At 69.2% G+C, this 114,045-nt stretch carries 113 protein-coding genes and 2 tRNA genes (1 of these 115 only partly in view); 39 read left to right on the forward strand and 76 right to left on the reverse strand.

Annotated features, from left to right (window positions below; all coding sequences use genetic code 11):
* The first annotated feature begins 151 nt into the window (after nt 1-151).
* The 5 genes from P3H15_RS17635 to P3H15_RS17655 all read left to right on the forward strand — a co-directional run bounded on the left by P3H15_RS17635 (nt 152) and on the right by P3H15_RS17655 (nt 5,675).
* A complete protein-coding gene (locus P3H15_RS17635; protein WP_012688158.1) occupies nt 152-1,423 on the forward strand; it encodes a CdaR family transcriptional regulator in 1,272 nt (423 codons plus the stop codon).
* A 127-nt stretch (nt 1,424-1,550) separates the two neighbouring features.
* Nucleotides 1,551-2,468 (forward strand): ACP S-malonyltransferase, encoded by a 918-nt coding sequence (locus P3H15_RS17640; protein ID WP_276138438.1) that lies wholly within the window; start codon nt 1,551-1,553, stop codon nt 2,466-2,468.
* 106 nt (nt 2,469-2,574) lie between these two features.
* Complete coding sequence (acpM, locus tag P3H15_RS17645) at nt 2,575-2,886, forward strand: meromycolate extension acyl carrier protein AcpM (RefSeq protein ID WP_005247839.1); 312 nt, start codon at nt 2,575-2,577, stop codon at nt 2,884-2,886.
* An 8-nt stretch (nt 2,887-2,894) separates the two neighbouring features.
* Nucleotides 2,895-4,145 (forward strand): KasA/KasB family beta-ketoacyl-ACP synthase, encoded by a 1,251-nt coding sequence (locus P3H15_RS17650; protein ID WP_276138439.1) that lies wholly within the window; start codon nt 2,895-2,897, stop codon nt 4,143-4,145.
* Nucleotides 4,146-4,241: 96 nt separating this feature from the next.
* The gene (locus P3H15_RS17655) at nt 4,242-5,675 is read left to right on the forward strand and encodes an acyl-CoA carboxylase subunit beta (protein WP_276138440.1); all 1,434 of its coding nucleotides are present in this window, start codon (nt 4,242-4,244) and stop codon (nt 5,673-5,675) included.
* A 66-nt stretch (nt 5,676-5,741) separates the two neighbouring features.
* Here P3H15_RS17655 and P3H15_RS17660 read toward each other — a convergent pair whose 3' ends face one another.
* From P3H15_RS17660 to P3H15_RS17700, 9 genes are all read right to left on the reverse strand, one after another.
* A complete protein-coding gene (locus P3H15_RS17660; RefSeq protein WP_012688162.1) occupies nt 5,742-6,251 on the reverse strand; it encodes a DUF3145 domain-containing protein in 510 nt (169 codons plus the stop codon).
* A 125-nt stretch (nt 6,252-6,376) separates the two neighbouring features.
* On the reverse strand, nt 6,377-7,195 hold the full coding sequence (locus P3H15_RS17665; RefSeq protein ID WP_276138441.1) for a serine hydrolase: 819 nt from the start codon (nt 7,193-7,195) through the stop codon (nt 6,377-6,379).
* A 91-nt stretch (nt 7,196-7,286) separates the two neighbouring features.
* Complete coding sequence (locus tag P3H15_RS17670; RefSeq protein WP_072946660.1) at nt 7,287-8,414, reverse strand: NDMA-dependent alcohol dehydrogenase; 1,128 nt, start codon at nt 8,412-8,414, stop codon at nt 7,287-7,289.
* Between the two features lie 110 nt (nt 8,415-8,524).
* On the reverse strand, nt 8,525-9,043 hold the full coding sequence (locus P3H15_RS17675) for a DinB family protein (RefSeq protein WP_276138442.1): 519 nt from the start codon (nt 9,041-9,043) through the stop codon (nt 8,525-8,527).
* A gap of 37 nt (nt 9,044-9,080) precedes the next feature.
* Nucleotides 9,081-9,563 (reverse strand): adenosine-specific kinase, encoded by a 483-nt coding sequence (locus P3H15_RS17680; protein WP_276138443.1) that lies wholly within the window; start codon nt 9,561-9,563, stop codon nt 9,081-9,083.
* Nucleotides 9,564-9,641: 78 nt separating this feature from the next.
* Nucleotides 9,642-10,256, reverse strand: a complete 615-nt coding sequence (locus P3H15_RS17685) for a maleylpyruvate isomerase family mycothiol-dependent enzyme (protein WP_276138444.1) — start codon at nt 10,254-10,256, stop codon at nt 9,642-9,644.
* Nucleotides 10,257-10,316: 60 nt separating this feature from the next.
* A tRNA-Ile gene (locus tag P3H15_RS17690) sits at nt 10,317-10,390 on the reverse strand.
* A 105-nt stretch (nt 10,391-10,495) separates the two neighbouring features.
* Nucleotides 10,496-11,671, reverse strand: a complete 1,176-nt coding sequence (locus tag P3H15_RS17695) for an AI-2E family transporter (protein ID WP_276138445.1) — start codon at nt 11,669-11,671, stop codon at nt 10,496-10,498.
* 124 nt (nt 11,672-11,795) lie between these two features.
* Nucleotides 11,796-11,868, reverse strand: a tRNA-Asn gene (locus tag P3H15_RS17700).
* 137 nt (nt 11,869-12,005) lie between these two features.
* On the opposite strand from P3H15_RS17700, the gene P3H15_RS17705 reads away from it, so the two are divergent.
* Nucleotides 12,006-12,254 carry a hypothetical protein gene (locus P3H15_RS17705; protein ID WP_276138446.1) on the forward strand — a complete coding sequence of 83 codons (249 nt, stop codon included), beginning with the start codon at nt 12,006-12,008 and terminating at the stop codon, nt 12,252-12,254.
* Between the two features lie 15 nt (nt 12,255-12,269).
* Here the strand turns inward: P3H15_RS17705 and dnaG are convergent, their stop codons facing one another.
* The 4 genes from dnaG to P3H15_RS17725 all read right to left on the reverse strand — a co-directional run bounded on the left by dnaG (nt 12,270) and on the right by P3H15_RS17725 (nt 17,562).
* Nucleotides 12,270-14,204 (reverse strand): DNA primase, encoded by a 1,935-nt coding sequence (dnaG, locus tag P3H15_RS17710; RefSeq protein ID WP_276138447.1) that lies wholly within the window; start codon nt 14,202-14,204, stop codon nt 12,270-12,272.
* Nucleotides 14,205-14,252: 48 nt separating this feature from the next.
* Entirely contained in the window at nt 14,253-15,458 is a 1,206-nt protein-coding gene (locus P3H15_RS17715) for a lipase family protein (RefSeq protein ID WP_276138448.1), read from the reverse strand.
* A gap of 104 nt (nt 15,459-15,562) precedes the next feature.
* A complete protein-coding gene (locus P3H15_RS17720; protein WP_276138449.1) occupies nt 15,563-16,861 on the reverse strand; it encodes a deoxyguanosinetriphosphate triphosphohydrolase in 1,299 nt (432 codons plus the stop codon).
* An 8-nt stretch (nt 16,862-16,869) separates the two neighbouring features.
* Complete coding sequence (locus P3H15_RS17725) at nt 16,870-17,562, reverse strand: YdcF family protein (RefSeq protein WP_276138450.1); 693 nt, start codon at nt 17,560-17,562, stop codon at nt 16,870-16,872.
* 69 nt (nt 17,563-17,631) lie between these two features.
* Here P3H15_RS17725 and P3H15_RS17730 point away from each other — a divergent pair, with 69 nt between their 5' ends.
* On the forward strand, nt 17,632-19,707 hold the full coding sequence (locus tag P3H15_RS17730) for a YgcG family protein (protein WP_276138451.1): 2,076 nt from the start codon (nt 17,632-17,634) through the stop codon (nt 19,705-19,707).
* 209 nt (nt 19,708-19,916) lie between these two features.
* Nucleotides 19,917-20,546, forward strand: coding sequence for a hypothetical protein (locus P3H15_RS17735; RefSeq protein WP_276138452.1), 630 nt, complete (start codon nt 19,917-19,919; stop codon nt 20,544-20,546).
* A 7-nt stretch (nt 20,547-20,553) separates the two neighbouring features.
* On the opposite strand, the gene P3H15_RS17740 is transcribed toward P3H15_RS17735, so the two are convergent.
* Nucleotides 20,554-21,945 carry a glycine--tRNA ligase gene (locus tag P3H15_RS17740; protein WP_072946649.1) on the reverse strand — a complete coding sequence of 464 codons (1,392 nt, stop codon included), beginning with the start codon at nt 21,943-21,945 and terminating at the stop codon, nt 20,554-20,556.
* A 221-nt stretch (nt 21,946-22,166) separates the two neighbouring features.
* Here P3H15_RS17740 and P3H15_RS17745 point away from each other — a divergent pair, with 221 nt between their 5' ends.
* Nucleotides 22,167-22,532, forward strand: a complete 366-nt coding sequence (locus P3H15_RS17745; protein WP_072946648.1) for a helix-turn-helix transcriptional regulator — start codon at nt 22,167-22,169, stop codon at nt 22,530-22,532.
* Between the two features lie 5 nt (nt 22,533-22,537).
* Entirely contained in the window at nt 22,538-22,963 is a 426-nt protein-coding gene (locus P3H15_RS17750; protein WP_072946670.1) for a Fur family transcriptional regulator, read from the forward strand.
* Nucleotides 22,964-22,966: 3 nt separating this feature from the next.
* Here the strand turns inward: P3H15_RS17750 and P3H15_RS17755 are convergent, their stop codons facing one another.
* The 11 genes from P3H15_RS17755 to P3H15_RS17805 form a co-directional block, all read right to left on the reverse strand.
* Nucleotides 22,967-23,368 (reverse strand): hypothetical protein, encoded by a 402-nt coding sequence (locus P3H15_RS17755; RefSeq protein ID WP_276138453.1) that lies wholly within the window; start codon nt 23,366-23,368, stop codon nt 22,967-22,969.
* Nucleotides 23,365-24,174: an isoprenyl transferase gene (locus P3H15_RS17760; protein WP_276138454.1), complete on the reverse strand. Its 810-nt coding sequence runs from the start codon at nt 24,172-24,174 to the stop codon at nt 23,365-23,367. Before P3H15_RS17760 ends, P3H15_RS17755 begins: the two co-directional genes overlap by 4 nt.
* Nucleotides 24,140-24,955: a DNA repair protein RecO gene (gene recO / locus P3H15_RS17765; protein ID WP_276138455.1), complete on the reverse strand. Its 816-nt coding sequence runs from the start codon at nt 24,953-24,955 to the stop codon at nt 24,140-24,142. Before recO ends, P3H15_RS17760 begins: the two co-directional genes overlap by 35 nt.
* A gap of 113 nt (nt 24,956-25,068) precedes the next feature.
* Nucleotides 25,069-26,046 (reverse strand): iron-siderophore ABC transporter substrate-binding protein, encoded by a 978-nt coding sequence (locus tag P3H15_RS17770; RefSeq protein ID WP_276138456.1) that lies wholly within the window; start codon nt 26,044-26,046, stop codon nt 25,069-25,071.
* Between the two features lie 62 nt (nt 26,047-26,108).
* On the reverse strand, nt 26,109-26,789 hold the full coding sequence (locus P3H15_RS17775; RefSeq protein ID WP_072946644.1) for a response regulator: 681 nt from the start codon (nt 26,787-26,789) through the stop codon (nt 26,109-26,111).
* The gene (locus P3H15_RS17780; RefSeq protein WP_276138457.1) at nt 26,786-29,308 is read right to left on the reverse strand and encodes a sensor histidine kinase KdpD; all 2,523 of its coding nucleotides are present in this window, start codon (nt 29,306-29,308) and stop codon (nt 26,786-26,788) included. Before P3H15_RS17780 ends, P3H15_RS17775 begins: the two co-directional genes overlap by 4 nt.
* Before the next feature lie 7 nt (nt 29,309-29,315).
* Nucleotides 29,316-29,966, reverse strand: a complete 651-nt coding sequence (locus P3H15_RS17785; protein WP_276138458.1) for a potassium-transporting ATPase subunit C — start codon at nt 29,964-29,966, stop codon at nt 29,316-29,318.
* A 6-nt stretch (nt 29,967-29,972) separates the two neighbouring features.
* Nucleotides 29,973-32,135: a potassium-transporting ATPase subunit KdpB gene (gene kdpB, locus P3H15_RS17790; RefSeq protein WP_276138459.1), complete on the reverse strand. Its 2,163-nt coding sequence runs from the start codon at nt 32,133-32,135 to the stop codon at nt 29,973-29,975.
* On the reverse strand, nt 32,132-33,847 hold the full coding sequence (gene kdpA, locus P3H15_RS17795; protein ID WP_276138460.1) for a potassium-transporting ATPase subunit KdpA: 1,716 nt from the start codon (nt 33,845-33,847) through the stop codon (nt 32,132-32,134). The genes kdpB and kdpA overlap by 4 nt, the downstream gene beginning before the upstream one ends.
* Nucleotides 33,847-33,945 (reverse strand): K(+)-transporting ATPase subunit F, encoded by a 99-nt coding sequence (gene kdpF / locus P3H15_RS17800; protein ID WP_072946639.1) that lies wholly within the window; start codon nt 33,943-33,945, stop codon nt 33,847-33,849. Before kdpF ends, kdpA begins: the two co-directional genes overlap by 1 nt.
* Before the next feature lie 241 nt (nt 33,946-34,186).
* Nucleotides 34,187-34,816: a pyridoxamine 5'-phosphate oxidase family protein gene (locus P3H15_RS17805; RefSeq protein ID WP_276138461.1), complete on the reverse strand. Its 630-nt coding sequence runs from the start codon at nt 34,814-34,816 to the stop codon at nt 34,187-34,189.
* Between the two features lie 77 nt (nt 34,817-34,893).
* On the opposite strand from P3H15_RS17805, the gene P3H15_RS17810 reads away from it, so the two are divergent.
* Genes P3H15_RS17810 through P3H15_RS17820 form a run of 3 tightly spaced genes read left to right on the forward strand, consistent with a single transcriptional unit; the run spans nt 34,894 to nt 38,402 of the window.
* Nucleotides 34,894-36,342: a PLP-dependent aminotransferase family protein gene (locus P3H15_RS17810; RefSeq protein WP_276138462.1), complete on the forward strand. Its 1,449-nt coding sequence runs from the start codon at nt 34,894-34,896 to the stop codon at nt 36,340-36,342.
* Nucleotides 36,343-36,381: 39 nt separating this feature from the next.
* Entirely contained in the window at nt 36,382-37,827 is a 1,446-nt protein-coding gene (locus P3H15_RS17815; protein WP_276138463.1) for an amidase, read from the forward strand.
* Nucleotides 37,828-37,829: 2 nt separating this feature from the next.
* Nucleotides 37,830-38,402, forward strand: a complete 573-nt coding sequence (locus P3H15_RS17820) for a TetR/AcrR family transcriptional regulator (RefSeq protein ID WP_276138464.1) — start codon at nt 37,830-37,832, stop codon at nt 38,400-38,402.
* A gap of 43 nt (nt 38,403-38,445) precedes the next feature.
* Here P3H15_RS17820 and era read toward each other — a convergent pair whose 3' ends face one another.
* The 5 genes from era to P3H15_RS17845 are packed head-to-tail and all read right to left on the reverse strand — an operon-like array spanning nt 38,446 to nt 42,671.
* A complete protein-coding gene (era, locus tag P3H15_RS17825; RefSeq protein ID WP_276138465.1) occupies nt 38,446-39,363 on the reverse strand; it encodes a GTPase Era in 918 nt (305 codons plus the stop codon).
* On the reverse strand, nt 39,356-39,688 hold the full coding sequence (locus P3H15_RS17830; RefSeq protein WP_276138466.1) for a cytidine deaminase: 333 nt from the start codon (nt 39,686-39,688) through the stop codon (nt 39,356-39,358). The genes era and P3H15_RS17830 overlap by 8 nt, the downstream gene beginning before the upstream one ends.
* Complete coding sequence (locus P3H15_RS17835; RefSeq protein WP_276138467.1) at nt 39,681-40,997, reverse strand: hemolysin family protein; 1,317 nt, start codon at nt 40,995-40,997, stop codon at nt 39,681-39,683. The genes P3H15_RS17830 and P3H15_RS17835 overlap by 8 nt, the downstream gene beginning before the upstream one ends.
* A gap of 21 nt (nt 40,998-41,018) precedes the next feature.
* Complete coding sequence (gene ybeY, locus P3H15_RS17840; RefSeq protein ID WP_072946632.1) at nt 41,019-41,561, reverse strand: rRNA maturation RNase YbeY; 543 nt, start codon at nt 41,559-41,561, stop codon at nt 41,019-41,021.
* A gap of 36 nt (nt 41,562-41,597) precedes the next feature.
* Nucleotides 41,598-42,671 (reverse strand): PhoH family protein, encoded by a 1,074-nt coding sequence (locus tag P3H15_RS17845; protein WP_276138468.1) that lies wholly within the window; start codon nt 42,669-42,671, stop codon nt 41,598-41,600.
* 53 nt (nt 42,672-42,724) lie between these two features.
* On the opposite strand from P3H15_RS17845, the gene P3H15_RS17850 reads away from it, so the two are divergent.
* Nucleotides 42,725-42,958, forward strand: coding sequence for a hypothetical protein (locus P3H15_RS17850; protein WP_276138469.1), 234 nt, complete (start codon nt 42,725-42,727; stop codon nt 42,956-42,958).
* Here P3H15_RS17850 and P3H15_RS17855 read toward each other — a convergent pair.
* The 4 genes from P3H15_RS17855 to hrcA all read right to left on the reverse strand — a co-directional run bounded on the left by P3H15_RS17855 (nt 42,935) and on the right by hrcA (nt 46,746).
* The gene (locus P3H15_RS17855) at nt 42,935-43,693 is read right to left on the reverse strand and encodes a S9 family peptidase (RefSeq protein WP_276138470.1); all 759 of its coding nucleotides are present in this window, start codon (nt 43,691-43,693) and stop codon (nt 42,935-42,937) included. The two genes, P3H15_RS17850 and P3H15_RS17855, sit on opposite strands and share 24 nt — an antisense overlap.
* A 6-nt stretch (nt 43,694-43,699) precedes the next feature.
* Nucleotides 43,700-44,461 carry a 16S rRNA (uracil(1498)-N(3))-methyltransferase gene (locus tag P3H15_RS17860; RefSeq protein ID WP_276138471.1) on the reverse strand — a complete coding sequence of 254 codons (762 nt, stop codon included), beginning with the start codon at nt 44,459-44,461 and terminating at the stop codon, nt 43,700-43,702.
* A 2-nt stretch (nt 44,462-44,463) separates the two neighbouring features.
* Nucleotides 44,464-45,615, reverse strand: coding sequence for a molecular chaperone DnaJ (dnaJ, locus tag P3H15_RS17865; RefSeq protein ID WP_072946628.1), 1,152 nt, complete (start codon nt 45,613-45,615; stop codon nt 44,464-44,466).
* A gap of 87 nt (nt 45,616-45,702) precedes the next feature.
* On the reverse strand, nt 45,703-46,746 hold the full coding sequence (gene hrcA, locus P3H15_RS17870; protein ID WP_072946667.1) for a heat-inducible transcriptional repressor HrcA: 1,044 nt from the start codon (nt 46,744-46,746) through the stop codon (nt 45,703-45,705).
* A 209-nt stretch (nt 46,747-46,955) separates the two neighbouring features.
* Here hrcA and P3H15_RS17875 point away from each other — a divergent pair, with 209 nt between their 5' ends.
* A complete protein-coding gene (locus P3H15_RS17875; protein WP_005261240.1) occupies nt 46,956-47,273 on the forward strand; it encodes a type II toxin-antitoxin system VapB family antitoxin in 318 nt (105 codons plus the stop codon).
* Nucleotides 47,274-47,288: 15 nt separating this feature from the next.
* Here the strand turns inward: P3H15_RS17875 and hemW are convergent, their stop codons facing one another.
* Nucleotides 47,289-48,497 (reverse strand): radical SAM family heme chaperone HemW, encoded by a 1,209-nt coding sequence (hemW, locus tag P3H15_RS17880; RefSeq protein ID WP_276138472.1) that lies wholly within the window; start codon nt 48,495-48,497, stop codon nt 47,289-47,291.
* A 138-nt stretch (nt 48,498-48,635) separates the two neighbouring features.
* On the opposite strand from hemW, the gene P3H15_RS55760 reads away from it, so the two are divergent.
* The 6 genes from P3H15_RS55760 to P3H15_RS17905 all read left to right on the forward strand — a co-directional run bounded on the left by P3H15_RS55760 (nt 48,636) and on the right by P3H15_RS17905 (nt 54,302).
* On the forward strand, nt 48,636-48,728 hold the full coding sequence (locus P3H15_RS55760) for an Ms4527A family Cys-rich leader peptide (RefSeq protein ID WP_369426193.1): 93 nt from the start codon (nt 48,636-48,638) through the stop codon (nt 48,726-48,728).
* Nucleotides 48,729-48,847: 119 nt separating this feature from the next.
* A complete protein-coding gene (locus tag P3H15_RS17885; protein WP_276138473.1) occupies nt 48,848-50,569 on the forward strand; it encodes a nitrite/sulfite reductase in 1,722 nt (573 codons plus the stop codon).
* Nucleotides 50,533-51,273 carry a phosphoadenylyl-sulfate reductase gene (locus tag P3H15_RS17890; protein ID WP_276138474.1) on the forward strand — a complete coding sequence of 247 codons (741 nt, stop codon included), beginning with the start codon at nt 50,533-50,535 and terminating at the stop codon, nt 51,271-51,273. The genes P3H15_RS17885 and P3H15_RS17890 overlap by 37 nt, the downstream gene beginning before the upstream one ends.
* Nucleotides 51,270-52,223, forward strand: coding sequence for a sulfate adenylyltransferase subunit CysD (cysD, locus tag P3H15_RS17895; RefSeq protein ID WP_276138475.1), 954 nt, complete (start codon nt 51,270-51,272; stop codon nt 52,221-52,223). The genes P3H15_RS17890 and cysD (P3H15_RS17895) overlap by 4 nt, the downstream gene beginning before the upstream one ends.
* 2 nt (nt 52,224-52,225) lie before the next feature.
* Nucleotides 52,226-53,542 (forward strand): sulfate adenylyltransferase subunit 1, encoded by a 1,317-nt coding sequence (locus P3H15_RS17900; RefSeq protein ID WP_276138476.1) that lies wholly within the window; start codon nt 52,226-52,228, stop codon nt 53,540-53,542.
* Nucleotides 53,543-53,546: 4 nt separating this feature from the next.
* The gene (locus P3H15_RS17905; protein ID WP_276138477.1) at nt 53,547-54,302 is read left to right on the forward strand and encodes a sirohydrochlorin chelatase; all 756 of its coding nucleotides are present in this window, start codon (nt 53,547-53,549) and stop codon (nt 54,300-54,302) included.
* On the opposite strand, the gene P3H15_RS17910 is transcribed toward P3H15_RS17905, so the two are convergent.
* From P3H15_RS17910 to P3H15_RS17940, 7 genes are all read right to left on the reverse strand, one after another.
* Nucleotides 54,238-55,287 (reverse strand): aminotransferase class I/II-fold pyridoxal phosphate-dependent enzyme, encoded by a 1,050-nt coding sequence (locus tag P3H15_RS17910; RefSeq protein WP_276138478.1) that lies wholly within the window; start codon nt 55,285-55,287, stop codon nt 54,238-54,240. The genes P3H15_RS17905 and P3H15_RS17910 overlap by 65 nt on opposite strands.
* A gap of 1 nt (nt 55,288) precedes the next feature.
* On the reverse strand, nt 55,289-56,311 hold the full coding sequence (locus tag P3H15_RS17915; RefSeq protein WP_276138479.1) for a 3-oxoacyl-ACP synthase III family protein: 1,023 nt from the start codon (nt 56,309-56,311) through the stop codon (nt 55,289-55,291).
* A 3-nt stretch (nt 56,312-56,314) separates the two neighbouring features.
* A complete protein-coding gene (locus P3H15_RS17920; protein ID WP_276138480.1) occupies nt 56,315-56,974 on the reverse strand; it encodes an SRPBCC family protein in 660 nt (219 codons plus the stop codon).
* Nucleotides 56,971-58,683, reverse strand: a complete 1,713-nt coding sequence (locus P3H15_RS17925) for a thiamine pyrophosphate-binding protein (RefSeq protein WP_276138481.1) — start codon at nt 58,681-58,683, stop codon at nt 56,971-56,973. Before P3H15_RS17925 ends, P3H15_RS17920 begins: the two co-directional genes overlap by 4 nt.
* A 185-nt stretch (nt 58,684-58,868) precedes the next feature.
* The gene (locus P3H15_RS17930; RefSeq protein WP_276138482.1) at nt 58,869-59,624 is read right to left on the reverse strand and encodes a zf-HC2 domain-containing protein; all 756 of its coding nucleotides are present in this window, start codon (nt 59,622-59,624) and stop codon (nt 58,869-58,871) included.
* Nucleotides 59,621-60,127, reverse strand: coding sequence for a sigma-70 family RNA polymerase sigma factor (locus tag P3H15_RS17935; protein WP_072946613.1), 507 nt, complete (start codon nt 60,125-60,127; stop codon nt 59,621-59,623). The genes P3H15_RS17930 and P3H15_RS17935 overlap by 4 nt, the downstream gene beginning before the upstream one ends.
* A 121-nt stretch (nt 60,128-60,248) precedes the next feature.
* A complete protein-coding gene (locus tag P3H15_RS17940) occupies nt 60,249-60,647 on the reverse strand; it encodes a DUF1801 domain-containing protein (RefSeq protein ID WP_276138483.1) in 399 nt (132 codons plus the stop codon).
* A gap of 156 nt (nt 60,648-60,803) precedes the next feature.
* Here P3H15_RS17940 and P3H15_RS17945 point away from each other — a divergent pair, with 156 nt between their 5' ends.
* From P3H15_RS17945 to cysC, 4 genes are all read left to right on the forward strand, one after another.
* Nucleotides 60,804-61,670, forward strand: a complete 867-nt coding sequence (locus tag P3H15_RS17945; protein WP_072946611.1) for a universal stress protein — start codon at nt 60,804-60,806, stop codon at nt 61,668-61,670.
* Between the two features lie 247 nt (nt 61,671-61,917).
* Entirely contained in the window at nt 61,918-62,721 is an 804-nt protein-coding gene (locus P3H15_RS17950) for a Stf0 family sulfotransferase (RefSeq protein WP_276138484.1), read from the forward strand.
* Nucleotides 62,718-63,647 carry a sulfate adenylyltransferase subunit CysD gene (gene cysD, locus P3H15_RS17955; RefSeq protein ID WP_276138485.1) on the forward strand — a complete coding sequence of 310 codons (930 nt, stop codon included), beginning with the start codon at nt 62,718-62,720 and terminating at the stop codon, nt 63,645-63,647. The genes P3H15_RS17950 and cysD (P3H15_RS17955) overlap by 4 nt, the downstream gene beginning before the upstream one ends.
* Nucleotides 63,647-65,530, forward strand: a complete 1,884-nt coding sequence (cysC, locus tag P3H15_RS17960) for an adenylyl-sulfate kinase (RefSeq protein ID WP_276138486.1) — start codon at nt 63,647-63,649, stop codon at nt 65,528-65,530. Before cysD (P3H15_RS17955) ends, cysC begins: the two co-directional genes overlap by 1 nt.
* An 89-nt stretch (nt 65,531-65,619) precedes the next feature.
* Here the strand turns inward: cysC and P3H15_RS17965 are convergent, their stop codons facing one another.
* The 7 genes from P3H15_RS17965 to P3H15_RS17990 all read right to left on the reverse strand — a co-directional run bounded on the left by P3H15_RS17965 (nt 65,620) and on the right by P3H15_RS17990 (nt 71,346).
* Nucleotides 65,620-66,999 carry a sulfatase gene (locus tag P3H15_RS17965; RefSeq protein ID WP_276138487.1) on the reverse strand — a complete coding sequence of 460 codons (1,380 nt, stop codon included), beginning with the start codon at nt 66,997-66,999 and terminating at the stop codon, nt 65,620-65,622.
* 25 nt (nt 67,000-67,024) lie between these two features.
* Nucleotides 67,025-68,038, reverse strand: a complete 1,014-nt coding sequence (locus P3H15_RS17970) for a sulfate/molybdate ABC transporter ATP-binding protein (protein WP_276138488.1) — start codon at nt 68,036-68,038, stop codon at nt 67,025-67,027.
* Nucleotides 68,035-68,841 (reverse strand): sulfate ABC transporter permease subunit CysW, encoded by an 807-nt coding sequence (cysW, locus tag P3H15_RS17975; protein ID WP_206012716.1) that lies wholly within the window; start codon nt 68,839-68,841, stop codon nt 68,035-68,037. The genes P3H15_RS17970 and cysW overlap by 4 nt, the downstream gene beginning before the upstream one ends.
* The gene (gene cysT, locus P3H15_RS17980) at nt 68,838-69,677 is read right to left on the reverse strand and encodes a sulfate ABC transporter permease subunit CysT (protein ID WP_276138540.1); all 840 of its coding nucleotides are present in this window, start codon (nt 69,675-69,677) and stop codon (nt 68,838-68,840) included. Before cysT ends, cysW begins: the two co-directional genes overlap by 4 nt.
* Before the next feature lie 49 nt (nt 69,678-69,726).
* Entirely contained in the window at nt 69,727-70,758 is a 1,032-nt protein-coding gene (locus tag P3H15_RS17985; RefSeq protein WP_276138489.1) for a sulfate ABC transporter substrate-binding protein, read from the reverse strand.
* 180 nt (nt 70,759-70,938) lie between these two features.
* On the reverse strand, nt 70,939-71,067 hold the full coding sequence (locus P3H15_RS55765; RefSeq protein ID WP_369426194.1) for an Ms4533A family Cys-rich leader peptide: 129 nt from the start codon (nt 71,065-71,067) through the stop codon (nt 70,939-70,941).
* Between the two features lie 87 nt (nt 71,068-71,154).
* On the reverse strand, nt 71,155-71,346 hold the full coding sequence (locus tag P3H15_RS17990) for a hypothetical protein (RefSeq protein ID WP_005261263.1): 192 nt from the start codon (nt 71,344-71,346) through the stop codon (nt 71,155-71,157).
* A 93-nt stretch (nt 71,347-71,439) separates the two neighbouring features.
* On the opposite strand from P3H15_RS17990, the gene P3H15_RS17995 reads away from it, so the two are divergent.
* Nucleotides 71,440-73,395: a glycoside hydrolase family 15 protein gene (locus tag P3H15_RS17995; RefSeq protein ID WP_095865177.1), complete on the forward strand. Its 1,956-nt coding sequence runs from the start codon at nt 71,440-71,442 to the stop codon at nt 73,393-73,395.
* Here the strand turns inward: P3H15_RS17995 and P3H15_RS18000 are convergent, their stop codons facing one another.
* Genes P3H15_RS18000 through lepA form a run of 3 tightly spaced genes read right to left on the reverse strand, consistent with a single transcriptional unit; the run spans nt 73,396 to nt 76,561 of the window.
* Nucleotides 73,396-73,638, reverse strand: a complete 243-nt coding sequence (locus P3H15_RS18000) for an ABC transporter substrate-binding protein (protein WP_276138490.1) — start codon at nt 73,636-73,638, stop codon at nt 73,396-73,398.
* A 41-nt stretch (nt 73,639-73,679) separates the two neighbouring features.
* The gene (locus tag P3H15_RS18005) at nt 73,680-74,618 is read right to left on the reverse strand and encodes a nitronate monooxygenase family protein (RefSeq protein ID WP_276138491.1); all 939 of its coding nucleotides are present in this window, start codon (nt 74,616-74,618) and stop codon (nt 73,680-73,682) included.
* A gap of 50 nt (nt 74,619-74,668) precedes the next feature.
* A complete protein-coding gene (lepA, locus tag P3H15_RS18010) occupies nt 74,669-76,561 on the reverse strand; it encodes a translation elongation factor 4 (protein ID WP_276138492.1) in 1,893 nt (630 codons plus the stop codon).
* Nucleotides 76,562-76,626: 65 nt separating this feature from the next.
* Between lepA and P3H15_RS18015 the strand changes: the two genes are divergently transcribed.
* Complete coding sequence (locus tag P3H15_RS18015; protein WP_276138493.1) at nt 76,627-77,190, forward strand: type II toxin-antitoxin system PemK/MazF family toxin; 564 nt, start codon at nt 76,627-76,629, stop codon at nt 77,188-77,190.
* 5 nt (nt 77,191-77,195) lie between these two features.
* Here the strand turns inward: P3H15_RS18015 and P3H15_RS18020 are convergent, their stop codons facing one another.
* The 5 genes from P3H15_RS18020 to P3H15_RS18040 form a co-directional block, all read right to left on the reverse strand.
* On the reverse strand, nt 77,196-77,957 hold the full coding sequence (locus P3H15_RS18020) for an SGNH/GDSL hydrolase family protein (protein WP_276138494.1): 762 nt from the start codon (nt 77,955-77,957) through the stop codon (nt 77,196-77,198).
* Between the two features lie 131 nt (nt 77,958-78,088).
* Nucleotides 78,089-78,862, reverse strand: a complete 774-nt coding sequence (locus P3H15_RS18025; protein WP_072946597.1) for an aquaporin — start codon at nt 78,860-78,862, stop codon at nt 78,089-78,091.
* Between the two features lie 64 nt (nt 78,863-78,926).
* On the reverse strand, nt 78,927-79,757 hold the full coding sequence (locus P3H15_RS18030) for a transglutaminase family protein (RefSeq protein WP_276138495.1): 831 nt from the start codon (nt 79,755-79,757) through the stop codon (nt 78,927-78,929).
* A gap of 8 nt (nt 79,758-79,765) precedes the next feature.
* Nucleotides 79,766-80,737, reverse strand: a complete 972-nt coding sequence (locus tag P3H15_RS18035; protein WP_072946595.1) for an alpha-E domain-containing protein — start codon at nt 80,735-80,737, stop codon at nt 79,766-79,768.
* Entirely contained in the window at nt 80,737-82,281 is a 1,545-nt protein-coding gene (locus P3H15_RS18040; protein WP_276138541.1) for a circularly permuted type 2 ATP-grasp protein, read from the reverse strand. The genes P3H15_RS18035 and P3H15_RS18040 overlap by 1 nt, the downstream gene beginning before the upstream one ends.
* A gap of 395 nt (nt 82,282-82,676) precedes the next feature.
* On the opposite strand from P3H15_RS18040, the gene rpsT reads away from it, so the two are divergent.
* Nucleotides 82,677-82,937, forward strand: a complete 261-nt coding sequence (gene rpsT, locus P3H15_RS18045) for a 30S ribosomal protein S20 (protein WP_012688238.1) — start codon at nt 82,677-82,679, stop codon at nt 82,935-82,937.
* A 79-nt stretch (nt 82,938-83,016) separates the two neighbouring features.
* On the opposite strand, the gene holA is transcribed toward rpsT, so the two are convergent.
* A complete protein-coding gene (holA, locus tag P3H15_RS18050; RefSeq protein ID WP_276138496.1) occupies nt 83,017-83,994 on the reverse strand; it encodes a DNA polymerase III subunit delta in 978 nt (325 codons plus the stop codon).
* A 116-nt stretch (nt 83,995-84,110) separates the two neighbouring features.
* Between holA and P3H15_RS18055 the strand changes: the two genes are divergently transcribed.
* On the forward strand, nt 84,111-84,860 hold the full coding sequence (locus P3H15_RS18055) for a hypothetical protein (RefSeq protein WP_072946591.1): 750 nt from the start codon (nt 84,111-84,113) through the stop codon (nt 84,858-84,860).
* On the opposite strand, the gene P3H15_RS18060 is transcribed toward P3H15_RS18055, so the two are convergent.
* Nucleotides 84,853-85,962, reverse strand: a complete 1,110-nt coding sequence (locus P3H15_RS18060) for a glutamate--cysteine ligase (protein ID WP_276138497.1) — start codon at nt 85,960-85,962, stop codon at nt 84,853-84,855. The genes P3H15_RS18055 and P3H15_RS18060 overlap by 8 nt on opposite strands.
* A gap of 48 nt (nt 85,963-86,010) precedes the next feature.
* A complete protein-coding gene (locus P3H15_RS18065; RefSeq protein ID WP_276138498.1) occupies nt 86,011-87,561 on the reverse strand; it encodes a carboxylesterase/lipase family protein in 1,551 nt (516 codons plus the stop codon).
* Nucleotides 87,562-87,694: 133 nt separating this feature from the next.
* On the opposite strand from P3H15_RS18065, the gene P3H15_RS18070 reads away from it, so the two are divergent.
* Nucleotides 87,695-88,423: an ANTAR domain-containing protein gene (locus P3H15_RS18070; RefSeq protein WP_276138542.1), complete on the forward strand. Its 729-nt coding sequence runs from the start codon at nt 87,695-87,697 to the stop codon at nt 88,421-88,423.
* A 6-nt stretch (nt 88,424-88,429) separates the two neighbouring features.
* On the opposite strand, the gene P3H15_RS18075 is transcribed toward P3H15_RS18070, so the two are convergent.
* The 11 genes from P3H15_RS18075 to P3H15_RS18125 all read right to left on the reverse strand — a co-directional run bounded on the left by P3H15_RS18075 (nt 88,430) and on the right by P3H15_RS18125 (nt 98,587).
* Nucleotides 88,430-88,684 (reverse strand): hypothetical protein, encoded by a 255-nt coding sequence (locus P3H15_RS18075; RefSeq protein WP_276138499.1) that lies wholly within the window; start codon nt 88,682-88,684, stop codon nt 88,430-88,432.
* A 155-nt stretch (nt 88,685-88,839) separates the two neighbouring features.
* Nucleotides 88,840-90,399 carry a ComEC/Rec2 family competence protein gene (locus P3H15_RS18080; RefSeq protein WP_276138500.1) on the reverse strand — a complete coding sequence of 520 codons (1,560 nt, stop codon included), beginning with the start codon at nt 90,397-90,399 and terminating at the stop codon, nt 88,840-88,842.
* Nucleotides 90,399-91,265 (reverse strand): ComEA family DNA-binding protein, encoded by an 867-nt coding sequence (locus P3H15_RS18085; protein ID WP_276138501.1) that lies wholly within the window; start codon nt 91,263-91,265, stop codon nt 90,399-90,401. The genes P3H15_RS18080 and P3H15_RS18085 overlap by 1 nt, the downstream gene beginning before the upstream one ends.
* A 69-nt stretch (nt 91,266-91,334) precedes the next feature.
* Entirely contained in the window at nt 91,335-92,201 is an 867-nt protein-coding gene (locus tag P3H15_RS18090; RefSeq protein ID WP_276138502.1) for a DegV family protein, read from the reverse strand.
* Nucleotides 92,202-92,205: 4 nt separating this feature from the next.
* Nucleotides 92,206-93,003: a diglucosylglycerate octanoyltransferase gene (gene octT, locus P3H15_RS18095; RefSeq protein WP_276138503.1), complete on the reverse strand. Its 798-nt coding sequence runs from the start codon at nt 93,001-93,003 to the stop codon at nt 92,206-92,208.
* Nucleotides 92,990-93,649, reverse strand: coding sequence for a histidine phosphatase family protein (locus tag P3H15_RS18100; protein ID WP_276138504.1), 660 nt, complete (start codon nt 93,647-93,649; stop codon nt 92,990-92,992). The genes octT and P3H15_RS18100 overlap by 14 nt, the downstream gene beginning before the upstream one ends.
* Entirely contained in the window at nt 93,646-94,140 is a 495-nt protein-coding gene (rsfS, locus tag P3H15_RS18105) for a ribosome silencing factor (protein ID WP_276138505.1), read from the reverse strand. The genes P3H15_RS18100 and rsfS overlap by 4 nt, the downstream gene beginning before the upstream one ends.
* Before the next feature lie 34 nt (nt 94,141-94,174).
* Nucleotides 94,175-94,870, reverse strand: a complete 696-nt coding sequence (nadD, locus tag P3H15_RS18110; protein WP_276138506.1) for a nicotinate-nucleotide adenylyltransferase — start codon at nt 94,868-94,870, stop codon at nt 94,175-94,177.
* A 19-nt stretch (nt 94,871-94,889) separates the two neighbouring features.
* Complete coding sequence (locus P3H15_RS18115; RefSeq protein WP_276138507.1) at nt 94,890-96,350, reverse strand: VWA domain-containing protein; 1,461 nt, start codon at nt 96,348-96,350, stop codon at nt 94,890-94,892.
* Between the two features lie 10 nt (nt 96,351-96,360).
* Complete coding sequence (locus P3H15_RS18120) at nt 96,361-97,257, reverse strand: MoxR family ATPase (RefSeq protein ID WP_346348787.1); 897 nt, start codon at nt 97,255-97,257, stop codon at nt 96,361-96,363.
* A 49-nt stretch (nt 97,258-97,306) separates the two neighbouring features.
* Entirely contained in the window at nt 97,307-98,587 is a 1,281-nt protein-coding gene (locus tag P3H15_RS18125; protein WP_276138509.1) for a glutamate-5-semialdehyde dehydrogenase, read from the reverse strand.
* A 113-nt stretch (nt 98,588-98,700) separates the two neighbouring features.
* Between P3H15_RS18125 and P3H15_RS18130 the strand changes: the two genes are divergently transcribed.
* From P3H15_RS18130 to P3H15_RS18170, 9 genes are all read left to right on the forward strand, one after another.
* A complete protein-coding gene (locus tag P3H15_RS18130) occupies nt 98,701-99,801 on the forward strand; it encodes an NADH:flavin oxidoreductase/NADH oxidase (protein ID WP_276138510.1) in 1,101 nt (366 codons plus the stop codon).
* 243 nt (nt 99,802-100,044) lie between these two features.
* Nucleotides 100,045-101,511: an MFS transporter gene (locus P3H15_RS18135; protein WP_276138511.1), complete on the forward strand. Its 1,467-nt coding sequence runs from the start codon at nt 100,045-100,047 to the stop codon at nt 101,509-101,511.
* 9 nt (nt 101,512-101,520) lie between these two features.
* A complete protein-coding gene (locus tag P3H15_RS18140; protein WP_276138512.1) occupies nt 101,521-102,387 on the forward strand; it encodes a ribokinase in 867 nt (288 codons plus the stop codon).
* Nucleotides 102,388-102,444: 57 nt separating this feature from the next.
* Nucleotides 102,445-104,544, forward strand: coding sequence for an ATP-dependent DNA helicase RecQ (locus P3H15_RS18145; protein ID WP_276138513.1), 2,100 nt, complete (start codon nt 102,445-102,447; stop codon nt 104,542-104,544).
* A gap of 151 nt (nt 104,545-104,695) precedes the next feature.
* Nucleotides 104,696-105,208: a diaminobutyrate acetyltransferase gene (ectA, locus tag P3H15_RS18150; RefSeq protein WP_009474013.1), complete on the forward strand. Its 513-nt coding sequence runs from the start codon at nt 104,696-104,698 to the stop codon at nt 105,206-105,208.
* 27 nt (nt 105,209-105,235) lie between these two features.
* Entirely contained in the window at nt 105,236-106,498 is a 1,263-nt protein-coding gene (ectB, locus tag P3H15_RS18155) for a diaminobutyrate--2-oxoglutarate transaminase (RefSeq protein WP_276138514.1), read from the forward strand.
* A gap of 17 nt (nt 106,499-106,515) precedes the next feature.
* Nucleotides 106,516-106,914, forward strand: coding sequence for an ectoine synthase (locus P3H15_RS18160; protein WP_012688262.1), 399 nt, complete (start codon nt 106,516-106,518; stop codon nt 106,912-106,914).
* A gap of 9 nt (nt 106,915-106,923) precedes the next feature.
* Nucleotides 106,924-107,859 carry a D-isomer specific 2-hydroxyacid dehydrogenase family protein gene (locus P3H15_RS18165; protein ID WP_276138515.1) on the forward strand — a complete coding sequence of 312 codons (936 nt, stop codon included), beginning with the start codon at nt 106,924-106,926 and terminating at the stop codon, nt 107,857-107,859.
* A 21-nt stretch (nt 107,860-107,880) separates the two neighbouring features.
* On the forward strand, nt 107,881-108,708 hold the full coding sequence (locus tag P3H15_RS18170) for an NAD-dependent protein deacetylase (protein ID WP_276138516.1): 828 nt from the start codon (nt 107,881-107,883) through the stop codon (nt 108,706-108,708).
* Between the two features lie 3 nt (nt 108,709-108,711).
* On the opposite strand, the gene proB is transcribed toward P3H15_RS18170, so the two are convergent.
* The 5 genes from proB to P3H15_RS18195 all read right to left on the reverse strand — a co-directional run.
* Nucleotides 108,712-109,812: a glutamate 5-kinase gene (proB, locus tag P3H15_RS18175; RefSeq protein ID WP_276138517.1), complete on the reverse strand. Its 1,101-nt coding sequence runs from the start codon at nt 109,810-109,812 to the stop codon at nt 108,712-108,714.
* A complete protein-coding gene (obgE, locus tag P3H15_RS18180) occupies nt 109,809-111,269 on the reverse strand; it encodes a GTPase ObgE (RefSeq protein ID WP_276138518.1) in 1,461 nt (486 codons plus the stop codon). The genes proB and obgE overlap by 4 nt, the downstream gene beginning before the upstream one ends.
* 138 nt (nt 111,270-111,407) lie before the next feature.
* The gene (gene rpmA, locus P3H15_RS18185; RefSeq protein WP_012688267.1) at nt 111,408-111,671 is read right to left on the reverse strand and encodes a 50S ribosomal protein L27; all 264 of its coding nucleotides are present in this window, start codon (nt 111,669-111,671) and stop codon (nt 111,408-111,410) included.
* A 42-nt stretch (nt 111,672-111,713) separates the two neighbouring features.
* Entirely contained in the window at nt 111,714-112,025 is a 312-nt protein-coding gene (gene rplU / locus P3H15_RS18190; RefSeq protein ID WP_005248081.1) for a 50S ribosomal protein L21, read from the reverse strand.
* 206 nt (nt 112,026-112,231) lie between these two features.
* Nucleotides 112,232-114,045, reverse strand: the 3' portion of a protein-coding gene (locus tag P3H15_RS18195; RefSeq protein WP_276138519.1) for a translation initiation factor IF-2 N-terminal domain-containing protein. 1,501 nt of this gene lie beyond the right edge of the window; the window shows 1,814 of its 3,315 coding nt (coding positions 1,502-3,315); the start codon falls outside the window, past its right edge; it ends in the stop codon at nt 112,232-112,234.

Below are 114,045 nucleotides of genomic sequence, written 5' to 3' on the forward strand. Positions count from 1 at the left end.
CGAAGCCGCCACGAAGTACCGCATCGACGACGTCCGCGCCGCCGCCGTCTCCTACACGGATACCGGCAGCGCGTAACGCCGCCGTCCTCACTCACCGCCGCCCGTGTGTCCGTCGGACAACACGGGCGGCGGTGCGCGTAGGTTCTTGACTATGGTCGAGCAGAGTCCGTTGGTCTCCCGCAGACGACAAACCCGGGATCCGTTGCCCGACGCACTGTTGCGTCGCGTCAAACAGTTCTCCGGGCGCCTCTCGACCGAGGCCGTCACGACGATGCAGGATCAACTGCCGTTCTTCGACGACCTCGACGCCGCTCAGCGTTCCAACGTGCAGCTGCTGGTCCAGACCGCGGTGGTCAACTTCCTCGAATGGCTGAAGAACCCGGACAGTGACATCCGGTTCAGCCTGGACGCGTTCCAGGTGATTCCGCAGGATCTGGCACGCAGGCTCACCCTCAGCCAGACGGTGGACATGGTGCGGGTGGCGATGGAGTTCTTCGAGCAGTGGCTCCCGGCGCTCGCCCGTAACGACCAGCAGCTGATCGCGCTCACCGAGGCCGTGCTGCGCTACGGCCGCGAACTGGGTTTCGCGGCCGCTTCCGTGTACGCGAGTGCCGCGGAGTCCCGCGGCGCCTGGGACACGCGGCTCGAGGCCCTCGTGGTCGACGCCGTGGTCCGCGGCGACACCGGGTCCGACATGTTGTCGCGGGCGGCGACCCTCAACTGGGATGCCACCGCTCCCGCCACCGTCATCGTCGGCACACCCCCCGAGGACGAACGGGTCTCCGTCGTCGGCACGGTCCACACCATCGCGCAGAGGCACGGTCGCGCCGCGCTCGCGGTCGTGCAGGGTTCGCGGCTGGTGATGGTCGTCAGCGGCGAGCTGCAGGAGGGGTCGGGGCACTCGAGTTTCATGACCGACCTGCTCGGCAAGTTCTCGGACGAGCCGGTGATCATCGGACCGACCACGCCGACACTCGGCGCGGCTCACTTCAGTGCCGTCGAGGCGCTCGCCGCGATGCAGGCGGTCGCCGGGTGGCGGGGCGCCCCCCGGCCCGTCCACGCGGCCGAGTTGCTACCCGAGCGCGCACTGCTCGGAGACAACGCCGCAGTCACCGCTCTCAACGACCATCTGGTCGCTCCGCTGGCGGCCGCCGGAGGTGTTCTCACCGACACTCTGGACGCGTATCTCGACTGTGGAGGTGCGGTTGAGACTTGCGCCCGGCAGCTGTTTGTTCATCCAAATACTGTGCGGTATCGACTCAAGAGAATCGCCGAAGTCACCGGGCGCGATCCGACGAATCCACGGGATGCGTATGTGCTCAGAGTGGCCGCTACCGTGGGTCGATTGACACATTCCCATAACGAACCCATATCACGTTTAACACCAGTCACACCCTTCCCATTCGGAGAAGCAGGGCTGTAACGAACGTCTGTCCAGATTCGATGCGAGGACCCCACGTGCAATTTTGTGGGAACCCAACAAATCCGCCGACAAAGGTTCATCCGCAACGACATCTCGCGGTACGCCGTTGACGGTGTTCTCTTGAAGAGTGATTTCGTTGCTCGCCCCGGGTCAGGGCTCTCAGACTCCCGGCATGCTCATCCCTTGGTTGGAGCTGCCGGGTTCTCATGACCGTGTCGCACTGTGGTCGAAGGCTGCCGGCCTCGACCTCGTCCGCCTCGGTACCACCGCGACCGCGGAGGAGATCACCGACACGTCGGTGACTCAGCCTCTCGTCGTGGCCGCCGCGATCCTCGCCTTCGAGGAACTCGACGCGCGTGGCCTGGTGCCCGCAGACACCATCGCGGCCGGGCACTCGGTCGGTGAACTCGCCGCAGCGGCGGTCGCCGGGGTCCTCTCCGCCGACGACGCCGTCGCCCTCGCCGCCGTCCGCGGCGCGGAGATGGCCAAGGCCTGCGCACTCGAACCGACCGGCATGTCCGCGGTCCTCGGGGGCGACGAGGCCGAGGTGCTCGCCCGCCTCGACGAGCTGGGCCTCGAACCCGCCAACCGCAACGCCGCGGGCCAGATCGTCGCGGCAGGTCTGCTGTCGGCGCTCGAGGAACTCGCAGCCAACCCGCCGGAGAAGGCTCGGGTGCGTGCACTGCCCGTCGCGGGCGCGTTCCACACCCGGTTCATGGCTCCCGCGCAGGAGGCCGTCACCGAGGCTGCGTCCAAGATCACACCGGGTGAACCCACCCGCACTCTGCTCTCCAACGCCGACGGCGCACCGGTCGCATCCGGAGCCGACGCACTGACTAAGCTGGCCGCGCAGGTAACCCGACCTGTGCGTTGGGACCTGTGTACCGCAAGCCTGCGGACCGCTCAGGTCTCGGCGATCGCGGAACTTCCACCAGCCGGAACCCTGGTCGGTATCGCCAAGCGTGAAATGCGCGGCACGCCGACTCTGGCCGTCAAGACCCCGGGGGATATCTCCGCGCTAGCCGAACTGACAGAACTCGGCTAGTTTGCTGCGCGCACCTCGGTGCGTGCAGGGCCCGCAGGCGCGGCCGATGGGGACGTGCCTGCACAACTCCAGATACATCTACACCGAATCAGAAGGGAGCCACTCAGTGGCCGCCACCCAGGAAGACATCATCGCCGGACTCGCGGAGATCATCGAGGAGGTCACCGGTATTGAGCCGTCCGAGGTGACCATCGAAAAGTCTTTCGTCGACGACCTCGACATCGACTCCCTCTCCATGGTTGAGATCGCCGTCCAGACCGAGGACAAGTACGGCGTGAAGATCCCCGACGAGGATCTCGCCGGACTGCGCACCGTCGGTGACGCCGTGTCCTACATCCAGAAGCTCGAAGCAGAAGGTGGCGCCGACGCGGAGGCCGTGAAGGCCAAGCTCGAAGCTGCCAAGAACGACGAGGAGTGAGCTCAGCCGTGACTTCCGCCTCGACCAACGGGAGACAGTTCCCCAACATCGTCGTCACCAGCCTCGCGGCTACGACGTCGATCGCTGGTGACGTGGATGCCACGTGGAAAGGCCTGTTGGCCGGCGAGAGCGGCATCGACACCATCCAGGAAGCGTTCGTCACGGAGAACGAACTTCCGGTGACGATCGGCGGCAAGCTGAAGGTGTCGCCCGACGAGTCCTTGTCCCGGGTCGAGATCCGCCGGATGAGCTTCGTCGAGCGGCTGGCGCTCGTCCTGGGCCGTCAGGTCTGGGAGAACGCCGGCAGCCCGGAGGTCGACAAGGATCGCCTCGGCGTCGTGATCGGCACCGGACTCGGCGGCGGCGAAGCTCTGATCGACGCCGTCGAGAAGATGAAGGCCGGTGGCTACCGCAAGGTGTCGCCGTTCGCCGTCCAGATGGTGATGCCCAACGGTCCGTCGGCCACCGTCGGACTCGAGCTGGGGGCTCGCGCCGGAGTGATCACTCCCGTGTCGGCCTGCTCCTCGGGTTCCGAGGCCATCGCCCACGCGTACCGCATGCTGGTGATGGGCGACGCCGACATCATCGTCGCCGGTGGTGTGGAGGGTTACCTCGACGCCGTGCCGATCGCGAGCTTCGCGATGATGCGTGCGCTGAGCACCCGCAACGACGATCCGAAGGCGGCTTCACGGCCGTTCGACAAGGATCGTGACGGCTTCGTGTTCGGTGAGGCCGGAGCGATGATGGTCCTCGAGACCGAGGAGCACGCCAAGGCTCGCGGTGCCACCATCCACGCCCGCCTGTTGGGCGCGGGGATCACCTCCGACGGGTTCCACATCGTCGCTCCCGATCCCTCGGGTTCGGGCGCTGCGCGGGCCATGACGAGGGCGATCGAGACTGCTGGATTGACGAAGAAGGACATCCAGCACATCAACGCGCACGCCACGGCCACGCCGATCGGTGACACCGCCGAGGCGAACGCCATCAAGGCTGCCGTCGGCAACCATGCTGCGGTGTACGCACCGAAGTCCGCGTTGGGGCACTCGATCGGCGCCGTCGGTGCGCTCGAGGCGGTGCTCACGGTCCTGAGTCTGCGTGACGGAGTCATTCCGCCCACGCTGAATCTCGAGAATCAGGATCCAGAGATCGACCTGGATGTCGTCAAGGGCGAAGCCCGTTACGGCGAGATCGATTTCGCGATCAACAACTCGTTTGGTTTCGGTGGGCACAACGTCGCGCTCGCCTTCGGCCGGGCCTGACAGCCGGTCCTGCTAGATCGCGGGTGGAGACCTCTTCGCTGAAGGGGTCTCCACCCATCGACAGCCCACGAGGGGCCCGCTACAGAGGAGGACGCGATGACAATCCTGGCACCCGCGACGAAGTCCGATGCGTCGATCGATCCGCGCGATCCCCTTGCGCGCCTGGAGAAGCTGTTCGACGCCGGGACGGTCGTCCCGCTCCATCCGCGTGACAAGTCCGGTGTGCTGGCCGCGTCCGGCAACATCGACGGTGTCCACACCATCGCCTACTGCTCCGATGCCACCGTCATGGGCGGCGCCATGGGTGTCGAGGGCTGCAAGCACATCGTGACGGCGATCGATACCGCCCTCGAGGAAGATGCCCCCATCGTCGGGCTCTGGCACTCGGGTGGCGCGCGTCTCGCCGAGGGCGTCGAGGCCCTGCACGCCGTCGGACTGGTCTTCGAGGCCATGGTCCGCGCGTCCGGCCGCGTCCCACAGATTTCCGTCGTCCTCGGCTTCGCGGCCGGTGGTGCGGCATACGGTCCCGCGTTGACCGACGTCGTCATCATGGCGCCCGAGGCCCGCGTGTTCGTCACCGGACCCGACGTGGTCCGCAGCGTCACCGGCGAGCAGGTCGACATGGTGTCGCTCGGCGGCCCCGACACGCACACGAAGAAGTCGGGTGTGGCGCACATCGCCGCCCACGACGAGGGTGACGCTCTGCACCGGGCACGCCGCCTGGTGTCCATGTTCTGCGAGCAGGGCGAGTTCGATCAGGCCGCGGCCGCGCACGGCGACACCGATCTCCGCGCGCTCATGCCGGAGTCGGCGAAGCGCGCCTACGACGTCCGCCCGATCGTTCACGAACTTCTCGACAACGTCGAGGGTGAGTCGAGTTTCGAGGAACTGCAGGGCAATTACGCCCGCAGCATCGTCACCGGGCTCGGACGCCTCGGTGGCCGCACCGTCGGTGTCATCGCCAACAACCCGCTCCGCCTGGGTGGGTGCCTGAACTCGGAGAGCGCCGAGAAGTCGGCTCGCTTCGTCCGGCTGTGCAACGCGTTCGGCATCCCGCTGGTCGTGGTCGTGGACGTTCCGGGATACCTCCCCGGTGTGAGCATGGAATGGGAAGGCGTCGTGCGCCGCGGAGCCAAGCTGCTCCACGCGTTCGCCGAAGCCACCGTGCCCCGGGTGACGGTCGTGACCCGCAAGATCTACGGCGGCGCCTACATCGCCATGAACTCCCGCGCTCTCGGCGCCACCGCCGTCTACGCGTGGCCCGACGCCGAGGTGGCAGTCATGGGCGCGAAGGCGGCCGTGGGCATCCTGCACAAGCGGGCCCTGGCCGCGGCCCCGGAAGAAGAGCGGGAGGCCCTGCACGAGCGGCTGGCCGTCGAGCACGAGAGCATCGCCGGCGGCGTCGACCGCGCCGTCGCGATCGGTGTCGTGGACGAGGAGATCGACCCGGCCAAGACGCGCAGTGTCGTCACCGCGGCCCTCGCCGCCGTCCCCGCCACCCGCGGCGACCACAAGAACATCCCGCTGTGATCTGAGCATCGATCGAGAGAAGGCCCCCACCGGCGGTGGGGGCCTTTTCGCGTCCGTGTGCGGGTGTCAGCCGACGTCGCGGCGCAGCCAGGTGACCTCGGCGCCTTCGCCGCCGCTGCGGAACGGCTCCAGCGCCTCGTCCCAGGCGGTTCCGAGGGCGTAGTCCAGTTCGGCGGCGATGTCACCGCCGGCCTCCATCAGGGCCCGCAGACGCATCTCCCCCACGACGACATCGCCGTTCGCGCTGGTGGATCCGTGCCACAGACCCATGCCGGGCACGTGGCTGAACCGTTCGCCGTCCACGCCCTCGCTGGCGTCCTCGGTGACCTCGAAGCGCAGCATCGGCCAGGCGCGGAGCGCATTGACCAACCGCGAGGCGGTGCCGACGGGCCCCACCCAATTGGTGGTCGCGCGCAGGACGCCGTTGGAGGCCGGCTGCGAGGTCCATTTCAGGTTCGCTCGGCAGTCGAGGGTCGCGGTCAGCGCCCATTCGATATGGGGGCACAACGCGGCGGGCGACGAGTGGATGTAGACAACACCAGCCGTCACGTCCGCGAACTGATTCAATGCGCGCACTCGAGCCTCCTGCTTCGACGAGGGACGTCTTCCCCAACGGCCTCAGTCGGTGTGTGCAGCACGCTCGGTTGACCAGTGTGCCCTGTGATGCCTGTGTTGCGCCAGTGATTCGAGCAATCGGTGTGTCATCGCCTTTCGCGTTCCGCGAGAATACCGTCGCTCAGCTCGGTCCACACGGGCTTGGCCCAGTCGCCGAAGTCCCGGTCCGTCAACGCGACGCACGCCAGCCCCGCGGCCGGGTCGACCCAGAGGAACGTGCCGGACTGCCCGAAGTGGCCGAACGTCTGCGGCGAGTTGCCCGTGCCGGTCCAGTGCGGGCTCTTGGCCGACCGGATCTCGAAACCCAGACCCCAGTCGTTGGGGCGCTGTGAGCCGTATCCGGGCAGGATTCCGTCCAGTCCGGGGAATTGCACCGAAGTGGCGTCCGCGAACGTCTGAGGCGAAATGAGCGCCGGGCGGAACAGTTCGGCGGCGAAGCGGCCGAGATCTCCCGCCGACGCCTGCACTCCGTGGCCGGCGGGCCCGACCAGAGCGGACGCGGACATCGACAGCGGAGCGAAGACGGATTCCGCCACGTAGTCGGCGAAGTCGATCGACGTCTCGGCGGTGAGGAAGTCGGCGAGCACCTCGTAGCCGGCGCTCGAGTAGATCCGCTTGTGCCCCGGCGTCGTCTGCACCCGGTTCGCGTCGAAGGCGAGACCCGACGCGTGCGCCAGGAGATGACGCACCGTCGAGCCCTCGGGGCCTGCGGACTGGTCGAGTTCGACGGCCCCCTCCTCGGTGGCCACCAGGACTGCGTACGCGCAGAGCAGTTTGGTCACCGAGGCCAGCGGGAAGACGCGCTGCTGGTCGCCGTACTCGCCGATCACCCCTTCGTCTCGCGACAGGACCACCGCCGCAGCGTTGTCCACGGGCCATCGGGCGATCTGATCGAGACTCTGCACCCGGTCAGACTACGAGAGCCGTCCGCAGCCGACTGCGGCGAGCCGCACCAACCGACTGCGGCGAGCCGCACCAACCGACTGCGGCGAGCCGTCACCAGTCGGCTTCGGTGTACCGGATGACGCCGCGAATGTTCTTGCCGTCGAGCATGTCCTGGTACCCGTCGTTGACCCCTTCGAGGCTGTAGGTGCGGGTAATCATGTCATCGAGGTTCAACTGCCCCGACTTGTACATGGCCAGTAGGTTCGGGATCTCGACCCGGGCGTTGCCGCCGCCGAAGATGGTGCCCTTCAGGTCCTTCTGCAGCATCGAGAAGAGGAACAGGTTCAGCTTGACGTCCATGTCGGTCATCGCGCCCATCGCGGTGACGACGCACGTGCCGAACTTGCTGGTGAGCAGCAGGGCTTCCTCGACGTATTCGCCGTGCATCTCCCCGACCGTGATGATCGTCTTCTGCGCCATCAGCCCGTTGGTGAGCGCGATGATCGGTTCGATCGCGGCGGCGGCGCTCTCGAACGCGTGGGTGGCCCCGAACTTCAGCGCCTGTTCCCGCTTCCACGGCACCGGGTCGATGGCGAAGATCTGACGGGCCCCGGACGCCACCGCGCCCTGCAGCGCGCTCATGCCGACGCCGCCGACACCCATGATGACGACGGATTCGCCCGGCTTCACCTCCGCCATCCGCGTCGCCGAACCCCAGCCGGTGGGCACGCCGCAGCCGACGAGAGCGGCGACGTCGAAGGGAATGTCCTTGTCGATCTTCACGACCGACGTCTCGTGCACGACCATGTAGGGCGAGAACGTCCCGAGCAGGCACATGGGGATGACGTTCTCGCCGCGCGCGTGGATGCGGAACGTGCCGTCGCTGATCGCGAGCCCGCTCAGGAGCCCCATGCCGAGGTCGCAGAGATTCTGATGTCCCGCCGAGCACGCCGGACAGCGTCCACAGGCGGGAACGAAGGAGAGCACCACGTGGTCGCCGACTTCGAGATCCTTCACCTCCGGCCCCAGCTTGGTGATGACGCCGGACCCTTCGTGGCCGCCCATCACCGGGAAGGACGCCATGGGCATCGAACCGGTGACGATGTGGTGGTCGGAGTGGCACATTCCGGCGGCTTCCATGCGAATCTGCACCTCGCCCGCAACCGGATCGCCGATCTCGATCTCCTCGACCGACCACGGCTCGTTCAGGCCCCACAGGATCGCACCCTTGGTCTTCATGTGACTCCCAACCCTTCGTTCATGTCTGCGCATCTGCTGATGTGACGATAGACACAAACCAACCAAATTGGAACACGTTCTACCGAATCGGGTCCGGGAATCCGAAACTGTTACCCCGACACGTCGTGGAGGTGATGGATCGGGTCGTGAACGAAATACCTGGCGAGCGTCTCCACCGTGAAGGAGGCGCCGTCGCTCCGCCGCCCGGTCCGTGACCGGAGTTCCGGGCCGACGGCCTCGAAGCCGTCCGCTACCGCGACGCCTGCCGCACGCAGTTCGGCGTCCACGACGGCCGGATCCTGCTCGTTGTAGCGCTCGGCGATCGCGGTCTCGTCCTGGTCCCAGTTCGGGAACAGGGGGTCCGTCTGCTCGAGGATGAGCCGGAGCCGGACGTTGAAGATCCGGAACACGTCGCGAACGTGCGCCGCGTACTCGAGGGCCGACCACGTCTGCTCGTCCGGCCGGACCGTCACGTCGGTACGGGTGAGGACCGGCGACCAGGCGTCCGCGTTCGCCCGGACCAGAGCGGGAATGTCCTCGTACCGGGTTGCCGCCGAGTCGAACCCGCAGTCGGGGCACGCCCGGTCGAGGACCCAGGTCCAGTTCTTCGTGTCGGGAGTGATCGCCATGCCGGTCATCGTAGAGCGCCGGGCGAACGCCGCTCGCTCAGAGTTTGTACCCGATCGTCCGCAGCAACGCCTTGCGGTCGGCGACGTCGGCGCCGGTCTCCACACCGGCAGGAGGCTGCCCGTCGATCACACCGGCGATGCCCCGGCCGAGTTCCGTCTCGGCCACGATGATCTCGACGGGGTTGGCGGTGGCGCAGAAGATCCCGCACACCTCCGGCACCCGCTTCAGCGTGTTCAGAACGTTCACCGGATAGCCGTCCTCCAGAAACACGAAGAACGAGTGGCCCGCGCCGACGGCGACGGCGTTGCGCGTGGCCAACTCGACGAGACGGTCGTCGTTGCCGGAGCAGCGCACGAGGCGAGGCCCCGACGCCTCGCAGAACGCGACACCGAACCGAAGATGCGGACTCACCCCCACCAGCGCCTCGTGCACATCCTCGACGGTCTTGATGAAGTGGGACTGCCCGACGATCACGTTCATGTCGTCGGGCTTGTCGATTGCCACGATCTGCAGGTCCACGATGGCCTCCTCGGGTGACTTTCAGTCTGCTCCGCGCCGGCACCGAGAACAACGACGCGGCACGTCCTGCTCCCTCGGTCAGGCGCCGATGTGGGCGGCGAATTTCGACCGGCCGGGGCCGGTGAGGTCGCCGAGCACGTCACGGCGCCCGGCCATCGCCATCAGCAGCGCTTCCCCGCTTCCACCCACCTGCGGTCCCCGGCCGTAGGACCAGTCGAGATCTGTCGCCACCAGCTTCACCCCGCGGGCTCGCCAGGCGCCGCGGATCAGCGGAGCGAACCGCGCGAAGTCCAGCGCAACTCGCAGCCGCTGCGGGGGGATCGTCCGGGGAATCGCAAGGGGCCGCCGGATGTCCTGTTGATGGATCATCCCGTCGACGAGGGCGATCCTCCCACCGAAACCGGCTGGCAGACCGCTGGGTTCGGCGTGAATGCGCATCAACTCGAGCAGCTGCTCGGGGGTGCGGTCCGCGAGGTCGGCGACCCCGAGCTCGTTGACCCGGTCCTGCAGGAACCAGCCCTTCGCGAACCGTGCGGCCAGACTGCGGAAGTCGAGCTCGTCGTAGCTGATCACGTGCGCGACCACGTCCCGGACCCGCCACCGCTCGCACAGGCTCGGCGACTCCCACTGCTGTGGGGACAGCCCGGCGAGCAGTTCGGCGAATTCTTCCCGTTCCTCGCGCGCCAACTCCATGGTCTTCACACTGCCCGCATCCGGGCCGCTCGAGAAGACCGGACCGACCGGGGAAGTGGGTGGGGCGGGCGGGGCTCGAACCCGCGACCAATGGATTATGAGTCCACGGCTCTAACCGACTGAGCTACCGCCCCATCACCGCACTACTCGCTGTCGCGGCCTGCCGATGTTACCGTGCGCCCGCCGCGGGCGCGTAGCCGGGACGAGCCCGTCCCGACAGCGCTTTTCGTGGTCGACGCCTACCCGTCCTGGGCATCGCGGCGTTCTTCGTCGCTCGGGGGTTCGCGTTGTTCGACCGAGGTGACCACCGCCGGGTCGTCGGCGACGAGTTCGTATCGTCGCCCGTACGTTTCGACGAGGGCCTGGATCGCCGCGACCACCGGGACCGACACCAGCGCACCGACCGGGCCGAACAGCGAGGCGCCCACGATCACCGATCCGAACGCGACCGCGGGGTGGATCGAGACCGTCGCGGACGTGATGCGCGGGTGCAGCACGTAGTTCTCGATCTGCTGGTAGACGGTCCCGAAGACGATCACCCACACGCCGTCCATGGGCTGGGACGCCGCGGCGATGATCGCGGGGAGGGCGATCGCGAGGTAGGTGCCCAGGGTGGGGACGAACTGCGAGACGATGCCGGTCCACAGTGCCAGCGGCAGCCAGTAGGGCACGCCGATCACCACGAGGAAGATGCCGGTGGCGACCGAGCTGATGGCGGCGAGGATGAGCCGCGACACGACGTAGCCGCCGGCCTTCTCGACCGAGATCTCCCAGACCACCGAGATGACCCGCTGCTGCCGCGCCGGAAACCAGCTGGAGATGGTGCGGCGAAGGGCCGGTCCCTGGGCGGACATGTAGAACACGAACAGCAGCAGCGTCAGCATCTGGAAGACGACGCCGAGCAACGAGGACAACACGCCCAGCACTCCGGGCGTGAAGCGCTCGGCGAGGTCCCGGACGGTCTCGGGGGTGAGGTGGATCAGGTCCTCGCCGGTCGCGAAGTCGGTGTCGAACACACGATTGGACCAGTCGGTGACGGAGGACAGCGCGCCCGGCAGCGCTTTGAGGAGCTGGGCGAGCTGCTGGGCGAGCAGTGTCCCGAAGAGCGCCAGGAATCCGACGGCGAAGACGAACAGTGCCAGCAGCACCAGTCCGGTGGCGAGGCCGCGCCGCAGCCCCCGGCGCTCGAGCCAGTCGACGACCGGTTCGAGGGTGATGCTGAACAGCCACGCGAGGAACAGCAGTCCCAGGAATCCGCGCAGGTTGACGAACAGCCACCCCGACAACTGGTAGGCGGCGACGGCCAGCAGGACGTAGAGGATCGAGGGCAGCAACCACCGCGGGGCATCGAGGGCGCCGAAACGCCGGACCGACCCCGTCGGTGCTGTCTCGCCGCCGTCCTCGCCCTCGCTCATCGCACATCCCGCGGTCGCTTGCTGCCGATACATCGGGAATGTACTCGCCCGGGACGCGCACCGATCCGAATTGGGCGCGCGCAGCAGAAAACCCCGCCCGGATGAACCGGACGGGGTTTCGATGCTCCCCCGGCTGGACTCGAACCAGCAACCGTCCGATTAACAGTCGGAAGCTCTGCCAATTGAGCTACAGGGGATTATTCTGCTGTGCTTCGCCGTTCCCGGCGATGCGAGAGAAACTGTAGCGCATAGCCCCACCCCAGTACCAAATCGCCTGCCTGTCGATGCATCAGGCAGGATGGGGAAGGTCGTTGTGCGTCGGGAGGAAGCGGGAATGATGCGGTTGTTGATCGGTATCGCTGCTGGGTACGTGCTGGGTACGCGAGCAGGACGTGCGCGCTACGAACAGATCAGCCGGGCCACCAAGGCCGTGGCCACCAGTCCGGCCACGAAGAAGGTGTTGCAGATGTCACGCCAGAAGCTGTCCGACTCGCTGAACACCCAGCCCAAGCTCGAACCCCTGAAGCCGCTCGACGAAGACACGACCATCCTGGTCCCGCAGGACCAGCTCAAGAAGAAGTAGCCGACGACGGCCGGTTCAGCCGGCCATGCCGTCCCGGTTGGTGTCGCCGATCGCCTGATCGAGCAGGCTCCGGCGGTACTGCTCCAGGGCGACGAGGTCGCCGAGCAGCGAGTGGAACTCGTCCGACGCCGTCGCCGGTGAGATGCGCTGCAGCTTGGACTTCAGTTCCGCCACCTGCTCCCCCACCCACACCTCCTGCAGGCGTGCGATGACGCCGGAGATGTATCGCGGGACGGTGTCCTCCTCGGCGGGCAGCGGTTCGACGGCGAGTTCCGACACGAGGGACGCCGCGGTGACGTCCTCGACTCCCCGGCTGACCGCGTCGACCCACTCGCCGCCGCCGAGGCCCGCGCTGGCGCCGCCCGCCGCGATCATCGACTCGCGGATCACGACGTACGTCGGATGCGTGAACGTCTCCACCGGCAGCGAGTCGAACACGGTCCCCGCGATGGCCGGGTACTGCAACGCACCCTTCAGCGCCTCGCGCTGCGCCCACAGCGTCGGATCGTTCGGCCGGGGCCGGGACAGGCCGACCGGCAACTGCGGGGCGTCTTGGTTCTCGTCCCGGGCCGCCGCCTTCTTGGTCGGCGCGGGCACCGACCCGCGGGTGGACGCCCGCTTGCGCGCCTCGTCCCGCACCCGTTGCCGGACCGCGGCGATGTCGTCCCAGCCCACCCAGCCGGACAACTGGACGGCATAGCTGTCACGCAGCGTCGCTTCCTTGATCTGGGCGACCACCGGCACCGTGCGCCGCAGCGCCTCGACCCGGCCCTCCGCGGTCTCGAGGTCGTGCTCGGTGAGGATCGACTTGACCACGAACTCGAACATCGGGGTGCGACGCGCCACCAGGTCGCGGACGGCGGCGTCGCCGGACTTCTGCCGCAGCTCGCACGGGTCCATGCCTTCGGGCGCGACGGCGACGAACGTCTGCCCGGCCATCTTCTGGTCGCCCTCGAACGCCTTCATCGCCGCGGCCTGGCCTGCGGCGTCCCCGTCGAACGTGTAAATGATCTCGCCGCGAAAGTAGCTGTCGTCCATCAGCAGTCGCCGCAGCATCGAGAGGTGGTCCTCACCGAACGCGGTCCCGCAGGCGGCGACGGCGGTCCTGACCCCGGCCAGGTGCATCGCCATGACGTCGGTGTATCCCTCGACCACCACGGCCTGATGTCCCTTGGCGATCTCCCGCTTGGCGAGGTCGAGACCGAACAGCACCTGAGACTTCTTGTACAGCATGGTTTCCGGCGTGTTGACGTATTTGCCGGGCATGGTGTCGTCGTCGAACAGCTTGCGGGCGCCGAACCCGATGACGTCGCCGGACAGGTTGCGGATCGGCCAGAGCAGCCGCCGGTGGAAGCGGTCGATGTGACCGCGCCGCCCCGCCTTCGACAGGCCGGCGGCCTCGAGTTCCTTGACATCGAAACCCTTGCCCAGCAGATGCTTCGTGAGGATGTCCCAGCCCTCGGGGGCATACCCGCACCCGAACTGCTGCGCGGCCTGGGCGTCGAAGTTGCGTTCCGTCAGGTAGTCGCGGGCGGCCTGCGCGTCGGGCTCCCGCAGACGCGCCGAGTAGAACTCCTGCGCCGCCGCGTTCGCCGCGACCAGCCGGGCGCGGGTGCCGCGGTCGCGCTGCACCGACGTGCCGCCGCCCTCGTACGAGATGGTGTAGTTCAGCCGGTCGGCCAGTTGCTCGACGGCCTCGACGAAACTGATGTGGTCGATCTTCTGGAGGAACGAGTAGACGTCGCCGCCCTCGCCGCACCCGAAGCAGTGGAAGTGGCCGTGGTTGGGCCGGACGTGGAACGACGGCGACTTCTCGTCGTGGAACGGGCACAGCCCCTTCATGGAGTCGCCGCCTGCGCGCTTGAGGGAGACGTACTCCCCCACGATGTCCTCGATCCGTGTGCGCTCGCGAATGGCCGCAACGTCACGATCAGGGATTCTGCCAGCCACGCCCGACAGTCTAGGCGCTCTCCCGGAGCCCGGAATTCCGCCTCGGGATCAGCAGTTCGAGGGGGCGGGAATCCCGGCGAATCGGTCGCCGAGATAGCCGAACGCGGGGCCGGCTCCGAGCATGGTGGCGGTGCCGTGGTCGGCGCCCGGAATGACGTCGAACTGTACCCGCGCACCCTGTGAGCAGTACCGGGCGACGGTGTTCTGCACCGGTCCGATGGCGACGAGGGGGTCCGCGCCGCCGTGCCAGACGAACATCGGCGTCCGCGGAACTCCCGGATACAGCTCGACGCTGTTCTCGTCCATCACCGCGCGGCCGGACGGATCGGCGAGGATCCCGGGACCGTTGGTCAGGTCGGGCAGCGATCTGCCGGCCCCGGCACCGAGGATCGAATCGGTGCACATGTTGCTCATCTGCGCCCGCAGGGCGAGCCCCTTGTCGTTGAGGCCGTCCCCGAGCCGGGACCGCGTCGGGTACTCACGCTCGAGCCCGATGGCGGCCGCGAATCCCAGGCCGAACGCCTGCGAGCGGGTGCCGCCGAGGCGGTCGGCCAGTTCGCCGATGTTGACCGGGGTGCCGCCCTCGGCGGCGCCCACGATGTTCAACTCCGGGGCGTAGGTGGGGGCGAGCGCCGCAGCCCAGTTGGTCGCCATGGCGCCTCCCGAGTAGCCGGCGAGCCCGACCGGACTGCCGCCGAGCCCGGCCTCCGGGAACCGCTGCGCGGCGCGGACGCCGTCGAGCACGAGCCGGCCGCCGAGTTTCGCGGCCCCGTACGCGCTGGTGGGACCGAGGTGGTCGGGGACGGCGACCGCCCAGCCCCGCGCGAGCAGGGCGTTGAGGGCCGGGGCCTCCTGGAGTCCGCCGGTGAACAGCTGATGCGACGGGGCGCACTCGAGCCCGAGCGCGTTGACGAACGGCTGATACGACACCAGCGGCCGGTTCGCGGGAGTGCCGCGGGGCACCAGCACCGTGGTGACCGCGGCGATGGGCGCGCCCGCGGAGTTGGTCGACTTGTACTTGACCTGCCAGGCGTCGGCGGTGGGGAAACCGGTGGCGACGACCGCGCGGCTCGCTAGCACGTCACCGTCGGCGCGTGCCCCGACATCGGCGGGTGCCCCGTAGAACGGGTCCGGGTCCGCGAACGGATACACGGGCGCGGCCTGTGCCGCGGGTGGGGCCGGCAGGGCGGCGCCGACCGCCACCGCCAGCGCTACGGACGTCGAACCGATGATCTTGCGCACTGCAGACTTCATCCGGTCTCCCTGACCCTCGGGTGTGCTGTACGTAGGGGGTGCAAGCTGTCTGTACTCCTATTCGGAGCACCGCGGCGGGCGGATTGGTCCGACTTCGACGCTCGTCAGCCCCAGCTCGCCTGGGCCCCGAGACTGGACTTGTCGACGCGTTCGAGCCTGCTCTCGGTGTAGGAGGCGATCTGGTCGACGACGACCCGGACCCGCGCGGGGTCGTCGGCCGCGGCGTTCCAGGCCGGAACCAGGATCGGGTCGAGACCGTCGGGTGCGGTCGCGAGCAGCCATTCCGCGACGCGGTGCACGCGGTCCCGCTGCCGTTCCTGCCGCGCCCGGTGGCCGGCATCGGACATCACGAAATTCAATGCGAACGTCTTGAGCAGCGCCACCTCGGACGCGACCACCGGCGGGACCACCAGATCGGCGTCGTACCGGGCGACCGGCTTGTCGCCGTGGACGTCGCGGGTCCCGATGATCGCTGCGGTCGCGAACCGGCCCACCAGTTCGCTGGTGAGGTTCTTCAAGGCGACCGAACTGGTGAGCGTGCCGTCGTAGCTGCCCACCCCGACGACGACCGGCAGGAGACTCAGCCGTTTCGCGGCCTCGACGAGTTCCTCGACGTCGAGTCCCGCGAACTCCGCGGCGCCGAACTCGGCGAGCGCCCGCTGGTCCACCGGATCGGCCAGCGCACGCAGGTCGATGCGCCCGTCGATCACCCCGTCCTCGACGTCGTGCACGGAGTAGGCGACGTCGTCGGCCCAGTCCATGACCTGCGCCTCGAGACACTTGTGACGGTCCGGGGCACCCTCGCGGATCCACGCGAGCACCTCGGCGTCGTCGTCGTAGGCCCCGAACTTCGTGCCCGGGCGCGGCCGGATCCACGGGTATTTGATCGCCGCGTCCAGCGATGCCCGGGTCAGGTTGAGCCCGGCGCTACGTCCGTCGGGGTAGAGCACCTTCGGTTCGAGGTTCGTCAGGATGCGCAGATTCTGGGCGTTGCCCTCGAACCCGCCGCAGCTTTCCGCGACCTCGTCGAGGGCCTTCTCGCCGTTGTGACCATACGGCGGGTGACCGATGTCGTGCGCGAGGCCGGCGAGGTCCACCAGATCGGGATCGCAGCCGAGACCGTCGGCGATCCCGCGGCCGATCTGCGCCACCTCGATCGAGTGCGTCAACCGCGTTCGCGGAGTGTCCCCGTCCCGGGGGCCCACCACCTGGGTCTTGTCGGCGAGCCTGCGCAGCGCCGCCGAATGCTGGACGCGCGCGCGGTCGCGGGAGAAGACGGACCGGTGCTGTGCGGCCGCGATCTGGCTGCCCGGGATCCCGGCCCGTTTCGGTGCCTCGCGGACCCGCCGGGCGACGTCGTGCGCGGAGTACACCTCGCCGAGGGGTGTCGTGTGTCGAGTCATCGCAACGCCTACTGTCCCGCCGTGTACGGGAAGTCGGCCGAGAAGTGGGTGAGCTGATACCAGATCAACGCCCCTGTCTCCCGGGCGATTCCGTGCAACTGCGATTCGCGGGTGAACACCGCGGGCCCCTGCCGGGTGGGCGCCGTCCAGGCCTCGAGGCCGGCGTCGCGGGCCATCGTCCGGGTCCGCAGCGAATGCCACGGGTCGCTGACGAGGACCGCCGAATCGATGCCCTGCGCACCCATCGTCTCACTCACCGCCTCGATGCTGAGCAGGGTGTCGGACCCCTCCTCGACGGCGGTGATGCTGTCGGCGGGGACACCGCGCGAGATCAGGTAGTTCTTCCCGGACGCGGCCTCGGTGTACTCGTCGCCCTCCTGCTTGCCGCCCACCGTGATGACCTCCGGGGCCACCCCGCGCTCGTACAGCTTGTACGCCTGCTCGAGCCGGGCCTCGAACACGGACGACGGCGTTCCCGAGTACTGGGCGGCGCCGAGCACCACGATCGCGTCGGCCGTCGACGTGTCGTCGATCCGCGCGACCTGCCACACCCGGACCGCGGTGCCGAACACCAGGGCCGCCGCGAGGAGAACGACGCCGGCGATGATCCGGCGGGTCCACCGGGCCAGCGTGCCTGCAAACCCCAGGCGCGCAGGACGGCGCGGGAGGTCGTGGCGTTCACGGCTCGGTGCAGAATTCACTCCCTGATTCTGCCAGCTGTCGCCGAACTGTCCCGATGACGACTCGCCACACCCGATAGATTTGCTGCCATGCCACTCGCACCGCGCCTCGAGCAGACGCCGTCGTCCCACCCCGGACTCCCTGTCCCCGGCGCGCGGCGGTTCGCCGCCCTCGGCGCCGTCTCCGCACTCCTGACGCTCGTGGCGATCCTGTTCTCCCCCGCGATCGCGTCGGCGGACGCACCGTTCCGTCTGCCCGGCCAGATCACGGACACCGTCGGGGTGCTCGACGCGGACCAGCAGAGCGACGTCCAGGCCGCGATCGATCAGCTCTACGACGATCACAAGGTGCGGTTGTGGGTGGTCTACGTCCCCGACTTCAACGGTCTCGGCGCCGGACCGTGGGCGGATCAGACGGCGCAGGCGTCGTCCCTCGGCGATCGTGACGCACTGCTCGCGGTCGCGACGGTCGACCGTGAGTACGCCCTCATCGCACCGGACGGTCTGTCCGAGATCACCAGCGACGAAGCCGAGTCGATCCGGGTGGACGCGGTGGAACCCGCCCTGCGCGAGGAGGACTGGGCCGGCGCCGCGATCGCCGCGGCGGGGGGGCTCGGCGACGAGATGAGTCCGGGCGGCGGTATGTCGGTGCGCACGCTGCTGATCGGCGGCGGCGTGGTCGTCGTGGGCGTGGGCGGGGTCGTGCTGTATTCGCGGAAGAAGAAGCACGACCGGTCCCGGGCCGGCGTCGAGGCAGCGCGCAGCATCAGCCCCGAGGACACGGCCGCACTGACGGCGCTGCCGTTGCCGACCCTCGACGAGCGCGCCAAGGAGGTGCTCGTCGAGACGGACGACGCGCTGCGCACGAGCCAGGAGGAACTCGAACTGGCCCGCGGCGAATTCGGCGAGCAGGCCACCGCCGCGTTCACGGCGGCGTTCGACACGGCGAAGTCCACCCTCGCGGCGGCGTTCACCGTACGTCAGCGGCTCGACGACGCGATCCCCGAGACCCCGCAGCAGCGGCGGGAGATGCTCATCGACATCATCACCTCGTGCGGGCGCGCCGACCGCGAACTCAACGAGAAGGTCCAGGAGTTCGACGGTTTGCGGGACCTGCTGATCAACGCCCCCGACCGGCTCGACGCGCTCACCCGCGACATGGTGGCGCTGACCGTGCGCATCCCCGACTCCACCCGGACCCTCGCCACCCTGCAGACCGAATTCCCGGCCGCCGCACTCGCTTCCGTCGCCCACAACGTCACGATGGCGGAGGAACGGCTCGCGTACGCCGAGAAGGCCGTAACGGAGGGCCGGGACGCCGTCGCCCTGCCACCGGGGAAGCAGGGACCGGCGGTGTCGGCGATCCGCGGCGCCGAGGGCGCCCTCGAACAGGCCCGGATCCTGCTCGACGCCGTCGATCACGCCGCGGAGGACATCCGGCACGCCATCGCCACGCTGCCCGCCGCGATCACCGACGTGGAGGCGGGGATCGCGGCCGCGGCCCGGTTCACCGAGCAGGGTGGGGACCGGCTCGCGGCGGCGCGCACCGCGGCCGAGGCCGCGCTGGCGGCGGCCCGGACAGCCGCGGACACCGACCCGCTCGGCAGCTTCACCCAGATCGTGAAGGCCGACGCGGAACTCGACGCGATCCTCGCCGAGGCGCAGGAATCACGGCAGCAGGCCGAGCATGCACAGCAGCGTCTCGAGCAGGACCTCGTGGCCGCGCAGTCGCAGGTCACGGCGGCATCGGACTTCATCGGCACCCGCCGCGGCGCGGTGGGAGCGGAGGCCAGGACCCGCCTGACGGAGGCACAGCGGCACCTGGCGGGGGCCCAGCAGTTGCGCACCTCCGACGCCTCCCGCGCGCTGCAGCACGCCCAGGCCGCCGCGAGCCTGGCCGCCGACGCGCTGCGGCTGGCGCAGAACGACGTGGGCCGCTGGGAGTCCCGTCAGCGCCCCGGCCCCGGCCCCGGCGCCGGTGGCGGTGGCGGGAATGCCACCGGCGCGATCCTCGGGGGCATCCTGATCGACAGCATCCTGCGCGGCGGATTCAGCGGCGGCGGCAACTGGGGTAGCCGCGGCTCCGGCGGCGGCCGCGGCAGCGGTCCCCGTTCGTTCGGCGGGCCGAGCAGTTCGGGCCGGATCAGCGGGGGCGGCCGATTCTGACGTCCTCCCGAGCATTCGTCGCACTCGCCTGCGTCGCGGCCACCTGCTGTGGCGTCCTGTCGGGCTGCGCGGGCGGGCGAGACGCCGGGGACGAGTCGGCGATCCCACTGTCGGCGGAGGCGTACCGCAGCCGGGAGGACGACGCGGCGGGCGGCCGGATCCACGTCCGGATCGCGAATACCGGCGGCGCGCCCGTCACCGTGGCATCCGTGGCGCTGGACAGCCCGGGCTTCGAGGCGGCGCCCGAAACCGGGCGGGTCGTCGAACTCGGTCCCGGCAACCGGATCGACGTCGAGGCCGAGTACGGCGCCGTCCGCTGCGACACCCGACCGGAACCGGCGTACGCCGTGATCGGGGTCGCCGGTCAGGGCGCGTCGCCCGTGCGGGTGCCGCTCGCCACCCCGTACGACGTCCTCGACCGAATCCACGACGGAGACTGCGCCGCAGAGGAACTGGCGCGGGCCGTCCCGGTGACACTGATCCCGGCGGCGACGCCGCCGGAGCCGGCCGCGCCCCTCCCCGCTCAGCTCGTCGTGAGTAGGGGAACGGCGTCGGGTGACGTCCGGGTCGACGAGATCGGCGGCAGCGTCCTGTATGCCCTGCGCGGGGCGCTGCCCGCCACCATGCGGGCGGACGAGGACCGGCTGAGCATCGACATCACGATCGACGCGGCACGCTGCGACCCGCACGCACTCGCGGAAGCGAAGAAGCCCTTCGTCTTTCCGCTGTGGATCGCGGTCGGCTCCTCGGCACCGGAATACTCGCGTATCCCGGTGTCCGAGGAGAACCGGCGAATCCTGACGAACTATCTGACGACCACCTGCGACGCGCGCAGGTGACCGCGGATCAGGATCCGATGAGGCGCTGCGCCAGGTAGCCCTCGACCTGGTCGAGCGCGACCCGCTCCTGGGCCATGGAGTCGCGTTCACGCACGGTCACGGCGTGATCCTCGAGGGTGTCGAAGTCCACGGTGATGCAGAACGGCGTGCCGATCTCGTCCTGACGGCGGTACCGGCGGCCGATCGCGCCTGCGTCGTCGAACTCGACGTTCCAGTGCTGGCGGAGCGTCGCGGCGAGATCCTTCGCCTTCGGCGTCAGGTCCGCGTTACGCGACAGCGGCAGCACCGCGGCCTTCACCGGGGCGAGACGACGGTCCAGCCGCAGCACCGTGCGCTTGTCGACGCCGCCCTTCGCGTTCGGCGCCTCGTCCTCGGTGTACGCGTCGACGAGGAACGCCATCAGCGAACGCGTGAGACCGGCTGCCGGCTCGATGACGTACGGCGTGTACCGCTCACCGGAGGCCTGGTCGTAGTAGTTGAGGTCGGTGCCCGAGTGCGTCGAGTGCGTCGACAGGTCGAAGTCGGTGCGGTTGGCCACACCCTCGAGCTCGCCCCATTCGCTGCCCTGGAAGTGGAAGCGGTACTCGATGTCGACGGTGCGCTTGGAGTAGTGCGACAGCTTGTCCTGCGCGTGCTCGTACAGCCGCAGGTTGTCCTTGTTGATACCCAGCCCGGTGTACCAGTCCATGCGGTAGTCGATCCAGTACTGGTGCCACTCTTCGTCCTCGCCGGGCTTGACGAAGAATTCCATCTCCATCTGCTCGAACTCGCGGGTGCGGAAGATGAAGTTGCCGGGGGTGATCTCGTTGCGGAAGCTCTTGCCGATCTGGCCGATGCCGAACGGCGGCTTCTTGCGCGACGTGGTGAGCACGTTCGCGAAGTTCACGAAGATGCCCTGCGCGGTCTCCGGGCGGAGGTAGTGCATGCCCTCTTCGCTCTCGACCGGGCCGAGGTACGTCTTGAGCATCATGTTGAAATCGCGGGGTTCGGTCCACTGGCCGACGGTGCCGCAGTCGGGGCAGCCCACGACGTCCATCTGGACGTCGTCCGGGTTGTCGAGGCCCTTCTTCTCCGCGTACGCCTCCTGCAGGTGATCCTGACGGTGACGCTTGTGACAGTTGAGGCACTCGACGAGGGGGTCGTTGAACACGCCGACGTGGCCGGACGCCACCCACACCTCGCGCGGCAGGATGACCGAGGAGTCGAGGCCGACGACGTCCTCGCGGCTGGTGACCATGTTGCGCCACCACTGCTTCTTGATGTTCTCCTTGAGCTCGACACCCAAGGGGCCGTAGTCCCAGGCCGACTTCGTGCCTCCGTAGATCTCACCGCACGGGTAGACCAGGCCACGACGCTTGGCGAGATTGACGACGGTTTCGACTTTGGACTTCGGTGCCACTCGGGTGCTCTCCATCTGGGTAATAGATGCATGGTTCACGTGCGCTTTTCGGATCCCAGCCTATCTGCCCGATCACCGTCGGTTCACCCCGCCGGTTGACATGCGTATTCGTGCATATCAAAATGGAATCGATTTGCAATAAGATGGGGTGTTCCTCCCGGGGCCGACGGCCACGCGGCCACGGTCCCGTCCATTGTCCGGCACACCGAAGGAGATCACTGGTGAGCGTCGTCGATCCCGGGGATCTGCATCCGTTCGAGGCGGCCCCGCATCCGTTCGAGGCCGCTCCCCCGGCTCCCGTGCCGTCGAAGGAGACGCTGACGGCGGCCGGGGACATCCTGCGCGCCCTCGCCGCCCCCGTCCGCATCGCGATCGTCCTCCAGCTCCGCGAATCGGAACGGTGCGTGCACGAACTCGTCGGGGCGCTCGGCGTCACACAACCATTGATCAGCCAGCATCTTCGCGTGCTCAAGGCCGCGGGCGTCGTGCGCGGCGAACGCACCGGACGTGAGGTCCTCTACCGCCTGGTGGACGACCACCTCGCCCACATCGTCGTGGACGCCGTCGCGCACGCCGAGGAAGGATGAACGCCTTGACCCAGAACACCGGCCAGCGCAAGCCCGTCGTCGTGGGAGTCCGCGCCACCAAGCAGCGCAGCGCCATCTCCGCGCTCCTCGACGACATCGAGGAGTTCCGGTCGGCGCAGGAACTGCACGACGAACTCCGCAAGCGCGGCGAGGGCATCGGGCTGACCACCGTCTACCGCACCCTGCAGACGCTCGCCGACGCCGGCACCGTCGACGTCCTGCGCACCGACACCGGCGAATCGGTGTACCGGCGCTGCTCGTCCGGACACCACCACCACCTGGTCTGCCGCGCGTGCGGCTACACCGTCGAGGTCGAAGGGCCGACCGTCGAGCAGTGGTCGCAGTCGATCGCCGACGCCCACGGTTTCTCCGACGTCAGCCACACCATCGAGATCTTCGGTCTCTGCAAGGACTGCAACGCGCCGCGGTGAACGTCAGGGGATCAGTCCCTGCCGGGCGGTGTCCGCGCCGCTCAGCACGAGGAGCAGCATCGTGGTCAGCGCCTCGTCCCCGAGCCCGGCGGCGGGGAACGTGTAACGCAGGATGACGTCCGCGAGCCTGCCGTGACCGAACACGGCGATCGAACCGAACTGCAGCGCGCCGTTGCGCTCCGCGACCTTCTTGTGCAGCGCGGCGCTGACCGGACGATCCCAGGCCAGCACGCACGTCATCGACAGCACGTCGAGGCCGTCGGTGAGGGTCATCGCACTGATCGAGCACAGCGCCCCGGCGTATTCGAAGCTCAGCGAGCCGTCCTCGGCCCGGGCGACGGTGGCGAAGTGCTCCAGTGCGTCCGCTGCCCGCCCGAGCAGTGCGGGCGCCCCGTCGACGGTCATTTCACGCCACCGAACCGGCGGTCACGCGACGCGTATTCGACGCACGCCGCCCACAGGTCGCGGCGGTCGAAATCGGGAAACAGCTTCTCCTGATACACCATCTCGGCGTAGGCCGACTGCCAGATCAGGAAGTTGGACGTGCGCTGCTCGCCGGACGGCCGGAGGAACAGGTCGACGTCCGGCATGTCCGGCTCGTCGAGGTAGCGGGCGACGGTCGCCTCGGTGATCTTCTCCGGGTCGAGCTGACCCGCCGCGACCCGCCTGCCGATCTCCTTCGCCGCGTCGGCGATCTCCGCGCGACCGCCGTAGTTGACGCACATGGTCAGGTTCATGACCGTGTTGTGCTTCGTCAACTCCTCGGCGATCTCGAGTTCCTTGATGACGCTGCGCCACAGCTTGGGCCTGCGACCCGCCCACCGCACCCGCACCCCCATCTCGTGCATCTCGTCACGGCGACGACGGATCACGTCGCGGTTGAAGCCCATCAGGAAGCGCACCTCCTCGGGGCTGCGTTTCCAGTTCTCGGTGGAGAACGCGTACGCCGACAACCACTCGACGCCCATCTCGATGCACCCGCAGACGGCGTCCATCAACACGGCCTCGCCGCGCTCGTGGCCTGCGGTCCTGGGCAGTCCCCGCTCCTGCGCCCAACGGCCGTTGCCGTCCATCACCAGCGCGATGTGCCGGGGCACGAGTTCGGGTTGCAGGCCCGGCGGGCGGGCGCCCGAGGGATGCGGGTCCGGCGGCCGGATCTGGCGCCCGGCCCCGGAATCAAGCGGGGCTCGGGGTTCGCGTCGTCGAATCACGGTCCCCATCCTGCCTGACCGAATCCTCGCCCCCTACCGCCGCATGCGGTCGTGCGCGTTCGATCAGCGGGAGGGTGCGGAGTTGCCGTTCGAGGTGCCACTGCAGATGCGCCGCGACCAGACCGCTGGCCTGCCCTCGCAGCGACTCGGGCACCTGCTCGGTGCTCGCCCAGTCCCCGCGGAACAGCGCGTCCATGAGGTCGAGGACACCCGGCGACGGGGTCGCGGCGCCCGGCGGCCGGCACTGGACGCACACCGCTCCCCCGGCGGCCACGTGGAATGCCCGGTGCGGGCCGGGTGCGCTGCACCGCGCGCAGTCGTCGAGAGCAGGCGCCCACCCCGCAAAACCCATGGCCCGCAACAGGAAGGCGTCGAGGATCAGCTCGCACGGCCGGTGGTGTTCCGCGACGGCCCGCAGCGCCCCGACCGTCAGGCGGTGCAGCTGCAGCGCCGGGGCCCGTTCCTCGCCGGCGAGCCGCTCGGCGGTCTCGAGGATCGCGCACGCCGTGGTGTACCGGGAGTAGTCGTCGACGATGTCGGTCGCGAACGCGTCAACCGTCTGGACCTGGGTGACGATGTCGAGGTTGCGGCCCGGGTAGAGCTGCACGTCGATGTGCGCGAACGGCTCGAGGCGGGCGCCGAACTTGGATTTCGTGCGGCGCACTCCCTTGGCGACCGCGCGCACCAGACCGTGCTGCCGGGTGAGGAGTGTGACGATACGGTCGGCCTCGCCCAGCTTGTGCTGGCGCAGGACCACCGCATTGTCTCGATACAACCTCACCGGTCCAGTCTCCCACGCCGAGGCGACCACATTCCGCAGGCCGAGCCGCGGGCATGTGGGACCCGCCCGAGCCGCCGAAGGTTACCCTAACTCGGACGTTGCTCTACTGAGCGTCACCGCAGCCGCTCGGACACCAGGGGGACGACGGTGTCGAGCGCGTACTGCAGCGACAGCACCGAGTTGGTGGAGTACGCCTTGGAGACGGCCTGATCGTCGAACACGAGGTACCGTCCGTCGCGCACCGCGGGGATCGCCTGGAACAGCGGCCGGTTCGCGGCATCGGCGGCGGGCCTGCCGATCGGGAAGACGACCACCATGTCGGCGTCCATCACGCCGAGATTCTCCTCCGACACCGGGACCGAGAACTTCACCGCCGGCTGCGCGTCCACTGCCGGGTTGCTGACGAATCCGAGTTTCTTCATGAACTGGAGCCGCTCGGTGTCCGTGGTGTAGGCGCCCCATCCGGTGCCCGAGTAGGCACCGACGGTGATCGTCTTCCCCGCGAATTCGGGGTGGGCCGCGGCGGCGTCCGCGAACCGCCGGTCGATGTCGGCGAGCAGCGCTTCACCCTGCTCCGGCACGCCGAGGGCGGTCGCGACCATCGACACCTGACTCTCGATCGGCGTCTTGTAGTTGTCGGCGCCTTCCGGCAGCGCGATCGTCGGGGCGATCTGCGACAGGTGGCCGTAGCGTTCCTCGTCGCCGGCGCTCTTGGTGTCGAGGATGACGTCCGGTTCGAGCGCCGCGATCTGCTCGTACGACGGTTCGAGGGTTCCGATGATCGTCGGTGCCGTGGTGTACTTCCCCTCCGCCCACGGTCCGACGCCGTCGCCGCCGAACGCGACCCAGTCGCTGGCTCCGACGGGTTCGACACCGAGCGCCAGCGCGGTTTCGGCGTCACCCCAGCCGATGGCGACCACACGCTCGGGTTTCGACTCCACCGTGACGTCGCCGAACTTGGTGGCGACCACGGCCGGGAAGGCTGCGTCGCCGGCGCCCGCCGCCGGTTCCGATTCTTCCCCGCCGCCGCTCCCGCAGCCGGCCAGCGCCAGGACCAGCAGGGACACCGGCACGAGCATTCTCATTCTCATAAGGCAAGGCTAACCAACACAACGTGTGCGTTCGCTTCCGCCCCCTCCCGCCATGTGGGGCCTCACACCTGGAACCGGTACCCCATCCCGGCCTCGGTGATGAGGTGACGCGGGTGCGACGGGTCGTCCTCGAGCTTGCGCCGCAACTGCGCCAGATACACCCGCAGGTAATGGGTCTCGGTGGCGTATGCCGGACCCCAGACCTCTCGCAGCAGTTCCTTCTGCCCCACCAGCTTGCCCTTGTTGCGCACCAGCATCTCGAGCATCCCCCACTCCGTCGGAGTCAGGTGCACCTCGGCACCCGCCCGCCGCACCGTCTTCGCCGCCAGGTCGACCGTGAACGAATCCGTCTCCACCACAGGTTCGCTCGTGTCGACGGCCGTCGTCGCCCGGCGGGCCGCTGCCCGCACCCGGGCCAGGAACTCGTCCATCCCGAACGGCTTGGTGACGTAGTCGTCGGCGCCGGCGTCGAGGGCTTCCACCTTGTCCGCGGAATCGGTGCGCGCCGACAGCACGATCACCGGCGCCGGGCACCACCCGCGCAGGCCCGCGAGCACCTCCGTGCCGTCCATGTCGGGCAACCCGAGGTCGAGCACGATCACGTCGGGCGGTCGCTCGGCCGCGGCGCGCAGTGCGGCGGCCCCGGATGCGGCCGTCACCACGTCGTACCCGCGCACACTGAGATTGATTCGCAGGGCGCGGAGAATCTGCGGTTCGTCGTCGACGACGAGGATTCTCGTCATGGGTGCTCCCCTCCCGCCCCGGCCAGTTCCACCACCATCGTCAGACCACCACCGGGGGTGTCGGTGGCGCTGATGGTGCCGCCCATCGCGTCGACGAATCCGCGGACGACGGAGAGCCCGAGCCCGACTCCCGTGGTCGTGTCGCGGTCCCCCAGCCGCTGGAACGGGGCGAACATCTCCTCCGCCCGCCCCCGCGGAATTCCCGGGCCCGTGTCGGCGACGGTGACGACGGCACGGTCTCCCACCGCCGCGGCACCGACCCGGATCACGGAGTCCTCACCGTAGCGGAGCGCGTTGTTGATCAGATTCGCAAGCACCCGCTCGAGCAGGCCGGAATCCGCCATCGCCGCGACCGTTCCGACGTCGACCTCGACCCGTTCGCGGGCCCGTGTCCCGGTCCGGCCGCCGATTCCCAGCCCCACCAGCGCCCGGTGCACCACCTCGTCGAGGTACACGGGCCGCAGCGTCGGGGTCACCACTCCCGCCGCGAGCCGGGACGAGTCGAGCAGGTTGCCGACGAGAGAGGTCAGGACGTCAGCCGATTCCTCGATGGTCGCCAGCAGTTCGGCGGTGTCTTCCGGGGAGAAGTCGACGTCGTCGCTGCGCAGGCTGGACGCGGCGGCCTTGACCGCGGCCAGCGGCGTCCGGAGGTCGTGGCTGACGGCGGACAGCAGCGACCGCCGCAGCCGGTCGGCCTCGGCCAGCGCCTGCGCCTGCCCCGCCTCCTGCGCGAGTTCCGTCTGGCGGATCATGCCCACGGCCTGATTCGCGACGGCGAGCAGCACGCGGCGGTCCCGGGCGTGCAGTTCGCTGCCGCGGAGGGCGAGCGCGTACTCTCCTTCCCCCACCTCGCAGACCGTGTCGGCGTCGTCGACGCTCGCCGGTGGGTGCGGCCCGACCGACCCGACGAGACCGCGGTCCCGGTGCAGGACGCTCACCGACTCCTGACCGTACGTCTCGCGCACCTTCTCGAGCAGCGTGCCGAGATCGGCCCCCCGCAGCACCGATCCGGCGAACAGCGCGAGCAACTCGGCCTCCTGCGACGCCCGCCTGGCCTCCCGCGAACGCTTGGCGGCCGCGTCGACCAGGACCGCGACGGCGACGGCGACCACGAGCAGCACGACCGTGGTGATGAAGTTGTCCGGTTCGGCGATGGTGAAGCTCCGCACCGGCGGCGTGAAGAAGTAGTTGAGGAACAGACCCGAGATCAGAGCGGAGAACGCTGCGGGGGCGACACCGCCGAGCAGCGAGACGAGCAGCACCACGATGAAGAACAGGGCGCCCTCGCCGACCAGCCCGAGCCAGCGGTCGACGGCGCTCATCACCACGGTCGCCACCGTCGGCACGAGGACCGCGGCGATCCAGGCGATCATCGTGCGGGACCGCGATCCCACCGGCGACAACCGCCTCAGCCGGTGGGATTCGCCGTGCGTGACCATGTGCACGTCGATCGACCCCGACTGGTGCAGCACGCTCGCACCGATTCCCTCGTCGAAGATCCGCGCCCACCTCGAGCGTCGCGACGTGCCCAGCACCAGCTGGGTGGCGTTCGCGGTCCGGGCGAAGTCGAGGAGTGTGGTCGGGACGTCGTCGCCGACGACGCTGTGCAGGCTCGCCCCGATGCTCGCGGCGAGCGTCCGCACCTTGCCCATCTCCGGGGCCGACACGCCGGCGAGGCCGTCGCCGCGCACCACGTGCACGACGATCAGCTCGGCGCTGGACCTCGACGCGATCCGCCCTGCCCGCCGGACGAGTGTCTCCGATTCCGGTCCGCCCGTCACCGCGACCACCACCCGTTCCCGGGCCTCCCACGTGTCGGTGATCTTGTTCTCCGCACGATATTTCGCGAGTGCGGCATCGACCTGATCGGCAACCCACAGCAAGGCCAGTTCGCGCAGCGCGGTGAGGTTCCCTTTCCGGAAGTAGTTGCTCAGCGCGGCGTCGACCTTCTCCGCGGCGTAGATGTTGCCGTGGGACAGCCTGCGGCGCAGCGCTTCCGGGGTGATGTCCACCAGCTCCACCTGGGTGGCGGCGCGCACCACCTCGTCCGGGACCGTCTCCTGCTGCACCACTCCGGTGATCCGCTGGACCACGTCGTTGAGGCTTTCGAGGTGCTGGACGTTGAGCGTCGAGAGGACGTCGATGCCCGCGCCGAGCAGAATCTCCACGTCCTGCCAGCGTTTCTCGTGGACACTGCCCGGCGTGTTCGTGTGCGCGAGTTCGTCCACGAGCACCAGAGCCGGCCTGCGGGCCAGCACCGCCTCGACGTCCAGCTCGCGGCCGAGCGTGCCACGATAGGCGATGACCTTCGGCGGAATCAGTTCGAGGTCACCGAGTTGCGCCGCCGTGCGGTCGCGGCCGTGGGTTTCCACCACGGCCGCGACGACGTCGCACCCCCGTTCGCGGCGGCGGTGCGCCTCGCCGAGCATCGCGAACGTCTTGCCGACACCCGGTGCGGCACCGAGATAGATGCGCAGTTCGCCGCGCCGGCGTTCGCCCTCGGGTCCGGTACCACTCACCTCGCCATCATCCACCAGCTGTCGGGGCGGTGCACCGAGGAACGGTCAGGCCGAGGGCGAGATTCAGCTCGAGGACGTTCACCCGCTGCTCCCCGAGGAACCCGAGTTGCCTTCCCTCGGTGTTCTCGTCGACCAGCTGCCGGACGCGGCTCTCGCTCAGGCCGTTCACCTGCGCGACCCTCGGCACCTGCAATGCGGCGTACGCGGGACTGATGTGCGGATCGATGCCGGAACCCGATCCGGTGACCGCGTCCGCCGGCACGGACTCGGGTTGCACGCCCTCGCGGGCGGCGATCGCGTTCCGGCGCTGGGTGACGAACGCCGCCAGGATCTCGCTGCTCGGTCCCTGGTTGGTGGGCAGCGCGGTGGCGGGGTCGCCCGGTGCGAACGGATCCTGTGCGGCGACCGACCCGGTCACCCGGTTGTGGAAGAACGGGTCCGGGTCCCCTGCCGGCACCTGCGGGTCGACACCGACCCACCGGCTCCCGACGACGCATCCGGTGGTGTCGCGGACCGGCGAACCCTCCGCCGCGCCTGCGCCGATCCGGCTCACCCCCCACACCGCGGCGGGATAGAGCACGCCGAGAACGGCGGTGAGTGCGAGCAGGACGAGGAGTCCGGCCCAGGTCTGCCGGAGCAGTCCGATGAGAAAACGCATGCGAAGTCACCCAATTCCGGGAATGAGACGGACGACGAGGTCGATGAGCCAGATACCGGCGAACGGTGTGATCACGCCGCCGAGGCCGTAGATCAGCAGGTTGCGGCCCAGCAGTGTCGACGCCGACGACGGCCGGTAGCGAACACCTTTCAGCGACAACGGGATCAGCGCCACGATCACGACGGCGTTGAAGATCACCGCCGAGAGGATGGCCGATTCCGGGGTGGCCAGACGCATGATGTTCAGCGTGTCCAGCTGCGGATAGATGACGCTGAACAACGCGGGGAGGATGGCGAAGTACTTGGCCAGGTCGTTGGCGAGGGAGAACGTGGTCAGCGCACCTCGGGTGATGAGCAGCTGCTTGCCGATCTCCACCACCTCGATGAGCTTGGTGGGATCGAAATCGAGATCCACCATGTTCCCGGCTTCCTTCGCCGCGGAAGTGCCGGTGTTCATCGCGACCCCGACGTCCGCCTGGGCCAGGGCCGGGGCGTCGTTGGTGCCGTCACCGGTCATCGCGACCAGCCGTCCGCCCTCCTGTTCCTTGCGGATCAGCGCGAGTTTGTCCTCGGGTGTCGCCTCCGCCATGAAGTCGTCGACACCGGCCTCGGCCGCGATCGCCTTGGCGGTGAGCGGATTGTCGCCGGTGATCATCACCGTGCGGATTCCCATCGCCCGCAGTTCCGCGAACCGCTCGGCGATGCCCGGCTTCACCACGTCCGACAGCGCGATCACGCCCAGCACCGTCGGCGCATCCGCGTGGATCGAAGCCACCACGAGGGGTGTTCCGCCGGCCTGCGCGATCTCGTTCACCGTGCCGGTGACCGCGGGCGAGGTGTGTCCGCCGAGCGAATGCACCCAGTTCAGCACCGCGTCGCTCGCGCCCTTGCGGATGCGGGTGCCGTCGAACTCGGCCCCATGTGAGTGGCGTCGTGTGCCGGGGCACGCTTTAGCACTCACGTGGGGGATGTCGAGCCCGCTCATCCGGGTCTGCGCGGTGAACGGAACGAACTCCGCTGCCCTCTCAGCCTCGGACGGCGCGGGGTCCAACCCGAAGTCCCGGGCGCACAGGTCCACGATGCTGCGCCCCTCGGGAGTGCCGTCCGCGAGGCTGGACAGCCGTGCCGCCGTTGCCAGCTCGCGCGCGGACACTCCCGGTGCGGGATGCAGGGCGGTGGCCTGCCGGTTGCCGAACGTGATGGTGCCCGTCTTGTCCATCAGCAGGGTGTCGATATCGCCGGCGGCCTCCACCGCCCGCCCCGACATCGCCAGGACGTTCCGTTGCACCAGCCGGTCCATCCCGGCGATCCCGATGGCCGACAGCAGGGCGCCGATCGTGGTGGGGATCAGGCACACCAGCAGCGCGATCAGTTTGATCGGGTCCTGTTCCTGCCCCGCGTACAGGCCCATCGGGCCGATCGCGACGACGGTCAGCAGGAAGACGATCGTCAGCGACGCCAGCAAGATGTTCAGCGCGATCTCATTCGGCGTCTTCTGCCGCGCCGCCCCCTCCACGAGGGCGATCATCCGGTCCACGAACGACTGCCCGGGGGCCGCGGTGACGCGGACGACGATCCGGTCGGACAGCACGGTCGTGCCGCCGGTGACGGCGCACCGGTCACCACCGGATTCGCGGACGACGGGCGCGGACTCGCCGGTGATCGCCGATTCGTCCACGGTGGCGATGCCCTCGACGACGTCGCCGTCGCCCGGGATCACCTCACCGGCGACGACGACCACGCGGTCGCCGACGACGAGGTCGGTGCCCGGCACCGATTCCAGAGCGCCGCTCGAGGTGATCCTGTGGGCGACCGTGTCCTGCTTCACCTTCCGCAGGCTCGCCGCCTGCGCCTTGCCCCGCCCCTCCGCGACCGACTCGGCGAGGTTCGCGAACAGCACGGTGAACCACAGCCACGCGGTGACCGCCCAGGAGAACACCGACGGGTCGGCGACGGCCATGACGGTGGTGACGACGGAACCGACGAACACCACGAACATCACCGGGTTGCGGGCGAGGTGCCGCGGGTCGAGTTTGCGCAGCGCGCCCGGCAACGCCGTCACCAGCTGGGCGGGACTGAAGATCCCGGCCTTCACGGGCGCCGGGCCGTGGCCGCCCTCGGGCGGCGTCGTCAGCTCGGTCGCCGGACGACTGGTCACGTTCACACTCACTGCAGAGCCTCCGCGATCGGTCCCAGCGCGAGGGCCGGGAAGAATGTCAACGCCGCGACGAGCACGACGGTGCCGGTGAGCAGCCCGGTGAACATCGGGCCCGCCGTCGGCAGGGTTCCGGCGCCCGCGGCCGTCTTCTTCTGCGACGCCAGGGATCCGGCGAGCGCGAGGATGAAGATGATCGGCAGGAACCGGCCGAACAGCATGCACACGCCGAGCGCGGTCTGGAACCAGTCGCTCGTGACCGTCAGCCCGCCGAACGCGCTGCCGTTGTTGTTCGACGCCGACGCGAACGCGTACAGCACCTCCGAGAATCCGTGGATCGATCCGGGACTGCCGGGGTCGCCGCTGTTGCCCTGGTAACCGGTGGTCGAGGACAGGATCACGGTGATGCCCGTTCCGATCAGGACCAGCGCGGGCATCACCAGCACCGACAGCGCGGCGAGGGTGATCTCCCGTTGCCGTAATTTCTTGCCCAGGTACTCGGGTGTGCGGCCGACGAGGAGTCCACCGACGAAGACGGCGATGAGGGCGAGGACGAGAATGCCGTAGAGCCCGGTGCCCACACCGCCGGGCGCGATCTCCCCGAGCAGCATGTTCAGCAACACGGCTCCGCCACCGAGCGGCGACAGGCTGTCGTGGGCGGAATTCACCGCGCCCGTGGACGTTCCCGTGGTACTCACGGCGAACAACGCGGTGCCCGGAATGCCGAAGCGGACTTCCTTGCCTTCCATCATCGCGCCTGCCGCGGTGGCTGCGACGCCGCGTCGTCCCGATTCGGCGGCAAGGGTGACGGCGAGCAGTGAACCCCACAGGATGCCCATCACAGCGAGCAGCGTCAGGCCCTGGCGGTGGCCGGACACCGCGCTCGCTCGGTCGTGAGGATCGCCGACCATGGTGCCGAACGTGCGGGTGAGGGACACCGGGATCAGCAGGATGGCGAGGATCTCGACGATGTTGCTGACCGGGGTGGGGTTTTCGAACGGGTGTGCCGAGTTGGCGGCGAGGATGCCGCCGCCGTTGGTGCCGAGTTCCTTGATCGCCTCCTGCGAGGCGACGGGCGCCAGGGCGTTGGTGACGGCATTGCCGTCCAGGCCGGTGGATTCGAATCCCGTGTGGAACGACTGGATCACGCCCTGGCTCAACAGAATCAACGCGATGACGAAGGAGAACGGCAGCAGAATCCGCAGGCTGCCGCGGGTGAGGTCCACCCAGAAGTTGCCGATCTCACCGCCGCGGGCCACGCGGACGAACCCGCGGATCAGCGCGACCGCGACGGCCATGCCGACCGCCGCGGACACGAAGTTCTGCACGGCGAGTCCGACCGGCTGGGTCAGGTTGCTCATCGTGGTCTCGGGGGCGTAGGACTGCCAGTTGGTGTTGGTCACGAACGACACGGCCGTGTTGAACGCGACCGCGGGGCTGACCCCGGACAGGTCGCCGGACAGCGGAAGCACACCCTGAATGCGTTGCAGGACATACAGGAAGAGCACGCCGGCCATCGAGAAGCCCAGCACGCTGCCCGCGTAGCCGTACCAGGTCTGCTCCGCGTGGGGGTTGATGCGGCACAGGCGGTACAGCACGGATTCGACCCGCAGGTGGCGGCGCGAGTCGTAGACGCGGGCCATGTAGTCGCCCACCGGCACGTACAACACCGCGAGGACCGCGATCACGAACGCGATCTGCAGGCCGGCCGCGAGGGCGGGCGTCATCAGAACCGCTCCGGGTCGATGAGCGCGACCAGCAGATACACGACGAGCGCCGCCGCGATCGCGACGAGGGCGACGGCGAGTATTCCGGCGCCGGTCATTTCACGCGTCCGGTCTGCAGGGCACGGAGAACGAGCGCGCAACAGGCGAACCCGCCGAGGACGAGCGCTACGTAGGCCACGTCGGCCATGTGAGGATCCCTCTTCGTACAGATCCTGCGGTTCAGCGCAGGCATGACACCCCACGGTTGCGGGGTGTCATGCCAGCATCGCGCCGGATCCGGGCGACAGCGGCTTCGCTGACGAAGCGCTTACGGGACGTCCAGGGCTCTTGACGCTTTCCTTACGCGGTCCGGGTCAGCCGCGACACGGAGGCGGGCACGGGTGTGCCGGTCGCCACCCACGGCGCCGGGACGGGAGCACCGGCCACCGACCGCACGGGGACGACCCCGGCCCACGCACTGCTCGCTTCGGCGGGTTCGCCCGGCGGTGCGTCCCGCACCTTGACGGTCCACTGCCCCGGCGTGATCGGGAGGGCGAGGGCCAGCGTCGCGGCGAGTTCCTTGCGACGGTGTCCCCGGACCTCGCTGCTGCGACCGGGGATCAGCACGTCCGACAGCGCGTCGAGGGCGCCGGCGGATTCGTCCGCGTCCAGCGTCACGAGGTTGCCGCGGACCACCGCGGAACGGTAGTTGGCGGACGAGTCGAACAGCGTGTCCGCGACGACGATTCCGTCGAGCATCGCGACGCACAACACCGCGGGGGCGCCTGCCGCGACCTGCCGCAGCGCGCCGGCCCCGGTGGAACCGTGCAGCAGGATCCGGTCGCCGTCGCGGGCGTAGAGCATCGGCACGGCCCAGGGCAGGCCGTCGACGACGGTGGCGAGGGTGCCCATCGGCGCGGCGTCGAGGACGGCGTCGAGTTGCGCACGTTCGGTTCGGGCACGGTCCGGGTATCTCCTGATCTTGTCCACGAGACAATCCTCACCCGCATGTGGTTCAGCTTCCAGATCCACAATTGAAAATATCGGCAGACCAGTATTGTGGGTTCATGCCCCGGATCAGCCCCGAAATGCACCTGACGTTGCGGCTCCCCGACACCGACGCACCGCTTCGGCACCGCATCGCGGAGTCGATCCTCGACGAGATCCGGGGCGGCCGTCTGCGGCCCGGCGATCCGCTGCCCTCCACGCGGGCGCTCGCCGGCCACCTGACGGTCGCGCGGGCGTCGGTGGTCGACGCGTACGACGAACTCTGCTCGTCCGGATACGCGAACGCCCGCGCCGGTTCCGGCACCCGGATCGCACCGGGCGCCGACGTGGCGGCCCGCGCGCACGTCGCCTCGCACGCAATCACGCACAGGTCGGAGCGGGCGTCGCAGGCCGCGCCCGCGACACGCGAGGCGCGGTGGGACCTCACCCCGGGCCACCCCGACCCCGGCCTGATCTCGACCACCGACTGGCGCCGGGCGTGGCGGTCGGCCGCGGCCGCCACGGTGACGTCCGACGTTCCCGGCCCCGACGGGCACCCGGAGTTGCGGCGCGCCCTCGCGGGGCATCTACGCCGCGCCCGGGGCATCGCGGCGCGGCCCGACGAACTCGTGATCGTTCCGGGAGTGGGCTCCGCGCTCCGGACTCTTTTCGCCGCGGCCGGGCTGAGCGGCCGCGACGTGGTGTTCGAGGAGCCCGGCTACACCCGGGCCCGCCTGGTCCTCGAGGCCGCGGGCGCGCGGGCGCGCTGCGTGCCCGTGGACGACGACGGCCTCGATCCCGCACTGCTGCGCGGCACCGACGCGGCGGCCTACTGCACGCCGGCCCACCAGTATCCGATGGGCGCCCGGATGCCGGTGGGCCGCAGGGCCCGGCTCGTCGCCGACGCCGCGGCGTCCGGAACGCTGATCATCGAGGACGACTACGACGGCGAGTTCCGCTACGACGTGTCGGCGTTGCCCGCCCTGCGCAGCATCGACCGCGGGTCCGACTGCGTGGCGTACGTGGGCACCGCGTCGAAGATCCTCACTCCCGCGGTCCGGGTGGCGTGGGTGATCGCCCCTCCGGCGCTGCGGCCAGGGATCGTCCGGGCGCTGAACACGACCGGCGAGGCCTGCTGTGCGATCACGGCCCTCGCGCTGGCGCATGTCATCGACTCGGGTGCGTTGTCGCGGCACCTCGCCCGCGCCTCCCGCACGTACGCGGCCCGCCGGTCGGCGTTCGTCGCCGCACTGCAGCAGCAGTTGTCCGCTGTGGGCACGGACGGCGTCGGGGTCGCCGGCATCGAGGCCGGTCTCCATGTCGTCCTGACACTGCCGCGCTCGGTCGACGACGTCTCCCTCTCGGCGGAACTGCAAGACCACGGGGTGACGGTGCCGAGCCTCGCCGACTATCGCACCACCGACGCCGGTCCGCGCGGGCTGGTCTGTGGGTATGCACGCCTGCCGGAATCGCAGGCTCGCGGGGCCGCCGAGGCGATCGGAAGGGTAGTCCGCAGGCACCTCCGCTGATACTGTTCGTTCGAACGAACAGTCACGGGGAGGGGCGAGATGAGCACGGGACAACTGGGCAGCGAACAGCGGCGCGACGAGGACGGCGACCGGTCACCCGGACTCGTCGAACAGGTGAAAGCCCTGGCCTCCGGCGACACCACGTCGGTCGCGGCCACCCGCGCCGCCCTCGATCGCATCGACGCCGGCCAGCCGACGCTCAACGCGTTCAAGGTGGTCCGCCGGAACAAGGCCCTGGCCGAGGCCGCCGAGGCCGACCGCCGGATCGCCGCCGGTGAACGCCTCCCGCTCCTCGGAGTCCCGATCGCCGTCAAGGACGACGTCGACGTGGCCGGGGAGCCCACCGCGTTCGGCTGCCCGGGCGACTTCCCGCCCGCGGCGCGCGACTCCGAGATGGTGCGGCGACTGCGCGCGGCCGGTGCCGTCGTCGTCGGCAAGACGAACAGTCCCGAACTGGGGCAGTGGCCGCTCACCGGTGGACCCGCCTTCGGTCACACCCGCAATCCATGGAACGGCGACCACACCCCGGGCGGGTCGTCCGGGGGCGCCGCGGCGGCCGTGTCCGCCGGCCTCGTGTCCGCCGCGATCGGTTCCGACGGCGCCGGTTCCATCCGCATCCCCGCCGCGTGGACCAACCTCGTCGGAATCAAACCGCAACGCGGCCGCATCTCCACCTGGCCTGCCGCCGAGGCGTTCTACGGTCTCACCGTCAACGGACCGCTGGCCCGGACGGTCGCCGACGCGGCCCTGCTCCTCGACGTCGCGGCGGGACCGCACGAGGGCGACCTCCACACACCGCCGCCGGTCACCGTCAGCGACGCCGTCGGCCGCGACCCCGGTCCGCTGCGCATCGCGCTGTCCCTGCGGATCCCGTTCACCGCCACCCCCACGACGCTGCACCCCGAGGTGCGCCGGGGCGTCGCGCGGATCGCCGAGGCACTGCGCAGGCTCGGGCACCGCGTCGTGGTGGACGACCCCGACTACGGGATCATGTTCGGTCTCGGCTTCCTCCCCCGGTCGATGGTCGGCATCGACGACTGGATGCGGAAGGTCCCCAACCCGTCCCTCGTCGACCCCCGCACGAAGGGCAACGCCCGGACCGGGCGGCTGTTGCGCGGGGCCCCGCTCCGGGCCGCCCGGGCGGCCGAGCCGAGAATGCGGCGACGCGTCGGCGCGATCTTCGACGAGTACGACCTCGTCCTCGCCCCCACCACCGCCACTCCCCCGCCGAGGGTCGAAGAGATCGACGGCATCGGTTCGTGGGCCACGGACAAGGTGATCACCGCGGTCTGCCCGTACGCGTGGCCGTGGAACGTGCTGGGCTGGCCGAGCGTGAGCGTCCCGGCCGGGTTCACGTCCGGAAACCTGCCGATCGGCGCCCAGCTGATGGGGCACGACAACGCGGAGCCGCTCCTGGTTTCCGTTGCGGCCCAGCTCGAGTCGGTGCTCCGGTGGGACCTGGAACGTCCCGGGAAGTGGTGGTGACCGTGGCTTCGACGGACGTCCGTGACCGCATCCTCGCGGCGGCGCTGCACATCGTCGGCACGGAAGGCATTCCCGGCGTGACCAATCGGCGGATCGCGGCGCAGGCCGGGGTGTCCCTCGGCTCCATCACGTACCACTTCCCCACACAGACGGACCTGCTGCGCGCCGCGCTGTCGGGGTTCGTGACGGAGGAGACGCAGCGGCTGTCGGAGCTGGCGGAGGGGTACCGCGACAAGGGGCTCAGCTTCGAGGACGTCGCCGCACTGACCGAGAAGGTCGCGAAGGATCTGGCGTTCTCCGCGGAGCGGATCGCCCCGTTCGAGCTGTACATCCAGGCGGGTCGCGATCACGAACTCCGTCAGGCCGCCGCCGAATGTTTCGCCGCGTACGACGAATTGACGGTGACGATTCTCACCGCCCTCGGCGTCCCCGATGCGGAGTCCGTCGCCCCCACGGTCGTGGCGACCATCGCCGGCCTGCAACTGCGCAGACTCGCCACCGGAAGCGACGGGGAACACGACTTCGCGGCGTCGGTGCTGCTTCTCCTGCGGGCCGCCGGCCCCGTGAGTGGTTAACGAGTCCCTGGACTCGTTAACCACTCACGGGCGGCGGAGCCGCCTAGAACCCCAGCCTGCCGAGCTGTTTCGGGTCGCGCTGCCAGTCCTTGGCGACCTTCACGTGCAGTTCGAGGAAGATCTTGGTGCCGAGCAGTTTCTCGATCTGCAGCCGCGCCTTGGTCCCCACCTCGCGGAGGCGGGCGCCGCCCTTGCCGATCACGATGCCCTTCTGCGATGGCCGCTCGACGTACAGCAGCGCGTGCACGTCGAGCAGTTCGCCCTGCTTCTCGGTGCGCCCCTCGCGGGGGATGATCTCCTCGATGACCACGGCCAGGGAGTGCGGCAGTTCGTCGCCGAGCCCCTCGAGAGCGGCCTCGCGAATCAGTTCGGCCATCAGCGTCTCTTCGGGTTCGTCGGTGAGTTCGCCGTCCGGGTAGAATGCCGGCCCCTCCTCCATCTTCGATGCGAGGACGTCGACCAGCACCTCCACCTGCTCACCGGACGCGGCGGACACCGGCACGACGTCCGTCTCCGGCCCGAGGAGCGTGGAGACGGCGAGCAGCTGCTGCCCGACCATGTCCTTGCTGACCTTGTCGATCTTCGTGACGATGCCGACGAGCGTGGTCTTCGGCGCGATCTGCCGGACCTGCTGCACGATCCACCGGTCCCCGGGGCCGATCTTCTCGTCCGCCGGGATGCACAGGCAGATCACGTCGACCTCGGAGTAGGTGTCGCGCACGAGGTCGTTGAGGCGCTGGCCGAGGAGGGTCCGGGGACGGTGCAACCCCGGGGTGTCGACGAGGATCAGCTGCGCGTGGTCGCGGTGCACGATGCCGCGGATGGTGTGCCGGGTGGTCTGCGGCCGCGAGGACGTGATCGCGATCTTGCTGCCCACCAGCGCGTTGGTCAACGTGGACTTGCCCGTGTTGGGCCGTCCGACGAAACAGACGAATCCGGAACGGAATTCGGATTTACTCATGTTGCTCCTCGATCACGGATCCATCGGTTCGCGCGAAGACGACGGCCGCCTGCGCACTGACTTCGTGTAGCGCGGCGATGCCCGGGTCGTCCGGATTCCCGCCGATCACGGCTGCCGCCTCGAAACCCTCGGCACCACTCGACACCGCCGCCGCGACGGCCGCCTGCAGCGCGGTCAGCGACAGCGCCGTCAACGCGACCGCGCCGGCAGAGTAGGTGCGGCCGTCGAGATCGCGGACGGCAGCGCCCTGACCACTTCCGGTGCGGCCGAACGCTCCTCGCGCGAGCACGATCAGTTTCGCGTCCTCGGCGTCCAGTTCAGTCATCGTCGCCCTCCCGTTCACGGCCGCCACCGTCGTCCTCGTCGATCGGTGCGCGTTGCACGAAGACCGTGCTGATCCGCACCCGCCCGCGCACGTCGGGCGAACCCTCACCGCGGAGGACGAGACCATGCGAGACGACCTCCGATCCCGGGAGCGGCACCCTGCCGAGTTCGTATCCGATGAGCCCACCGACCGTTTCGACCTCGTCGTTCTCCACCTCGATGCCGAACAGTTCACCGAGATCCTCGATCGGCAGCCGCGCGGACACCCGGTACATGCCGTCGCCGAGGTCCTCGACCGGCGGGGTCTCGTCCTGGTCGTACTCGTCGGCGATCTCCCCGACGATCTCCTCGATGACGTCCTCGATGGTGACCAGGCCTGCGATGCCGCCGTATTCGTCGACCAGCACGGCCATGTGGTTGCGGTCGCGCTGCATCTCGGCGAGCAGGCTGTCGAGCGGTTTGGAATCGGGCACGAAGACGGCGGGCCGCATCACGTCGCCGACGAGGACACTGCGTCCGCCGTCGCGGGAGTGGTACGTCTGCTGCACGAGGTCCTTGAGGTAGACCACCCCGAGGACGTCGTCGACGTTCTCCCCGATCACGGGGATCCGCGAATGTCCGCTGCGGACGGCCAGCGACGTCGCCTGCCCGGCGCTCTTGTCGCTTTCGATCCACACCATCTCGGTGCGCGGCACCATCACCTCGCGGGCGGAGGTGTCGCCGAGTTCGAAGACGGACTGGATCATCCGGCGTTCCTCGTCGGCCACCACGCCCCGTTCCTGCGCCATGTCGACGAGTTCGCGCAGTTCGATCTCGGAGGCGAAGGGGCCGTTGCGGAATCCCTTGCCCGGGGTGATCGCGTTGCCGATCAGGATGAGCAAGCGGCTGATCGGACCGAGCAGGGTTCCGATGACCTGCAGCGGGAACGACGTGATCAGCGCGATCGTGTAGGCGTGCTGGCGACCGAGCGTCCGCGGGCCGACCCCGATCACCACGTAGTCGACGAGCACCATGATGACGGCGGTGAACGTGAGCGCCCACACGGGTTCGAGGAGATCGGACAGGCCTCCGACGAGCACCACCGTCGCCGTGATCTCACACAGGATGCGCAGCAGCACCATCAGATTCACGTACCGGGGACGATCCGAGAGGATGCGGAGCACCCGGGTGGCGCCGGGGCGATCCTCCTTCGCCATCTCCTCGATGCGCGCGGACGAGATCGTGTTGAGTGCGGAATCGACGGCGGCGAAGACACCACCGAGAGGGACGAGGACGATCGCGAGGACGATCAGCGCAATGGCGCTACTCACAGAAGACCCTTCACGTGGCGGTTACTGATCCGGGGCGTCGAAGAAGCCGGCCTTGCCGAGCAGCTTCTGGTCCCGGGCAGCGAGCGCGGCGTCGCGTTCGGCCCGGCGCAGATCCTCGTACCAGTCGTCGAGCAACTGGTTCTGCAGGCCGAACATCTCCTTCTCCTCCTCCGGTTCGGCGTGGTCGTAGCCGAGGAGGTGCAGCACACCGTGCACGGTGAGCAGAGCGAGTTCGTGGGCCAGCGGATGACCGGCCTTGTCGGCCTGGTCCGCGGCGAACGACGGGCACAGCACGATGTCGCCGAGCATCGACGGTCCCGGCTCGGGTGAATCCGGGCGGCCGCCCGGCTCGAGCTCGTCCATCGGGAACGACATCACGTCGGTGGGACCGGGCAGGTCCATCCACCGCATGTGGAGGTCGGCCATGGTGGCCGAGTCCACGAGGACCATCGACAACTCGGCCGCGGGGTGCACGTCCATCCTCGCGATCACGAAGCGGGCAACGCTGATCAGCTCCTCTTCGGAGACGTCCATGCCCGATTCGTTCGAGACTTCGATGCTCATGTGTGTCGCTTTCTCCTGGTTCCGGCGACACTCACCCTACCGTCGTGGAGAACGCGAGTGCGCCGCTCTCCGCTGTGCGCGGTTCCCGAGCTCGACCTTGCCGTCCTGGTCCGCCTCGAAACGCTCGTACGCGTCGACGATGTCGGACACCAGCCGGTGCCGGACCACGTCGCTGCTGTTGAGTTCGGCGAAGTAGATGTCGTCGATGTCACCGAGGATCTCGGTGGCCGCGCGGAGCCCGGACCGGGCGCCGCCCGGAAGGTCCACCTGCGTGACGTCGCCGGTGACGACGACCTTGGAACCGAAGCCCAGCCGGGTGAGGAACATCTTCATCTGCTCGGCGGTGGTGTTCTGCGCCTCGTCGAGGATGATGAATGCGTCGTTGAGCGTGCGGCCGCGCATATAGGCGAGCGGCGCCACCTCGATGACACCCGACTGCATCAGCTTCGGGATGGCCTCGGGGTCCATCATGTCGTGCAGGGCGTCGTGCAGCGGCCGCAGGTACGGATCGATCTTCTCGTGCAGCGTGCCGGGCAGGAACCCGAGCCGCTCCCCCGCCTCGACCGCGGGGCGGGTGAGGATGATCCGCGACACCTGCTTGGTCTGCAGGGCCTGCACCGCCTTCGCCATGGCGAGGTACGTCTTGCCGGTGCCCGCGGGCCCGATGCCGAACACGATGGTGTTGGCGTCGATCGCGTCGACGTACCGCTTCTGGTTCAGCGTCTTCGGCCGGATCGTCTTGCCGCGACGCGACAGGATGTCGAGGGTGAGGACCTCGGCGGGCGATTCGCTCAGGCCCTGCGTGAGCATGCCGACCGTGCGGCGCACCGCGTCGGGGGTCAGCGGCTGCCCGCGACCGACGATGGCGCCCAGTTCGGCGATGACCCGCTCGGCGAGCGCGACGTCGCCGGGCCGTCCCGTCAACGTGACGGCGTTGCCGCGTACATGGATGTCTGCGTCCAGGACCCGTTCGAGAGCGCGCAGATTCTCGTCGGAAGAACCGAGGAGAGGCGGGACCGTTTCGGGTGGGAGATCGATACTCGAACGCACGGTGCGTTCCGCCGGACGCGTGGCGCCGAACGTCTCGCCGTTCTGGTCTTGTTCGCTCACGTGAGGGATATGGCCTTCTTCCCGGTTCCTGGTCGGTCACGACGGACGTCGCGATGAACGAAGTCTATCGCTCGCAGGTCACAGCGCCCACCCGATTACGCGACGCCGTCACCGATGCGGGACGTCCGGATTCTCGCGCAGCCACCGCCGCGCCTCGTCTTCCCGGCGGCCCGGCCGACGGACTCGCGCCGGGCATCGGTTCGGTGGTCGTGGCCCTCGTCCCGCCCGGACGCACGGTCACACCCGAATCCGGTGACCGCAGCTCAGAACTCGCCTCCGGACAGTAGGGCGTCCCGCGAGATCTTCCAGCATTCGGTCTCGGGATTCAGGAACGCGTAGTGGTCTTCTCCCTCGACGATGTGCAGCGCGACCGGATCGCCTGCCGCCCGCGCCGCCTCGCCATACCGGACGCTCACCTTCGCGGGGACCTGTGCGTCCTCCGTGCCGTGGATGCACACCACCGGCACCCCGGTGGGGATGCGGTGCAGCGGGGATGCGGCGCGGTACCGCTCCGGGTCCTCGTCGAACGGCACCCCGAGGAGATCCTCGATGTATCCGATCCGCCTGCCGCGTTCCCCCGCGGAGGCGAGGTCGAGGGCGCCGGCCTGCGACACGACCTTCTCCGGCCGGACCGCCGTCTGCCGCTGACCGGCCAGCCACACCGCGAGTTGCCCGCCCGCCGAGTGACCCACGACCCGGACCTTCGACAGGTCGAACGGGACGGGCGACCGCTCGGCGACCGGACCGGCGATCGCGTCGAGCGCGGCGAGAACGTCGGCGGACATCTCGTCCCACCGGCCGCCCGCACCGAGCCTGCGGTATTCGATGTTCCAGACCGCGACACCGTGACGCGCCAGGTCGACCGCGAAACTCGTGCCCAGGTTCAGGTGGTATTTCCCGCTCCAGAAACCGCCGTGGACGACCATCACCACCGGCACCGGGGTCGACACCGGTTCCTCGGGCGGATAGAAGTGCCCGAACTGCTGCGGTTCGGTTCCGTAGGCGATGCGAATGCGGTCCACGGACAGTCAGGCTAGCGGGGCCGCGCCCCAGCGGTCGGTGAGGACGCCGATGGCGCCCAGCGCGACGGCCGCCGCGGTCGAGGTCCGCAGGACGTGCGGACCGAGCAGCACGGGCACGGCGCCCGCCTCGGTCAGAGCGGTGATCTCCTCCTCGGAGATGCCGCCCTCGGGACCGACGACGAGCACGATCTCGGCGGCCGCACGCAGCGGAAGCTCGGCGAGGCCCTGCGCCGCCGCCTCGTGCAGCACGGCGACGACTCCGCCCCGGCCGACCACTTCGCGGACGACGGCGAGCATTCCCGCGGTGCGGTGCAGTTCCGACACCTCGGGCACGATCGCCCGCCGGGACTGTTTGGCGGCGGCGAGAGCGGCGCTACGCCAGCGAGCGACACCCTTCGCGACCTTCGGGCCCTCCCACCGCGCCACGCACCGCGACGACTGCCAGGGCACGATCGCGTCGGCCCCCGCCTCGGTGGCCAGTTCGACCGCCAGCTCGGACCGCTCCGCCTTCGGAAGCGCCTGCACCACGGTCACACTCGGCGACGGCGCCGTCACCTGACGCCGTTCGTGGACGGTGAGTTCGAGCCGGTCCTTCCCGGCCGCCGTCACCTCGGTGTCGGCGAGACCACCCCGGCCGTCGGCCAGCACGATCCGCTCCCCGACACCGATCCGGCGCACCGTCGCGGCATGCCTGCCCTCGGGGCCGTCCAGGACGGCGGTGCTCCCCACCTCGGGCAGCGGGTCGAGGAAGAAGACCGTCGCCGCCACGGTCAGCGACCGCTGAACGCTTCACGCAGGCGCGAGAACAATCCGCCGCTGTGCTGGGACTGAGTGGAGACGACCTCGGCGACGTCGCGGTCGCGCAGGTCCTTGAGTTCGCGGAGAATCTTCGTCTCCTTGTGGTCGAGGCGCGACGGCACCACGACCTCGAGGTGCGCGTGCACGTCGCCGCGGATACCGGACCGCAACTTCGGCATGCCGTGCCCGCGCAGGACCGTCACCGACCCCGGCTGGGTGCCCGGCTCGATGGTGATCTCCTTGGGACCGTCGATGATCGTGTCGATCGTCACGGTCGTGCCGAGGGCGGCGTCGATCATCGGAACCCGGATCGTGCAGTGCAGGTCTTCGCCGTCGCGCACGAATACCTCGTGCGCCTGCTCGACCACCTCGACATACAGGTCGCCTGCGGGTCCGCCGCCCGGGCCGACCTCGCCCTGCGCGGCGAGCCGGATCCGCATGCCGCCCGCCACGCCGGCGGGCACCTTCACCGTGATGTCGCGGCGGGCGCGCACCCGGCCGTCGCCGCCGCACTTGTGGCACGGGTCGGGAATCGTCTCGCCCGCACCGCGGCAGGTGGGACAGGGCCGGGACGTCATGACCTGACCGAGGAACGAACGCTGCACGGACTGGACCTCGCCCGCGCCGCCACACGTCTCACAGCGCACCGGCGTGGAATCGCCGTTGGTGCCCGAACCGGTGCAGCTGTCGCACAGGATCGCCGTCTCGACGGTGACGTGCTTGCTGACGCCGGTCGCGCACTCCGCCAACGTCAACTTGGTGCGCAGCAGTGAATCGGCGCCCGGCTGGACGCGGCCGCGCGGCCCGCGGCCCGCACCGCCTCCGCCGCCGAAGAACGCTTCGAACACGTCGCCGAGGCCACCACCGAAACCGCCGCCGAAGCCGGCACCGCCTCCGCCGCCGCCCGAGGACAGGGGGTCGCCGCCGAGATCGACGATGCGGCGCTTCTCCGGGTCCGACAGCACCTCGTAGGCCGTCGAGATGTCCCGGAACCGGGCCTGCGCCGCCTCGTCGGGGTTCACGTCGGGATGCAGTTCCCTCGCAAGCTTGCGGTACGCGCGCTTGAGCTCCTGATCGGTCGCCTTCTGATCGACGCCGAGCGTTGCGTAGTAATCCCGTGCCACGTTGAGTCTCTCGTCCTTCTCTACTTCGTTATCTCGCCACTGGTCCGTGCGCGCTGTCCACGCGCGGCGCTGTCGCCGGGCCGGCCGTCACCGCTCGGCGAGCACCTGGCCGATGTATCTCGCAACGGCTGCCACCGACGCGATTGTTCCCGGATAGTCCATCCGGGTGGGTCCGAGCACGCCCATTCCGCCGAGCACGGTGCCCGCCGCACCGTAGCCGGTCGAGATGACGGAGGTGCCGCGCATCTGCTCCACCTGGGTCTCCTCGCCGATCCGCACCGTCACCGTGCCCGCGTCCTGGGTGGCGGCCAGCAGCTTGAGCACCACCACCTGCTCCTCGAGCGCCTCGAGGACCGCGCGCAGCGAACCGGGGAATCCGCTGATTCCCGTGAAATCGGCCGCGTTGCGGGTCAGGTTCGCGGTGCCGCCGAGGACCAGCCGCTCCTCGGGATGCTCGACGAGCGTTTCCACCAGCACGGTGGCCGACCGGATCACGGCGTCGCGCAGATCTTCGGGGGCCTCGTCGGCCAGCTCCGACACGGCGATGGACGCCGCCGCGAGCCGTTTGCCGTCGAGGGCGCCGCCGAGCAGTCCGCGCAGCCGCGCCAGGTCCTCGTCGTCGAGGACGTCGCCGAGTTCGACGATCCGCTGATCCACTCGGCCCGAATCGGTGATGAGCACCAGCAGCAGCCGGGCGGGGGTCAGCGCGACCACCTCGAGGTGGCGGACGGACGACGCCGAGAGTGTGGGATATTGCACAACCGCGACCTGGCGTGTGAGTTGCGCGAGCAGGCGCACACCGCGCCGGAGGACGTCGTCCAGGTCGACCCCGGACTCGAGGAAATCGAGGATCGCGCGGCGCTCCGCCGTCGACAGCGGCTTCACGTCGGCGATGCGGTCGACGAACTGCCGGTACCCCTTGTCGGTCGGGACACGGCCGGAACTCGTGTGCGGCTGGGCGATATAGCCCTCGCTCTCGAGGAACGCCATGTCGTTGCGCACCGTCGCACTGGAAACACCCAGATTGTGCCGCTCGACCAGCGCCTTCGATCCCACCGGCTCCTGGGTCGAGACGTAGTCGGCGACGATGGCGCGGAGAACCTCGAACCGTCTGTCGTCCGTACTCGACATCGCCGTCCACCTCCAGTTCTCGATCGTCACGAGCAGCGACGTCACCGAACCTTCGTTCGGGTCGGCCGTCACATCCCCTGAGCTACGCGCAGATGCACGTGCGTCTCGGCTCGGTCCAGTCTAATCGTCGCGTCGCCGATACCGGTTCAGGCCTTAGTGTGGTGAGCGGAGACGAGTAGAGGCAACCACCACGGGCGGATGACGAGGCGATGATTTTCAAAGGTGTCATGGACGGCAAGCCGTACCCGGACCACGGGTTGTCGCTGCGCGACTGGTCCAAGATCCCGCCGCGGCAGGTGCGGCTCGACGAGATCGTCACCACGACCAAGGTTCTCGAACTCGACCGGCTGCTGTCGGAGGACTCGACGTTCTACGGCGACCTGTTCCCGCACGCGGTGCAGTGGCACGGGGTGCTCTACCTCGAGGACGGATTGCACCGGGCGGTGCGCTCGGCGCTGCGGAACCGCGTCGTGCTGCACGCCCGCGTGTTCGACTACGACGAGATGCCCGGCATCGTCACGGCCTGAGACGGCCGCTGCACGTCAGCGCAGGACCGTCCGGACCACGGCGTCGGCGAGGAGCCGTCCGCGGTCGGTCAGCACCAGGTGCTCCCCGGCACGCACCAGCAGTCCGTCGGCGACCACCCTCTCGGCCGCGCGCCGCTCGGCGTCGTCCAGTTCGGCCACGGGAAGTCCCGTGCGCAGCCGCGCCGTCAGCATCACCCGCTCGACGTGGACGTCCTCCTCCGTCAACTGCTCGCTGCCCCCGACCGGCAGGCTTCCCGCCGCCAGCTGGTCCGCGTAGCGCGCCGGGTGCTTGACGTTCCACCAGCGCACACCGCCGACGTGGCTGTGCGCGCCCGGCCCGGCGCCCCACCAGTCGCCGCCGTCCCAATAGCCCAGGTTGTGTCGGCAGGCCGCGTCCTCGCGCGCCCAGTTCGACACCTCGTACCAGGTCAGGCCCGCCTCGGCGAGCCGGGCGTCGATCCGCTCGTACCGCGACGCGAGCACGTCGTCGTCGGGTGCGGGCAGTTCCCCGCGGCGCACCTTCCGCGCCAGGGCGGTGCCGTCCTCGACGATCAGCGCGTACGCGGACACGTGGTCCACGCCCGCGGAGAGCACCGCGTCCAGCGACAGGTCGAGGTCCTCGTCGCGCTCCCCCGGCGTCCCATAGATGAGGTCGAGATTGACGTGCCCGAACCCGGCCGCCCGCGCCTCCAGCGCCGCCGCCACCGCCCGTCCCGGCGTGTGGGTGCGATCGAGGACCTTCAGCACGTGCTGCGCCGCCGACTGCATGCCCAGCGAGATCCGCGTGAATCCGCCCGCGAGCAACCGTTCGAAGAACTCCGGCGACGTGGACTCCGGATTCGACTCGGTGGTCACCTCGGCGCCGTCCGCGAGCCCGAAACTCGAGCGGACCGCACCGAGGACGTCCGCCAGGCCGTCACCGCCGAGCAGGGACGGCGTGCCGCCGCCGACGAAGACCGTGTCGACGGCCGGGGCGCCCGTCATCTGCGCCGCCAGGTCGAGTTCGCGGCGCAACCCCTCCATCCACGACTGCGGCGACGCCGACGTCCCCAGCTCACCGGCCGTGTACGTGTTGAAATCGCAGTATCCGCAGCGTGTGGCACAGAAAGGCACGTGCACGTAGATCCCGAACGGGCGGCTCCCCACACCGCCCAGGGCGCTCTCGGGCAGCGCGAATGCCGCCGCCTCGTCGCGACCGACCGTGGAAGTACTCGTTCCGTTCACGGTTCCAGTCTCCCAGGCTTCTCGACCCGCGGTCCCCACCCGACTGTCCGCAGGCCCTCGTCGTGATATTTCCCGCAAAAATGGTGGAAATCGGTGCCCGGCTCTGCGTGAGCGATCTGACGTGGCACAATGGTCGACATGACCGGACCCGGAGTGCGACTTGTGGCGCGTCGTCACGTCGATCTCAAGCGTGTCTGCAGCTGTTGTTGTCTGCCCTGTCTCGCGCAGTAATTCAGCCTGTCAGCCCGTTCATCTTTCTTCTCGACTTCCGGCCGGATTCGAATGCCCGAGCGAGGATCAGCCCTCCTCCTCGGCCTCAGCCGGTGCATCGTGAGATTCAGGAGTGCTCCATGACGTCGACCACCGACGCCTCCCCCGCTGCCGCCCAGGCAGCACCCGCGCGCACGCGCACGGCGAAGCCGGCCCGGCGACGTGCCGAAGGCCAGTGGGCCCTCGGCTACCGCGAGCCCCTCAATGCCAACGAGCAGGCCAAGAAGGACGACAACCCCCTCAACGTCCGGGCCCGCATCGAGAACATCTACTCGAAGCAGGGCTTCGACAGCATCGACAAGGGCGACCTGCGTGGCCGCATGCGCTGGTGGGGTCTCTACACCCAGCGCGAGCAGGGCTACGACGGCACGTTCACCGGTGACGAGAACATCGACCTGCTCGAAGCCAGGTACTTCATGATGCGGGTCCGCTGCGACGCCGGCGCCCTGAACGTCGAGCAGTTGCGCACCATCGCCGGGATCTCCACCGAGTTCGCCCGCGACACCGCCGACCTCTCGGACCGCGAGAACGTCCAGTACCACTGGATCGAGGTCGAGAACGTCCCGGAGATCTGGAAGCGTCTCGAGGGCGTCGGCCTCAAGACCACGGAGGCGTGCGGCGACTGCCCCCGCGTCGTCCTCGGTTCACCGCTGGCAGGCGAGTCGCTGTCCGAGGTCCTCGACCCGACTCCCGCGATCGACGAGATCGTCCGCCGCTACATCGGCAAGCCCGAGTACTCCAACCTGCCGCGCAAGTTCAAGACCGCGATCTCCGGCCAGCAGGACGTGGTGCACGAGATCAACGACGTCGCGTTCGTCGGTGTCAACCACCCCGAGCACGGTCCCGGCCTCGACCTGTGGGTCGGCGGCGGCCTGTCCACCAACCCGATGCTCGCGCAGCGCGTCGGCGTCTGGGTGCCGCTCGACGAGGTTCCCGACGTGTGGGAAGCCGTCGTGTCGATCTTCCGCGACTACGGCTACCGCCGGCTGCGGAACAAGGCGCGCCTGAAGTTCCTGGTGAAGGACTGGGGCATCGAGCGGTTCCGCGAGGTCCTCGAGACCGAGTACCTGAAGCGCAAGCTCATCGACGGCCCCGCGCCGGAGAAGCCCACCCGGCCGATCGACCACGTAGGTGTGCAGAAGACCCGCAACGGCCTCAACGCCGTCGGTGTCGCCCCCATCGCGGGTCGCGTGTCGGGCACGATCCTGGCCAAGGTCGCGGACGCCGCCGAGCGCGCGGGCAGCGACAAGATCCGTTTCACGCCGTACCAGAAGCTGATCATCCTCGACGTCGCCGACGACAAGCTCGAGCAGCTGATCGCCGACCTGGACGAGGTGGGTCTGCCCGCACGTCCGTCGCACTGGCGCAAGAACCTGATGGCGTGCTCGGGCATCGAGTTCTGCAAGTTGTCGTTCGCGGAGACGCGGAAGCGCTCGCAGGTGCTCGTCCCGGAACTCGAGCAGCGGCTCGCCGACATCAACGCGCAGCTCGACGTGCCGATCACGATCAACATCAACGGCTGCCCCAACTCCTGCGCCCGCTCGCAGGTCGCGGACATCGGGTTCAAGGGAATGCTCGTCGACGACGGCGAAGGCAACCAGGTGGAGGGCTTCCAGGTTCACCTCGGCGGCAGCCTCGGATTCGATTCGGCGTTCGGCCGGAAGCTTCGCCAGCACAAGGTCACCAGCGCCGAACTCGGTGACTACATCGATCGCGTCGTCCGGCACTTCGTGAAGCACCGCAACGAGGGTGAACGCTTCGCGGAATGGGTCGTGCGCGCAGACGAAGGAGACTTGCGTTGAATCTCGCGACAGCCACACAGGACGACCTTCGGCTCCTTGCCGCGCAGGGGGCGGCAAGTCTGGAAGGCGCCTCCGCGCGGGAATTGCTGCAGTGGACCGAGGACACGTTCGGCAGCGACTACATCGTCGCGTCGAATATGCAGGACGGCGTCCTCGTTCACCTCGCCGCCCAGGTTCATCCCGGCGTGGACGTGCTGTTCCTCGACACCGCCTACCACTTTGCGGAGACCATCGGCACCCGTGACGCCGTCGAGCAGGTGTACGGCGTCAACGTGATCAACGCGCGCGCCGAGGCGAGTGTCGCCGAACAGGACGCGGCGGAGGGCAAGGATCTGTTCGCCCGCGAACCCAACCGGTGCTGCGCACTGCGGAAGGTCGCCCCGCTGAAGAAGACGCTCGCCGGCTACAAGGCGTGGGTCACCGGCATCCGCCGGGTCGAGGCCCCCACCCGCGCCAACGCCCCCCTGATCTCGTTCGACGACGCGTTCGGTCTGGTGAAGATCAATCCGATCGCCGCGTGGTCCGACGAAGACATGCAGTCCTACATCGACGAGCACTCGATTCTGGTGAATCCTCTCGTCGACGAGGGCTATCCGTCCATCGGGTGCGCTCCGTGCACCAGCAAGCCAGCCCCCGGCAGCGATCCGCGCAGCGGTCGCTGGGCCGGTCAGGCCAAGACAGAATGCGGGTTGCACGCCTCATGACCATCGACATCTCCACTTCCCTCGCAGAAGCCGCCGCCCGGCCGCAGTTGGACGGGACGCAGTTCGACACGCTCGATGCGCTGGAGTCGGAAGCGATCCACATCTTCCGTGAGGTCGCGGGCGAGTTCGAACGCCCCGTGATCCTGTTCTCCGGCGGCAAGGACTCCACGGTGCTACTGCACCTGGCGATCAAGGCGTTCTGGCCCGCGCCGCTGCCGTTCGCGCTGCTGCACGTCGACACGGGCCACAACCTGCAGGAAGTCCTCGACTTCCGCGATCACGTCGTCGCCAAGTACAACCTGCGCCTGCACGTGGCGAAGGTCGAGGACTACCTGGCCGACGGCCGGCTCACCGAGCGTCCCGACGGGATCCGGAACCCGCTGCAGACGGTTCCCCTGCTCGACGCGATCTCCGAGAACCGTTTCGACGCGGTCTTCGGTGGCGCTCGCCGCGACGAGGAGCGGGCCCGGGCCAAGGAACGCATCTTCTCGCTGCGCAACAGCTTCGGCCAGTGGGATCCGAAGAAGCAGCGCCCCGAACTGTGGAACCTGTACAACGGCAAGCACTCCCCCGGTGAGCAGGTCCGCGTCTTCCCGCTCAGCAACTTCACCGAACTCGACATCTGGCGGTACATCGCCCGCGACAACGTCGAACTGGCCAGCATCTACTACGCGCATCAGCGCGAGGTGTACCAGCGCGACGGCATGTGGATGACGCCCGGCGTGTGGGGCGGACCGTCCGAGGGTGAGGACCTGAAGACGCTGTCGGTGCGGTACCGCACCGTCGGCGACGGGTCGACCACCGGCGCAGTTCTTTCCGAGGCGGGCGACAACGAGGCGATCCTCGCCGAGGTCGCGGCGTCCCGGCTGACCGAGCGCGGCGCAACCCGCGGCGACGACCGAGTTTCCGAAGCGGCCATGGAAGACCGCAAGCGAGAGGGCTATTTCTGATCATGAGCGACCTCCACGTGCGTAGCCCGCGAAGCACGCAGTTACTTCGGCTTGCCACCGCCGGCAGTGTGGACGACGGCAAGTCGACCCTCGTCGGCCGTCTGCTGTACGACACGAAATCGGTTCTCGCCGACCAGATCGACGCCGTCACCCGGGCGTCGGTGGACAAGGGACTGTCCACCCCCGACCTGTCGCTGCTGGTCGACGGCCTGCGCGCGGAGCGTGAGCAGGGCATCACGATCGACGTGGCGTACCGGTACTTCGCGACGCCCCGCCGCTCGTTCGTTCTCGCAGACACTCCCGGGCACGTGCAGTACACCCGGAACACGGTGTCGGGTGCGTCCACCGCGCAGCTGGTGATCCTGCTCGTCGACGCGCGCAAGGGTGTCATCTCGCAGACGCGCAAGCACGCCGCGGTTCTGGCGCTGCTGGGCGTCCCCAAGCTGGTGCTGGCCGTCAACAAGATCGACCTCGTCGAGGACCCGGCCACCGTGTTCGCGACCATCTCGGCTGAGTTCAACTCGCTGACCAGTTCTCTCGGCTGGGCGTCCGAGGACGTCGTCGAGATCCCGGTGTCGGCCCTGCACGGCGACAACGTCGCGGTGCGGTCGGAGAACACCCCGTACTACGACGGCCCCACCCTCATCGAGCACCTCGAGTCGGTGCCGGTCGACGCCGAACCCCACCGGGTCGGTCTCCGATTCCCCGTCCAGTACGTGATCCGTCCGCGGACCGCCGAGTTCCCCGACTACCGCGGGTACGCCGGACAGGTCGCCGCGGGTGAGGTGACCCCGGGCGACGAGGTCGTGATCCTGCCGTCGGGTGTCCGTACCACGGTCACGCGCATCGACACGGCGGACGGCGAGCTCGACAGCGCCCACGCCGGCCGCAGCGTCACTCTCGTGCTCGCCGACGACGTCGACGTCTCCCGCGGCGACGTCATCGCCTCTCCCACCGACGCCCCGGAGCCGCTCGGCGAGTTCGACGCGACCGTCTGCTGGCTCGCGGAGAAGCCGCTGCGTCCCGGTGCCCGCCTGCTGCTCAAGCACGGCACCCGCACCACGCAGGCCATCGTGGGCACGCTCGTCGAGCGTTTCAACGAGCAGGAGCTCACGTCGGAGGCCGCCCCGGAGTCGCTGGAGCTCAACGAGATCGGCAAGATCTCGGTGCGTGTCGCCGAGCCGATCGTCGCCGACGACTACACCGTGAACCGCCACACCGGCAGCTTCCTGCTGATCGATCCGGCCGGCGGCAACACGCTCGCGGCCGGCCTCGTCGGGGATGCCATCGCGGCGGTGGAGCTCGGCGAGCGCGTCTAGTGCGATGACTCCGCTGATCGCTGTCGCCCACGGCAGTCGCGACCCCCGCAGTGCGCGGGTGGTGGCGGCTGCCGTGTCGGCGCTCCGGGAGCGGCGCCCGGACCTCGACGTCCGGTTGTGCTTCCTCGACCTCAACGCGCCGTCCGTGGACCGGGTGATCGACGCGGTCGCCGCCGAGGGTCATTCCTCCGCCGTCGTGGTGCCGATGCTGCTGGGCAGCGCGTTCCACGCCCGCGTCGACCTTCCCGCTCTGCTGGACGCCGCCCGCCTCCGTCATCCCCACCTGCACGTCCGGCAGGCCGACGTTCTCGGGCACGATGCCCGGCTGGTCGAGGCCGTCCGGGACCGGATCGGCGAAGCCGTCGGTGCGACCGGCGAGTCCGGACTCGGGATCGTCCTCGCCGCGGTCGGTTCTTCCGACCCGGCTGCCAACGACCGCACGCGCGCACTGGCGGGGGCGGTCGTCGCGGGCACCCGATGGCCGGGCGCGGTCACGTGCTTCGCCACCGCGGCGGAACCGACGGTGCAGCAGGCGATTTCGACGCTACGGCGAAACGGCGCCGAACGCATCGTGATCGCACCGTGGTTCCTCGCGCCGGGACTGCTCACGGACCGGTTGAGCCGCGCCGCGGAATCCTGCGGGCCCGGCATCACCTACGCGGCCACCATCGGACCACACACCCGACTGCTCGACGTCATGCTCGACCGCTACGCGCAGTCGCACGCGGAACTGCGGCGCTACCGAGCACTGTCGGCCTGAGCGCGGCGACCACCGCACGCCCGGCGTCCGGGTTCCCGACCGCGATCCGCACGTCACCGTTGGGATACGTGCGCGCGTGGATGCCGGCACGGGCGAGTGCGTCACCGACTCCCGCTCCGGGGACGTACAGGAAGTTGGCGTGACTGCGCGGGACCGGGATTCCCGCCGCCCGCAACGTGCGCCACAGTTCCTCACGTTCGGCGACGATGGCGGACACCCGGGTGCGGAGTTCGTGTTCGGCGGCGTACGACGCCGTGACCGCGGGAACGGCGGCGCTGACCATCCCGAACGGCAGTTGCAGCGTTCGAATCCGCCGGGCCAGGGCCGCATTCGCAAAGCCGAATCCGATCCGCAACCCGGCCAGACCGTAGGCCTTGGAGAACGTGCGCAGGAACACGACGTTCGGATGTTCGGCGACGATGCGGTGCGCGTCCAGGACCAGTCGGTGGTCGACGAACTCCACGTACGCCTCGTCGAGAACGACGACCACCCGCTTCGGCACCCGGCGGAGGAAGTCCGCCAGTTCGGCGGCGCCGACGAGGGTTCCGGTGGGGTTGTGCGGGCGGCACACGACGACGAGCCGGGTGCGGTCGTCGATCGCGGCCGCCATCGCCGCCAGATCCTGCCCGCCGTCCTGGCGGATCGGTACCGGCACCGCGTCGAGGGCCGCGATCCGCGCGAGGATCGGGTACCCGTCGAATGTCGGGGCGGTGAACACGATCCGCTCCCCCGGCCCGGCGACGGAGCGCATGATCTGCAGGGCGACGCCGGTGGCGCCCTCGCCCACCACCACCTGATCGTGTTCGAGCCCGTCATGGTCCGCGATGACCCCGACCAGCCGGTCGGGCAGGAACTCCGGATACCGATGCGCCTGCCGCATGACACCGTCGAGCGCGGCGAGCACGGAGGGCAGTGGGGCGAAGGGGTTCTCGCTCAGCGCGAGATCGAATCTCACGCCGGGGCCGGCAAGGGTCGGAGCGGTCATCTCACACCCCCACCGGGGCGGCGCCCCATCGGATGGCCCCGGCGCCGGCGAAGTCGCCCGCGTGTGCGAAGGCGGACATCATCACCAGGGAGCCGTTGGGGATCCGGCCCGCCCGGTTCTCGAGGTCGAGGGTGACGGGGATCGCGGCGCCGAACAGGTTCCCACATTCGTCGAACGTGTCGGGGTGTCGTTCCGCCGGAAGCTCGAGTGCGTCCCGCCAGTTGCGGAGGAACAGCCGGTTGGGCTGGTTGGTGACCAGGGTGTCGATCTCGTCCGGGGTGATGCCGATCTGCTTGCACACCGCGAGCGCCACCTCGGGGACCAGCCGGTTCCCGCGGGCGAAGACCTTCGCGATCTTCGTTTCGGTGAACCCGATGTGCAATTGGCCGGTTCCCGCCTCCCAGTACTTGCGCGGCGGATCGACGGCGGCCGTCATGTCCCCGGCGAACTCGGGGTAGGTCCGGCATTCGAGTCCGAGCACCGGCGCGGCCTCCGATGTCACCAACAGGCACGCGCCCGCGCCGTCACCCGGCACCGCCGACTGCGCCAGCACTCGCACGTCCGACTGCGTGAAGATCTGACCGGCACTGTTCTGCACCGACACGATCAGGGCGGTCGAGGCGTCACCGGTCTGCATGATCTGACGCGCCAGCTTGATCATGTACACGAATGACGCGCAGCCCCCGTTGTGCAGGTCCACCACCCAGTCCGGGGTGATCCCCAGCCGGCGCGCGAGTTCTCCGCCGGTGCCCAGGACCGGGACGTCCGGCAGCTGGGTGTGGGTGATGAGGATGTCCACGTTGGAGACGAGTTCGGAGCCGTTCCGTTCGATCAGCGGGGCGACCGCGCGTTCGGCCATGTCGACGGCGTTCTCGTCGCTCGCGATGTGGTGACGGAATTTCGGCGCCCGGAACATGATGTTCTCGGCCAGGCGGTCGGAGGCGGCGAATTGGGCGAAATAGTCTGCTCCCACCCGGTTCTCGGGCAGGTAGCCGGCGATATCGATCAGGCTGACGGTGTCCATGTCTCACTCACTCATCCAGGTCGGGGTCACGGGCAGGTCGTTCGCCCATCGGTATTCGCAGATCGCCTTGAGATTGCTCATCTCGAGCTGGTGTCCGGCGGCGAACATCTCCCAGAAGTCGCCCACCCACGGAACCCGGTCCGCGGGAGCGGTCTCGGGGTAGGGATTCTCGTCGTAGAACGGGTGGTGGCAGTTGGTCCACAGCACGACGGATCCGTCGACGTCGAGGACCGTGCGCGCGTCCACCACCCGCATGAGGTACACCATCCACAGGTGTTTCCCCTGGTCCCAGGCGCAGTGATAGTCGACGGTCATCGCGGCGGGGTGTGCCACGGTGCGCGTGTAGATCTCGGTCGTGTCGCCCAGCCGGTCGTACGCGAGCCACAGCCCGGGTTCTCCTGCGGGGGTGAATCCCCGCAGGCTGTACGTCCATTCCTCGAGACTCCGGGTGTGCGAGAGGTAGCGGAACACCTCGTCCGGCGGGCAGTCGATGTATTCCTGTACGGTGCAGTACTTTCCGAACACCTGGTCGTGCGGGTACACCGACCTCAACATGTCCATGATGATCGGTGTCGTCGCGTGACGGTCCGAGGTCTCGATGCGGACGAGGCCCGGCAGGTGGGCCGGAAGGTCGGGCAGCGGTGCGATCTCGTGGGCGGTCATCGGCGTGCTCCTTCTCGGGGTTCGATTCTCTCGGCGGTGCCGCGTGCGGTCAGGAACGGCAGGAACGGCGGCAGTTCGTCGGCGTCGCAGACGACCTCGATGACAGCGGGTCCCGTCGACTCCGTCGTGGACCGCAGCGCGTCGGCCAGGGCGGCGTCGGTGTCGACCGTGTGGCACGGCAGTCCGGGGAGCATGGCGCCGACTCCGGCCGCGATGCGGGCGGGACGAAACCGGCTGTAGGTGTAGGCGCCCTCGTAATACACCTGTTCGCGCGTGAGGCACATCGCGTGCGCGTTGTTGTTGAACACGACGAACGTGACCGGCACGTCGTACTCGACGGCCGTGTGGATCTCGAGTCCGTGCGCGTAGAACGCGCCGTCGCCGGCGATCACGAACGTGCGGCGGCCCCGCGAGAACGCGGAACCGATCGCGGCGCCGAAGGTGTAGCCCATCCCGCCCATTCCGAGCGCCACCACGAACCGGCCTGCGCTGGCGACCGGAAGGTGATGCACCACAGCGGCGCCCGTGTTCCCGGCGTCCGCGAACACGTCGGCGCCGTCGGGCAGCGCCGCGGCGAGCGCTGTCACCGCATCCGTGTAGCGCAGGCCCGACGTGCCCGATCGAGGTACGTCGATCGGAGTCGGAGCGCAGTGCGCGACGGGTACCGGTGAGGCTGCCGGTCCGATGTCGGCGACGAGTCCGCGCAGCGTCGCCCGCAGATCCCGGGTCGGCACGTGCTGGGCCTGCACGTACGGCGTCGCCGACCCGACGCTGTACACCAGCGTCTTCTCCAGTACGGTGTCGAGCCCTCCCCGTGCCATCACCGGCAGTCGGGTGCCGACGAGCAGACAGAGGTCGCAATCCTGCAGTGCCTCGATCACATCCGGGTTCCCCATCGCGCCGGTGATCCCGAGTTGTCCCGGCGCCGCCGGGTCGAGCACGTCCTTCGCGTCGGGTGTGACGGCCACCCGCGCCCCGAGCGCGTGCGCGAGTTCCGCGAGTTCCCCTCGCGCGCCTGCCCGCGCGACCTCGTCGCCTGCGATGACAGTGATGCGGCCGTAGTCGTCGCGCAGGGCCTCGGCGAGCCGCGTGACGTCCGTGGTGGCAGCGCACGGTGCGGCCGCGACCGTTCGGTGCGGTTCCGGGAACTCGCCGATCGCCTGCTGAATGTCCTTCGGCAGCAGCAGTACTGCCGGTCCGCCGCGACGCGCCGCGGCGAGCGCCTCGGCGAGTTGGCGGTCGAGGTCGAGCGGTGATTCGACGCGCACACAGTACAGCGACACCTCGCCGAACAACCGGTACGCATCGATCGACCCCGCGAGCCCGCTCGTGTCCTGGAACGCGCCCGACCCTTCCAGCGACGTCGGCGGTTGCCCGATCAACGCCAGCAAGGGCACCCGGGACGCGAACGCCTCACCGAGCCCGGCGATCACATTGAGCGCGCCGCCGCCCGACGTCGCAGCGACCACACCTGTCCGGTTCGAGGTTCTGGCGTATCCGTCGGCCATGGTCGTCGCCGAGAACTCGTGTTTGGCGACGACACCCTCGACGTCCGGGGAGCGGTGCAGCGCGTCGTACAGGTCCTCGATGTTCGCGCCTCCGACCCCGAAGACGTGCTCGACCCCCTCAACGGCCAGTACCGCGACGATGTGGTCGGCGACGCGCATGCTCCGACCGGTTTTCCGTGGCTCGTGATGCGTGAGATTCATCGGCAGACCCCCGAGTCGTGGATCGGATGGGCGAACTGTGATCACCCACTGGATATACACACGAACCACGTGCCGGCCGGGTTCACCGGTGGCAGAACATTTTTGCGGAAACGGCAGTGACGAGCGAGACACGACGGCCGAGCCTGCAGAGAGTACGGAAAGCGGCCCGGCTCCCTGCGGCCCGTTCACAACGCCGTGGTCAGCAATACCTGATGGTCGTCGTCGGATCGCACGTCGATGCTCGCGATCGCGTCGACGGGCAGGCTGGTGGTGGCCGTGGGCCGCACCGTCTGCCCGGCTTCCCCGGTCCAGCTGGCCACGGTGGTGACCACTCCGGAGCGATCGGTCACGGTCAGCACGTACCCCTCGGTGTCGGCGCCGTAGCGCCCGTCACCGGGCCACGTGTCCTCGTAGGAGCACTCCACGAAGATCACCGTGCCCCAGGACGTCGACACGACGGACGCGCTCGCGGTGATCGTCGTCGGAACCACGGGCGCGAACACCGCCTCGGTGGTGTTCCCCCGGTCCGGGACGGGCAGCGCCGTGACGGGGGCGGCCGGTGTCCGGTCCTGGGTCGCCAGCACCCCGACGGGGACGGCCACGGCGATCACGGCGGCCGCGGCTGCGAGAGCCGCCGCCGCTCGCCGGTGGCGTCGGCGCCGCTGCACCGTGCCCACCAGCCCGGTCAGCACCCGCGGTGCGGGCATCTCCTCGTCCTCGGGCGCGCCGTCGGACAGCGTGCCGAACGCTTCTTCCGGTGTGATCAGGGCGAGCAGACCAGGCATGCCCGCCAACTCGGACACGGCCTGCGAGCACTGTGCGCAGTGGGCGAGGTGGGCCTCGTACTCGCGCCGTTCGGCGCCGGACATGGCACCGAGCACGTAGGCGGCGTCCCAGCGGACGTAGGGATCGTCGTGCGACTCGAAGTCGTCGAGCGTCATCGGGTCACCCCCATTTCCTGCAGAGCCAATCGAAGCGCCCGCAATCCGTAATGCATGCGGGATTTCACCGTTCCCTCCGGTATCCCGAGTTCGCCGGCGATCTGGTGGGTCGACATTCCCCGGTAGTAGCCGAGCACGAGGACCGCACGATGGTCGGCACTGAGCCGGGCCAGCGCATCCCCCATCATCCACGCGTCGAGTGCGCCCTCCGAACCGTCCGGGGCCGCCCGTTCGGGTGTCGAACTCATCCCGACCTCACGCTGGGAGCGGGCACTGCGGTGCTCGTCGAACACGAGGTTCCTGGCGACCGTGAACAACCACGCCCGAGCCGAGGACTCCGACTGGTCGAGCACGTTCGGATGCTTCCAGGCGCGCAGCAGTACCTCCTGCACGATGTCCTCGGCGCGGGCGCGGTCGCCGGTCAGCCGGAGGGCATACCGCCACACTGCCGGGGCATGTTCCTCGTACAGCGCGTGCATGAGCTCCGTCTGGGCATCCGGCATCGGTCACCACCTCCCAGCAGTACACACGGTTCACCCGCGCCTCCGGTTCACCGCACCACCGAAACGGAGGGAACCCGCAGGCGAACCGGGTCGCGACTGCCGAAAACCCTTGGCCCGTACTTTAGGAGGTGTTCAGCGCCACGGCGGCGTGAACGAGCGCCTGGAACGCCTCCTCGTCGACCGTGTCGCCCTCGTGGAAGTCGATGGCACGCCGGGTGTTGCCCTCGAGGCTCGAGTTGAACAGACCGGCCGGGTCGTCCAGCGACGCGCCCTTCGCGAACGTCACTTTCACGGCGTTCTTGTACGTCTCACCGGTGCAGACCATTCCGTCGTGTGACCACACCGGGACCCCTCGCCACTTCCACTCCTCGACCACGTCGGGGTCGGCCTGCGTGACGAGAGCCCGGATCCGGGCGAGCATCTCGCCCCGCCAGTCACCCAGCTCCTCGATGCGCGCATCTATCAGCTGCGAGGGAGAGTCTCCTCGTCCCCCGTCCGAGCCGCTCGTCCGCTTCGCCATGTGGTCCGTCGCCCCTTCAGTTCGTCTTCGCTCGCCGGTCACCCGAGTATCCCCGCGGACCACGTCGATCGCACCGGGATCGGCCGCCTGCCGATTTACCTCTGGCGCGTCGCCGCCGTCCTGGATCAAACTGGAATGGAGGTGAGGAGCACCCCCATGAGCACAGCACGGATTCGACGCGGCATCGTGGCAGGCATCGACGGATCGGACGGCGCACTGGAGGCGGCGGCGTGGGCTGCGTCCGCCGCGCGGCGCTTCGAGGAGCCGCTGCGCCTCGTCCACGTGTTACCGAAGCATCCGAATTCCGGGAGCGGCGACGGTCACCCTGAAGGCGATGAGTTTCTCGACGCCGCCGAGCGCATCGTCCTGAACGGGCAGCACGACCTGGAAGTGGAGCGCAGTACCCATCCCGGCCCACCCGCGCACGCGCTGGTGGAACTGTCCAAGACGGCCCGGATGCTGGTTCTCGGGCCCGCGGCCACGAGTGAGATGAAATCCGTGGTCGCCGGTTCCGACGTGGTCCGGGTGTCGAATCGAGCCGAATGCCCCGTGGTCGTCTGGCGCGGCATCCAGGGCCACGAGGTCAGCGAGACGCGTCCCGTCGTGGTCGGTGTGGACGGAAGCGAACTGAGCGACATGGCGGTGGCCCATGCGTTCGAGTTCGCGGCGTTCTTCGGCGCTCCCCTCGTCGCGGTGCACACGTGGGCCGAGCATTCCACCCTCGGTGCGTGGTATTCGGAGGAACGCCGCTTCACCGACTGGTCCGATCTGGTGCAGCACGAGGAGGCGTGGCTCGCCGAGAGCCTCGCCGGGTGGCGCGAGAAGTATCCCGATGTCGAGGTCACCCGCTGCCTCGAGCGCGGCGGGCCGATGAAGGTGCTCCTCGAGTACTCCTTCGGCGCGCAATTGATCGCCGTCGGCAGCCACGGGCGAAATCCGTTCACGGCGTCGATCGTGGGCTCGACGAGCCAGAGCCTCATCCACCACGCCCGGTGTCCGGTCCTCATCTGCCGGAAAGGCTGACCACGGCAGAATGCATTTCGGTCGTTAAAATCAGCCTGATTCATATTCGCCTGTCGCTACGCCATTCTTCCGGCGATGAGCGAACCGGACCAGCGTTCCCGAAAACCGCCCTGAGCTGCTCGATCAACGCACCGCCACGACGTCGGATCCGACAAATCGACCGCCGCGGATAAATCAAGTGTTTCCATCACGCAAATTCGATTTCGTCCCGATTGCAGCACCGAATTTCGCCCTTATAGTTTCCGGCATGTCGGAGCCACGCTCATATCTCGTCTGCGCATCGCAGCGCAGCGGCAGCACGCTGCTCGTCGAATCCCTTCGTGCCACGACCGTGGCCGGCAACCCGGAGGAGTTCTTCCAGTACCTGCCGTCCACCAGCCGGTCACCGCAGCCACGGCAGTGGTTCGAGTCGGTCACCGACGAGACGGTGCTCTCCCTGCTCGCCCCGCTCGAACCGGGAACCGCCGACACGCGCACCGCGGAGCAGTGGCGCGATCAACTGCTCAGCGTCGGGCGCACCCCCAACGGCGTGTGGGGCGGCAAGCTGATGTGGAACCAGGTGCCGCTCGTCCTCGACCGCGCCGCCGGACTTCCGGACCGGTCCGGCGACGACCTGCGGTCCGCCCTCGGCGACATCCTGGACCGCGACCTCGCCTTCATCCACGTCTACCGGCGTGACGTCGTCGCGCAGGCGGTGTCGATGTGGCGGGCGGTGCAGACCCAGGTGTGGCGCGACGACGCCACCCCGCCGGCTCCGCACGACGGCGCCGAGTACCACGCGGACGGCATCGCCCACCTCGTACGCATCCTTCGCGATCAGGATGCGCAGTGGCGCAACTGGTTCGAGACGGAGGGCCTCGACCACATCGACATCAGTTTCGACGACCTCGTCGCGGCCCCGCAGGCGACGGCGGCGAAGGTGCTCGTCGAACTCGGCCTCGACGCCGATCTCGCGCCCCCGCCGCCGCTGAAGCGGCAGAGCGACGGCCGCTCCAAGGAGTGGGTGGAGAGATACCGGTCCGAGGCCGCCGCGAACGGACTTCCACTGTGACCGCCGCACCGTCCACCGACACGGACGCACACGTCGACGAACTCCGCGCTCTGGAGGCGGAGGCCGTCCACATCATCCGCGAGGTGGTCGCGGAACTCGAGCGACCGGTGCTGCTGTTCTCGGCAGGCAAGGATTCGATCGTGGTGCTGAGGCTGGCGGAGAAGGCGTTCCGGCCGTCCCCGTTGCCGTTTCCCGTCCTGCACGTCGACACCGGGCACAACTTCCCCGAGGTGATCGAATTCCGCGATCGCCGGCTCGCGGAGGACGGTCACCGGCTGATCGTCGCGTCGGTGCAGGAGTCGATCGACAAGGGCCGCGTCACCGAAACGGGCGGTCCCGGCACGTCGCGGAACCGGTTGCAGACCCGGACCCTGCTCGACGCCCTGGAGGAGCACCGCTTCGACGCCGCCTTCGGTGGCGCGCGCCGCGACGAGGAACGGGCCCGCGCGAAGGAGCGGGTGCTCAGCTTCCGCGACGAGTTCGGGCAGTGGGATCCGCGTTCGCAGCGCCCCGAGCCGTGGTCGCTGTACAACGGGCGGATTCGCCGCGGCGAGCAGGTCCGGGTGTTCCCGCTCAGCAACTGGACCGAACTCGACATCTGGCGCTACATCGAACTCGAGAAGCTCGCACTGCCGTCGATCTACTTCGCCCACGAACGGCAGGTGTTCGAGCGCGACGGCATCCTGCTCGGGCTGTCCGAGTACACGCTGCCCACCGAAAGCGAACTGGTGCAACGACTCCGGGTGCGGTATCGCACGGTCGGGGACCTTACCATCACCGGCGCGGTGCGTTCGGATGCCGGCGACATCGCCGGCGTGATCGAGGAGATCGCCGCGGCCACGGTCTCCGAACGCGGGGAAACCCGGGCCGACGACAGGACTTCCGTTGCCGCGATGGAAGACCGCAAGCGCGAGGGGTACTTCTGATGACCACCACCGGCCGGCCTCGCCAATTGCTGCGACTCGCCACCGCGGGCAGCGTCGACGACGGGAAGAGCACCCTCATCGGCCGCCTCCTCCACGACACCGGAAGCCTGCCCACCGACCACCTCGAGGCGGTGACGAACGCCGACGGCGAGGCGGACCTCGCCGCCCTCTCGGACGGGCTGCGGGCCGAACGCGAGCAGGGCATCACCATCGACGTCGCCTATCGCTTCTTCTCGACGCCGACCCGGAGTTTCGTCCTCGCCGACACACCGGGGCACGAGCGGTACACCCGCAACATGTTCACCGGCGCGTCGAACACCCACGTGGCCGTGCTGCTGGTGGACGCGCGCACCGGCGTGCTCCGGCAGACCCGGCGCCACGCCCGGATCGCCGACCTCCTCGGCGTCCCGCACCTGGTCGCGGTGGTCAACAAGATCGACCTCGTCGACTTCGACGAGACCCGGTTCAAGGAAGTCGAATCCGAACTCGGCCTGCTCGCGCAGCGCCTCGGCGGCCGCGACGTCACGGTGATCCCCGTGTCCGCCACTAGGGGAGACAACGTGGTCACGCGGTCGGATTCGACACCCTGGTACAACGGGCCCACGCTCCTCGAGTATCTCGAAGCGGTGGAACTCGCCGCGCCGTCGGCCGTCGCGTCCGAACTGCGACTCCCCATCCAGTGGGTCGCGCGTCCCACGGACCATCAGCGGCGCCGCTACACCGGCCGGCTGTCGGCGGGCACCCTGTCCGTCGGGGACGAGGTGGTGGTGCTGCCTGCCGGTTCCCGCAGCACGGTCACCGCCCTCGACACCCTCGATCCGCACCGGGCCGTCGCGGTCGCGCCGCTGTCGGTGTCGTTCGAACTCGCCGACGACGTCGACGTCGCCCGCGGCGACCTCGTCGTCAGTGCGGCGACCGATGCGACCGCACCCGTCCCGGCCCGCGAAATCGACGCGACCGTGTGCTGGCTGAGCGAGACGCCGCTGCGGGCGGGCGACCGGGTGGCCCTCAAGCACACCAGCCGCACCGTGCGCGCCACGGTGCAGGAGTTGCACACCCGGCTCGACCCGGAAACCCTCGAAGAACACGACTCCCCCAGCGAACTCGCCCTCAACGACATCGGCCGGATCACGCTCCGGACGAGCACGGTGGTGCTCGCCGACCCGTACGCCACCAATCGCGACGCGGGTGCGTTCATCCTCATCGACGAGCAGAGCAACGACACCGTCGGCGCCGGAACCGTCAGCGACACCCGCGAGGTGGTTCCCGGCGAGCAGACCCGGCACGACATCAAGTGGCACCCGTCGTCGCTGAAACGGGATCGACGCTGGTCCGCGACCGGGCAGCGGGGCGCCACCATCTGGCTCACCGGGCTGCCCGCGTCCGGAAAGTCGACCGTCGCGGTCGCGCTCGAACGGACGCTCGTCGACGCAGGCCGGACCGCGTACCTTCTCGACGGCGACAACGTCCGGCACGGCATCTCGGACGACCTGGGTTTCTCACCCGGTGACCGGGCCGAGAACATCCGCCGCGTCGGCCACCTCACCCGGTTGTTCGCCGACGCCGGGGTGGTCGCCATCGCCTCGATGGTCTCGCCGCTCCGATCGGACCGGGCGATCGCCCGCGCCCTGAACGAGGCCGCGAACCTGCCGTTCCTCGAGATCCACGTCAGCACCCCGGTCGCCGAGTGCGAGCGGCGCGACCCCAAGGGGCTCTACGCCCGCGCGCGGGCGGGCGAACTCCGCGGCCTCACCGGGATCGACGCCCCGTACGAGGCGCCGGAGAACCCGGACCTCGCCTTCGACACCACCGGCGCCGACCTCGACGACCTCGTCACCCGGATTCTCACCGAACTCGCCCGGCACGAGGGGCTGCAGACCTAGGCGGCCCGGCAGCGCCGCGTACACGTCGCCGGCGCGGACGAGACGCGAATCCTGGTTGATCCCCGTCACCGCGGCGCCTTACCTCGCCGCTACGTCTCCACGCCGCTCCGGGGTTCGTCCAGGATTCCGCGTTCCTCGCTGTAGGCCGAACGCACGTCCGGCACCCGGCCGAGCGTGGCGAGGTACTCCTCCATCGCCTTCCGGGCGTAGGCCGTCCCCTCCTCCTCGCTCGGGATCGAGTCGCCCGTCGCCCGTCGCCACGTCGCGAGTTCGAGCGCCAACTCGGCCTGCGTCCCGGCGAAGTCCTCGGTGTCGGCCAGGTTGTCGCGCTCGCCGGGATCGGCGAGCAGGTCGTAGAGTTCCCGGCTCGGACGCGGCAGGAGATGCTCGGTGCCCAGCACCGCACCGGAGAGGCTGTTCTCGATGTCGAGGGGCAGGTCGAGCCTGGGCCGAGGCGCGTAGTTCTCGATGTAGCTGAACCGCTTGCTGCGGACCGCGCGGATGGGGTCGAAGCTGTCGTGGAACGTCTTCTCCGTGAACAGGACGTCGCGTGCCGTCTCCTCCGACCGGCCCAGCAACTGCGCGGCGTGGGAGACGCCCTCCACGGCCGCGGGGACCGGGACACCCAGCAGTTCGAGGAGGGTGGGAACCAGATCCACCCCGCTGAACAGGTCGTCGTAGACGTGTGGGGCCGCCCGCAGCCTCCGCGGTGGGCGGATGATCGTCGCGATACCGGTGCCCGGCGCATACAGCGTCGATTTCGCACCGGGGAACGCCTCGCCGTGGTCGGTGAGGAACACGACCCACGTGCTGTCGTCCAGCCCCTCGTCCGCGAGGGTCTGCAGCAGCCTCCCGACCGCGGCGTCGGCCACCTCGATCGACCCGTGGAATCCGGCCAGGTCCTCACGGACCTCCGGACGGTCGGGCAGATACGGGGGCACGTCGAAACCCTCGGGATCGGCGGGTGCATACCTGTCGACCGGGTACGGGCGGTGCGTCTCGAAGAAGCCTGCCGTCAGCAGGAACGGGTGCGGAGGGAACCGCGCCAGCCATCGCGACGCCCGATCGGTGACGTACTCGCAGTACGAGTTCGACACGTCGTACTCGTGGAAGCCGAGCCGCTTGGGATACGCGGTCTCGTGCTGCATCCCGAACAGGGCCGTGTACCACCCCGCCTCCGCCAGCAGGGACGGCAGCGTGCGGACGTCGTCGTGGTACTGCCAGCCGTGGTGCGCGAGCCCGATCAGTCCGTTGCTGTGCGGGTAGCGGCCCGAGAACAGGGCGCCGCGCGAGGGCGAGCACAGGGGCGCCGCCGCATGCGCGTCGGTCAGCAGCACACCTTCCGCGGCGAGCCGGTCGAGGTTCGGGCTGCGCACCCCGGACGCGCCGTAACACCCGAGGTGACGGCCCAGATCGTGCCAGTGCACGATCAGAACGTTGTCACGGACGGGATTCACCGGGGTCGCCACAGTCGCCTCCTACATCGGCGGGGAGTTACAGGGAGACCGGAACTTCGGCCTCCGGGAGTTCGGGTACCCGCGTCGCCCGCGCGTAGACGGTCTCACCCTCCCGCAGGCCGAGTGCCGCGCTGTCGCCGCGGGTGACCTGGGCGGAGAAGGGTTCGCCGGTGGCCTCGTTGCGCAGATCCACCCGCACCTCGAATCCGAGGTGCACCACGCGCTCCACCGTGGCCCGCGTGACACCGAGCGATTCGGCCGTCCCCGCCTGCTGCGCGAGGGCCAGGTCGGGGTCGCGGCCGAGGCGGATGTCGTGCGGCCGGACCAACTGCCCGTTGAGTTTGGCCACGGACCCGAGGAACGACATCACGAAGTCGTTGCGGGGACGGTCGTAGAGGTCCTCCGGCTCGCCGATCTGCTCGATCCGGCCCTTGTTGAGGACCGCGATCCGGTCGGCGACGTCGAGCGCCTCCTCCTGGTCGTGGGTGACCAGCACCGTCGTCACGTGCACCTCGTCGTGCAGCCGGCGCAGCCAGGTGCGCAGGTCCGTGCGGACCTTCGCGTCGAGCGCGCCGAACGGCTCGTCGAGGAGCAGCACCTTCGGATCCACCGCCAGTGCCCGCGCGAGCGCCATCCGCTGACGCTGACCGCCGGACAGCTGCGCCGGATAGCGGTGCTGGAAGCCGTCGAGGCCGACGATCTCGAGAAGCTCGTTGACCTTCTTGTCGATCTCCGGCTTCGGCCGCTTGCGGATCTTCAGACCGAACGCGACGTTGTCGCGCACCGTCATGTGCTTGAACGCCGCGTAGTGCTGGAACACGAAGCCGATGTCCCGCTTCTGCGGGGAGATGTCGGTGACGTCGTTCCCGCCGATCACGACGGTGCCGGAGTCGAGGGCCTCGAGCCCGGCGATGGAACGGAGCAGCGTCGACTTGCCCGACCCGCTGGGCCCGAGAAGCGCCGTCAGCGAACCCGAGGGGATGTCGATGGAGACGTCGTCGAGAGCAGCAAAGGACCCGTAGTTCTTCCGGGCGCCGGTCACGGTAATCATGTGGTGCTCCTCTTGCGGTCGAGCAGAGTCATCAGAAGCAGGGTGATCAGCGCGATGCCCATCAGCAGGGTGGCTGCGGAGTACGCACCGAACGTGTTGTGGTCGTCGATGTAGCGCGAATGCACAAGCAGGGTCAGGGTCTGGGACACCCCGGGGAAGCCCGAGGACACCATGATCACGGCGCCGAACTCGCCCAGCGAACGGGCAACGGTCAGGACGACGCCGTAGGTCAGACCCCAGCGGATGGCGGGCAGGGTGATCAGCCAGAACGTCTGCCAGCGGCTCGCGCCGAGCGTCGCGGCGGCCTGTTCCTGTTCCTCGCCGATCTCGTGCAGGACGGGCTCCACCTCCCGCACGACGAACGGCAACGTCACGAACAGGGTGGCGATGACCATGCCGGGGAGCCCGAAGATCACCTTGAACCCCAGCGATTCGAGCCCGCCGAACCAGCCGTTGGCGCCCCACAGCAGGATCAGCGACACACCGACCACGATGGGCGAGACGGCGAACGGGAGGTCGACCACCGCCTGCACCAGACCGCGGCCCGGGAACCGGCCCCGCACCAGCGCGAGGGCCGTGACGATTCCGAACACCACGTTCACCGGGACGACGATGGCCACGATCAGCAGAGACAGATTGAGCGCGGAGATCGCGGCGGGTGTGCTGATCGAATCGACGAAGGCGCCGATCCCGTTCTCGAACGTGCGGAACAGGATGATGACGATGGGCACCACCAGCAGGCCGAACAGGTAGAGCAGCGCGACCGTGCGCAGGGTGATCCGGGTGGACCCAGAGAGCTTCATTCCGCCTGCTCCTCACGACGCTGCCCCCGGCTGGCGAAGACCCGGAGGGCGAACAACGTCACGAATGCGATGGCCAGGAGAGCCACCGATACGGCCGCCGCGGCGGCCGGCCTGTCGATTTCGATCTGCTGTTGAATGTACTGGGATGCGACCTGAGTCTCTCGGGGAATGTTTCCGCCGATCAGGACGACGGAACCGTACTCGCCGATCGCGCGGGCGAACGCGAGCCCCGCGCCGCTGATGATCGCCGGAGTCAGGGTCGGCAGCACCACCTTGCGGAAGATCGTCACGTTGTCGGCGCCGAGGGAGGCCGCGGCCTCCTCGACCTCCTTGTCGACCTCGATCAGCACCGGCTGCACCGAGCGGACGACGAACGGCAACGTCACGAACGCCAGCGCCACGATCAGGCCGGGCTGCGTGGCGTTGAGGTGGACGCCGATCGGGCTCTCCGGGCCGTACAGCGACAACAGCACGATGCTGGCCACGATGGTCGGCAACGCGAACGGCAGGTCGATCAGCGCGTTCACGACCCGCTTGCCGGGGAATTCGTCGCGCACGAGAACCCACGCGATGAGCGTGCCCATGATCACGTTGATCACGGCCACGACCACGGACACCACGACGGTGACGCGCAGGGACGCCACCGCCACCGGCGAGGTGATCGCGTCGACGAAGCCGGCGATCCCGTCGCCGAACGAGGCCACGGTGAGCGCCGCGAGGGGCAGGACCACGATGACGCTCAGCCACAGGGTCGCGATGCCGATGCCGAGCGGTCCCACGGCACCGGTGACCCGGGCGACCTTCTTACGCGCAGGCGGAACGGGCGGAGGCGGCACCGTGATGCCGCGTCCGCCCGTCGTCGTCGTTGTGTCGCTCACGTCGGTCTTACTTGGTTGCGTTGTCGTAGATCACTGCGATGGACCCGGTGTCCTTGGCGAACACCTCGGAGTCGACCTTGGCCCAGCCGCCGAGATCGGCGATGGTCCACAGCTTGGCCGGCGCCGGGAACTTGTCGGTGAACTCCGTGGCGACCGCGGGATCGACCGGACGGAATCCGGCCTCGGCCCACAGCTTCTGACCCTCGGTGGTGTAGAGGAAGTCCTTGAACGCGTTGGCCTTCTCCAGGTTCTTGCTGTTCGACAGCACCGCGACCGGGTTCTCGATCTTGAACGTGGTCGGCGGGGTGACGTGCTCGACGGGGTCACCGTTGCCCTCGATGAACAGCGCCTCGTTCTCGTAGCTGAGCAGCACGTCGCCGGTGCCCTGCAGGAATGCCTCCGACGCCTCGCGGCCCGACTTCGGCTGAATCTTGACGTGGTCGTTCACCAGCGCGGTGATGTAGTCGAGACCGGCCGCCGGGTCCTGGCCGCCGTTGCTCTTCGCGGCGTACGGCGCGAGCAGGTTCCACTTCGCGGATCCGGAGCTGAACGGGTTGGGGGTCACGACCTCGACGTCGGGACGCAGCAGGTCGTCCCAGTCGTGGATGTTCTTCGGGTTGCCCTCGCGCACGACGATGGTGACGACCGAACCGAACGGAATTCCGTTGTAGGCGTCCTGGTTCCAGCTCTTGTCGACCAGGCCGGCGTCGACGAGGCGGGTGATGTCGGGTTCGACGGAGAAGTTGACGAAGTCGGCCTCGGCGCCGTCCTTCACCTTGCGGGACTGGTCACCGGAGGCACCGTAGGACGGCTGGAACGCCACGCCCTTGCCCTCGTCGGTGGCGTTGAACGCGGGGATCAGCTTGTCGAAGCCCGGCTTCGGCACGGCGTACGCGTACAGGTTGATGGTGCCCGCGCTGCCGTCGGCACCGGCCGAGTCGGCGCCTGCGGTGTCGCTGGCGCCTCCGCTGCACGCGGTCAGCGCCACAGCTCCGAGCGTCACGAGGGCCGTGAGAAGACTACGAGAACGGCGTTTCATGGGAGAAACCTTCCTGGGGATCTGTCACAGAGTGGTGGTGCACAAGTGGGAGGTGGTGCGAGAGGAAGAACGCAGGGATCACCCGATCGGGAATCGGGAGTGCGAACGACAATCGGCAGCGCGAGAGGGGGTCGAGCGTGCGCGGTGCCGCCGGGCGCAAATCTGCGATGGGAGGAGAAATCAACAACAGTCGATGTCGGCGACTGCGAGCATGCCGACAGCGATCAACGCCAATTCATGGCGGACCTGGTGTACAGCGGCTTCAGACACGCCGTGAAATGTAGCAGAGCCTGAACCGACGTCCCACATCGAACAGGATTTACCGGGTGAGCAGCCAGGCGACGACGACGAGGACGATCAGCGCGAGCAGCGCGAGTGTGACGCGTGAGCGCGGCATCAGGGTTCCTCCACCTTCGAGACGTCCCGCCTGAGCAGGACGAAGACTGCGGCCAGCCCACGATCGAGCAGCCACGCCAGTCCCCGGCACACCGGCACCATCACCAGCAGCACGAGGGCGACCTGCGGAACGAACGGGAGTCCGGCGATCCACAGCTCGAAGCCGTCCCACCAACTCGCCATCCTGTCCACCGGGCCAGCCTATCGTCGACCGTCTCGTGACCGGCAGACAGGTGGACGGCAGACAGGTGGACGACGGGGGCGGCGGCGGTCGATGATGATCACATGGTGTCCAGCGACGCGCACTCCCACGGGCGGCTGCATGCGGCCCCGCACCATCACCACCATTCGTTCCCGCCGATCGACGACTACGCGTTCCTGTCGGACTGCGAGTCGACCTGCCTGATCGCCCGCAACGGCTCGGTCGAGTGGATGTGCATTCCCCGGCCCGACTCCCCCAGCGTCTTCGGCGCCGTCCTCGACCGCAGCGCGGGCCATTTCCGCATCGGGCCGTACGGGCAGAACGTGCCCGCCGCCCGCCGGTACCTGCCGGGGGGATTGATCGTCGAGACGACGTGGCAGACCGAGACGGGCTGGCTCATCGTCCGCGACGCCCTCGTGCTCGGCCCGTGGCACAACGTCGAGCAGCGCTCGCGCTCGCACCGCCGCACCCCCACCGACTGGGACGCCGAACACATCCTGCTGCGGACGGTGAAGTGCGTCAACGGGACCGTCGAACTGGAGATGAGCTGCGAGCCCGCGTTCGACTACCACCGCGGCGCGGCACACTGGGAGTACACGGGCAAGGTCTACGAGGAGGCCACCGCCACGTGTAAGTCGAGCCGCCCGGGCGACCACCCGACGTTGCGGCTGACGACGAACATGAAGATCGGACTCGAAGGGCGGGAGGCCCGCGCCCGGACCCGGATGGTCGAGGGCGACAACGTGTTCGTCGCCCTGTCGTGGGCGCACATGCCGGCGCCCCAGACGTTCGACGAGGCGGCCGACAAGATGTGGCAGACGGCGAAGTGCTGGCGCGAGTGGATCACCATCGGCCGCTTTCCCGACCACAAGTGGCGGGGCTACCTGCAGCGCAGCGCTCTCGCACTGAAGGGGTTGACGTACGCCCCCACCGGCGCCCTGCTCGCGGCGTCGACGACATCACTCCCGGAAACCCCGGGCGGCGAACGGAACTGGGACTACCGCTACGCATGGGTGCGGGATTCGACGTTCGCGCTGTGGGGTCTGTACAGCCTCGGACTCGACCGCGAGGCCAACGACTTCTTCTCGTTCATCTACGACGTGTCGAGCGCCGAGGACGGCAACCATCATCCGCTGCAGGTGATGTACGGCGTGGGCGGGGAGCAGACGCTGGAGGAGTCGGAGTTGCACCACCTCTCCGGTTACGACGGTGCGCGACCGGTGCGGATCGGAAACGGCGCCTACGACCAGGTCCAGCACGACATCTGGGGAACGATCCTCGATTCGGTGTACCTGCACGTGAAATCCCGTGAGCGGGTACCGGAAACCCTGTGGCCGATGCTCAAACGCCAGGTCGAGGAGGCGGTCAAGCATTGGCGACTCCCCGACCGCGGGATCTGGGAGGTCCGCGGCGAGCCCCAGCACTTCACGTCGTCGAAGATCATGTGCTGGGTGGCCCTCGACCGGGGCGCGAAGCTCGCCGACCAGCAGGGTGAGACGAGTTACGCGCAGCAATGGTCCGAGCTGGCCGACGAGATCAAGGACGACATCCTCGAGCACGGCGTCGATGCGCGCGGCGTCCTGACGCAGCGGTACGGCAGCGACAGCCTCGACGCGTCGCTGCTGCTCGCACCGCTGCTCCGGTTCCTGCCCGCGGACGATCCGCGTATCCGCGCGACCGTGCTCGCCATCGCGGACGAGCTGACCGAGGGCGGGCTGGTGCTCCGCTATCGGGTGGAGACCACGGACGACGGGCTGAGCGGCAAGGAGGGCACGTTCACGATCTGCTCGTTCTGGCTCGTGTCGGCGCTCGTCGAGATCGGTGAACTGGACCGCGCGAAACGCCTGTGCGATCGGCTGCTCGGATTCGCGAGCCCCCTCAAGCTGTACGCGGAGGAGATCGACCCCGACTCGGGGCGGCACCTCGGCAACTTCCCGCAGGCGTTCACCCATCTGGCGCTGATCAACGCGGTGGTCCACGTCATTCGCGCGGAGGAGGCCGCGGCGGGCGGATTCCAGCCCGCCCACAACACGGTCTGATCACGCGCCGACCGCCGCCAGTTGCGGCGTGATCCGGCCCCGGACCTCGACCTGCGACTCCCACGGATCGACCTGCACGTCGCCGAGCGCGGCCACGGTCGGCGCGATCTTGCTGATGCGGTCGAAGTCCTCGTGGTCGGCGACGGCGAACGAGCCGAGGATCAGGTCAGGCGCGAATCCGGCGATCTGCTCCGTCGGCAGCGGCGCACCCATCCGGGTCAGGCTTCCGCGGTCGAGTTCCACCGCCGAGCCGTCGACCCCGGATTCCCATCGGGCGCTACGGGTTACTCCACGTAACGGTGCAGCAACCGCTCCGCGTCGGCCGCGATCTGCCGCACCACGGCCCCAGCCGGCCGCTCCGCCGAGACGAGACCCGCCGCTTCCCCGGCGTACACGACACCGAGGTCCGGGTTCGCGGGATCGTAGGCGGCGGCGAGTTCGGCGTCGGGCGCCGCCGCGCCGTGCCAGCGTGACGTGAAGTCGTTGCTCAGCGCCCGCCCACCCCACCGGGCCGGCCACGGCTGGCTGCGGGCCTGGTCGAACACCGACGTGTACACGGTGTCGGCGCTGCCCGCCGCGATCAGTTTGCCGCGGGCGTACTCCGGCCCGATGGTCTCCGGGCTGGCCAGCAGCGCGGTCCCGATCATCGCGCCCTCCGCGCCCGCGGCGAGCACCGCCGCGAGACCCCGCCCGGTCGCGATACCGCCTGCGGCGAGCACCGGCAGCGACGTGGCCTCCAGGACCTCCTGCAGCAGCGGCAGCGTCCCGATCCTGCCGGTGTGGCCGCCCGCCTCACCGCCCTGGGCGATCACGAAGTCGACGCCCGCCGCCTCCACGACCCGCAGGTCGTCGATCGTGTTCACCTGGGACACCACCAGCGCCCCGGTGGCGTGGATCCGCTCCACGTACGGGGCGGGGTCCCCGAACGACAGCGACACGACCCGCGGATTCTCCGCCAGAGCGGCACCGAGGAGAGCGTCGTCGTCGTCGAGCGCCCAGGTCATCAACCCGACGCCGAACGCGTCGCCGCCGATGCCCCGCGCGACCGCCGTCTCCTTCGCCACCCACTCCGGGGTGGCGTAGCGGGCCGCGCCGAGCAGGCCGAGCCCGCCCGCCTTCGACACCTCGCCGACGAGGGTCCCGCCGGCCCGTCCGCCCATCGGGGCGCCGAAGATCGGCACCTCGATTCCCAGTGTCCGGGTCAGCCAGGTGTCGAGGGCCACGTGCCGCACCTACTTTCGATCAGACGTCGACGGACAATAGGATCGGGCGTCTACTTCTTCGGCTTGTCCCCGACGGACTCGGACGACAACGCCGCCACGAAGGCCTCCTGCGGAACCTCGACCCGGCCAATGGTCTTCATCCGCTTCTTGCCTTCCTTCTGCTTCTCGAGCAGCTTGCGCTTCCGGCTGATGTCGCCGCCGTAGCACTTGGCCAGCACGTCCTTGCGGATGGCGCGGATGTTCTCACGCGAGATGATCTTCGAGCCGATCGCCGCCTGGATCGGCACCTCGAACTGCTGGCGCGGAATCAGTTCCCGCAGCTTCGACGTCATCCGCCCGCCGTACGCGCCTGCCGCGGAGCGGTGCACGATGGACGAGAACGCGTCGACGGCCTCACCCTGCAGCAGGATGTCCACCTTCACCAGGTCGGCCTGCTGCTCGCCGGACTCCTCGTAGTCGAGGCTGGCGTACCCCTTGGTCCGCGACTTCAGGGCGTCGAAGAAGTCGAACATGATCTCGCCCATGGGCATCTCGTAGCGCAGCTCGACACGGGTCTCGGACAGGTAGTCCATGCCGCCGAGTTCCCCGCGCCGGTTCTGGCAGAGTTCCATGATCGCGCCGATGAACTCGCTCGGGGCGATGACCGTGCACTTCACCATCGGCTCGTAGACCTCGCGGATCTTGCCCTCCGGCCAGTACGACGGGTTGGTGACGACGTGCTCGGCGCCGTCCTCCATCACCACCCGGTACACCACGTTCGGCGACGTCGAGATCAGTTCGAGCCCGAACTCGCGCTCGAGGCGGTCGCGGGTGATCTCCATGTGCAGCAGTCCGAGGAAGCCGCAGCGGAACCCGAACCCGAGCGCCACCGACGTCTCCGGCTCGTACGCCAGGGCGGCGTCGTTGAGACGCAACTTGTCGAGGGCGTCGCGCAGCACCGGGTAGTCCGAACCGTCGAGCGGGTACAGGCCGGAGTAGACCATCGGCTTGGGGTCGCGGTACCCGACGAGGGGTTCCGTCGCACCGCCGCGGGCGGCGGTGACCGTGTCGCCGACACGCGACTGCCGGACGTCCTTCACACCGGTGATGAGGTAACCCACCTCGCCGACACCGAGACCGATGCTGGCCTTCGGTTCGGGCGAGATGATGCCGACCTCGATGAGATCGTGCGTGGCGCCCGTCGACATCATGGTGATCTTCTCGCGCGGCGAGATCCGGCCGTCGACGACGCGGACGTACGTGACGACGCCGCGGTACGCGTCGTACACCGAGTCGAAGATCATGGCGCGCGCCGGACCGTCGGGGTCGCCGACGGGAGCGGGGATCTGCCGCACCACCTCGTCGAGCAGTTCCTTCACGCCGATGCCGGTCTTGCCGGACACACGCAGCACGTCGCCCGGTTCACACCCGGTGATGTGTGCGATCTCCTCGGCGTACCGGTCGGGATCGGCGGCGGGCAGGTCGATCTTGTTGAGCACCGGGATGATGGTGAGGTCCTTCTCCATCGCCAGGTACAGGTTGGCGAGGGTCTGCGCCTCGATGCCCTGCGCGGCATCCACCAGCAGGATCGCGCCCTCGCACGCCTCGAGCGCGCGGGAGACCTCGTACGTGAAGTCGACGTGCCCGGGGGTGTCGATGAGGTGGATGACGAACTCCTCGTCGCCCACCTTCCACGGGAGCCGGACGTTCTGCGCCTTGATCGTGATGCCGCGCTCACGCTCGATGTCCATGCGGTCGAGGTACTGGGCACGCATCTGCCGCTCCTCGACCACACCGGTGAGCTGGAGCATGCGGTCGGCCAGCGTCGACTTGCCGTGATCGATGTGCGCGATGATGCAGAAATTCCGGATCCGGGCAGGATCCGTGAACGTCTTGTCGGCGAAGCTGCTGATGGGGGACCCCTTACCTGGACCGGCACCGGCCCGGTTCCGGGCCACTGTCACCTGTCAGGATATCCAAGCCACCGCGTTGCGGCTGCTGCGGCATACACGCACTAAGCTCGGCGGCCATGGCGAGCACGTGGAGCAGCATCGGGAAGACGTTGGGCCGACTTGCACGGGACAAGGGACCGCAGCTTCTGGCGCAGCTGCAGAAGTCCGGCGCGCTGGACCGCGCGGCCGGTGTCCTGACCGGGTCGACGGCCGCCGCGCCGAAGCCGGCGCCGGGCCGTCCGGTCACCGCCGACTCCGCCCCGACCGCCCACCGGGCACGGAAGGTGGAGTACTCCCCCGACCTGGACGGCCGCGCGGATCCGGGCGAGATCGTCTGGACGTGGGTGGCGTACGAGGAGGACGCGAGTCAGGGCAAGGACCGGCCCGTGCTCGTCGTCGGGCGGGACGGCGACACCCTGCTGGGGTTGATGCTGTCCTCGCAGAGCAAGCACGACGGCGACCGGGACTGGATCGCGGTCGGCTCGGGGTCGTGGGACGCGGAGGGCCGTCCGAGCTGGATCCGGCTGGACCGGGTGCTGGACGTGCCGGAGGCGGGGATCCGCCGCGAGGGCGCCGTCATGGACCGGGCCAAGTTCGAGATCGTCGCGCAGCGTCTGCGTAAGGACTTCAGCTGGCAGTGACGCGGTCACCGACCCAGGTCTTCGGCGACCATCTCGGCGATCGCGGTCATCGCGAGCGCGTTGGGATGTGCCGGTTCGGCGGGTGATTGCGGCGCGAGGCCCTCGAACCACCGCTGCCCCGTCGGCGCGCACGCGTCGTGCCCGCCGTCCACGGCGGCCTTCGCGATGTCGATGTAGTGCACTCCGTACCGGGCGGCGGCGTCGACGTAGATCTGGTTGAACCGTTCGAAGTACCGCTCGAGCCAGACCGCGTCCGCGTCGGACACGGGCAGGTTCGGCCAGCAGCCGCGTCGGCCGACGGAACCGCCGTGCCCGATCAGGTAGACCTCGGCGTGCGGGGCCTTCGCCACGATCGCGGCCACCACGGCATCGACCTGCGGCGCCATCTTCGCGATCCCCTCGACCGTGAGCCGCTCCGCCCGCGGGTCGTCGCGGCAGTCGGCGTCGGCGCCGGGAACGAGGGCGCCGCAGCGCACCGACACGGGCAGGTGGTTGGAACCGCCGCCCCCGATGCTGAGCGTCACGACGTCGGTGTCCGCCCGCAGCGCATCGATCTGCGGCGGGGCGAAACCCGTCCCCACGAATTGCGGGGTGCTGATCACGTGGGCGGGTGTGGCGGCGGAGCACGTGACGTCGGTGAGAGTGGCGGCGCCGATCAGCCGCGCCAGCTTCGCCGGGTAATTCAGGTCCGGTGATCGCAGGCACAGGTCGCGGTGCTCCGAGAATTCGATGAGCGGTCCGGACGCGCGGGAATCGCCGAGGGCCACATATGTCGGTCCCGGCGGTAGCGCGTCCTCGGCGGTCGCGGTCGCGGGGACCGTTCCGGTGAGCGCGACGACCGCGCACGTGAGAATTCCGGCCCGCAGGCCCCGGGCACCCGGCCCGGGTCGGCCGGAGCTCAGCTCTGCAATCGGTCGTACCGGCCGAACAGCGAACGGTAGACCAGCGCGCCCACCGCGCCGCCGATCAACGGGAACACGATGAACAACCACACCTGCGCGAGCGCGCCGTTCTGATAGGGCGCCACGGCGAGGCTGCGAGCCGGGTTGACGGACGTGTTGTCGATCGGGATCGACACGAGGTGGATCACGGCGAGTGTGAATCCGATCGACACGCCCGCGAGGGGGACGTCGGAGATCTGGTCGGTGGACGCGAGGACCACGAACACGAGCAGCGCGGTGAGGAGGATTTCGACGATCATCGCGGCACCGATGCCGTAACCGTTCTCGATGACCCCGCCGAGCGGTCCCTTGATGGCGGACGGGCTGTGCGCGCCCCAGCCGTTGGCGCCGAGACCGTCGTCCGCCCTGTTGTACGACGGCAGGCTCTGCGCGATCGTGTAGACCACCACACCGGCGACGAGACCACCGATGACCTGGGCGACGACGTACAGCCCCGCCTTCGCGACGGACAACCGGCCGAGCGCGAGGTGCCCCACGGTGACGGCAGGGTTGACGTGGCAGCCCGAGATGGGCCCGATGGCGTAGACGAGGAAGAGCAGGGTCAGTCCGAATGCCAGTGCCACACCGAGGTTCCCGACCTTGGCCCCGGCGAAAACCGCCGTACCCACCGCCGCGAAGACCAGTAGGAACGTACCGACCGCCTCGGCTACGTACTTCTTGAGATCCGAGATCGGTTCTACTTCGACGTATTCCTGTGCGGTTGGAGACATTGAACCCACCTTCGTCGAAATGGATCGTTAGTCCTGCTTTCCACAGATAGATCTGGGTGGCACTTTACGCCAGGCGTGTGATCTCCACGACGACTTCGAGATCTGTTGCCCGGCCACCGGAGAAGATGCCCTTGAGCGGCGGAACGTCCGCGTAGTCCCGTCCGATGCCCACCGACACGTGCTGTTCGTTCACCGCTGTGGCGTTGGTCGGGTCGTATCCCCACCACGCCCCGGTCCATGCCTCCACCCATGCGTGACTCTCCCCCGCCACCGTCTCGTCCACCGCCGCATCGGGTTTCGGGTGCAGATAGCCGGACACGTAGCGACTCGGAATTCCCATGCTGCGCAACAGAACAAGAGTCAGGTGCGCGTAGTCCTGGCACACGCCCTGCCGTTCGGCCCAGGCGTCGACCGCGGACGTGTGGACGCCCGTCGTCCCCGGGACGTAATCCATCTCCCGGTGCACCCAGTCCGCCGCCGCGACAACGGCTTCGTCGGGAGTGCGCCCCTTGCGCAGGTCCCGCGCGATGGTGTCGAGCTTGCGGCTGCGCGGCACGAATGTGGTGTTGCTCAGCTGCTCGTTGAACCGGTCGGTGAGCGGCGGGCTCGCCAGTTCGTCCCAATCCGCCTTCTCCTCCGGCTCCCAGAACGGTTCGGTCTCGACGACGGACAGTCCGGTGACCTCGAGTTCCTTGTGCGGCGCATGGAGATCGAACGCGGTGACGGCGGTGCCCCAGTAGTCGGTGTAGCGGTACGACCGCGTCGCCGGCGTCGTCTCCACCCGGTTCAGGATCACCGTCTGCCTGCTGTCGCCGCGCGGGGTGAGCCGCGCCTCGTTGTACGAGGACGTCACCGGTGCGTCGTAGGCATACCCGGTGGTGTGCACGACTCTCATTCGCCAGCTCACAGCTCTCCCTCCACGACGGATTCGCCGCCGACGGCCCGTGCATCGGTCCACGCCACCCACGGCGCGGCGTGAAAATACTGCAGCGCGATGGCTTCTCCCAGCTCGCGGCAGGTTTCCTGCAATCCCGCGAGCCGATCCTGAAGATCCTCGAGGAGCACGCCGGGCGGCAGGAACTCGAGTTCGCTCCGCGCCCTGCCGAGGAGGCGCTGCGCCTCGGCCCGGGGCCCCACGCGGCTGTCCGGCTGGTGGTCGAGTTCGGCGAGGCACAGCTCCGCCTGCCGGATGGCGTGGAACACCGACCGCGGGAACAACCGGTCCAGCAGGATGAACTCGACCACCCTATTGGCGTCCAGCGCGCCGCGGTACGTGCGCAGGTAGGTGTCGTGGGCCCCCGCGGAGCGCAGCACCGTGACCCACGCGGGCGAGGACGGGCGGTCGCCGGCACGGGACAGCAGCATCCGCGCGAGCATGTCGACGCGTTCGATCGAGCGGCCGAGCAGCAGGAAGCGGTACCCGTCGTCGCGGCTCATCGTCGAATCGGCCAGGCCCGCGAACATCGCCGCGCGTTCCTCCACGTACCGGAAGAACTCGTGCGGGCCGAGACGCTTGGACGCCCGCTCCCGCTCGGCGAGGCCGTTGTACGTGGTGTTGAGGCACTCCCACATCTCGCTGGACGTGACCTCGCGGGCGCCGCGCGCGTTCTCGCGGGCGCTCGCGAGGGAGTCGATGATCGAGCCCACCTGGTTGCGGCTGAACGCCACAAGTTCGGTCACCGACCGGACGTCGAGTTCGGTGTCGGGTGCCTCGATGCCGAGCACCCGCAGCAGCAACCGGGACGTGCGGTCCGGGTCCACCGACGCGTCGTCGAGCAGTTGGTGCACGGCGACGTCGAGAATGCGGGCCATGTCGTCGGCCCGCTCGACGTACCGGCCGATCCAGTACAACGATTCCGCGTTTCTCGCCAGCATCAGCGAACACCTCCCGGGCCCTGTTGCTGTTGCTGTTGCTGTTGCTGTTGCTGTTGCTGCAGCTGCGTGGTGCTGAGTTCAGGTCCCTGCTCGGCCTCGGCCGACTGCGCCGGTTCGGCCACGATCTCCTCACCTGCGAGTTCGCGCTCCTCGTCGGAGCTCCTGCTCGCGAGCACCCACGTGTCCTTGCTGCCGCCGCCCTGACTGGAGTTCACGACGAGGGATCCCTCGGGCAGGGCCACGCGGGTGAGCCCGCCCGGCAGCACCCACACGTCGTCGCCGTCGTTGACCGCGAAGGGCCGCAGGTCCACGTGCCGGGGCACCAGTTCGTCCCCGATCTTGGTCGGCACCGTGGACAGCTGGACGACGGGCTGGGCGATCCACCCGCGCGGGTCCGCCTTGATCTTCCGGGTAATCGTGTTCAGCTCCTTCGGTGACGCGTCGGGGCCGAAGACGATGCCGTAGCCGCCGGAACCCTCCACCGGTTTGATCACCAGTTCGTCGACCCGGTCCAGCACCTCCTCGCATTCCTCGTCGAGCCAGCAGCGGAACGTGTCGACGTTCGCGAGCAGCGGCTTCTCCCCGAGGTAGTAGTCGATGATCTGCGGCACGTAGGTGTAGACGAGTTTGTCGTCGCCGACGCCGTTGCCGACGGCGCTCGAGATGACGACGTTGCCCGCGCGGGCCGCGTTCAGCACACCGGCCACCCCGAGCACCGAGTCCGGCCGGAAGTGCATGGGGTCGAGGTAGTCGTCGTCGATGCGGCGATAGATGACGTCGACCTGGCGTTCGCCCTCGGTCGTGCGCATGTAGACCATGTTGTCGCGGCAGAAGAGGTCGCGGCCCTCGACGAGTTCGACACCCATCTGGCGCGCGAGCAGCGAATGCTCGAAGTACGCGGAGTTCGCGACACCCGGTGTCAGGACGACGACGGTCGGGTCGGCCTCGTTGAGGGCGGCGGACGCGCGCAGCGCCCGCAGCAGGTGCGAGGCGTAGTCCCCGACGGACCGCACGCGGTGCGACATGAACAGGTCGGGGAACACGCGCGCCATCGTGCGGCGGTTCTCCATGACGTAGGACACTCCCGACGGCGAACGCAGGTTGTCCTCGAGCACGCGGAACACCCCGTTCTCGTCGCGGACGAGGTCGATTCCGGCGACGTGGATCCGCACCCCGTTCGGCGGGACGATCCCCGAGGCCTCCCGGTGGAAGTGCTCGCACGAGGTGACCAACCGTTTCGGCAGCACATGGTCGCGCAGGATGCGCTGTTCCCCGTACACGTCGTCGAGGAACAACTCGAGCGCCTGCACCCGCTGCTTGATGCCCTTCTCGAGCCGCGTCCACTCCGCCGCCGCGATGACGCGGGGCACCAGGTCGAGGGGGAAGGGCCGTTCCTGACCGGACAGCGAGAACGTCACACCCTGGTCGATGAACGCCCTGCCCAGCGCGTCGGATCGGGCGGCGAGGTCGGCCCGGTCCGCGGGCTCGAGCGCCTTGAAGACGCCCTTGTAGGGCGGGCGGACGGTGCCGTCGCGGTCGAACATCTCGTCGAACGCCAGCCCGTAGCGGCCGATGTCGGTGTACCCGTCGAAGACATGGGCGGGTTCCGCGGGCTTGCGCGGCCGGGCTGTCACCCGCGTCCGCGGCGGGGTGCCCGCAGCCTTCGCACCCACCTGTGTGCTGCCCCCCGATTTTCGGCCGGGGGCTTTCGAGGTTGCCGACGACTTCGTTATTGTTGACGACTTCGATGCTGGGGGCGTCATCCCAGACATGCTGCTACATGTACCCCCGTTCAGCAGCACAGCCGCAGGATTTGTCGGCGCGTCCGGCGCCGGTTTGAGATCGGACACCGATCACTGGTAATCTCGCCTGTCGGTGCATATGTGTGCGCCCAGAGCTTTCTCGACCGTAACCAGCTTAAGACGACAGGATTTTACGCGTGGCCAACATCAAGTCCCAGGTGAAGCGGATCCGTACCAACGAGGCGGCCCGACTCCGTAACCAGTCGGTGAAGTCCTCGCTGCGCACGGCGATCCGCTCGTTCCGCGAGGCTGCGGCGGCCGGTGACAAGGACAAGGCCAACGAGCTCCTCGTCGCCACCAGCCGCAAGCTCGACAAGGCAGCCAGCAAGGGCGTCATTCACGCCAACCAGGCTGCCAACAAGAAGTCTGCTCTCGCGCAGGCCGTCAACAAGATCTGACGGTTCTTCCGTCGTAGGCTCTCCAACAGCCGCTCGGTCCTCGGACCGAGCGGCTGTTGTCGTGTCTGGGTTGTCGTCGTCAGACCTGGCGTAGCCGGGAGACGCGTCCCACGGCACTCTCGACGGCGTAGTCCGCGTCGGCCGCCGCGCCCTTGACGTCGGCGTTCAGAGCGGCGACGATGCGCAGCGCCTCCCCGACCGACGCCGGTGTCCATCCCTTCGCGAGGGCCTGCGCCTTCTTGATCTTCCAGGGCGGCATACCCAGTTCCGACGCCATCCGGAACGGGTCGCCCCGCCCGGCCGGGGCGACCCGGGCGATCGAGTGCACGGCGTCTGCCAGTGCGTCCGCGAGCAGCACATGGGGCACGCCCCGCAGCATCGCCCAGCGCAGCGCCTCGATCGCGCCCGCGGTGTCGCCGGCGACGGCCTTGTCGGCGACGTCGAATCCACTCACCTCGGCCTTGCCGGAGTAGTACCGCTGCACGGCGGCGACATCGATCTTTCCGCCGGTGTCCGCCGTGAGCTGCGAGCACGCGGCGGACAGTTCGCGCAGATTCGAGCCGACTCCCTCGAACACGCTCTGCACCACGTCCGGCGACACCCGGACCCCGAGGGTGCGGAACTCGTCGCGGATGAACCCGATGAGCTCGCCGGACTTCAGTTTCGCGCACGGGTGCACCACGGCCCCGAGCTTCTCCAGCGCCCCGGTCATCGCTTTCGCACGCCCACCGCCCGAGTGCAGGACCACCAGGACGACGCCCGGAGGCGGGTCGCCCGCAGCGTCGAGGACCAGCGCCACCGCGTCCTTGCCCGCCTCTGCGGCGGCCTCGAGAACCACCACGCGGTCTTCGGCGAACAGGGACGGGCTGAGCAGTTCGGCGAGTTCGGCCGCCCCGGCGTCGCCCGCCCGCAGCCGGTTGACGGGGAGTTCGGCGCCTGCGGCCACGTTGGCGCTCGCGCGGACCTGGCTGACGACCTGCGCCACCGCGCGTTCGACGAGGAATTCCTCGTCGCCGAGGATCAGATGGAGCTGTTCGAGCTGAGTTGGAGTGCTCACGCGAAGATCGTGCCACGTGGGGCGGACACGTCCGCCGACACCCCGGAACGGGGTCTGGCCCGGCGAACACCGGCGATCACCACGCAACGACGGCGTCGGCGGTGGACACTCGTGATATGACCGCGGAATCCGAGGTGGACGGCGTCACGCGCGAGGGCTTCGCGCACACGATCGACCTCGACGACGACCGCGCGGCAGGGCAACGGTACGAACTGAGTTTCCGGTACACCTGCCGCGACGGGCTGCTTCTGCGGTGGTCGGTGCAGCTGGTGGCCCGCTGCTCGGTTTCCGGGCACGCCGAGGCCGTGTTCGCCGGGGGTCGATCCGCCCTCGAGCCGGTACTCGGGGTGGGCACCGCGAACGGCGCCGACGACGACTTCGACGCCGCGTGCGGCGTGTACGAGCACCAGTGGCGGTCGCTGCTCGACCCGGCGGGCGGCAGCCCGCGAGGCGAGGACGAGAGGCGTCACCTGTCCGACGCGCTCGCCCTGTACGGACGCACGTGGCGCAACGTCTCGGGCCGTGCGGTCGCCGACCGGCTCGCGTCGTTCGCGAATGTCACCGTGCTCGCACTGGGCACCGATCCGGCATTCCAGGTGATGCGCCGCACCGCCGCCCACTATCCCGAACCGGTCGTCCTCGCCGTGTATCACCCCGAGGGGCAGCGCATCGACCTCAGCCTCGCCGACACCGCGACCGTGGAGGCGCTGATCGACGATCCCGGTCCGCTGCGCACCGGACCGGATTCCAGCGCGGGCACCCTGCTCGCGGGGCCCGGATCCACCGGGCTGCTGCATCCTGGCTACCTCGGCTCCACCACCGCAGCCGGTCTCACCGAGCTGACTCCGCCACCACCGCTCAGCTGACCACTTCGCGGGTCAGGAGGTCGACCACCGCCGCGAGGGTGCCGACGCGCCCGAACTCGGCACGCTGCCGCTCGGCGCCGGTGCCGTCCCGCAGCACGGTGTCGAGTCCCGATTCGAGGAAGGCCCGGTCGCTCGCGCCCAGTCTCGGGGCAACACACTCGTTCAGCAATTCCAGGTGCCGGCGGATCGGCAGGGAAAGATCGGTCGCCGGGCTGGTGCATTCCCCGTCGAGTCCGTCACGGGCCGCACGCCACAACTGCGCCCGCAGCAACTCGACACGCAACCACGGCACGGCGACGCCGTCCCTGATCGAGCGCAGCGCCCACCCGACGAGGCCCTTCACCACCACCGCGTAGAGCGCCGCGTGCGCCGCGGTCATGGCGACGTCCGCGATCCGGACCTCGATGGTCGGCTGTTTGTCGGAGAGCCGGACGTGCCAGTAGATCATTCCCCGGTCCATGGCGGCGCCGGTTCCGATCATGGCGCCGACCGAAGACTCGTACTCGTCCGCGGAATCGAAGTGCGGCGGCGGTCCCGCCGACGGCCACCGCGACCACATGATGTGCCGCCAGCTGTGATACCCGGTGTCGTGCCCGCTGTGGAACGGCGAGTTCGCGGCGAGCGCGAGCAGCACCGGGAGCCAGCTGCGCACCTGGTTGCTCACCAGCACACCCACGTCGCGGCTCGGGATCCCCACGTGTACGTGACAGCCGCACGTGGTCACGGTGTCCACGATCGACCCGAAGTGGCGGGCCATCTCCTCGTACCGCGGGCTCGGGGTGATCGCCGGGGGCAGCCCCTCGGCGATCAGGGAGGTACCGCTGGGCACCAGCAACAGGTCGCGGCCCGCGGCCGCCTTCGCCAGCCGGCGCCGCAGACTGCGCAACTCCTCGTGCAGTTCCTCCCCGGTGTGGCACACGCCCGTCGCCGTCTCGATCTGGCACCGGGCCAGCTCACGCTGGAGCCCGTGGATGTCGTGGCCTGCCTCCGCGACCACGTCGGGTCCGGAGGAGGAGAGGTGACCGGACTCGTCGGCGAGGAAGAACTCCTCCTCCACGCCCACGCTGAGGTCGCGATCCGATTCCGTTGCTGCAGGACTCATTCAGCAGGTATCCCCGACTTCCGCGGAGACGAAACCGGGTGCCGCCGGTCAGGTGAACCCGATGACTTCCTCACCCCACGCCCGGCGCAGTTCCCGGTCCGGATCGTCGACGACCGCGTCGGATCGGCCGATCAGCAGGGTCGTACGGTCCGCCTCGTCGTATCGCGGCCAGCCGATCTCCGCACGCGTTCCGTCCGGGGTGCCCTCGGTGGCGAAGGACAGCCACCGGCGCTGGACCCGCTCCGACACGTGACCGGCGGTCCGGTGCCCACCGAGCTTGAACGTGGGGTCGTGCGGGACCACGCCGAAGTTGCCGAAGACGTAGGGCACCTCGGTGCCGTGGGTGGCGCCGATCCGTGCGGCGCGCAGGAACGGCGTGGCGTAGTCGAAGCGGTACAGCCAGGTGGGCGCGACACGGCTGTGCGCCTCCGCGACCCACAACGTCGGCATCCGGAACGCGGCGTCCCGCGAGATCTCCATGGCCGAGCGTTTCTTCGGGTAGTCGGGATACGCGGCGGCCACCTCCTGTTCCTCGTCGGCGGGGAGGTCGGGGTGGTCGGCGGCGATCGCCACGAACATCTGGTGGACGGCATCCGGGGTGATCGGCATGAGGGGCGATTTCATCAGCCGGAACATCGAGGCCTCGTCCTTGTTCGTCCCGATCAGCAGCGGAATCCGATGCGCGAGGCCTGTGCGGAACGCCGCGACCGGGTAGTGCGGGACCACGTCCCCGTCGACCGTCGGGGCCACGGCCAGCGTGCCGGGAACGCGCGCGGGCACCTGCTGGACGAGTTCGACGCACGCCTTCGTCAGTACGTCGACGGGCAGGTCGCGCAGGCGGCCCGCGTCGGCGGGCGCGATGTCGAGCAGTTCGAGGAACGACTCGGCGATGCTCTCGGCCCGCGCACTGCCGTACACGGACGTCGCCGGCGAACTCTCGGCGATCGCGCGATGGAACAGCCCCTCCGCCTGCGGCGACGTCATCAGCGTGGTGACCGAGCCGCCACCGGCGGACTCCCCGAACAGGGTGACGTCGCCCGGGTCGCCGCCGAACGCCACGATGTTGTCGCGGACCCAGGTCAGGGCCGCGATCTGATCGCGCAGGCCGAGGTTCGTGTCGAACGGGTGCTCCTCGGTCGAGAACGCGGAGAAGTCCAGGAACCCCAGCGCACCGAGTCGGTAGTTGAACGTCACCACCACGACGTCGCCGCGCTCGACCAGCCGAGCCGGATCGAACATGCGCTGCCCGGACGAGCCGAGGTAGTACGCCCCGCCGTGGATCCACACCATCACCGGCCGTGGTCGCCCGGCATCCGCCGCCGGCGCGAAGACGTTCAGGGTGAGGCAATCCTCGTCGATGGTCAGTCCGGGATCGATGGGCAGCGGCCCGTGCTCGTTCTGCGGCGCGATCGGACCGAACCGGGAACAGTCGCGCACCCCGTCGAAAGGTTCGGGCGCGCGCGGCGCGCGGAGCCGCCACTCACCGATCGGCGGCGCAGCGTAGGGAATGCCCTTCCACGACAGAACGCCGCCCTCGTGGACGCCCCGCAGCGTGCCCTGGTCGACGGCCGCGAGCGGATTCTCGGTGTGCGAAACCATGACGTCATCTTGGCCCGGGCCGTCAGCCCCCGGAGTCCGTTCGCGAATTCTTCCGGCTCGGAGCGGCGCGGACCGCCCACTCTGGCAGACTGAATCAGTGAGCTGGGCCCATGCCCGCACGCTGGAGGAACCGATGCGAGACACCGCGCCCGATACGACACGCTCGCAGGCTGTCGGCAAGTCTGCGGTGACGTTCGCGACCCTCGCCGATCTCCTCTACGCGGGCCAGGATTTCGGGCAGGTCCACCACGCCATCTGCGACGCCGCACCGCTACTCGTCGAGGGCTGTCAGCACGCGAGCCTGATGCTCCGGCAGGGGACCCGCTACGTGACGGTCGCGGCCAGCGACGACATCGCCGCCCGTGTCGACGAGCTCGAGCGCGCCGAGAACGAGGGGCCGTGCGTCGACGCCATCGTCAGCGACACCCCCCAGTTCGAAACGGACCTGTCCACGTCGTCGCAATGGCCGCGGCTCTCGCGGCGGGTGCTGGCCGAGACGCCGGTGCGCGGGGCGGCCGGATTCCGTCTCGTCATCCTGGGACGCAAGGTCGGCGCCCTCGATCTGTTCTCCGACACACCGGGAGCCCTGAACACCACGTCGGTCGAGCAGGGCATCATGCTCGCCTCGTTCGCTGCGGTGGCACTGGCGGCGGTGCACGAGCACCTCGAGGCCGAGACGCTGCGAGCCGGCCTCGCGAGCAACCGTGAGATCGGGAAGGCGGTGGGTCTGCTGATGGCGTTCCACAACATTTCCGAGACCCAGGCGATGGAAATTCTCCGTACGACCTCGCAGGACATGAACATCAAACTGGCGACTGTGGCGCAGGAGATCGTGGCGCACCATCACCGGAAGATCACCTGACCGGGGTCAGTCCGACTCCGGTGAATCGGGGTTACCCGCGATGCCGAGCATGGACAGCAGCATCCGGCAGTCTTCGGCGTCGAGTGACTGAGCAGCGACGACCCGCTGCGCCCTCCACACCTGTCCGGCGTCGAGTTCGTCGTCCACGTCGAGATCCGTCCGCTCCGATTCCGACATCTCGCCCTCCAACGCGGGTGTGTTCCAAGACCGTTCGCCCTCGACATCTGCCACCGGATGGTAGTCGGTGTTCCGGGGTCTCATACCCACATCGGGAATCGAATTCGAAACGATACAGAAATCGCCTCACCCCCGTGGTTTCAGCGTGCCGCCGGCCACCCTCCGCGCCCACCCACACAAGAGCAATTCGGCACAAACCACTGCAGCACAACTGGATTCACGTTCACATTCGGGCGCATTCACACGAGGCGACCCAGCCACGGCGGCCAGATCGGCGCCCACAGCACGAGCACCCCGACCACGATTCCCGTGAGCACCAGCCGGGTTCCGCGACTGCGCAGCGCCGTGCCGATCGCCAGCACGGCGCCGAGGACGAGTACCGCACCGGCGGGCCCCGGGGGCACCGGAACGGAGGCCCCGGGGATCCGCGCGCCCCGCTCGGCCACGGTCACCAGCCACCACAGCGGCCACTGGGTCAGGCGCACCACCACTTCCGCGACGGGCACACTGACGCCCGCAATCAGCGCGGTGATCGCGCCGGTCACGGTGATCACGCCGATCACGGGCGACACCAGGATGTTCGCGCAGATCGACACCAGACTCACGGTGCCTGCCATCGCGGCCACGATCGGCGCGGTCACGGCGAAGGCGGCGGCGGACACCGCCAGCGTCTCCGCCGCCGCCCGCGGCCACCCGCGGCCCACCAGCGCGTCGACCCACACGGGCGCGATCACGATCAGCCCGGCGGTGGCCGTCGCCGACAGAACGAACCCGAAGTTCACCGCCAGTTCCGGCGCCCACACCAGCAGGGCGATCACACCCGCCGCCAGCGCGGGCATCGCCTGTTTCCGCCGTCCGGTGACGAGCGCCAGCAGGGCGACCGAACCCATCGCGGCGGCGCGCAGCACGCTGGGCGACGGTCGCGCGACCACCACGAACGCGATCAGTGCGGCGGCGGCCAGCGCCGCGCCGGCCCGCGGACCGAGCCCCACCCCGCGGACCACGAGCAGCACCGCCCCCAGCAGGATGCTGACGTTCGCCCCCGACACCGCCGTGAGGTGCGTCAGTCCGGTCGCGGTGAAGTCGTCCTTCACCTCCCGGGGCAGTGCCGAGGTGTCGCCCACCACCAGCCCCGGCAGCAGTCCCGCCTCGTCGGCGGGCAGGACGGCGGCGGCCGCGGCGAACCGGGTTCGCAGGGCGCCGGCCCACCGCTGGTGTGCAGGCGCGGGGCCGACCTCCGCCGGTGGTCCGGATACCCGGACCGTCGCCAGGCTCAGGTCCCGGCGCCGCGGCGGGCTCAGCTGCCCGCGCAGCACCACGTCCTGTCCCGGCAGCAGCCCGAGCCACCCGTCCGCCGGGGCGAGGAGGACCACCGCGCCGCCCGCGTGGATCGTCTCGCCGGTCCGGCGGATCTCGACGACGTTCGCGTTCACCAGGACGTGCCGTCCGAAGCCGGCGATCTCCCGGGGGTCGTCGACCGGGGTGACGACGAGCGTGACCCACGTCTCGTTCCGGGCGAGTTCGGTCAGCGGGTGCCGTTCCACTGCCTGAACCCGCCAGGCCACCCCCGCCGCGCAGCACGACCCGAAGAGCAGTAGCGCGAGCGTCCCCGCCGTCCATCGCCGCGGTGACCGTCGGGCACAACCGGCGGCGAGGAGGACGGCCGACCCCGACAGGGCCGCCAGAAGCATCCACGCCGCACGGGAGCCGCCGAGGATGCCGATCAGCGTTGCCGCCCAGCAGATCCCGGCGAACGGGAGCAGTCGCAGGTCGAGCAGCCGCGGCTCGCTCTCGGGCATCAGAGGGTGACCTGGGCCCGCAGCTTCTCCAGCCGCACCGGCCCGATCCCGTCCACCTCCCCCAGTTGTGAGATGTCGGTGAACCTGCCGTTCGTCGTGCGCCACGCCACGATCGACGCCGCCGTGACGGGTCCGACACCGGGAAGGGCGTCGAGTTCCGTCTCCGTCGCGGTGTTGAGGTTCACCAGTCCACCGGCCGCGGGGGTCGCCGTACCCGCGGTTCCCGGCGATTCCGCGGAGGTGCCGCCCACCGCGCTCGGCGGCGCCTGGGCGGTCGCGGCGCCCACGAGCACCTGATCGCCGTCCGAAAGCCGTTGCGCCAGATTCAATCCGAGGGTGTCACCGCCGGCGCGCACTCCCCCGGCCGCGGCGAGCGCGTCCGCGACCCGGGCGCCCGGTGGCAGCCGGACGAGGCCTGCCGACACCACGAGGCCCACCACGCTGACGACGATCTCCTCCTCCGGTGCGGCCGCAGGCGCCGTTGCGGCGGCGGGAGCCGTCGGTTCCGGCGCCGGACTCAGGGAATGCACTCCCGCGGCGGGCAGCGACGGAACCGCCTGCGTCGCGGGCCGATCGCTGCGCACGGCCAGCACAGTTGCCGTGGCGACCACGATTCCCACCACGATCAGCGCGATCGCCCCGTACCGCCCGGGGTCGAATCGTGCGTCCCGCCACCGGTCGGGCAACGAGAAGCCGACTCGGCGGCGCGCAGCGGACCACGTCTCGTCGCCGTCGAGGCCGCCCTCACCCGGCTCGGCCAGCCACTCCGGCGCCGCCGGAGTGTCGGGTGGCAGCACTTCGCGTTCCCCCGACGTCAGGAACGCGAGCCGGGTCCGCCCTCTCGAACGTTCTTCCCTGATGCCCATGGACGCGACGCTAGAGTGCGGCGCCCTCAGGATCGCGACGCCGACCCGGCATTCGAATCGGCCTGTGGATCAGTGCGAAGTTGTGGATGAATCGTGGTTTTCGTCCTGCAATGCGGGTTCCGGGCACAGCACGATGCCGATGGCGCCCGCCCCGACGTGGGCACCGAGAACCGAACTGAAATCGGTGACGACCAGATCGCTGACCTGCGGAATCCGGTCCTTCAGTTGCTGCGCCACCGCTTCGGCCCGTTGCTGGGCGTGCATGTGATGCACAGCGACGGCCGTCCTGTCCAGGCCTGCCTGCTCCACCGCGGCGTCGACCATCCTGGCCATGGCCTTGGTCGAGGTCCGCGTCTTCTCCTTCAGCACCAGCCGGCCGTCCACGAGATGCAGCACCGGCTTCATCGCCAGTGCGGTGCCGAGCAGTGCAGCGGCGGTGCCGATCCGCCCCCCGCGACGCAACTGGTCGAGCCGGTCGACGACGATCAGGCAATGCCCACGGCTCGCGACGTCGACCGCCCGCCGGTATGCCGTCTCGAGGTTCGCGCCGGCCTGCGCGGCCCGCGCCGCCTCGAGCACCGGGTACCCCAATCCCATTCCGGCGGACTGGGAGTCGACGATCCGCACGCGGCCGTCGAACTCCTGCGCCGCCTGGCGGCCCGCCTCCCACGTGCCGGACAGCTGCCGCGAGATGTGGACCGCGAGAACGCCTGCGCCCTCACTCAGTTCCAGCGCTTCGGCGTAGGCCTCGGACAGCTCGCTGGGCGAGGCGCCCGACGTGGTGACGCCGGCGAGGTCCTCGGGAACCTCGTCGATTCCCTCCCGGAAGTCCCGGCCGCCACTGAGGACGTGGAGCGGGACCACCCGGATCCCGTACTGCTCGACGTGTTCGGGCAGGATCGATGCCGAAGAATCGGTGACGACGACGACGGGCATCGGACTACTCGGCTCCGCTCGACACCGGGTCGGCCGGAACCGCACCCTCGGCGGAGTCCGGCACGACAGCCGCCGCGCGGATCGCGGTCAGCATCGCCGCGGCCACCTCGGTGTGCCCGTCCCAGCCCCAGTGGATGCCGTCCGGGTTGCCGTGATCGCTGAAGACGTTGGCGCGCACCGCCTCCGCGAGGTCGACGAGCGGCACGTTCTTCTCCTCCGACCACGTGGTGATGGCGGCGACGGCACCGGGACGCCCCGCGTGGACCTTGCCGTAGGCCTCGCTGCGGTGAACGGATGGCAGTGTTCCGATGACGGGCAATTCGGGGCGCATGTACTCGAGCGCCGCGCGTGAGCTCTCCAGGTATTCGACACTCAGCCGCGGCGGCAACGCCACCGGCCACCCCAGCGGGGCGAGCCGGGGCTGGAGCCACTGGTAGCCGCCCCGCACGACGCGCCGCAGCGCGGGCGGGCGGACGTAGCGCAATTGTTCCCGCAACGCCGTCGGGAGCGGGGACGGCAGCGAATCCATGCCGCCGACGGCGAACACCACGGCGCCGGCGCGGGGAACCGCGGACCAGACCCGCGGGTCCTGGGTCAGCGCCCACCACACGTCGCGGCTGGTCCAGCCGATCCGCGCCACCAACTCGACATCCCAGCCGAGTTGACGGGCAACGATATTGGGCCAGATGGCGGGGTGGTCGGACGGGAGCCCGCCCTTGGGTCCGTAATACGACAGCGAGTCGGCGAGCACGAGCAGGACGGGGCGTTCCCCGGAACCGGCACCCACCTCAGAGGACGTCACTGGCCACACTCGCGGAAGCGTTCCACACGTCGAGGCGCCAGCTGAGCGAATCGGGGTTCCCGTACGCGCTCAGCTGCACCCAGCTGGTGTTGCCCAGCCCGCCCAGCACCGGCCAGCGGTCGACGGGCAGATCCAGCAGGGCGGCGGTCAGCGCGGCGATCAATCCGCCGTGAGCGACCAGGACCACCGGCTTGTCGGCCCAGTCCTCGTGCTTCTCGACGAGTTCCGCGACCACCGGCTTGCTGCGGCGGGCGACGTCGATGCGGCTCTCACCGCCGGGCGGCGCCCACGTCGCGTCGCTGCGCCATGCGGCGCGGGCGCCGGGTGCGCGCGCGTCGACGTCGAGGTGCGTGAGCCCCTGCCAGTCGCCGAGATGCGTCTCACGGAGGCGTTCGTCGATCTGCACCGGCAGACCGGCGTTGTCGCCGACCTCCACGGCGGTGTCGTAGGCCCGCCGCAGATCGGAGGACACGATGGAGATCGGTCTGCGACCGACGAGCGCGGTGGCGGCGGCGCGGGCCTGCGACCGCCCCAGCTCCGACAGTTCGGTGTCGAGCTGGCCCTGCATGCGGTTGTCGGCGTTGTACTCGGTCTGTCCGTGGCGGAGCAGTATCAGTCGCCGCGGGGCACGGGGAGCATCCGTCACAGCTCGGACTCCTCGGCCTCGGCGGCGCCCGCACCGGCGGTCTCGGCGGCGCCCGCACCGGCGGTCTCGGCGGCGCCCGCACCGGCGGCCTCGGCGGCGCCCGCACCGTTCGCGTCGGCCGGGCCGTGCTGGCCGATACCCTCGACCGGCACGGCCGGGCAGTCCTTCCACAGCCGGTCGAGGGCGTAGAAGTTGCGTTCCTCGTTGTGCTGGACGTGGATGACGACGTCCACGAAATCGAGCAGTGCCCAACGGCCTTCGCGGGTGCCCTCGCGCCGCACCGGCTTGTGACCTGCCTCACGCAGCCGATCCTCGATGTTCTCGACGATCGCGTTCACCTGACGCTCGTTGGGGGCGGAGGCGATGACGAAGCAGTCGGTGATGACCAGCTGCTCGGAAACATCGAGCACCACCACATCGGAGGCCAGCTTCTCGTCGGCAGCCACTGCCGCGATGCGTGCCATCTCGATGGCTTCGGTCGTTGCGCTCACGCGATGTTCTCCCAGTTCGTTCGGAAAGTGCTGTCTAACTCTTGGTCTTGTCCGGGGCCGGTTCGGACATCGTCGTCGCGCCGTCGAGGCGCTCGGAGTCCGGTGGCCGGTACAGGTTCCGCTTGGAGATGTACTGGACCACACCGTCCGGCACGAGGTACCACACAGGACGATGGCGACTGGCGCGCCGCCGACATTCCGTCGAGGAGATCGCCAGAGCCGGGATCTCGATCAGCGTGACCGCGTCATCCGGCAACGCATCCAGGTGCCCGGCCAGATGTTCGGTGTTGAGATCGAATCCCGGACGCGACACCCCGACGAACTTCGCCAGCGAGAACAGTTCCTCCCAGTCCTGCCAGGACAGGATACTCGCCAGGGCGTCCGCACCGGTAATGAAGTACAGCTCGGCGTCCGGGTGGTAACTGCGCAGATCCCGCAGGGTGTCGACGGTGTAGGTGACCTTCTCGCGGTCGACGTCCACCCGGCTGACCGAGAACCTCGGGTTCGACGCGGTGGCGATGACCGTCATCAGGTACCGGTCCTCGGCCGGGCTGACGCCCTTGCCCTGCTTCTGCCACGGCCTGCCGGTGGGTACGAAAACGACCTCGTCGAGGCTGAATCGGTCGGCCACCTCGCTGGCGGCCACCAGGTGACCGTGATGAATGGGGTCGAAGGTGCCGCCCATGACTCCCAGGCGGCGCCGACGCGCGCCCGTTGCTCCCTGTTCCACGAGTGTCGAGCTTACGTGTTCACACCGGCAGCAATCCGGCGACCACCGACGCCAGCTGCTGAGCGGATCGGCATTCGTGCATGCTGATGACCTCGTTGTACACCTTGGCCGCCGAGTCGCCCGATCCCCACTGACCGCGGGGCTCCGGGTTGAGCCAGTGCGCGTGCTTCGCCACCGACACGAGTCGGGCCAGTGCCTCCAGGTTCGGGTCGCGGTAGTTGTTGCGGCCGTCACCGAGTACCAGCAGGGACGTGCGGGACGTGATGCTCTGGGTGAACCGCTCGGCGAACACCCCGAACGCGTTGCCGTAGTCGGAGTGCCCGTCGTATCCGACCAGGTCGGCTTCCCGGATCATCCGCGACATCGCGCTGCCGAGGTCGGCTCCCGCGTCGAAGAATCGGGTGACCTCGTCGGTGGTGTCGATGAACGCGAACACCCGCACCCGGGAGAACTGTTCGCGCAGCGCGTGGACGAGCAGCAGGGTGAAGTGGCTGAATCCGGCGACCGAACCCGACACGTCGCACATCACGACGAGTTCGGGACGCGCCCGCCGGGGTTTGCGCTGGACGAGGTCGATGGGCACGCCGCCGGTGGACATCGACTTGCGCAGGGTCCGGCGCAGGTCGATCGAACCGGCACTCGCCCGGCTGCGCCGCACGGCCAGCCGGCTGGCGAGCAGCCGGGCCAGCGGGGTGACGTTGCGTTTCAGCGCGGTCAGCTCGGCGTCCGAGGCGCGCAGGAAGTCGACTTCCTCGGCCAGCCGGGGGACGCCGTACGACGCGACCCGCTCCTTGCCGAGGTTCTCGGCCGACCGGCGCCGCGTCTCCTTCTCGATCATCTTGCGGAAGTCGGCGATCCGCTGGGCGGCGGTGCGCTTGGCCACCTCGGATTCGTAGCTTTCCGTCGTCCGGGCCCCGGTGTCCTGCTGATTGCCCAGAAGTCCGTCGAGGATCTTCTTCAGCAGGGTTTCCGGTGCGACGTCCCGCAGCGCCTGGTAGGCGGAGAACGACGGGCCGTTCGCCGACTGGTACTGCCCCAGTTCCTCGACCATCTGCGCGGTCAGCAACTCGGTGAGCTCGATCGCCTCCGGCGACCCGTCGGTGAGGAGGTCGACGATCAGCTCGCGCAGCGCCCCGTAGTCGATGTCACCCTTCGCGTTGCGCGGCAGACTCGTGTCGATCGCCCCGGCCGCCCGGTTTCCGACCGCCGCCGGGAACCAGAGTTCGAACAACGCGTCGAAGGTGGGCCGGTGGGTGGGCCGCCGAAGCAACGCACACGCCAGACCCTCCCGCAGGGATTCGCGGTCCAGCAGGTCGAGGACCGACATCACGTGTCCGGCGTCGACCGTCTCGGACGGTCCGACCGTGATCCCGCGCCGCCGCAGCGCTTCGACGAAGTCGACGAGATGCCCCGGCAGCCCGTGTGGCGCCGCGGGACCGCCCGGCTTCGACCGGGACGCGAGGGGACCACCAGCAGCCATGGGGAGTCCTTCAGTTCAGTCGCAGCTCGGCAGCGGCCCGCAGCTGGTCGGATTGGTGCTTGAGAACGACACCCAGCGTCGCGCGCACGGCGTCGTCGTCGAGGGTGTCGAGCCCGAGCGCCAGGAGGGTGCGACCCCAGTCGATGGTCTCCGCCACCGACGGCAGCTTCTTCAGCTGCATGCCGCGCAGCACACGGATCGTCTTGACCAGCTGCTCGGCCACCGCCTCGGGCAGTTCCGGCACCCGGCTCGCGAGGATCCTCCGCTCGAGTTCGGCGTCGGGGAAGTCGAGGTGCAGGAACAGGCAGCGGCGTTTGAGCGCCTCCGACAGTTCGCGGGTGGCGTTCGAGGTGAGGACGACGAACGGCTTGCGCGTGGCGGTGATGGTGCCCAGTTCGGGGACGGTGACCGCGAAATCGCTGAGCACCTCGAGGAGCAGGCCCTCGATCTCGACGTCGGCCTTGTCGGTCTCGTCGATCAGCAGCACCGTCGGGTCCTCGCGCCGGATGGCGGTCAGCAACGGCCGCGACAGCAGGAACTCCTCGGAGAAGACGTCCGCCTTGGTGGCGTCCCAGCTGTGGTCGCTGCCCGCCTGGATGCGCAGGATCTGCTTCGCGTGATTCCACTCGTACAGGGCACGGGCCTCGTCGACGCCCTCGTAGCACTGCAACCGCACCAGTTCGGCGCCGGTGGTCTCGGCCACGGCGCGGGCCAGCTCGGTCTTGCCGACTCCGGCGGGACCCTCGATGAGCAGGGGCTTTCCGAGCCGGTCGGCGAGGAACACCGCGGTCGCGGTGCCCTTGTCGGACAGGTAACCGGTTTCGGCGAGCCGAGCGATGACGTCGTCGACGCCGGCGAAGAACGGCGTCGTGGTGGGCAGTGCGCGGTCCACGCTCGCTCCTTTCAGAAGGGGTGACGGGCAGAGGGGGCTTGACGGAAGGGACGGCCGGCGGGGTCTAGACCGGGCGGGTGTGCCCGTCTCCCCACACGATCCACTTGGTGGACGTCAGTTCGGGCAGGCCCATCGGTCCGCGGGCGTGCAGTTTCTGCGTGGAGATCCCGATCTCGGCACCGAATCCGAACTGCTCGCCGTCGGTGAAGGCGGTGGAGGCGTTGACCATGACGGCGGCCGCGTCGACCCGGGCGGTGAACTCGCGGGCGGCCGCGAGGTCGGACGTCACGATGGCCTCGGTGTGGCCTGTGCCGTACCGGTCGATGTGCTCGACCGCGGCGTTCAGGTCGTCGACCACCTTGAGTGCCACGTCGAGGGTGAGGTACTCCTCGGACCAGTCCGACTCCGTCGCGGGCACCAGACCGGGCAGGTCCCCGTGCACGGTCACACTGTGCATCTGCAGGGCCTGCAGCAGCTTCGGCACCGCCGTCTCGGCGATCGCGGCGTCGACCAGCACGGTCTCCGCGGTGTTGCAGACACTCGGCCGCCGCGTCTTGGAATTGAGCAGGACCCGTTCCGCCATCTCCAGATCGGCCGCCGCGTGGACGTAGACGTGGCAGTTGCCGACGCCCGTCTCGATCGTCGGGACGGTCGCGTCGCGCACCACGGCGCTGATCAGACCGGCCCCGCCGCGGGGAATCACGACGTCCACCAGCCCGCGGGCCTGGATCAGGTGCGTCACGCTGGAGCGGTCCTCGCTCGGCAGCAACTGCACGGCGTCCTCCGGCAGCTGCTGCGCCGCCAGCGCCGCCCGCAGCGCTACGACCAGCGCCGCATTCGACTTCGCCGCGGACGAGGAGCCGCGCAGCAGGGCCGCGTTGCCCGACTTCAGGGCCAGCCCGAACGCGTCGACGGTGACGTTGGGCCTGGCCTCGTACACCATGCCCACCACGCCGAGCGGAACCCGCAGCTGACGCAGTTCGAGGCCGTTCGGGAGCGTGGAGCCGCGCACCACCTCACCGACCGGGTCGGGCAGACCGGCAACCTGACGCAGGCCGGACGCGATCCCCTCGATCCGTTCCGCGGTCAGCCGCAGCCGGTCGAGCAGGGAGTCCTCGGTGCCCGACGCCTTGGCCGCCTCGATGTCGGCGGCGTTGGCGGCGAGGATGTCGGTGGACGCGGCGAGCACGGCGTCGGCCGCCGCGTGGAGCGCCGCATCCTTCTGCGCGGTGGTGAGCAGCGCGAGGACCCGCGACGCGGTGCGGGCGCGACGGGCCGCTGCGTGGACGGCTTCACGGGTATCCACCGTGGCACCGGCCGACGAGGTGGAAGTCACTGCAGTCATGAACACAGCCTATATACAGCGCTGGACACCACGCGGAGCGGGAAGGCGGGGAATGATTTCATCCCCCGGACGGGTTGCGACTGGTCGAGACCATCAGAGGTAGGAGTGCTGCAGTGAGCGTGTTGTTCGAACCGATCACCTTCCGTGGAGTCACCGTCCCCAATCGGGTGTGGATGGCGCCGATGTGCCAGTACTCGGCCGACGTGACCGGCATCGACGTGGGGGTGCCGAACGACTGGCACCGGACGCACCTCGTGACGCGGGCCATCGGCGGTGCGGGCCTGATACTCACCGAGGCGACGGCCGTCAGCCCGGAGGGCCGCATCAGCCCGGCCGACCTCGGCATCTGGAACGACACCCAGACCGAAGCCTTCGCGCAGATCAACGAGCAGCTCGAGTACTTCGGCGCGGTTCCCGGCATCCAGCTCGGTCACGCCGGGCGCAAGGGGTCCGCGCACGTCCCGTGGCGAGGCGGCGGGAGCCTCGACGACGACGATCGGTTGTCGTGGCGGACGGTGGCGCCGAGCGCGATCGGTTTCGGCGACCACACCCCGCCCGCGGCGGCGACGGACGAGGACATCCGGAAGGTGGTCGCGGACTTCGCCGCCGCGGCCGAGCGGGCGTCGCGCGCAGGCTTCAAGGTGGTGGAAGTCCATGCGGCACACGGTTATCTGCTGCACCAGTTCCTCTCGCCGGTCAGCAATCACCGCACCGACGAGTACGGCGGCAGCTTCGCGGGCCGCATCCGTCTCCTGCTGGAGGTCGTCGAGGCGGTGCGCAGCGTGTGGCCCGCCGAACTGCCGGTCTTCGTCCGGGTGTCGGCCACCGACTGGTTGTCCGAGGAGCCCGGGCTGGACGCGGACAGCTGGACCCCGGATCAGACCGTCGCCCTCGTGCAGGCGCTCGCCGATCTGGGCGTCGACCTCGTCGACGTCTCCAGCGGCGGCGTCGCGTCGGCGCGGATCCCGGTCGGCCCCGGGTACCAGGTTCCGTTCGCCCGCCGCATCCAGAACGAGACCCTGCTGCCTGCCGCCGCGGTGGGGCTCATCACCGAGCCGGAGCAGGCCGAGCGGATCGTGGAGTCGGGAGAGGCCGTCGCCGTGTTCCTCGGGCGTGAACTGCTGCGCGACCCGTACTGGCCGCGAAAAGCCGCACTGGTATTGAATGCCCAGGTGACGCCGCAGATTCCGGCGCAGTACGCCCGCGCGTACTGACGCTCGGTCCGACAAGCCCCCGCATCCTTTGCTACGGTAATCGCTCTTACAGCTGGTAGTCCCGCACCCCGGACGGCGGAGCGGGACCGACCGACGAGCCAGAGCCGATCGGCGGGGGCCGCATCGCGCCGAAGGGCCGTGGGTTGCCGAACCCGACCAGCAATCGCCGTGCGGGCGACGAAAAGATGCGTGCATCAGGTACGTGCCCCGTGCGGGTGATAACTGCGCTGGGGAGCGCACGACATGAATGCACCAGATCACTCGATCACGTCGGCCGAGGTGGCCGAATCACCTGATGTCACGGTCACCGACGAAGCCTCCGTCAAACGCGCCGTCAAGGCCACCATGCTCGGTAACGCCATGGAGTGGTTCGACTTCGGCGTGTACGCCTACCTGGCGACCACGATCGGCAAGGTCTTCTTTCCCGAGGCCAGCGGCACCGCACAGCTGCTGTCGACGTTCGCGATCTTCGCCGCGGCCTTCGTCGTCCGCCCGCTCGGTGGACTGTTCTTCGGTCCGCTCGGCGACCGGATCGGCCGCAAGAAGGTGCTCGCCACCACGATCATCCTGATGGCGGGCAGCACGTTCGCGATCGGCCTGATCCCGAGTTACGGATCCATCGGGCTCGTGGCACCGATCCTGCTGGTGCTGTTCCGGCTCGTGCAGGGATTCTCCACGGGCGGCGAGTACGGCGGCGCCAGCACGTTCGTCGCCGAGTACGCACCGGACAAGCGCCGCGGGTTCTTCGCGAGCTTCCTCGAATTCGGCACCCTCGCCGGGTATGTCGCGGCCGCGGGACTGGTCACCGTCATCAGCACCGTGGTGAGCGCCGACGCCCTGGTCGACTGGGCGTGGCGGATTCCGTTCCTGCTCGCCGGTCCGCTGGGCCTGATCGGTCTCTACCTGCGGTTGCGGCTCGAGGAGACGCCCGCGTTCCAGCAGATGGAGCAGGCCGAAGAGCGTTCGCTCGCAGACGAATCCACGGGACGCAAACTGCGCGAGACGCTGGTGGAGAACTGGCGTCCGCTGGTGCTGTGCGTGATCCTGGTCGCCACCTACAACATCGCCCACTACGGCCTGCTCAGCTACATGCCGACGTACCTGTCGAACACGCTCGGCTACGACGAATCGCACGGTCTCGTCCTCATGATCATCGTGATGCTCATCATGATGGTGGCGATCAGCTTCGTCGGAAAGCTGTCCGACCGGGTCGGTCGTAAACCGTTGCTGCTGACCGGTTTCGTCGGATTCTTCGCCTTGTCGCTGCCGGCGTACCTCCTCATCGGGGTCGGCCACTACTTCACCGTCTTCCTCGGCCTCGCGATCCTCGGCGGCCTGCTGCTGCTGTTCGTCGGCGTGTTCCCGTCGGTCCTTCCCGCGCTGTTCCCCACCGGGATCCGCTACGGCGGCCTGGCGATCGGATACAACCTCGCGGTGTCGATCTTCGGTGGCACCACTCCCCTGGTGCTCACGGCCCTGCAGGACGCGACGGGCAGCGACCTCGTCGCACCGATGTACATGATGGTCGCGGCGGTCGTGGGCGGGATCGCGGTGCTCCTCATCTCGGAGACCGCCCGCAAGCCCCTCGAGGGTTCGCCGCCCGCCGTGTCCACGGACGCCGAGGCCCGGCGCATCCTGAAGCGCCTCCGCCGCAAGGGCGAGGCATCCGCTGCACCCGCACAGGAGACGGCGGCCGCCGACGCGGGCTAGTCTCGGGATATGTCCGCTCCCAGGGTCGCCGTGGTCGGCAGCGTCAACATGGATCTGCTGACGGCGACCGAACGGTTGCCCGAGCCCGGGGAGACGATCCTGGGCAGCGCCTTCGCCGCCACCCCCGGTGGCAAGGGCGCCAACCAGGCGATCGCCGCGGCGCGGGCGGGCGGGGCCGTGACGTTCATCGGGGCGGTCGGCTCCGACGTGTTCGCCCTCGACCTGCGGCAGGCCCTCGTCGACGCCGAGGTCGACACCCGATACCTGCGGGAGGTCGACGGGCCGAGCGGGATCGCGGCGATCACCGTCGACGCCGCAGGCGAGAACAGCATCGTCGTGGTCCCGGGCGCCAACAGCACCGTGGTGGACCTGACACCCGCCGAACTCGCGGTGGTCGCGGACGCCGACGTCCTGCTCTGCCAACTCGAGATACCTCTCGGCACCGTGGTGGCCGCGGCGGCGCACGCCGCTGCCCACGGCACCGTCGTGATGGTGAATCCGTCACCGGCGCAGCCACTTCCGACCGAACTCGTGAAGCTGATCGACGTGCTGCTGGTGAACCAGACCGAGGCCGCGCAACTCGGCGCCGAGGTCACCGGCGCCGTCTCCCACGTCGTCACCACGCTGGGGTCGTCGGGCGCGGACTACGCGGGCAGCGACGGCACCACACTCCACGCCGACTCCCCGGCGGTCGAGGTGGTCGACACGACCGGCGCGGGCGACGCCTTCGCGGGCGCCCTCAGCGTGTCGTGGCGCGGCGGTCCCGGGACCGCCGTCCCGTTCGCGTGCACGGCGGGCGCACTCGCGACCACCCGCCGCGGCGCCTCCACGTCGTCGCCCACCCGTACCGAGATCGAGGCGGCCCTTCCCTGCTGAGCGCCCCCTGCACTCGGCTGGATCGTCCGTGTCACCCCGGTCGTGCACCATGGGGGCATGACGACCGCCACCGAACCCGCACTCCGTGACGAGGCCGAACGGCTGCTCCGCGAACTGGCAGGCGAGCACGCCACCCTCCGCGACGACCAGTGGACGGCGATCGAGGCGCTCGTGGTGGGCCGCAGACGGGCGCTCGTCGTCCAGCGGACGGGCTGGGGCAAGTCGGCGGTCTACTTCATCGCGGCGAAGCTCCTGCGGGCACACGGGCACGGTCCCACCGTCATCGTGTCGCCGCTCCTGGCGCTGATGCGGAACCAGGTGGCCTCCGCCGAGCGCGCCGGTGTGCGCGCCGCCACCATCAACTCCGGGAACGTCACCGAATGGGACGACATCCACACACGGGTCGCGGACAACGAACTCGACGTGCTGCTGGTCAGCCCCGAGCGGCTCAACAACCCCGACTTCCGCGACCAGGTCCTGCCCTCCCTCGCCGCCGACGCCGGCCTCGTCGTGGTCGACGAGGCGCACTGCGTGTCCGACTGGGGTCACGACTTCCGTCCCGACTACCGGCGGATCCGCACGCTGATCGCCGAGCTGGGCGAGGACATCCCCGTACTGGCCACCACGGCCACGGCGAACGACCGCGTCGTCTCCGACGTCTCCACGCAGCTCGGGGTGGGCGGCGCGGAGACCCTCGTCCTGCGCGGCGGCCTCGAACGCGAGTCGCTGCACCTGTCGGTCGTGCAGATTCCGGAGGCCACCGCCCGGGCGGCGTGGCTCGCCCAGAAGCTCGACAGCCTGCCCGGCTCGGGCATCATCTACGCGCTCACCGTGTCGGCGGCCCGGGATCTGGCAAGCCTGCTGTCCGAGCGGGGGCACACGGTCGCCGCATACACCGGGCAGACCGACGCCGCCGAGCGCGAGACCCTCGAGCAGGACCTGCTCGGCAACCGCGTCAAGGCGCTGGTGGCCACGTCCGCGCTCGGGATGGGGTTCGACAAGCCCGACCTGGGGTTCGTCGTGCACCTCGGTGCGCCGTCGTCGCCCATCTCCTATTACCAGCAGGTCGGGCGCGCAGGCCGGTCCACCGACCGCGCCGAGGTGATCCTGCTGCCCGGATCCGAGGACAAGCAGATCTGGAGCTATTTCGCGTCCGTCGCGTTCCCCCGCGAGCACGTGGTGCGCCGGGTGATCGAGGTCCTGGACACCGATCGGCCGCAGTCCACGCAGGCGCTCGAACCACTCGTGGAGCTCGGCCGCACCCGGCTGGAGATGGTGCTGAAGGTTTTGGACGTGGACGGCGCCGTGCGCCGGGTGCGGGGCGGCTGGGTGGGCACCGGGGAGCCGTGGAACTACGACGCCGACCGGTACGAGCGCCTCGAGCGGGCCCGCGAATCCGAGCAGCAGGCGATGATCGAGTACCAGCGGATCTCCACGTGCCGGATGGCGTTCCTGCGCGAGCAGCTCGACGACCCGGGTCTGGCGGCGGGCACGTCGGACTGCGGGCGGTGCGACAACTGCACCGGAGAGCGCCACGACGCGACTGTCGACGCCGAGGCGGTGCAACAGACCAGAGCGCGCCTCGAGCGCCCAGGCGTGGACCTGGCGCCCCGCAAACAGTGGCCCACGGGCCTCGCGAAGCTCGGCGTGAAGCTGTCCGGGAAGATCTCCGACGGCCCCGAACCGGGTCGCGTGCTGGGCAGGCTGTCCGATCTGGGCTGGGGTCAGCGCCTGCGCTCCCTGCTCGACGAACCGGACGGACCGGCGCCCGACGCCGTCCTGAAGGCCTGCATCCAGGTGCTGGCGTCCTGGGACTGGGCCGAGCGGCCCACGGCGGTGATGGCGGTCGAATCGGCCACCCACCCGCTCCTGTCGGCGTCGATCGCGGAGCAGCTGGCCACAGTGGGCCGGCTCACCGACCTGGGGGTTCTGCGGCTGCGCCCCGAGCATCCGCCGGTGTCCGCAGCCAACTCCGCCTATCGGGTGGCCGGGCTCGTCGACGCCTGGGAGACCCCCGGCGTTCCCGAGGGCACCGGACCGGTGCTGCTCGTCGACACCCTCACCGACACCGGGTGGACCCTCACGATGGCCGCCCGGACGGTCCGCGCGGCGGGTGCCGCGTCGGTTCTCCCCTTCGCGCTCGCGAGTCTCAAATAGGCGAAGTGTGTCGCTTGCGGTTCACCCAAAAGTTACATAATGTGATCAGCATCACTTTGCACGTCTCACCTGCAAAGCTCTGCCGCCTGAACTGTCCAATTTCGCGAGGCACGTGAAATCGAAGGGGATGGTTGTTAGGTTCGAATTTCCAATGACGCCTGTTCAGAAGAGTGCCATCCCGACCACCGCGCCGGACGCGGTGTTGTTCAGAAGTCCAGAGATCACTGACGGAGTCCGGCTCTGGGAGATCGCCAGGAACACGGAAGTGCTCGATCTCAATTCGAGCTACGCATACCTGTTGTGGTGTAGAGATTTCAGCCGATCGTCGGTCGTCGCAGTCGTCGACGAACGCGTCGTGGGGTTCGTATCGGGCTTCATCCGCCCGGAATCCCCTGCGACGCTGTTCGTCTGGCAGGTTGCCGTGGACGCCGACCAGCGCGGCAAGGGAATTGCAGGTCGCATGCTGAGCGCGCTGCTCGATCGCCTTGCACCCGAAGGGATTACCCATCTCGAAACGACGATCAGCCCCGACAACGAGGCTTCGATCGCACTGTTCACAGCATTGGCGCGTCGCCGAGATACGGCGATCAACAAGCAAGAACTGTTCTCCCCTAACGATTTTCCCGATGGACACGAAGCCGAAGATTTGTACACGATCGGCTAAGAGCATGCCCCGGAGGAATGCAGCAACATGACTAACATCGATACGAACATTTTCGAGAGCCTCGAGTCCGAGGTTCGCAGCTACAGCCGCGGCTGGCCCGCCGTCTTCGAGTCGGCGTCCGGATCGTGGATCCGCGACGAGAACGGCCGCGACTACCTCGACTTCTTCGCGGGCGCCGGTTCGCTGAACTACGGCCACAACAACCCGGTCCTGAAGTCGGCGCTCGTCGACTACATCGTCGGCGACGGCATCACGCACGGCCTCGACATGTCGACCGTGGCCAAACGTGACCTGCTCGAGACCTTCCAGGACAAGATCTTGAAACCGCGGGGCCTCGACTACAAGGTCCAGTTTCCCGGACCCACCGGCACCAACACGGTCGAGGCCGCACTGAAACTGGCGCGCAAGGTGACGGGTCGTTCGTCGATCATCAACTTCACCAACGCTTTCCACGGCATGACGCTCGGCGCCCTGTCGGTCACCGGTAACTCGATGAAACGCGCCGGCGCCGGGATCCCGCTGGTGCACGCCACCCCGATGCCGTTCGACAACTACTTCGACGGAGTCACCGAGGACTTCCACTGGTTCTCCCGCGTGCTCGACGACTCGGGCAGTGGCCTGAACCGTCCGGCCGCCGTGATCGTCGAGACGGTGCAGGGTGAGGGTGGCGTCAACGTCGCTCGCCCCGAGTGGCTGCGCGCCCTCGCGGACCTGTGCGCCGAACGCGACATCCTGCTGATCGTCGACGACGTCCAGATGGGCTGCGGACGCACCGGGCCGTTCTTCTCCTTCGAGATCGCCGGCATCACCCCGGACATCGTCTGCCTGTCGAAGTCCATCGGCGGGTACGGCCTCCCGATGGCCCTGACCCTGTTCAAGCGTGAGCTGGACGTGTGGGGCCCGGGCGAGCACAACGGCACGTTCCGCGGCAACAACCCGTCGTTCGTCACGTCGAAGGTCGCCCTGGACCACTACTGGTCCGACGACACCCTGCACAAGTCGACGCTGGCCAAGGGCGAGAAGATCCACCAGGCCTTCACCGAGCTGGCGAACCAGTTCGAGGGTTCCGTGTCCACCCGCGGTCGCGGCCTCGTCCAGGGCCTCGTCTTCGACGAGCCGGAGCACGCCGCCAAGGTCTGCGCACTCGCCTTCGACGAGGGACTGCTCGCGGAGACGTCCGGACCGTCCGACGAGGTGGTCAAGCTCCTGCCGGCGCTCACCATCACCGACGAGGAACTGGACCACGGCCTGGCCATTCTCGCCGACGCCACCGGCAAGGTCTGCAGCTAGAGAGAGGACTGACACCCATGATCGTTCGCACCACCGCAGAAATCACCGACACCGAGCGCGACATCACCAGCGAGGACGGCAACTGGCGCAGCAAGCGCATCATCCTCGGCGGCGACAAAGTGGGCTTCTCGTTCCACGAGACCACGATCAAAGCCGGTTCGGTCAACGAGTTCCACTACGCCAACCACGTCGAGGCCGTCTGGCTCGTCGAGGGAACCGGCAAATTGATCGATCTCGACAACGACAAGGTCTACGAACTCGGTCCCGGTTCGATGTACCTGCTCAACGGTCACGAGCGTCACCGCGTCGAACCGGAGACCGAAATGCGCATGCTGTGCGTGTTCAACCCGCCCGTCACCGGCCGTGAGGTCCACGACGAAAACGGTGTCTACCCCTTGATCGAGGTTCCCGCGTAAGTTCGACCCATGGCCGACGACGCTGCTGTTCCAGCTATAGCCATCGGACCCGCCCCGGACCCGCTCCTCGAGGATGCGGTGCGCCGGGGCGGTGCCCGTGTGGCACCCCTCGACTCCGCGGACGCACTGGTCTGGACCACGGGTCCGATCGGGTTCCCGGACCCGCTTCCCGACAACATCCGCTGGGTGCAGTTGAACTCCGCGGGTGTCGAGGAGTGGTTCGCCGCGAAGGTGATCAGACCCGACTCCACCGTGCTGTGGACGTCGGCGGCGGGCGCGTTCGCCGCCACCGTCGCCGAGCACGCCCTGACGCTGCTGCTGGCCGGGGTGCGGGCGCTGCCCGAGCACCTCGAGGCGAAGACCTGGCGCCAGCAGGAGTTCTTCTCGAAGGTCGGCACCCTGCGCGGCACCACGGTCGCGATCGTGGGCGCCGGCGGTATCGGCCGGGCGCTGATCCCGATGCTCGCGGGGGTCGGCGCCGACGTGATCGCGGTGAATCGTTCCGGAAGCCCGGTGCCGGGTGCGATCGAAACTCTTCCCACCACCCGGCTGGGCGAGGTGTGGGCCCGGGCGGACCACTTCGTGCTCGGCGCTCCCGCCACCGACGCCACCCACCATCTGGTCGGGGCGGCGGAGTTCGCGCAGATGAAGCCGACCGCGTGGGTGATCAACGTCGCGCGCGGCTCACTCGTCCACACCAATGCACTGGTGAAAGCGCTGCGGGACAACACGATCGGTGGTGCGGGACTCGATGTCACCGATCCCGAGCCGCTGCCCGACGGTCACCCGTTGTGGAATCTGCCGAACGTGATCATCACCCCGCACGATTCCAACCCGCCTGCGGTGCGTCCCCCGGCGTTCGCCGAGCACGTGGCGCTGAACGTCACCCGCTTCGTCGCAGGTGAGAATCTCACCGCTCTGATCGATCCCGTCGTCGGGTACTGAACCGGCGCTATTCTGGAGTGCGTGTTCGCCCCACTGATCGACGTACTCGGGGGCCGGCGCCTGTGTGTGATCACCGGCGCCGGCATCTCGACGGACTCCGGGATCCCCGATTACCGCGGTCCGGACTCACCCCCGCGCAACCCCATGACGTATCAGCAGTTCACCGGTGACGCCGATTTCCGCCGCCACTACTGGGCACGGAACCACCTCGGGTGGCGGCACATGGACGCCGCCCGGCCCAACACCGGCCACCGCGCCCTCGCCGGGCTCGAGCGGGCCGGTGCCGTGAGCGCGGTCGTCACCCAGAACGTCGACCTGCTGCACACGAAGGCCGGAAGTCGCCGGGTGATCGACCTGCACGGCACGTACGCCCAGGTCCGGTGCCTGACCTGCAACGCACTGATCTCGCGGGCGACGCTCGCCGACCGGCTCGAGCGCGCGAACCCGGGTTTCGCCGAAACCGTCGCCGCCGCACAGGGAGTGGAGATAGCACCGGACGCCGACGCGGTTGTCACCAGCACCGAGCATTTCCGGATGGTCGACTGCGAGGCGTGCGGCGGCATGCTCAAACCCGACATCGTGTACTTCGGCGAGTCCGTCCCGAAACCGAGGGTCGCGGCCGCCTACGACGTGGTCGACGAGGCCGAGGCACTGCTGGTGGCCGGGTCTTCGCTCACCGTCATGTCGGGACTGCGGTTCGTCCGGTACGCCGCCAAACGCGGAATCCCCATCGCGATCGTCAACCGGGGCGCGACGCGCGGCGACGAGTTCGCCACCCTCACCGTGCACGCCGGTTGCTCGGAAGCCCTCACCGCGCTGCTCGACGCGTCGTCCGCGCTGCCGGCCTGACCGTCAGAGCGGCACCAGGTCGTCGGCGTGGACCACGGGCCGCTGCATCTCGGCAGGCAGTTCCTGGGTCGACTTGCCGAGGATGTCGCTGATCTCGGCCGAATCGTAGGCCACCACTCCCCTGGCCACGGGACGTTCCTCGGGGCCGAGGAGTGACACGACGTCGCCGCCGTAGAACCGTCCCGACACCGCCGTGATGCCCGCGGGCAGCAGCGACCGGCGCCGGGTGACGACGGCCCGGACGGCGCCCTCGTCGATGTGCAGGATCCCCTGCTCGTCAGCGGCGTGCCGCACCCAGAACTTGCGCGCCGACAACCGGGACGGCCGGGCCGCGAACGCGGTCCCCACACTGGCGTCCCGCAGCGCCGCCCCGGCGTCCGAGGCGGCGGCGAGCAGCACCGGAACACCGGCATCGGCCGCGAGGCGCGCCGCGGACAGCTTGGACGCCATCCCGCCGGTGCCGAGGGCGCCGCCCGACCCGGCGACCACCCCGTCCAGATCCTCGGGGCTGTTCACTTCGGGAATCAGCGTCGCATTGCCCTTGCGGGGGTCGCCGTCGTACAGCCCGTCGACATCCGAGAGCAACACGAGTGCGTCCGCGCCGACCAGGTGCGCGACGAGTGCCGCGAGCCGGTCGTTGTCACCGAATCGCAGCTCCGCGGTGGCGACGGTGTCGTTCTCGTTGACGATCGCGACCGCGTGCAGGGCGCGCAGGCGGTCGAGGGTGCGCTGCGCGTTGCGGTGCTGCGCGCGGCGGGCGATGTCGTCCGCCGTCAGCAGCACCTGTCCCACCGTGCGCCCGTACCGGGCGAACGAAGTACCCCAGGCGTGGGCCAGCGCCAGCTGGCCCACGCTCGCGGCGGCCTGCTTCGTCGCCAGGTCCCGCGGCCGCTTGGTCAGCCCCAGCGGGGCCAGACCGGCGCCCACCGCCCCGGACGACACGACGACCACGTCGGAACCGGCACGCATCCGTGTCTCGATCGCGTCGGCCAGCGCGTCGAGCCGACCGACGTCGAGCCCGCCGACCAGACTGGTCAGCGCGGACGAGCCGATCTTCACGACGATGCTGCCCGCCGACGCGACCGTGCGCCGGGTGGCGCTCACTGGGCTTCGGGGTCGAGGCCTTCGAGACCGCGACGGACCCTGGATGCGTGCTTGCGCTCGGTCGCGCCGATGCGCTCCACCTGATCCAGACGCGGGTCGGTGCCGCGGCCGGTGCGGGTGAGGTCGACACCGGCGGGTGTCTGGGGCTCCCAGTCGAAGCTCACGTCGCCGATCGTGACGGACGCGCCGGGCTCCGCACCCTGCTTGACGAGTTCGGTTTCCACACCGAGCCGCGCGAGACGGTCGGCGAGGTAGCCCACGGCCTCGTCGTTGTCGAACTGTGTCTGCCGCACCCAGCGCTCCGGCCGCGTGCCGCGGACGATGAACCCACCGGGGATCTCCGGATCGGCGATGACGCTGAAGCTGCTCTCGTTGGCGATCACCGGGCGGATCACCTGCCGCTTCGGCTCGGCCTTCGGGTGCGCCTCCCGGTAGTCGGCGACCAGCTTCGCCAGCGCGAACGTCAACGGGCGCAACCCTTCTCGGCTGACCGCCGAGATCGTGAAGATCGGCCATCCGCGGGCCTCGAGGTCGGGGGTCACCATGTCGGCCAGCTCGGCCGCCTCCGGAACGTCCGCCTTGTTCAGGATCACGATGCGGGGGCGGTCCGCGAGGTCACCGAGGCCGGTGTCCCCGGACAGCGCACCCTTGTACGCGGCGAGTTCCGCCTCGAGCGCATCGATGTCGGAGATCGGGTCGCGGCCCGGGTCCAGAGTCGCGCAGTCGACGACGTGGGCCAGCACGGCGCACCGCTCGAGGTGGCGCAGGAAGTCCAGCCCGAGTCCGCGGCCGTCGCTCGCGCCGGGGATCAGCCCGGGCACGTCGGCCACCGTGAACGTGGTGTCGCCGCTCGATACCACGCCGAGGTTCGGCACGAGGGTCGTGAACGGGTAGTCGGCGATCTTCGGCTTCGCCGCCGACAGCACGGACACCAGCGAGGACTTGCCCGCCGACGGGAATCCGACCAGCCCGACATCGGCGACGGACTTCAGTTCGAGGACCAGTTCGCGCTCGACGCCGTCCTCTCCGAGGAGGGCGAAGCCCGGCGCCTTACGCGCCTTCGACGAGAGGGCGGCGTTGCCGAGCCCACCGCGGCCGCCCTGGGCAGCTTCGAAGCGGGTGCCGACACCGATGAGGTCGGCGAGGATCCGGCCGTCCTCGTCGAGAACGACGGTGCCGTCGGGGACCTTCAGGATCAGGTCGTCACCCTGGGCGCCGTCGCGGTTGCTTCCCATCCCCTGCTTGCCGTTGGTGGCCTTCGCATGGGGGTGGAAATGGAAGTCGAGGAGGGTGTGGACGTTGCCGTCCACCTCGAGCACGACGTCACCGCCACGCCCACCGTTGCCGCCGTCCGGGCCACCGAGCGGTTTGAACTTCTCCCGGTGTACGGAGGCGCAGCCATTGCCGCCTTTTCCGGCGCTGACGTGCAGCACGACGCGGTCAATGAATCGGGACATGACTGCCGGATCCTTCCTCAGTCAATTGTGTTGATCTCTGAAACGAACAATAGGGGCGGACCGGGTATCTCGACCCAGGTCCGCCCCTATTGGGAGCTTGAAACGTCCCTCACGGGACGATGCATACTCGCGGCAGGACTAGACCTCTGCCGCCGCCGGAACGATGTTCACGGTCTTGCGTCCACGCTTGGTGCCGAACTCGACGGCACCGGCGGAGAGAGCGAACAGCGTGTCGTCGCCGCCACGACCGACGTTGACGCCGGGGTGGAAGTGGGTTCCGCGCTGACGGACCAGGATCTCGCCGGCGCTGACGGACTGGCCGCCGAAACGCTTCACGCCGAGTCGCTGAGCATTGGAATCGCGACCGTTACGGGAGCTGGATGCACCCTTCTTATGTGCCATGTTCTTGACCCTCCTCGGGTGAAATCAGCTCTGAGGCTCTAGCTACTTGATGCCGGTGACCTTGAGGACCGTCAGCTTCTGCCTGTGGCCCTGACGCTTGTGGTAGCCGGTCTTGTTCTTGAACTTGTGGATCCGGATCTTCGGGCCCTTGGTGTGCTCGACGACCTCACCCGTGACCGAGATCTTGGCCAGCTTGTCGGCGTCGGTCGTCAGATCGGATCCGTCGACGACGAGAACGGGAGCAAGCGAGACAGCAGTGCCGGGCTCACCCTCGATCTTCTCGACCTTGACGAGGTCACCAACAGCGACCTTGTACTGCTTTCCGCCGGTCTTGACGATCGCGTACGTTGCCATCGGAGGGCTACCCCTTGCTTCTTCGAACTTGCTCGCGCCACAGTGTGCGCGACTGGTCTGGTGTGACGGCTAGCTCGGTCGAGATCGCGCAGCCTTCACAGGTGAGGGCACAGCTGACCTTCATCGCCGAGTAGCGACTGGTCAAGGTTACAGGAAGGCAACCGTTCCGTACAAACCGGCGTCGATCGCCTTCCCGCGTTCCCTCGTCAGTGGTCGGCGTCGACCGGCGGGCCTGCCGGACGTGCCGCGGCCCGTCGACGCCGCGGCTTGCGCGGCGCTGCCTGCGGATCCGCACCGTCCGACGAGGACGCCGCCGGTCCGCTCACGGTCGAAGCCGACATGGCCGACACCGGTTCCGGTGCGTGCTCCGCGCCGGGCTCCGGCGTCGGAATCACGAACACGGTCCCGGCACTCGGGGTTTCGGACACCGGCGCCGCCGCTGCCCTCGACACCCGGCGACTCCTGCGCCGCGTCGGGGCCACCGGCTCCGGTGCGGGCTCGGGCTCCGGTGCAGGCTCGGGTGCGCGCTCCACGACGGGTTCCGGGGTCTCGGCGACCGGTGCCGCTTCGGCCGGTGCCGCTTCGACGGCAGGCGCCTCGACCGCAGCTTCCACGGCTTCCTCGACGACAGCCTCCTCGACGACGGCTACCTCGGCCTCGGGTGCCACGACGGCTTCCGCAGCCACCGCTGCGGGCGCCTCGGCCACGGCCTCCTCGATCCCGGGCAGCTCCGCCTTGTCCGCGGCCGCAGCCTCCGCCTTGTGCCCGGCCTCCGCCTTGTGCGCGGCCTCCGCCTCGTGATGGTGGTGTGCCATCGCGAGAGCGACCGGGTGAGCCCGCTTCACGGTGGCGTCCACCGTCGGGGTCTCCTCGTGCGCGGGAGCCTGCGGAGTGTCCCCGCCGGACGACTTGTCGCGTCCCCGCTTCTTGCGGGAACCGCCGGCGTCACCGCCGCGGGAAGACCCGCGTGCACCGGTGTCCTCGGACGTCTTCACCTCGATCGGCTCGGCATGAACGATGATGCCGCGGCCGTGGCAGTGCTCACACGTCGTGGAGAACGCCTCGACCAAGCCGGTGCCCAGCTTCTTCCGGGTCATCTGCACGAGCCCGAGCGACGTCACCTCGGACACCTGGTGGCGGGTGCGATCGCGGCCCAGGGCCTCGGTCAGACGTCGCAGCACCAGGTCGCGGTTCGACTCGAGCACCATGTCGATGAAGTCGACGACGATCATGCCGCCGATGTCCCGCAGGCGCATCTGCCGGACGATCTCCTCGGCAGCCTCGAGGTTGTTCCGGGTGACGGTCTCCTCGAGGTTTCCGCCGGCACCGGTGAACTTGCCGGTGTTGACATCGACCACGGTCATGGCCTCGGTGCGGTCGATCACGAGCGTGCCACCGGACGGCAACCAGACCTTGCGGTCGAGCGCCTTCGCCAGCTGCTCGTCGATGCGGTGCGCCTCGAAGACGTCGACGCCGTTGTCCGACGTGTGCTGCGCGAGCCTCGGCATGAGGTCGGGTGCGACGGACTTGATGTACGACTCGACCGTCGACCAGGCCTTCTCGCCCTCGATCACGAGCTTCGAGAAGTCCTCGTTGAACAGGTCGCGGATGACCTTCACGAGGAGATCGGGCTCCTCGTAGAGGGCCTGCGGGTTGCCGGACTTGCCGGATTCCGCCTTCGCGGCCTGAGCCTCGATCCCGGCCCACTGCTCCTGCAGGCGCGTCACGTCGCGAGCGAGTTCCTCCTCGCTCACACCCTCCGACGCGGTCCGGATGATGACTCCGGCGTCCGAGGGCACGATGTCGCGCAGGATGTCCTTGAGACGCTTGCGTTCCGTGTCGGGCAGTTTACGGCTGATCCCGGTGGACGTGCCGCCGGGCACGTAGACGAGGAACCGGCCCGCGAGGCTGATCTGCGTGGTCAACCGCGCACCCTTGTGCCCGACCGGGTCCTTGCTGACCTGGACCAGCACCTGGTCGCCGGGCTTGAGCGCCTGCTCGATCTTGCGGGAGTTGCCAC

Origin of the sequence: Rhodococcus sp. T2V (genome assembly GCF_029269925.1) — a bacterium.
Lineage (GTDB): Bacteria > Actinomycetota > Actinomycetes > Mycobacteriales > Mycobacteriaceae > Rhodococcus_F > Rhodococcus_F koreensis.

What these genes read in the sequence shown, in the direction of transcription:
- P3H15_RS17635 (WP_012688158.1), top strand. Translation starts at nt 152, where the DNA reads ATGGTCGAGCAGAGTCCGTTGGTCTCCCGCAGACGACAAACCCGGGAT.
- P3H15_RS17655 (WP_276138440.1), top strand. Translation starts at nt 4,242, where the DNA reads ATGACAATCCTGGCACCCGCGACGAAGTCCGATGCGTCGATCGATCCG.
- P3H15_RS17670 (WP_072946660.1), bottom strand. Translation starts at nt 8,414, where the DNA reads ATGAAGACCAAGGGTGCGATCCTGTGGGGCCTGAACGAGCCGTGGTCG.
- P3H15_RS17675 (WP_276138442.1), bottom strand. Translation starts at nt 9,043, where the DNA reads ATGGCGATCACTCCCGACACGAAGAACTGGACCTGGGTCCTCGACCGG.
- P3H15_RS17685 (WP_276138444.1), bottom strand. Translation starts at nt 10,256, where the DNA reads ATGGAGTTGGCGCGCGAGGAACGGGAAGAATTCGCCGAACTGCTCGCC.
- P3H15_RS17695 (WP_276138445.1), bottom strand. Translation starts at nt 11,671, where the DNA reads ATGAGCGAGGGCGAGGACGGCGGCGAGACAGCACCGACGGGGTCGGTC.
- P3H15_RS17705 (WP_276138446.1), top strand. Translation starts at nt 12,006, where the DNA reads ATGATGCGGTTGTTGATCGGTATCGCTGCTGGGTACGTGCTGGGTACG.
- P3H15_RS17715 (WP_276138448.1), bottom strand. Translation starts at nt 15,458, where the DNA reads ATGAAGTCTGCAGTGCGCAAGATCATCGGTTCGACGTCCGTAGCGCTG.
- P3H15_RS17720 (WP_276138449.1), bottom strand. Translation starts at nt 16,861, where the DNA reads ATGACTCGACACACGACACCCCTCGGCGAGGTGTACTCCGCGCACGAC.
- P3H15_RS17730 (WP_276138451.1), top strand. Translation starts at nt 17,632, where the DNA reads ATGCCACTCGCACCGCGCCTCGAGCAGACGCCGTCGTCCCACCCCGGA.
- P3H15_RS17755 (WP_276138453.1), bottom strand. Translation starts at nt 23,368, where the DNA reads ATGACCGTCGACGGGGCGCCCGCACTGCTCGGGCGGGCAGCGGACGCA.
- P3H15_RS17770 (WP_276138456.1), bottom strand. Translation starts at nt 26,046, where the DNA reads ATGAGAATGAGAATGCTCGTGCCGGTGTCCCTGCTGGTCCTGGCGCTG.
- P3H15_RS17775 (WP_072946644.1), bottom strand. Translation starts at nt 26,789, where the DNA reads ATGACGAGAATCCTCGTCGTCGACGACGAACCGCAGATTCTCCGCGCC.
- P3H15_RS17785 (WP_276138458.1), bottom strand. Translation starts at nt 29,966, where the DNA reads ATGCGTTTTCTCATCGGACTGCTCCGGCAGACCTGGGCCGGACTCCTC.
- kdpA (WP_276138460.1), bottom strand. Translation starts at nt 33,847, where the DNA reads ATGACGCCCGCCCTCGCGGCCGGCCTGCAGATCGCGTTCGTGATCGCG.
- kdpF (WP_072946639.1), bottom strand. Translation starts at nt 33,945, where the DNA reads ATGACCGGCGCCGGAATACTCGCCGTCGCCCTCGTCGCGATCGCGGCG.
- P3H15_RS17810 (WP_276138462.1), top strand. Translation starts at nt 34,894, where the DNA reads ATGCCCCGGATCAGCCCCGAAATGCACCTGACGTTGCGGCTCCCCGAC.
- P3H15_RS17815 (WP_276138463.1), top strand. Translation starts at nt 36,382, where the DNA reads ATGAGCACGGGACAACTGGGCAGCGAACAGCGGCGCGACGAGGACGGC.
- era (WP_276138465.1), bottom strand. Translation starts at nt 39,363, where the DNA reads ATGAGTAAATCCGAATTCCGTTCCGGATTCGTCTGTTTCGTCGGACGG.
- P3H15_RS17830 (WP_276138466.1), bottom strand. Translation starts at nt 39,688, where the DNA reads ATGACTGAACTGGACGCCGAGGACGCGAAACTGATCGTGCTCGCGCGA.
- ybeY (WP_072946632.1), bottom strand. Translation starts at nt 41,561, where the DNA reads ATGAGCATCGAAGTCTCGAACGAATCGGGCATGGACGTCTCCGAAGAG.
- P3H15_RS17850 (WP_276138469.1), top strand. Translation starts at nt 42,725, where the DNA reads ATGAACGAAGTCTATCGCTCGCAGGTCACAGCGCCCACCCGATTACGC.
- hrcA (WP_072946667.1), bottom strand. Translation starts at nt 46,746, where the DNA reads ATGTCGAGTACGGACGACAGACGGTTCGAGGTTCTCCGCGCCATCGTC.
- P3H15_RS17875 (WP_005261240.1), top strand. Translation starts at nt 46,956, where the DNA reads ATGATTTTCAAAGGTGTCATGGACGGCAAGCCGTACCCGGACCACGGG.
- P3H15_RS55760 (WP_369426193.1), top strand. Translation starts at nt 48,636, where the DNA reads ATGACCGGACCCGGAGTGCGACTTGTGGCGCGTCGTCACGTCGATCTC.
- P3H15_RS17885 (WP_276138473.1), top strand. Translation starts at nt 48,848, where the DNA reads ATGACGTCGACCACCGACGCCTCCCCCGCTGCCGCCCAGGCAGCACCC.
- P3H15_RS17890 (WP_276138474.1), top strand. Translation starts at nt 50,533, where the DNA reads ATGGGTCGTGCGCGCAGACGAAGGAGACTTGCGTTGAATCTCGCGACA.
- cysD (WP_276138475.1), top strand. Translation starts at nt 51,270, where the DNA reads ATGACCATCGACATCTCCACTTCCCTCGCAGAAGCCGCCGCCCGGCCG.
- P3H15_RS17900 (WP_276138476.1), top strand. Translation starts at nt 52,226, where the DNA reads ATGAGCGACCTCCACGTGCGTAGCCCGCGAAGCACGCAGTTACTTCGG.
- P3H15_RS17905 (WP_276138477.1), top strand. Translation starts at nt 53,547, where the DNA reads ATGACTCCGCTGATCGCTGTCGCCCACGGCAGTCGCGACCCCCGCAGT.
- P3H15_RS17910 (WP_276138478.1), bottom strand. Translation starts at nt 55,287, where the DNA reads ATGACCGCTCCGACCCTTGCCGGCCCCGGCGTGAGATTCGATCTCGCG.
- P3H15_RS17915 (WP_276138479.1), bottom strand. Translation starts at nt 56,311, where the DNA reads ATGGACACCGTCAGCCTGATCGATATCGCCGGCTACCTGCCCGAGAAC.
- P3H15_RS17920 (WP_276138480.1), bottom strand. Translation starts at nt 56,974, where the DNA reads ATGACCGCCCACGAGATCGCACCGCTGCCCGACCTTCCGGCCCACCTG.
- P3H15_RS17925 (WP_276138481.1), bottom strand. Translation starts at nt 58,683, where the DNA reads ATGAATCTCACGCATCACGAGCCACGGAAAACCGGTCGGAGCATGCGC.
- P3H15_RS17930 (WP_276138482.1), bottom strand. Translation starts at nt 59,624, where the DNA reads ATGACGCTCGACGACTTCGAGTCGCACGACGATCCCTACGTCCGCTGG.
- P3H15_RS17935 (WP_072946613.1), bottom strand. Translation starts at nt 60,127, where the DNA reads ATGCCGGATGCCCAGACGGAGCTCATGCACGCGCTGTACGAGGAACAT.
- P3H15_RS17940 (WP_276138483.1), bottom strand. Translation starts at nt 60,647, where the DNA reads ATGGCGAAGCGGACGAGCGGCTCGGACGGGGGACGAGGAGACTCTCCC.
- P3H15_RS17945 (WP_072946611.1), top strand. Translation starts at nt 60,804, where the DNA reads ATGAGCACAGCACGGATTCGACGCGGCATCGTGGCAGGCATCGACGGA.
- P3H15_RS17950 (WP_276138484.1), top strand. Translation starts at nt 61,918, where the DNA reads ATGTCGGAGCCACGCTCATATCTCGTCTGCGCATCGCAGCGCAGCGGC.
- cysC (WP_276138486.1), top strand. Translation starts at nt 63,647, where the DNA reads ATGACCACCACCGGCCGGCCTCGCCAATTGCTGCGACTCGCCACCGCG.
- P3H15_RS17970 (WP_276138488.1), bottom strand. Translation starts at nt 68,038, where the DNA reads ATGATTACCGTGACCGGCGCCCGGAAGAACTACGGGTCCTTTGCTGCT.
- cysW (WP_206012716.1), bottom strand. Translation starts at nt 68,841, where the DNA reads ATGAAGCTCTCTGGGTCCACCCGGATCACCCTGCGCACGGTCGCGCTG.
- P3H15_RS17985 (WP_276138489.1), bottom strand. Translation starts at nt 70,758, where the DNA reads ATGAAACGCCGTTCTCGTAGTCTTCTCACGGCCCTCGTGACGCTCGGA.
- P3H15_RS55765 (WP_369426194.1), bottom strand. Translation starts at nt 71,067, where the DNA reads ATGTGGGACGTCGGTTCAGGCTCTGCTACATTTCACGGCGTGTCTGAA.
- P3H15_RS17995 (WP_095865177.1), top strand. Translation starts at nt 71,440, where the DNA reads ATGGTGTCCAGCGACGCGCACTCCCACGGGCGGCTGCATGCGGCCCCG.
- P3H15_RS18015 (WP_276138493.1), top strand. Translation starts at nt 76,627, where the DNA reads ATGGCGAGCACGTGGAGCAGCATCGGGAAGACGTTGGGCCGACTTGCA.
- P3H15_RS18025 (WP_072946597.1), bottom strand. Translation starts at nt 78,862, where the DNA reads ATGTCTCCAACCGCACAGGAATACGTCGAAGTAGAACCGATCTCGGAT.
- P3H15_RS18030 (WP_276138495.1), bottom strand. Translation starts at nt 79,757, where the DNA reads ATGAGAGTCGTGCACACCACCGGGTATGCCTACGACGCACCGGTGACG.
- P3H15_RS18035 (WP_072946595.1), bottom strand. Translation starts at nt 80,737, where the DNA reads ATGCTGGCGAGAAACGCGGAATCGTTGTACTGGATCGGCCGGTACGTC.
- P3H15_RS18040 (WP_276138541.1), bottom strand. Translation starts at nt 82,281, where the DNA reads ATGTTCGACCGCGACGGCACCGTCCGCCCGCCCTACAAGGGCGTCTTC.
- P3H15_RS18055 (WP_072946591.1), top strand. Translation starts at nt 84,111, where the DNA reads ATGACCGCGGAATCCGAGGTGGACGGCGTCACGCGCGAGGGCTTCGCG.
- P3H15_RS18060 (WP_276138497.1), bottom strand. Translation starts at nt 85,962, where the DNA reads ATGAGTCCTGCAGCAACGGAATCGGATCGCGACCTCAGCGTGGGCGTG.
- P3H15_RS18065 (WP_276138498.1), bottom strand. Translation starts at nt 87,561, where the DNA reads ATGGTTTCGCACACCGAGAATCCGCTCGCGGCCGTCGACCAGGGCACG.
- P3H15_RS18070 (WP_276138542.1), top strand. Translation starts at nt 87,695, where the DNA reads ATGCGAGACACCGCGCCCGATACGACACGCTCGCAGGCTGTCGGCAAG.
- P3H15_RS18075 (WP_276138499.1), bottom strand. Translation starts at nt 88,684, where the DNA reads ATGAGACCCCGGAACACCGACTACCATCCGGTGGCAGATGTCGAGGGC.
- P3H15_RS18080 (WP_276138500.1), bottom strand. Translation starts at nt 90,399, where the DNA reads ATGCCCGAGAGCGAGCCGCGGCTGCTCGACCTGCGACTGCTCCCGTTC.
- P3H15_RS18085 (WP_276138501.1), bottom strand. Translation starts at nt 91,265, where the DNA reads ATGGGCATCAGGGAAGAACGTTCGAGAGGGCGGACCCGGCTCGCGTTC.
- P3H15_RS18090 (WP_276138502.1), bottom strand. Translation starts at nt 92,201, where the DNA reads ATGCCCGTCGTCGTCGTCACCGATTCTTCGGCATCGATCCTGCCCGAA.
- P3H15_RS18115 (WP_276138507.1), bottom strand. Translation starts at nt 96,350, where the DNA reads ATGGCTGCTGGTGGTCCCCTCGCGTCCCGGTCGAAGCCGGGCGGTCCC.
- P3H15_RS18125 (WP_276138509.1), bottom strand. Translation starts at nt 98,587, where the DNA reads ATGACTGCAGTGACTTCCACCTCGTCGGCCGGTGCCACGGTGGATACC.
- P3H15_RS18135 (WP_276138511.1), top strand. Translation starts at nt 100,045, where the DNA reads ATGAATGCACCAGATCACTCGATCACGTCGGCCGAGGTGGCCGAATCA.
- P3H15_RS18140 (WP_276138512.1), top strand. Translation starts at nt 101,521, where the DNA reads ATGTCCGCTCCCAGGGTCGCCGTGGTCGGCAGCGTCAACATGGATCTG.
- P3H15_RS18145 (WP_276138513.1), top strand. Translation starts at nt 102,445, where the DNA reads ATGACGACCGCCACCGAACCCGCACTCCGTGACGAGGCCGAACGGCTG.
- ectA (WP_009474013.1), top strand. Translation starts at nt 104,696, where the DNA reads ATGACGCCTGTTCAGAAGAGTGCCATCCCGACCACCGCGCCGGACGCG.
- ectB (WP_276138514.1), top strand. Translation starts at nt 105,236, where the DNA reads ATGACTAACATCGATACGAACATTTTCGAGAGCCTCGAGTCCGAGGTT.
- P3H15_RS18160 (WP_012688262.1), top strand. Translation starts at nt 106,516, where the DNA reads ATGATCGTTCGCACCACCGCAGAAATCACCGACACCGAGCGCGACATC.
- P3H15_RS18165 (WP_276138515.1), top strand. Translation starts at nt 106,924, where the DNA reads ATGGCCGACGACGCTGCTGTTCCAGCTATAGCCATCGGACCCGCCCCG.
- obgE (WP_276138518.1), bottom strand. Translation starts at nt 111,269, where the DNA reads ATGTCCCGATTCATTGACCGCGTCGTGCTGCACGTCAGCGCCGGAAAA.
- rpmA (WP_012688267.1), bottom strand. Translation starts at nt 111,671, where the DNA reads ATGGCACATAAGAAGGGTGCATCCAGCTCCCGTAACGGTCGCGATTCC.
- rplU (WP_005248081.1), bottom strand. Translation starts at nt 112,025, where the DNA reads ATGGCAACGTACGCGATCGTCAAGACCGGCGGAAAGCAGTACAAGGTC.